The sequence below is a fragment of the Alteromonas sp. CNT1-28 genome, assembly GCF_022348345.1.
GTDB classification, from domain to species: Bacteria; Pseudomonadota; Gammaproteobacteria; order Enterobacterales; family Alteromonadaceae; genus Alteromonas; species Alteromonas macleodii.
In genome coordinates, this window is the sequence record NZ_JAKREZ010000001.1 from 288,358 (window position 1) to 393,319 (window position 104,962).

Below are 104,962 nucleotides of genomic sequence, written 5' to 3' on the forward strand. Positions count from 1 at the left end.
AATTTCGTAAGCGTCAGATTCTTCCGCGCCAATAGGGCGTCCGTCATTCTCTGGGTTGAAGTTATAGTAAACATTGAAACCAGGGCCTTTGTAGCCTTGAGAATAGGTTGCATAAACCATTTGATTTTGGTCGAGATCGTATTGAACACCAAGGCGGCCAGACAAATTGGTTTCATCTACCACACCTTCTGCATCGGTGTTCTCGGTCGCAGGGCGAACGCCCACACCGCGGCGTCCATATTCGTCGTTACTTATACGACGGTGAGTGTAAGACACTTCATCATCGGTATAGCGAAGTCCGAAGATAAGGCGTAAGTCATCGCTTAAGTCGTAGGTGCCATCTCCGTAAACGGCCCAGTTATTAAACTCAGTGCTCATGAATGCCGTGGCAGACACAATGTCGTTGGCATTACATGTCACACCTAGCGAATTAGCGTAAGCGTCTAGGTCAGAAAGTGCGTCTGTCAGCGCATCTCCAGACAGGTTATTCTGCGCATAGAACGTCAGTGCTTGGTCAAGTTGAAGGTTATTGTTTTGGCAACTTGCATCACGAGTGAAGTTACGCTCTGAATCCATGTTCCAGTAGAACATACCAGCAAGGAAGTTAAAGGGACCTGCTAGGTTCGAGGCAACACGGAATTCTTGAGAAAACTGACTCCATTCTTGCTCACCTACGTCATGCAGCTGAAACGGCACTCCAAATACTGGCTGGTCGCTGTCGCCAGCAATAGACGTAAAATCACCTTCGCGGAATTCTGTATTTTCCCATGAGCGCTGGGCAGTGATCGACGTGAAGGTGTAGTCACCAATGGTTTTGTCAACTTGTACAGAGAAGGCCGAGTGGTCGTCAATAGTGCGAGATTCGAAGTCATGATCAATTTGACGCTGCTCTAAATCGATACCGTCGGCAATGGTCTCACTGTTTGGCGCTGCCTTTGAGTCGGGATTTCGACCGCTAGATATGCCTTCTAAATCAGCACAACAGTCGTCATCCGCGCTGTAAATTTCGCTAATGAACTTTACTTTTAAATCATTGGTTGGCTCGTAAACCACAACTGCACGGGCACCTTCACGGTCATAACCGTTTACTTTTTCATTGTTGTAAACGTTGTCGATATAGCCGTCGAATTTACCTTGGAAGACGGTTAAGCTGGCTGAAAGGTCGTCGGTTAAGCCACCACTTACTGTGCCTTTTAAACGGTATTCGTTATCTTGATAAAACTCGGTAGAAAGACTGCCTGTGAGCTCCTGAGAAGGATCTTTTGTGGTGATGTTTACCACACCAGCAGAGGCGTTCTTGCCAAATAAAGTACCCTGTGGACCACGTAATACCTCAATTCGATCTACATCGTACAAATCGGCAAACGCCTGACCAGAACGCCCTAATACAACGCCATCTACCACCGTGGCTACGCTTGGCTCTGCGGCGATACTAAATGAAATTGTTCCAATACCACGAACGGTTAAGGCTGAATTTCGAGTTGTTGTCCCTTTGCGGAAGCTCACAGAAGGCACAAGCGCTTGTAGATTTTCAACATTGTTAGCAAAGGCAGATTCTATCTGGTCACCGCGTAACACTGATACAGCAACGGGCACATCGCTGATGCTTTGAACACGCTTTTGCGATGTAACGACAATTTGTTCAAATGATTTATCATCTTTTGAGGCGTCGACTTGCTCTGTATCTGCCTCTTGCGCAAATGCATTGGTGTGAAGTAGCAATCCAGATGTCATAGCAAGGGTTACCGCCTTGCTGATGAGTGATCTCTTTGTATTCATGTTGTTCTCCAGGGTGTTTCGCTTATCACGCCCTCACTTACACCTTGCTACCTTTATTTGGATACAAAAGCATTTGAGCAAGTAATCGGCGTTTCGTTTTTTATTCTGGCTGCGTAGGGTACAGCGCTACGCGTATTATTCTTTCAGTAGCAAAATTCAATAGCGTTATAAATACGGTCTTCTATATAAAAGATATCTTGCATCTGATGTCTTATATAAGAGCAATTAAGTTAAACAATTGTTAAGCTGTTTGCAAACGTTATGTTAATTTTCTTGTGTTTTTTCTATACAAAAATGACGAAGAAGAGTTAGGCGTGCTGAGAAGCAAGGCGCTTCAAGCCTTGCTCATACTTTACTCGCCACCATTTCAGACTTATACCAATTGCCACGAAACATGTTGCCCACAAGCCGACTAAAGCAGGGACAAACGCGTTGCTTAGTCCATTCACAAAGCCTACAGGAGAGAACATCAGGTAAAGCGTTGCGATAAGGCCAACAAGCACGATGGCGCAGGGAATGGCATAGCGCCATGGCGTCATATTGACTTCAGCCTTTGCAGTGAAATGCCATGGAGTAGTCATTGGGTAGAGCCTGCCTATAGTCAACATAATAGCCAATTCAATAGCGAACAAAATGGCGTAGATATGGATAAAGTTAATATCGACTTCCCATACGAACTTAAGCAGTCCATAGGCAATTGCGTGGAAGATAATCGCGACTTTTGCCGCCAGCGCAGGAACGCGTTTTGTAAATAGGCCAACAAGCACAATAGTGATAACGGGAATATTGTAAAAGCCGGTAAATATGCGAATGATTTGCCACAATCCTTCAGGGGCAAACATAAGCAGCGGCGCCGTGATAAAAGAGAGCACAGCAATAACAATACTGGTGATCTTGGCAACGCGAATAAGCTTTTCGTCGCTCACTTTGTCTTTTTTGAAGGGTTTGTATACGTCTAAGCAAAATAGGGTGGCAGCACTGTTAAGCAGTGAATTAAAAGAGCTAAACACCGCACCAAGCAATACTGCTAAAAAGAAACCTGACAAATACTGTGGGAGTACATCTTTAACTAAATGAGGGTAGGCAAGGTCGATAGTTTGAAGATTTTCGTCTTGATATAAGTGATAAGCAATCACGCCTGGTAACATCATCATAAAGGGCACAAGCACTTTAAAATAGCCAGAGAACAACACCCCTTTTTGGCCTTCAACCAGATTTTTAGCGCCTAAGGTTCGCTGAATTACGTATTGGTTAGTACCCCAGTAAAACAAATTGGCTAAAATCATACCCGTGAAAATAGTACCAAAAGGAACAGGGTCGTCGGGACCACCTATAGCATTGAGCTTTTCAGTTTCCGTTGTAGCAATAGTAGATAGACCTTGGCTAAAGCTGCCGTCGCCTAAGGCCACCAAGCCAAGAACGGGAACCAATAAACCCACAATTAAAAGGCCAACTCCATTAATCGTGTCTGATACGGCTACCGCTTTTAAACCACCGAAAATGGCATAGAGAGCGCCAATCGTACCGACTATGACGATGGTAAGTACCAGTCCCACCTCATAGCTTACGTTGAAAAGCCCGGGTACATCAAAAAGCCTAAGCACGGCAATAGAGCCAGAGTAAAGCACCGATGGAATGGTAACTAACGAATACCCCACCATAAACAAAACTACCGTCATTCTGCGAACGCTATCGTCGAAACGGTCGCGTAAAAACTCAGGTAGGGTGGAGAAAGCGCCAGCTAAGTAACGAGGCAAGAAAATAAGCGCCATAATAATGGTAGAGATACCAGCGGTAACTTCCCACGCCATAGCGCTTAAGTTATACCCAAAGGCAGAGCCATTTAATCCAATAAGCTGCTCTGCGGAAAGGTTGGTAAGGATCATGGACCCAGCAATAAAAGTGCCGGTCAACCCTCTTCCTGCAAGGAAGTAACCGTCTTGCGTGTTTACTTCCCCTTTTGTTTTCATGTAAGAAATAACGGCAACTAGTGCCATAAATGCCATGCATGACAATAGGGTAAGGGTGATATCCATGAACTGCTCCTATGCGCTACGCTGGCCAATGTGTGGTGTTCGACATATCCATATCGGTATGTTGAACATCTGGGCCCATTACAATGCGACTGCCTTTTTGGATGAACACCGCCACATCGTTAAGCGCAAGTATTTCTTCTCTGTATTGCTCACCCTGCACGACTTCTTCGGTACCAAAACGTATCCATTCACCTTTTGGTAAGTAGTATTTAATTTTTCCGCCGGGCACCACGCAAGGCACAACAAGTAGGTCATCACCGCACATAAATTGTTGTTCAAAACCATGCGAAAGCGGCTGTTCAGGGAAGGCTAACGCCATGGCGCGCTGAACCGGAAGTCCTGTTTGTGATGCTTTTTCTGCGGTTTGCTTTAGGTATGGAATAAGCTTATATCTTAGCTTAAGGGCCTCAAATACTGCATTGGAAGCGGCATCGCCGTAGGACCAGGGTTCACGAGGGCCAATACCGTGCAATCGCATGTGGGCACTAAACACTGACGCTTGTGCCCATCTTACGTAAAGTTCTGCATCTCGGGTGTCTTTGTAAAACCCGCCTATATCGGTAGCGAAAAACGGCCCGCCTGACATACCCCAGGACAAACTGCCACGAATACTTGCGGCTAGGCCATGCCAGTCGGCTTGCGGGTCACCGCCCCATTGTGATGGGTAGCGCTGACTTCCTGTCCAAGCTGAACGGCTAAATAGGAAAGGACCTGTTTTGCAGTAAGCGTCGGCAGCCTCGTACACACAGCGGTTGTAAAGCATACTGTAAACGTTATGTAGACGATTACCTGAATCACCGCTATACGACAGCATATTGTCGTCTTCCAACTGTTCGCCAAAGTCGGCCTTTATCATATCTATACCAAGATCAAATAAAGGTTTGTGCGACGTTTTCCAAAACTCGTAAGCTTCAGGGTGGGTAAAGTCTAAAATACCTGAGTCTGGCAAAGGCGTAAGTACTTCGCCAAATGGGCTTAAGTCCCACGCATAGCGGTACGCTTCGCCAGTGCGTTTGTCCTTTATCAGCCAACCCTTTTCGGCCGCCTTTTTGTAAAGGGGGTTTTTCACTGAAATCATGGGGTATTCCCATACGCAAATCTTAAAGCCTAACGCTTTAAGTTCATCAATAACCGGCTGAGGATCGGCGTAGCGTTTAGGGTCCCACTCAAAAGCAAAGCGGGTATCAGTGTCTTGCCATGCGCGACCATCAAGGGTGATAACATCGCAAGGCATATTCTTTTCGCGCACTTCGCGGGCAACGGCGAGTAGCTCGTCGGCGTCTTTATAATACGCTTTAGACAGGATTACACCTAAGCTCCATGTTGGAGGCGTTGGTGCGAAGCCTGTTAACTCACTGTAGGTTTGAAGGCATTTAGCTGGCGAGTCTTGATGGAACAAGAACATGTCGAGTATGTTATCTTCAACTAAGCACACGTAAGCTCGCTGTGACCAAAGTGCGTAGCCGACTCCATGGGTGACGGGGGCTGGAGTGTGCACAAACAAATTCCAGCCTTCAGGACTCCATGCGTAAGGTGTGTTTTTATAAGACTTTTCGGCGTTTACGCCTAAAGCGTCGTGGTTGTATGAGCGAATTAGCTGGCCGCGTTTATCAAGCTTGCCCCATTTCTCTCCAAGACCATAAACGGCTTCGTCGTAGCTAAGCTCTAAACTTACTAACCAACCTTTGTCGGTTTTAGCGAATGGCGGCAAGCGATGCTGACGTACAAAGTGGCCGTCGGTGGCGCTTTGCTGAACTAAAACGTCATTTTTATACAGCTTGAAATGAAGAGGTGCGGCAAAAACTTCTAATCGATAGTCGCCTGCTACCAGGGTGCTGTGAGACTGGTCACCGGAAAGTACTAGCGATAGCCTCTCCGGCGCTTGAGTAAGCATACCAAAATCATCTGCTGCATTTACGTCACTTTGAATGCGTAAACCAAACTGACTAATACTTAGACTCAACTCACCATATTGGGTGGGGACAATAAGTGTCTTATCATCCGACAAAAAGGGCTGCTCAGTAATGTCAGCGGCTTTAATATCGTTCCATTCTGGCTCATTTACACAAAACGCGTTACTCATTTCTACATTACCCTTCATGTCTTATATAAGACATAAGTTAATGAAATGTAACTTGAGTGTCAATCTGCAATTAGAAAATTATGAAGATTTAGATCCGCGTTCACTATCAAGCCGTCTTAGATACTGATATTTTGGACAATAAGGGTTACGCCACTTAATGCAAGCATGGTCAAGGCTAACAGTCGGACAGCGGCAGCGGACACGCGAGCAGCGAGAATTCGTCCTAATCGCGTGAAAATTAAAATGACGGGAATGGCGAAAACAGCAGACAGAAACACTTCTGTTGAAGGCAAAGTACCAAACGGTATTATGGCAAGGCGTATAAGTGAGGTAACACTAAATACGGCCAGCAGCGTTATCCTGATTTCATTTATTGGCCAGGTTTGTCGATAACACTGAAATACCACAGGTGGGCCAAAGGTAGAAAAAAGACCGCCTAGCAATCCACCTAGAGCGCCAGCGATAGAAAAACCGTATGCGCGACCTGATGGCTGTGTCCGCTTTCTTTTTATTAACAAAAGGCCACAGCAGCTGAGAATAGCCAAGCCGAGCAGTAGATTGAGCCAAGTTGCCATCCCAACGGACAGGTATTCCAACAATGCGTAGCCTACCGCCATAAATGGTATACCGCTAACCAGTATAATAGTGAAAGCACGTCTATTTATTTGCTCCGTGTTTTTCACTACTAAGCTGATGGAATTGAAAAGACTTAGAAAACTCACCATAAAGGTGGTCGCCGTAAGCGGCAAGATGCCGAATAACGTAAAGCTTGATACCACCATAAGGCCAAAACCAAACCCGCTTAAGGTCTGTAGCAGTGTCGCAAGCCCTAATAGCGCAAACATGGGAAGCAGTGTTTCCAAAAGCATCACGTGTAATTCCTGCAATGTATGTGATTTATATCAAAAGTGCGCTATAACTCTTGTGTATGATATAACAACAAAAATTAAGCGTTTAGGTTAGGGTTCATGTCTTCATCTCAATTCGATCACAAACTCAGCGGTCCAAGTCTTGCCTTTCAGCCGCTGTATCAACAAGTCGCTGAATACATTAAGCAGCTTATTGTCGAGCGCCGTTGGCAACCAGGCGAGATGCTACCTAGTGAGTTTAAGCTTGCTGACGAATTCAATGTTAGCCAAGGAACCGTTCGCAAAGCGCTAACATTGCTGACAGATACCAAAATTGTAACCCGTCGTCAGGGGGTCGGTACATTTGTTTCTGAGCATACGGCACAAGATGCGCTGTTTCGTTTCTTTCCGTTACAAGCTGACGGAAAAGGTGCTGACCTACCCAAAGCTGAACTGTTAAGTAAAGAGCTGGTCGAGCCAATTGAAAGTGTCCAAACTGCATTATCAATTACCGCTAAAGACAAAGTAGTGAAGCTTAAGCGTAGGCGAATTCTCGATAACGAATTTTGTATGCTTGAAACTATTTATTTACCGTCTAAGCGATTTCCTGACATCGAGAAGCGAGAAGATATTCCGCATACTCTGTATCATTTTTATCAAACAGACTATAACCAAACTGTATTTAAGACCCGTGACAGCATTAAAGCGGTTTTGGCCTCAAAAAGTGATGCAAAAAGCTTAGGTATCGAAAAAGGAATGCCGTTACTTATGGTTACGCGCGTCACTGAGTCTATTGACGGTAAACTCATTGAATATCGTGAAAGCAAATGTAGAACTGACCACTACCATTACCAAGTTGAACTTGATTAATCCTTTGCTATCAACGCCAAACTGTTCAACCACAACGTTTTAAACGTCCGTTCCTGTCAAATTGTTTCTTACCGACTCTCGAACACCTAGCATAACAAGGTAACGCTTTACCTTGTTATGCCACCGCTAGACATTTCTTTTTATTGCACTCCAAACTTTTCATTAAGTTTGTTAACACTTTGTTGACATCGGTATATCTGTGTAATAACTTATGTCTTATACAAGACTAAAGTTTGAAGCTAAAGTTATACAAGAGCATACTGCAAAAGTAAACCGCGGCTTTTTATCTTTGCAGTACGTTTAAGAGAAAGTCCGTACTAGCTTAAAGCAACGAATTCTAAGGTGAATGAAACAATGAATAAGATACCAGAGGTAGGTTTTGGTTTTTGGAAGGTCGATACTGCCATATGTGCGGAAACCACGTACCAAGCGATTAAGGCTGGCTATCGACACTTAGATTGTGCCGCTGATTACGGCAATGAAAAGGAAGTGGGTGAAGGCATTAAGCGAGCGATTGATGAAGGCTTGTGCACCAGAGAAGAGCTTTGGGTTACTTCTAAACTATGGAATACCTTTCACGCCCCTGAACACGTGGGTCTTGCTTTAGAGAAAACCTTGTCAGACTTACAGTTAGATTATGTAGACTTATACCTGATCCATTTCCCGATAGCGCAGAAATTTGTGCCTATCGAGACCCGTTATCCACCAGAATGGTTTTACGAACCTGATGTTGCCGAGCCTAAAATGGAACTCGCGCCTGTACCTTTGCATAAGACATGGGAGGCAATGGAGTCGCTTGCCGATAGCGGAAAAGCAAAACAAATTGGTGTGTGTAATTACAACACCGGTTTGCTTAACGACCTGATGAGCTATGCGCGTATTAAGCCAGCCATGCTGCAAATTGAATCTCACCCGTACCTTACGCAAGAGCGACTAATTCGTTTGGCAAAAGACTATGGACTGGAGGTGACGGCCTTCTCTCCGCTAGGTGCCTTATCTTATCTAGAGCTTGAAATGGCTGATCAGACGGAATCAGTGCTTGAGCAAAGCGTAGTAAAAGCCGCGGCAGAAGCCCATGGTAAAACGCCCGCGCAGGTTGTCTTGCGTTGGGGAATTCAGCGCGGTAACGCCATCATTCCAAAAACGTCAAAAGTTGAGCGTATGAAAGAAAACCTCGCACTTTTTGACTTCTCACTCAGCGACAGTGAAATGCAGGCAATATCTGCATTGAACGTAAATCGCAGATTTAACGATCCAGGGCACTTCTGCGAAGCTGCCTTTAACCGTTTCCACCCTATTTACGACTAGGAGTTAGCTATGAAAAACGTCAATGACAGCTCTGCGGTAGCCTACGCAAGTGTACCTACTCAGCACAATTATAACGGCGGTGTGTTCCCTGAAATAGTCGTGAACAACGAGGGTTGTACAACGGTAGAAGAGACCGTTGCATTTGTAAAAGCAAATCAATCAGAGCTTGAAGCAAAACTTGCAAAGTCGGGAGCACTACTTTTCCGAGGGTTTCCAATTGATTCCGCAGAGACCTTTGACGTTTTCTCAGCAGGCTTCGGCTATCCTAACTTTACCTATCAGGAGTCGTTGTCTAATGCCGTGCGTATTAACTTTACTGAGCGCGTATTCACAGCAAATGAAGCGCCGAAAGACGTAGAAATTTTTCTACATCATGAAATGGCGCAGACGCCTATTTCACCTAGCAAGCTGTTTTTCTTTTGTAAGACTGCAGCGGATGAGGGAGGAGCAACGCCTTTGTGTCGCTCCGACAAATTGTTTGAAGCATTGAAGGAAGAAAATCCTGCGCTTGCTAAAGACTTTAAAGAGAAAGGCCTTAAATATACGACTACTATGCCAGCAGCCAATGATGCCAACTCTGGCCAAGGAAGAAGCTGGAAAAGCACGCTAAGCGTTGAGTCATTAGAAGAGGCAGAAGCTAAATTAAAAGAGTTAGGATACACCTGGCAATGGTTGGAGGATGGTAGTCTAAGAGCCATTACGCCTGTCTTACCTGCGGTTATCGAACTTAGTGATGGCTCAGAAGTGTTCTATAACCAGCTAATAGCTGCGTATATGGGATGGAAAGGCGTAAGGGAAAACCCGTCGTCGGCAATTACTTTTGGCGATGGAAGTGCAATTCCTAAAGCCGGTTTAGAGCGCGTTGCAGAACTGTCTGAAACTTACACCTTTGACTTAGAGTGGCAAGATGGTGACGTGGCTATTGTTGACAATTACCGTGCAATGCATGGCCGCCGCCCTTATTCTGGCGAGCGAAAGCGCGTAGTGCTTGTTGCGCTTGTGGCCTCAGAGCGATAAAAGAAAATGAACGATATAGCAGTAAAATGTAAAAATATTTGGCCCGGGCTAGGAATTGCAACCATTACCGGTATGGCGGCGCTCTTTTTGAGTGAGCATTACAATGCCCCTGCTATGTTGTTCGCATTACTTTTGGGTATGGCCGTATCGTTTTTGTATCAGAACGATACGCCCTGTGCGTGTGGTATCGATTTCACGGCAAGTACTCTTCTTCGCGCTGGAGTTGTTCTGCTTGGTCTACGCATTGCGCTAGGTGACTTAGCGGTACTTGGGTGGCAGACCGCTCTTATGCTGGCCGCTGCCATACTCACAACAATTATTGTCGGAGTGGGTCTCGCCAAATTACTCGGGTTACAAAAGCGTTTTGGTGCATTAACGGGAGGCTCAGTAGCCATTTGTGGTGCGTCTGCGGCTCTCGCCATTTCCACCATTCTTCCCAAGGGAGAAAACCACGAAAGAGACACGTTGCTGACGGTTATTGGCGTAACCGCTATGTCGACCATCGCCATGGTGCTCTACCCAATTGTGGCGGCGCAGTTGGGCATGAATGATACGGAAGCTGGCATTTTCTTAGGCGGCACTATTCACGATGTGGCGCAAGTTGTGGGGGCAGGTTACTCGGTGTCTGACAGTGCAGGCGACATGGCGACACTGACCAAGCTGGTACGAGTAGCCATGCTAATGCCAGTGGTACTCATTATGATGATTGCCATTAAACACTTTTACAAAGCCAAAAGTCAGGCTGACGGGGCGCAAGTGCCTAAAATGCCGATGTTTCTAGTTGGCTTTATTGTACTTATGTTACTCAACAGCTTTGTAACCCTACCCGAAGTAGTTATTGAAACGGGGACCCAGATATCACGCTTCTTCTTAGTCGTTTCAATTACGGCAATCGGTATGAAGTCTAACCTTGGTAAGTTAGCCGAAGTCGGTATGCTGCCAATTGTGATGATCGTGGCAGAAACGCTGTGGATTGCACTGCTTATATTGGGCTATTTGTTCGCAATATAGTGGGATTTTTTGCGCGATTTATCACAATTATTCTTAATGCACTCTTAATACACAAAGCACTCAATGACGAGGTGGTAGCAGTGAAAAAACATGGCCTTCACGAACTGTACGCTAAGGACCCTGTAAAGGCCGACGAACAGGTTTTTCAGCGAACTAGCAACGCGCTGACTCGGCGTGGTTTTATCAAAGGTCTGAAGTCTCTGTCTTTGCTACTTGGTGCTGAAGTCGTTTACGGTCAGTTCATGCCAGCAGGACTTATTCCCGCTGCATTTGCTCAGTCGAACACGCCTTTTTCTATCGAGGGAAAAGACGGGCTAACAATACTTAACGACCGGCCAATTAACGCTGAAACGCCAGCGCACTTACTTGATGATGCGGTTACGCCTGCCTCTCGATTTTTCGTAAGGAATAATGGTATTCCCCCGCAAAAGCCAGACGCGAGTACGTGGACGCTTACTATTGAAGGGGAGTCGGCCGAGCAGTCAAAAACCTTCACGTTGGAAGAGCTCAAAACCCAATTCAAACATTACTCATACCAACTAACGCTGGAATGCGGCGGTAATGGACGTGCCGAGTTCTCGCCAGCAGCGACGGGGAACCAATGGACTACCGGAGCTGTGGGATGCCCTAAATGGACAGGTGTAAGGCTTAAAGATGTACTCACGTCAGTGGGCGTAAAAGATAGCGCTGTTTACATTGGCTATTATGGTGATGACCAGCATTTAAGCCGTACACCGGGCAAAGCGGCTATTTCTCGCGGGGTGCCGATAAACAAAGCGATGGAAGATGAGTCGTTGATTGCATGGGCAATGAATGATGAACCTCTGCCTTTAATGAATGGCTATCCGCTCCGACTGGTTTTTGGTGGTTGGCCAGCGTCTACGTCTGGTAAGTGGCTTAAGAAGATAGTGGTCAGAGACCGCGTGCATGACGGTGCAAAAATGCTGGGCAAAGCGTACCGACTCCCTTGTAAACCCGTTGCTCCGGGGGCGAAAGTAGCCGATGAAGATATGTGTATCATTGAAGCTATGCCTATTAAGTCACTCATTACTTTTCCACAATCGGGCACTGATCATCCTTTGGCCAAGAAACTAAGCGTGCGCGGTCATGCATGGAGTGGCGAGGGTAAAGTGGCTGAAGTGTACACATCTATTGATTTCGGGCAAACGTGGCAAATAGCAGAGCTCACGCTTCCCGTAAATAGACATGCATGGCAGCAATTCACTACAAAAATAGCCTTTCCTCAACAAGGTTATTTCGAAATATGGGCCAAAGCCGTAGATGAAAATGGAAAAGCACAACCTATGGTATTGCCGGGCTGGAATCCAAAAGGCTACTTAAACAATGCCTGCCATCGCATTGCTGTGCGGGTTGTGTAAAACACATGGTACCGAGTAACGTGTTTGAGATATGGAGCGCCCGCATGCGCCGTCTATTGGTTTTTGTTTCTATTATGGCAGGGTTAGTTAGCACACCACTGGTTGCGGCCATCAATGAAAGTAGCGATAAAAATAGCGGCTCAAGTATGCATTCCGCTGACGCCACGACTGTGTCTGTTGACCCCCAGTCAGGTCTTACTGTAGCGTCCGGCTACAATCTAGTGGTTGCACACTGTAGCGCATGCCATTCGCCTTCACTAATTACACAGAACGCAATGAGCAGAGAGAGATGGCTTGAAACTATTCGATGGATGCAAGACACGCAAAAGCTATGGCCATTAGGTGATGCGGAGCCCGCTATCCTAGACTATCTGACGTTGTGGTATGGTCCTAAAAAAGGCGCCCGTCGCCCGCCCCTAGAGCCGCATCTACTGCCACAAAAATAAAGCTCGTCTCAACCGAGCGTTTTATTTCATCAGTTTTTCAAGATTCCGCCGATACTCATAGCATAACGCTACTTCAGACTAATAGTTAAATGGTCTGGATATCTGTTAATCTGAACAAAATAACTCTATAAAAAACATATCGGTAACCACACATGTTTGTATCTCGCAGTAAATACGAAGAAAAAGAAGCGCAAGTACGTAAACTAGAAGCAAGAGTGCAAGAAGCCTTAGACAAAATTGACGTTTTAGAGGCAGAAAATAGTGAACTCATTAATGCCATTGAGGCTGCAAACGGTCAGCATGCATCGTCGAACGATTCCGTTGTAATGAAGTGCATTGTTGATGCAATGCGTCAATTAGAAGGTATTCGTGAAACGGTGTTGGCTACTTATCAACGTATCGATGCTGAGAACCAGTCTGTTGCTAATATTAATGAGTTGTTTAGTGATTCTGCGACTACATTAAGCAAAATTGTTACCGACATGAGCGGGCTTAATGTCCAAATGGGCAGCATGAGCGAACGTATATCGGGGCTATCAACAACAGCAGATAACATTAATAAATTTGTTACTACTATTACGAGTATTTCTGACCAAACTAACTTACTTGCGCTAAACGCTGCTATCGAAGCTGCGCGAGCAGGCGATGCAGGCCGCGGGTTTAGTGTTGTTGCTGATGAAGTACGTGCATTGGCGACAGAAACCAACAAATCAGCAACAGAAGTATCTGAGCTGGTGAACGGTATAATTCAGTCTACTTCCAAAGCGGTTTCAGGTGTCAATGAGCTGCGCGGAAACAACGAGCAGCTAGAGACCGGCATTAATCAGCTAAATGGCAGCTACGAAGTTATGGTGCAACACTGTGACAGTATGAAGTCCACCATTAGCGAAGGCGCAATTGCTACGTTCATTCAAACAGTAAAATTGGATCATGTAGTGTGGAAGGCCGAGGTTTATGCAGTGCTGTGCGGCTACAGCAATAAATCTGTGGCGGACTTTGGCGATCATAAGAACTGCCGCCTTGGGCAGTGGTATAGTGACAATGCTAACAAAGCGATTGGCCAGACAACGGCATTCAGAGAGATTGAAGCGCCGCATGCAAAAGTGCATAGTAGCGGTATCGCTGCCGTTCTAGCTAAACAAAATGGCAACAATGCTGAGGCAGATGCTAAGCTTATGGAAATGGAACAAGCCAGTGAGAGAGTACTAACACTACTTGATAGGCTAGTTAATTAGCGCCCGTAGAGCCTTGCGGTTCAACTGGCCCTATTGAAAAGCGTGGCGCCCGAATTCATAGCGGCGCCCTAAACGGAGGGCTTTTTGGTGAGTGAAACATCGTATTCCACCGAACAAGAGCGCATTCTAGCGCTGGAAGCCCGCGTTAACTCTTTAGAACGACAGCTTAAACGTCAAAAAATAGCGCGTAAAAACGCAGAGTCTTTTCTTGAAACCTACTCACAAGATGCTTACTTAGCGAATCAAGCGCTAAGAAAAGCCTTAAAAGATTCAAAACAGCGGGAAAGGGAGTTGTTGTACCTTAACCGAGCCGCATCACAGCTTTCAAATGCTCAGCCGGGTAAGAGTTTTATATTTTCTGCGCTGGAATCGGCGGTTGAATTTAGCGGTGCCCATTGTGGAAAAGCATTTATTGTAGAAGGTGAAGCGCTAACTGTGGGGGATGATAGCCAGGTGCTATCTCACGAAAATGGATGGTATAGCTCTCCCGAGCTCGCCAAACTTCTCAAAGACGAAACCCCTCTGACACTGCGCGAGAGCTATTCCCACTGGTGCGTTAATGCAGTGCAGCGACCAGATACAAAAGAAGAAGCAAGGCTACTTCACTTTATGCATGAAATGGCAGACGGCGAATTCGCTTGGCTCGTGTTGCTTACCAAAGACGATCACTTAGAAGAAGAAACGCTACACGTTCTTGATACCACCAAACATTATCTAAACATTAGGTCTCGTTACCAGAACAAAAAAACTGAGCTCACCAGTCGGCAAATAGAATTGAGTTCGGTTAAAAAAGACAGAGACTTTCTAGAAGAAAGGCTGGTTAGTGCAGACAAGATGGCGATGTTGGGGCAACTTGCTGCGGGTATAGCACACGAAATCAATAACCCTATCGGTTATGTTCGAAGCAATACGGTGGTTGCAAAAGAAATTTTTAGCGATTATCAACACGCGTTAGAAGAAATAGGCAAGCTTTGTCGCACTGCTGGTGGAGAGGTAGAGTCGCAGTTCGAGGCGCTGGAAAAACGCTTTTCACTACAAGAAAGTGCGAGCGAAATTACAGAGATGTTCAATGAATCTCACGAGGGTATTGAACGTATTATTGAAATTGTAAAAGCGCTGCGAAGTTTTTCGTATCCTGGTTCAGGAAAGCATACACAAATTAGTGCCATTGACGCCATGAACACGGTGATCAAGCTAACGAACAACCTGCACAGGTACAAAAACAAACTTAATGTAGAAGTACCCGATAAGGATGTCTATTTCCTTGGTAATGCAGGACAGATTCAGCAGGTGTTGGTTAACTTTGTGACCAATGCTATTTATGCAACCCCAGAAGGGAAGTCCATAACACTCAAAGTGCAGCAAGATGACAAAAGCGCCATGCTTATCGTAGAAGACGAGGGTATTGGTATGTCGAAAGAAACACTGGATAGAATATTCACGCCCTTTTTTACAACTAAACCACCCGGCGAGGGAACAGGGTTGGGAATGTCTATTTCCATGACTATTGTTGAAGAGCACAACGGAAAGATAAATATCACTAGCGAAGAAGGAAAGGGTACGCGCGTTGCCGTTTTGTTACCTCTAGCCTAAAGTATAAAGTGCTTTCCTAAATAGCTGATAGAATATAGAATTTCTCTAATTTTTTCTTCCTGCTAGACAGAATTTGTTTATGTTCTAGTCTTAGGAGGTAAGCAACATTTCCTACGATTAACGGATGATTGCTTTGCTACATGGAGAAAGCACCCAATGAGAAATAATCAGCCAGTTACCCAAAAAGAGTACAAGTTTCCCGCACATCATCGTCTTATTTCATCTACCGATAAGCGCGGTGTAATCCAGCATTGTAACAGCGCATTTGTAGAAGCAAGTGGCTTCAGTCGCGAAGAGCTCATTGGCAAAAATCACAACATTATCCGTCATCCAGATATGCCTGCTCCTGTCTTCAAAGAAATGTGGCGTACTTTGGAATCAGGGCAAAGCTGGATTGGGTTAGTCAAAAACAGAAGAAAAAATGGCGATCACTATTGGGTTTCGGCGTTTGTGACTCCCGTTTATGAAGGTAAGTCAGTAGTAGGCTACGAATCTGTTCGAGTGCCGGCGTTAAATGACGAAATAGCACGCGCATCTAGCGTTTACGCCAGAATGCAGGAAGGAAAATCTGCGGTATCGCCGATGTCGCGACTGGGGCAAGGCCTCATGCACATGGCGCCAACAATACTGTTAAGCGCCCTACTTGTTTTAGTACTCGCGTTTACCCATGGTTGGGCAGCGGCAGGTATTGCGCTGCTTGGAGCTATAGTTTTAATGATTGCTCAAGAAGCCAAGACAAGAAAAGACTGGGGCGCGCTGCTTTCTCTTAGCCCAGAAAGCTACGCTAATGAAACGGTGGCACAAACCTACTTCCCAGACCCCCCTCACATAAGCCAAGCCAAACTTGCACTGGGGTGTGAACTTGCCAGAAATCGCACGGCATTAACCCGAATTAAAGATGCATCAGCGGGGCTCGAATCAATTGCTAACACCACGCATCAACAAGCAGAAAGCACCAGTGCCGCGGTTGTTCAGCAAAATCAAGCTACACAGCAAATTGCGTCTGCGGTAACGCAAATGAGTCAAGCGATTCAAGAAGTTGCCGAACGAGTAGAAAGTAACGCAAAGAGCGCAAGGACAGCGGCATCTAATGTAGAGACAGGCAACCAAAAAGCAGAACAAGCCATGCAGGCGATTGTCGCCTTACGCGAGGCGGTTGAGTCTATCTCTACCACAGTGACAGAGTTGGCTCAGTCAACCAGCGATATTGGCGAAGCGGCCAATATCATCTCGACCATCGCTGAGCAAACTAACCTGTTAGCGCTTAATGCTGCGATCGAAGCTGCAAGGGCTGGCGAACAAGGAAGAGGTTTTGCGGTTGTTGCCGATGAGGTTCGTACTTTAGCTTCGAAAACTCGCGAATCGACCGATAAAATCCACAACATCATTAATGAATTGGCTGAGCGTTCTGATCGAGCTGTAAGGGTATCGACGGAAGGGCTAGCTTCAGCTGAGCACGGCAGCGCTATAGTAGAAGAAACCCGAGGTGCATTGTTTGAAATTAACAATGCAGTGAAAGGTATCGCTGATGCCACGGTAGAGATGTCTTCAGCGGTGGAAGAACAAAGCACGGTGGCAGAGCATATTAACCAGCAGTTAGTAGAAGTCGCTGACGGCGCGTCTGAAACCCAGCGTTCATCTGAAGCATCGCTTGCAGCAAGCCACGATTTGCGCGCAACGGTTAATCAGGTTCACGAGCTAATATTACGTTTCAGTACAGATAAGCGAGTGGGAGAGTAATACTCTCTCCAGCTCGCTTAAGCTCACTCCATTAAAAGACCTATTGCCTATTGGCGCATAGATGTGGGGCTAAATAAAAGCCTATAAAACCGGAAACAACGCTGTAGGCATGGGTATTTATGAGTTCGCGTTTAGTCCCGCGTGTAGGCCGCGTCTGTAGGCCGCCACAGCGGGGAATAGCGAAACCAAGTATGTGCACCCCAGTATCAGTAAAATGATAATAACACTGCTTTGTCCAAACAGTGGGCTGCTTAAAAACAACCCATAGGTACTGCTTAACCAAGGTTTTAGTGCGCTCATAAGCCCAGCTACCAAGCCTAAACTCAGTGCGGCACTCACAATCGTAAGCAGCATCGCTTCAATCTGTATGAGTAGCAGTAAGGTAAACGGTCCTGCGCCTATAGTTCGTAAAACGGCGATTTCTTGATAACGCTCTCTCATCGTTGCCAGCAGCATAGTCGCAAGCCCAATTAACGCGCAGATGACGATAAGACCGGAAAGGCCAAGCAATAGCGATTCAACATTTCCCATAATTTGCCAAAGTTCTGCGAGTGCCATGCCCGGTAGAATAGCCATTAGCGGCTCTTTTTTACTTTGATTAATTTGATACTGAAGCTGCAGTGCAGTTACCCGATGTTTAAGCCCCAGCATCACCACGGATACTGACTCAGGCGTAAACGCTTCGCTATTGTAAACTGCATGTTCTTTTGTATGCTCGTCATGCTCATGCTCATGCTCATGCTCATGCTCATGCTCATGCTCATGCTCGTTCGCCTTGTCAGCAGATTTACGGCCTAACATTGAGGTGGGGGAATGTTTAGGTCCTGTGTGGGCTTCTTCAAGTCCCTGTAGGGTAACGTATACGGCTTTATCTACGGGCGTACCGGTTTTCTTAACTATGCCTGAGATAGTGAAAGGGTGATCATCATGGTTGTTGAACGATACGCTACCCAGACCATGGGAAATAATAATCTTATCCCCTACCTTGTACCCCAATGATTTGGCGATATCTGCGCCAACAACGGTAGACAGTGGCTGCGTAAATGCCGAGCCTGCTGCCATTTCAAGTGATTGCATATCACCGTATTTAAAGTGATCGAAAAAGCTGTTGGTCGTACCTACTACTCTAAAACCTCTGTGGGTATCACCCAAAGATAGTGGGATAAGCCACGATACCTGCTTATTAGATTGAAGCGCCGCAATACTTTTATATTCAATACCTTTGGTGGGAGTGCCTATATTAAACACTGATGACAGGAGTAAATTAAGCTGTCCACTTGGTGCGCCAACAATAAGATCTACACCAGAAACGGTGCGCGTAAAACTGGTTTTAACTTGGGTGCGAATAATGTCCACGCACAAAAGTAAACTAATGCTGATGGTAATGCTTAAAAGTGTGAGGATTGCCGTTGTTTTCCTGCGCTTTAAGCTTTCAATAGCAATGGTACTTAGCATTACGCCCGCTCCTGTGCTTTTGGGGCCTCATCGCCTCGCGTTTTTATGTGGTTTGTACTTGGGCTTAATTCACTCATGCTGCAGTGGCGGTCGAAATAACTCTCCATGGCTTTATCGTGACTAACAAAAATCATGGTGCTTTCACCTGCAACGTCTTTTAGCAGCGACATAAAACTATCTCTGGCATCGGTATCTAGGGCAGAGGTAGGTTCATCGACAATTAATAATTGTGGGTCGTTAATCAGTGCTCTGGCAATGGCAACGCGCTGCTGCTGACCAATACTCAATGCGTCAGCTTTCGCATGCAGCACGTGAGAAGGCAGCTGTAGCTTGTCCAGTAAATGACGAAGCTTTGCGTCTGATGCTGTCTTGCTGACGTTTGTACTTGCAAAATACACCGCCGCATTAATGTTCTGTGCCACAGAAAGGTAGGGAATAAGATTAAATTGTTGAAAAACAACGCCGATATTGCGTGCTCTAAACTTGTCCCGCTGTCGGTTCGATAATGCGGAGAAAGGCTGCGCTAATAAGGCAATGTCGCCCTGAGTTGGAGTTAATGTTCCGCACAGCAAATTGAGCAATGTGCTCTTTCCGCTACCCGAAGGCCCTGAGAGAAAAACGTGCTCACCTTGCGAAACTTGCCACGCTTTAATGTCAATGATGGGGGGACTTTCTTTGGTGTACGAAAACTGTAAATTGCTAACTTCAATCGCTGTGTTGCGCCCTTTATTCACTGCGTTGTGCTCTTCAGACACTGCGTTGCGCTGGGAGTGAGTGCTATTTTTTTTATTGATGGTATTCACGCTAAGCCCGACCTGTATTTACGTCTTATGTTCACATTAGCAAAAGCGACACGTCTGTTCACCCAGTTAAAAACCAGAGAAAACACATTGCCGCGTTGAGGTAATGTTATCAAATAACATTTTTGCGTATAGCTATGCTATCAGATCTCATCAGCCTAAAGCGGCAATTGCTCTTATTAATTGCTCATCATAACGACGCAAAAGAGAGGCGCGCCTAAATTATCAGCCGTTAGCTTGTAGCTTTACCACTTCTGCGCTTTCATCTTCTAATACGCTTTCTGCGGTAGCGCCTTTGAAAATCTTACTGATTTTATCTTTGTTTTTAGACAGCATGATGGTGAGTTCTTCCACTACGCTATCGTCTAGCTTAATGCCCTTCGCATGAATGTAGTCAGCAAGGTTATCTGCTGCATCGAGCATTTTGTCATACTGATCGGCTTCTTTTTTGTCGGTAGTTACCAATTTTTCTACCCCTTTGTGCGTAACAACATACTGTGTGGTAATGGCCATGGTAGGTCCCCTGTTTATTAAAGACACAAAAACTGTACAGCATTTAACTGTATAAATAAACAGTATTTTGATTAAATGTCTGAGCGTAGTGTTTGGGGAAAGGGCAAATGATTGTTCTAAAGGTGATTAATGCTTGTGCAATTAGTAACTGCTGCGTATAATGCGCGCCCTTACAGCCATCCCAATTCGTTCCTTGTCTCCATACAGTCGGCTGTACTGTCGAGGCTACAACCGTAAGGAGCTATAATGCGTCATTACGAAATCGTATTTATGGTTCACCCTGATCAGAGTGAACAAGTACCTGGTATGATCGAGCGTTATACCACAATCCTAAAGCAAGACGGTGGTCAGATTCATCGTTTAGAAGATTGGGGCCGTCGTCAACTGGCTTACCCAATTGAAAAACTGCACAAAGCCCACTACGTACTAATCAATGCTGAAGCGTCTGCAGAAGCTGTTGATGAATTGGAAAATGCTTTCCGTTTCAACGACGTGATCCTACGTAACATGGTTATGCGCACTAAGACTGCTGTGACTGAGCCTTCTCCAATGATGAAAGAAGAGCCTCGTCGTGAGCGTCGTGACGATTCTGCTCCTCGCCAAGATCGCGCGGAAAAGAAAACTGAAACCACTGAAGACAACGCTTAAGGAGATCACCCATGGCTCGTTTTTTCAGACGTCGTAAGTTCTGCCGTTTCACTGCAGAAGGTGTGACTGAGATTGATTACAAAGATATCGCTACTCTTAAGAACTACATCACTGAGAGCGGTAAAATTGTCCCTAGCCGTATTACTGGTACAAGCGCAAAATATCAGCGTCAGCTGTCTTCTGCGATCAAGCGCGCACGTTTCCTTGCGTTGCTTCCGTACACTGATTCACACAAGTAATTTGGCGAATATAAGGGTTAGCTAAGATGAATATCATCCTACTAGATAAAATCGCCAACCTTGGCGGCCTGGGCGACCAAGTGACTGTTAAGTCTGGTTACGCTCGTAACTTCCTTTTCCCACAGGGTAAAGCGGTTCCTGCAACTAAAGACAACGTTGAAAAGTTCGAAGCACGTCGTGCTGAACTTGAAGCGAAAATTGCTGAGCAACTAGCTGCTGCTAACGCACGCGCTGAAAAAGTTGCTGAGCTTGCTGAAGTTACAATCGCAGCTCCTGCTGGTGACGAAGGTAAACTATTTGGCTCTGTTGGTACTCGTGACATCGCTGATGCAATCACTGCAGCTGGCGTTGAAGTACAAAAAGCAGAAGTTAAACTACCTACTGGTACTCTTCGTGAAACTGGTGAGTATGACATCGACTTACAACTTCACTCTGACGTTATCACTTCAATCAAAGTGATCATCATTGCTGAAGCGTAATCGCTGACGTATTTGAAAAAAGCCGCTCCTAGAGCGGCTTTTTTTTGCTCTAAATTTTTGTTCGATACTTAAAGAACAATACCAATCCGCATAGATGATTGCCCACCCAGAAGGTGCTGGTAAGTTTCCTAGCAAAGCGTGGGAATGTAGGAATGGCCGTTGCTTTTTAAATTCCCATAGTGATGCTTGCCAAACCTTCCCGAAGGGCGAGTTAAAAATATCCCTACCCTCACTCCACGTCGCGACGCCTAATTAACGGTGGGTGTAAGCAAATATGTCCAGCGCCGACAAATGGCGTATTTTTGAGGTCCACTCATCTGCGATAAATAACGTTTTTTAAACGGTATTTAAACAAAATGTTAATAATCGCTGAAATTCTTAGTGTCATGGCTTTAAACTTTTTCTGTCATTCCTGCGACCTATAGTAAACCAAACAATAAAAAGCATAAGTGCCATATTATGGACATCACTAAGCAAGCAATAAAAAACGCGACTGGGGTAGGTATAGGAATAACACTGCTGGTGTTTTTAGGTCTATATAGCCTGTTTAATTTACCGGTACAGCTGTTTCCTGACATTGAACGACCGAATATTAATATCCAGACCTCGTGGCGCGCTGCGTCGCCCCAAGAAATTGAGTCGGAGATCATTGAACCTCAAGAGGAAGTGCTGCAAGGGATCCCTGGCCTTGAGTCGATGAATGCATGGGCAAACCAAGGTAATGCGTGGATTAATCTAGAGTTTGGTTTAGATACGGACATGCAGAAAACGCTCATTGAAGTGATTAGCCGCATGAATCGCGTACCGCCACTACCTCGCGATACCTTGTCCCCTAATATTATGCTTGCTGGAAGTGGGGGAGACGCCCCCGCTTTGACCTACTTTTTTCTTCAGCGCCTTCCGGGCAATCCAAACGAAATTAATACCTATGTAACCTTTTTTACCGATGTCATTAAACCTCAGCTTGAATCCATCCCGGGCGTTGCAAGGGCGCGAATGGAAAGCGGTGTTGGCGGCGTTGAGGAGTTTCAAATTGTTTTCGATCCGTTTAAAGCGGCGCAGTTAGGCATTGACCTAACGGCAGTTGCCAACGAGTTGGGGCGTGCGAATGATATTTCAGGCGGCTTTGTCGATGTGGGCAGAAGACGCTATACCCTGCGTTTTGAAGGTCGCTACGAGCCTACGCAAATGGGTGAAATGATCCTTGAATGGCGAGACGGCAGCCCTATCACTCTAAATGACATTGCCGAAATTAAAATCACCCGCGCTGACGGTGCAAACTACAGTGTGCAAAACGGCAATCCGGCTATATCTATTCGCGTAGACAGACAAAACAACGCCAATGTTTTAGCTACCTTAGAAGCCGTAAAAGCAAAAGTTGCACAAATAAACGAACAGGACTTGGTCCCTGAACAGTTAGTAATGGCGCAAAGCTTCGATGCCTCAGTGTTTATCTATAGAGCGGTGCAGCTAGTTACCAGCAATTTATTTATAGGCGTGCTGCTTGCCATTGCCGTGCTTTGGCTCTTTATGCGTCAGCTGCGGGCAACGCTCATTGTGGCATTGGCCATTCCTATCTCACTACTTAGCACTTTTGTGGTGCTTCAACTTACCGGTCGCTCGCTCAATATCATTTCACTGGCAGGACTCGCCTTTGCGGTAGGTATGGTGCTAGATGCAGCTATTGTCGTGCTGGAAAACATTGTAAGAACGCGCAAGAGCGCCGAAGCCGAAATCGAAAATAGAGACCCAAATTCACAAACGCACATGGAGGATTGTGCCCATCGGGGAACGAAAGAAGTGTTTGGTGCCCTCATGGCGTCAACAGCCACCACCGTTGCTATTTTTATTCCCGTCATGTTTTTGGAAGATGTTGAAGGGCAATTGTTTGCTGACCTCGCTCTTACCATTGCCATTGCAGTGTGTATGTCGCTAGTGGTTGCGGTAACGGTATTGCCTGTTGTTGCCGCTAGATACCTTAATGGCAATATGCCAGCTGATAGCTTACAGCGGGTATGGGCTAAGATAACCCGCGCTATTATGTCGCTATCAAGTACGCCGCTTCGCCGCCTTTTATTAGTCATAACACTCATGGGCGTGCCTATTACAGGTAGTGTTTTGCTTATGCCTTCCATGGATTATTTGCCGCCCGTAAAACGCGATGCTGTTGACGCCTTCTTAAGTTTGCCTGCGGGTGCCAGTGAAAACTTTATTAGTGAAGAAGTGATGCCAATTATCGTTGAGCGACTGCAGCCCTATATGGACGGAGAAAAGCAGCCAGCGCTGAAAAACTACTACATTATCACATGGCCAAATGGCGGCAATTTGGGTGTGCGCGCTAAAGATCAGTCTAAGGTCAAAGAGTTAGAAGCCATTGTTCGCGATGAAATTTTAAAGGATTTGCCGGATACACAGACCTTTTCACAACAAGGCAATTTGTTCGGCGGCTTTGGAAACGGTCGCTCAATCGACATTCATCTTCAAGGTACCGACCAAGCCATGCTCGGCATCGCTGCGCAAGCAGGTTTAGATAAATTGAGAGAAGTTTTCCCTAACGCTAATGCGCGTTCGAATCCTCCTCTAGAGCAAGCCGAACCAGAGCTACGCTTTTACCCTAATGACAGCCGAATGATGGAAGTCGGGTTAAATCGGGGCAGTATGGGGAACCTGGTACGTGCCATGGGTGATGGTATGTATGTGGGGGAGTACTTCGATGGCACCAAACGCATGAATATTATCTTTCGCTCAGCACCCTGGTTTACACCCGAAGACTTAAATAGCACGCCAGTCATGACGCCATCAGGCGAGGTGGTGCAATTAGGCGAACTGGTAGGTATTGAAAGAGCCGTAGGGCCAAGTCGTATTCAGCGCATTGATGGTCGAAGAACCCTTACGCTAAACGTAAATCCGCCAGAGGGTATGAGTTTAGAAGAAGCCATGAAAGTGATTACCTCTGAGGTTGAACCTGCCATTATGGCCATGATGCCTACCGATGGCGCTATTAATTATGGTGGTAGCGCGGATAGCTTAAAAGGCGCTATTGCCTCGATGGCTGATAACTTTCTTTTTGCCATGGTGTTGCTACTGCTGTTAATGGCGGGGTTGTTTAAATCGTTAAAAGACAGCGTGCTGGTAGTACTTTCTATTCCGCTAGCCACGGTGGGCGGGGTGATTGCTATTCGTATCATGAACATCTTTACCTTCCAGCCCATGGACCTGTTAACCATGATTGGCTTCATTATTTTGCTAGGGCTTGTGGTGAACAATGCCATTTTACTCGTGCATCAGACTCGTATAGGAGAGCAAGAAGGGCTGACCCGTGATGACGCGGTAGAACAAGCCATCAAACTACGTTTACGGCCTATCTTTATGAGCACGCTGACTTCAATCTTTGGCATGCTGCCCCTGCTGTTGCTACCAGGTGCAGGCAGCGTTATTTACCGAGGTCTTGCGGCTGTTATTGTGGGAGGAATGACGGTGAGTACCATATTCACCTTGCTATTACTGCCTACCTTGCTGCGTATGACGGCTTCAAAGTCACCTGTAAATATACTCAAACCCCTGGCCGAGCGCATAGAGAGCACTGGCGCTTCGCCGACTACCTCATCCACCGCAATACAAAATAAATACAACGATCATGTGTAAGGAAAAGACAACCATGAAAGCAATGACTTCTACTCTCGCCCTTAGTGTGTTTGCCTTATTTGCAAGCAGTGTATCGTTGAGCGCACAAGCACAGGATAGCAATCAACCACCGCCGGTGCTGGTACAAATAGATGAAGCCAGAGAGCAAGCGATTTCACAACTAACCTGGGTTCCTGGAACGGTACTAAGCGTTATCGATGCGAACCTTGCTTCTGAGGTAGACGGTCGCATCACTTGGATGGCAGATGTAGGTGATGTGGTGAAAGCGGGGGAGCCTTTAGTTAAAGTCGACGATACTCGCTTAAGCATTACCCGCAATCAAAATGCCTCAAATATTGCCAGATGGCAGTCGCAGGTTGAACTGTTTACCAAACGACTCGCGAGGTACAAAAACCTTCAGGCCAGTCAAAACACGTCCAGAGGCGAGTTAGAGGAAGTGGAAGCAGACTTAGAGAATGCTAAGCAGGAGTTAGCGCAAGCCAAATTGGATTTAGAATTCACCGAGTATCAGATAGCACAAAGCAGTATTCGTGCTCCCTTTACGGCTTTGGTGGTTGAAAGGCAGCAGTCGCCGGGCGAATACACTGGGGTAGGGCAAACCCTGCTTCGCGTGGTAAACCCTGATAGCGTTGAAGTTCAAGTGCGCGCACCGCTCAACGTATTACCCTATATTGCTAACGGCATGAGCGTTAGCGTTCACAATAACGTGAACCAAGTAGAAGAATCTATTCGTGCCATTGTACCGGTAGGCAACAGTACATCGCGCATGATGGAGCTACGAATTGCCATCAACCCCGGTGACTTTCCTATAGGCAGTGCAGTGCGCGTGGCGCTGCCTAGCAGCGATACTCATGATGGTGTCACCATACCCCGCGATGCACTGGTACTAAGAAAGTCGGGCACCTTTATCTATCAGCTCAATGAAAATAATGAAGCGGAGCAAGTTAAGGTGACAACCGGGGTGGGGATGGGCGATAGAATTGAAGTGTTTGGCGATGTGAACCCGAAGCGCTCGGTTGTGGTGAGAGGAGCTGAACGTCTGCGTGCAGGCCAGAAAGTACGTTACAACAATGAGCGTGAGTCTTTGACAGCGAAGAACTGAGAGAATTGTAACAAATGTAAAAGTGCTATCCATTTAGACTAAAGTTAATGAGAATGTTTCTTATTTGTAATTGTTGATTATCAAATGGAGACATCCTTGAAAAAGTTAGTTTTAGCCAGTGCAGTATGCACGCTATCCAGTCCGGTAGTATTTGCGCAATCCCTAGAAAGCCAGAATGAAGAAACCAAGTCTATAGAGCGAGTTGCTGTGGTAGGCGCAGCAACTAACTTGAGCATTACTGCCGAGGATATTGAGCAGTTTCAGGCAAACGATTTAGCTGACGTTTTTAGAGAGTCTCCGTCGGTCAGCGTTGGCGGTTCAGTAGGTGTAGCACAGAAAATCTTTATCCGTGGACTAGAAGATGCCTACCTGAATGTAACCGTAGATGGCGCGCAACAAACCTCAACCCTATTTCACCATATTGGCCGCGTAACGCTAGATCCCGATCTTTTGAAGCAAATCGATGTGCAGGCTGGTGCAGGTGAAGCAACCAGTGGCCCAGGTGCCATTGGTGGTTCAATCCGCTTTAAAACCAAAGATGCGCAAGATTTATTGAGAGGCGACGAACAATTTGGTGGTCGAGTAAAAGCGAGTTATTTCTCAAACGAAGGTACGCGATATAGCGGCAGCCTTTATGGAAAGCTAAGTGATTCATGGGGCTTGCTAGGTTATTACAGCACGGTTGACAGAGATAACTTTGAAGACGGCGACGGCAACGAAGTGCTGGGTACTGCCGCAGATCAAGATCTTATGTTCCTTAAAGCCAGTGGTTACATTGCGGATAATCAATACCTTTCAATAAGTGCAGAGCAGCGCGATGAAGAGGGTGAGTTTTCGGCAAGACCTAACTGGGTAGTACTAGAAGGTGCCCCACTTTATCCTAGTGAAGCAGAGCGTGATACCTACGTAGCGAACTTCCGCTTTGACCACAGTGCATTGGTTTTCTTAGAAGCCACGGCATACCAAACTTCATCATCGTTCCGCGGCGGCCGTTTCGATTTCTTGTCTGATATCGATACCTATGGTTTTGATATTAGAAACACCACCGACATTTCAAACCACGTATTCACCTACGGTATCGACTATCGTAAAGATGAGGTAGAAAGTGGTCCTGGCGTAGGTCCTGTGCAGAACGCAGAAGAAGGCAGCGTAATGGGTATTTACGCGCAAGCTCATAGCAATATCACTCCAGAGTTGTTGTTGAGCTACGGTGTTCGTTATGACGACTTTGATTTTCAGCAACAAATCTTGATCGATGACTATTACGGCACACCCGTTACTGATGAGCCATCTGGACTAGACGACAATGAACTTAGCTTTAACGTCGGTCTTGAATATCAGCTTACCGAAGCTTGGACCCTTGGTCTTGGTTACGCAGAAGCGGCGCGCGGTAAGCAAATTGGTGATGGTTTCACGCTTGACGAATACTTATATGATGGTGAGGACGTTCCCGTTGTAGCCAGTGACGTGGTGCCTGAAACTGTCACCAATATTGAAGCGTCAATCGAATACAGCGCGAATAACCTTAATGCGCGCCTTAGCGCCTATGAATCTACTATTGATGATGTGCTATTTAGCGGTTATCAAGGCAACTCGGTATTTAATAATATCGGCGACCTAGAATCATCTGGCGTAGAGTTTAACCTTGCGTATCGCTGGGACTCTGTTGACGTGTACTTTGGGTTTTCAAGCGTAGACGTTGAATTGATGCCTCGTGAAGATCTGTACAGCGTACCCTATAACAGCATCGATATTAACGGATACGAGTTTGTTGGCTTAGGTAATAGTCGCGGTGATACGTGGGTACTTGGTGCAGATTACACCGTTACTGCAGACATTAGCGTTGGCTTTAACATCACTATGGTTGACGACATCAACATAGATACACTACATCAGGCCTTGGAAAACGGTTGGACCGACTCGCTTTATTCACTTAACAAAGCAGACTATACCCTAGTGGATATTTATGGCGAGTGGGAAGTCACAAACGACCTTCGCTTAAATCTGGCGGTAACGAACTTGTTTGATGAAGCGTATATCGACCATTCAAGTGTGGGTGACTACAGCGAAGTATTCCCAAGCGTTATTGGTCCGCAAGAAGCTGGACGAGATATTCGTTTGTCTGTGACTTACGATTTCTAAGCAACGCCTTTAGATGAACTTTTCCACGTTTAAAAGGTGGGTCTTTTGGGCCCACCTCTTTGCTGGCTTATTGGCCAGCATTGTCGTTTTCATTATGGCTTTTACCGGTGTATTACTCACTTACGAGCGCCAGTTCAAAGAGCTAAGTGAAATGGCTTATGCACAAACGATTGATATCGAAAAATCGGTAATCTCGACTGAGCGGGTTGTATCAATACTTCGTGAAAAGCATCCTAACGAAGCGCATATTTTTGTTCGATGGGTCAATAGCGAGGGAGCGGCAATTCCCGCATGGGCCGGCGAACACAGCTATCTTATTCACCCCTATACCGGAGATATATTAAGAGAAGGAGAAGGGGTCGTTGAAGAAGCATTTCATGTCATAACTGACCTGCATCGATATCTTTTAATGGAAGGGGATTACCAATTAATTGGCAAAACCATAACGGCTTATAGCAATCTTATTTTTATTTTTTTGCTGTTATCGGGAGTCATTATATGGTTGCCCAAACACATATCGAAAAAATCCTTAAAGCAGCAAATGTGGTTACGGCAAAAGTACACTAATAAACAGCACCGTCGCCGACATTGGCATTTTGTTTTTGGTATGTGGTCACTGCCTTTTTTAGTTGTGATTGGACTAACGGCTACCCTGTTTTATTTTGAGTGGGCAAACAAAGCATTGTATGGAATGTACGGTGAACAAGTCCCTACTCGCGAAAAGAAAGCTATGCCTGAGACGCTAGACGCCGACGTTGTCAGTTACGACACGCTATTTACCAAAGCTCAGCAACACGCCAATGAAAATGGCTATCAGGATTGGTATTCCATGTGGATGGAAATTGGCAAAAGTGAGGGTGTTGCACGGTTTTATATCGATAAAAGTATAGGGCACCGGCAAGAGTTAGCGTATTCACTGTATTTCGACACGGAAACCGGTGACATCACTAGGACACTTTACAAAACCGATTGGCCCAAAGGGAGTCAGGCTTGGGGTACCTCCCGCTTTTTGCACACGGGAGAATACTTTGGCTTTATAGGGCAGACCATCGCAGGGCTGGTAAGCTTGCTTTGCTGTATCTTAGTTTATACTGGCACACTACTTGGTGTGCAGAGACTTCTCAATTTGCGAAAGCAGCATTAAAAGACTTAGGCAGGGTAATGGTTACGACTAGCCCTGTTTGCTTTGTAGCACTAGCGTCTCTATGTAATGCGTTGTCTTTGATTAGTGCAGCGCGATTTATCGCCGAAATGTCGCCGCCCACAGCGGCAATTTGACGTTTCGCCAGTGCAAGCCCAAGACCAAAGCCAGAGCGCTTTGCGGCATGTACGTAGTTTTTGGCTGCCCGTGCCTTGTCTACCCTGAAAAAAGGTTCGAATATGGCGTCTAGCATTGATTCAGGGACGCCGGTGCCTTCGTCTGTAACCGTGATAACATAGTTATTGTTATCGCCGGTCAGCGTTAAACTCACCTTGCTTTGCTCAGGGGTATGACGCAAGGCATTACGAATAATATTTTCTAACGCCTGACCCAAAGCAAGCTGGCTGCTCTTTTCAATATTCGCGCATTCAGGTGTGTCGACATGCAAGGTTCTATCAGGGTATTCAAACCGCGCATCTTCACAAATAACATTGATAAGTTCTACCAAGTCAAAGTCATCGCTGTTCAATTGTGGCGATTCTGTATTTAGCCATGCAAAGGTTAGGGTATCTTCAACAAGCTCTCTCATCGTGCTCGCTTCATAACGCAGGCGTGAAAGTGCTTGTTCACGATTAATGTCTTGCTCTACAAAGTCTATTGCCATATCAATGCGGGCAAGAGGCGTGCGAAGCTCGTGAGAGAGATCAGCAAGCAAACTTCTTTGATTATAAATGAGACTGCTGGTTCTTTGGGCCATCTTGTCGAACGTTTGGGCAAGCCCAGTAAGTTCGTCATTTCGCTTGGGCATTGCAGCCATTGCACGGGCTTCAAAATTGCCATTTGCGAAATCTTTTGTGGCATTTTCTAATTGCTTTAGTGGCGTCATTAAGTGTCGATACAGCATAAAACTCAACAGACTTAATATCACTAGAGGTAATGCAATTTGAAGCGTTAAGCGTGTGGCGAGCAATAACGAACCTGGGCGCATACGCTGTGGAAGTTGAATTAAAAAGTGCGTATTGTCATCGACGAAGGGGACTTCCATCACAGGGTTTTCAGAAAAGTACAAATGTATTTTCCATTCGGGGCTGCGGCCTATTTGAAATCGGTCAACAAACTCATCTAACATTTGGGTGTCAGCGAATGTGGTCATTTGGGAGTTAACTACGGCAAGCCACGTGTCTTCCTTTGTCTTCACTTCTTGCAAAAAAGCAGCTAACGCTTGTTCTCCATCCTCCAGGTAGATTTTCTCCGCTTCTTGACCATAGGAATAAAGGGTTTCTTGATGAGCTTTATCGATAAAACTCATGCTGGTCTCGGTATGATTGGTAAGCCACGCGATGGCCCAAAATAACAGAACAGTACCAACGGCAATAAATGCGCACAGTCGCCATAGCAGTTTATTTTTCACGAAAAGCGATATCCTTGGCCGTGGACAGTGGCAAGGCGTTCAGGGGGCATGCCAGTCTCAACGAGCTTTTTGCGTACTCTAGACAAATGCATATCTAAGCTTCGGTCGTACCTCGAAAAGGGTTTGTTAAGCACGCTGTGATAAAGAAATGCTTTGCTCAACGTTTCCCCTTTGTTATCTACTAACATCCAAAGAAGCTTAAATTGTATTGGCGTGAATTCGAGTAGTCTTGAGTGGTATTTGGTAACTTGCTGAATGCGATTTAAATAAAGCACATCAACAATGATTTCCGACTTTTGCGTGCCTGAGTCGTTTAGTGTTTTGCTGCGTCGCAGCAGTGCGTCGATGCGAAGCATCATTTCAGTAAAATTGAAGGGCTTGGGTAAGTAGTCATCTGCGCCCTTACGGTAGCCTTCAATCCTTTCTTGCTCGGCACCTGACGCGGTGATCATCATAACCGGTGTTTGCTTTATTTGCCTTAATTGGTTTAACAGCGACAAGCCGTTTAAAGAGGGAAGGCGAATGTCGAGTAACACAAGGTCAAAGTTCTCCTCAAGCACAGCTTGTAATCCAGCATTACCGTCACTTTCGTGGCGAGTGTCAAATCCTCGAGACTGCAACAGCTGTGTGATTTGTTCACTTAACGTCGCGTCATCTTCAACAATGAGTATTCGGGTTTTACGCATAATGGCTTCAGGAAAGAATTTTAAACATACTATTAATAATAGTTATCATTTGCAACTAATCGGTTTGTGACGATAAATGGGGCCGCTAACGCGCGCTTTTATATTGTTACAAATTTACTGTGGTGCTGATGGTTTCTCGCTTTACAATAACGGTTAACAGCTATCTTAGTGCTTGCGCTAAACTGCGGTGCTCTTGATGTCTGCACAATTGAGTAAATAAAGCATAGACGCAGCAGTCAACTAAGCGCTTTGCCTCCTAGGTTAGAGCTACAAGGACACGATCTTAAAAATGGTAATGAGTTTAAAGAAGTTAACGACGTTGTCGGCGTCGCTAGTAGTAGCAGGAAGTGTCGTTACTGGTTGCGCCAGCTCTAATCATGTTACTCAGATAGAAGGTGAAAATGCTGTAATCAAGCACGCCAATGAGCCTGGGTATGAGGACAGATTCAGCAATATTTACGACAGTTTTAAAGCATACCCCGTCACGTGCACTAATGATTGCTACCCAGCGTCTGCCAATATTGAATGTGAAAGTGACATGCAAAATTGTCAGTTCGTTGGCAACAACCCGACAGTGAACTCGCACACCGGCTTTAATGTCACTTGGTTAGGGCACGCAAGTTTTTTACTTAACACCGCAAGTGGTGAGCAAATACTTATTGACCCTGTGTTTGGGCAGTTTGATTGGCCCGTTAATTGGGCTTTTCGATTGGCGGAGGGGTTCAGCCGCAATGAACCCGCTGAGGTAGGTGAAGACAAACTCGCACAAACCGATGCTGTGGTTTATTCCCATATTCACTATGATCATTTCAATAAAGCCGATATTGCCGAATTAGGCACAAAGCCCGAATATCTTGTTCCGTTAGGTTTCGCAGAGCACTTCCCTAATAGAGGCTACACCATTAAAGAAATGGCGTGGTATACCAGCAAAAACGTAGGCAAAACCTCTATTCACTTCGTGCCTGCCCATCATTTCAGTAACCGAATTTGGGTGCCTTATTTGTACGAGGACGACAATGCGACACTGTGGGGTGGTTGGGTATTTGAGAGTGAAGGCAAAACATTGTTCTTTGCGGGGGATACGGGATATTCACCGCACTTCAAGGATATTAAAGCGCGCTTTGGTGAAATAGATGTTTGCCTGTTACCTATAGCGTCTTATTTCAGCGAAACCTCACCTAAATGGTATCGCAAGGTACATACTACGCCAGAAGATGCCATTGTTGCGGCCCAAGACCTAGGCTGTAAAGCCGTAGTGCCTTGGGGCTATGGAAATGCCAGCTGGATGATGGGTGACAAGACGTCACATTCTGCGCTATTTCGTCTTATGAAAATGAAGAAGCAGCTAAACCCTGCAATGCCTTGGGTTATTTTGAATGAAGGTGAACAGGCGTCTTTTTAATTTAAGCTACGGATAAATGGCTTATTTATCCGCAATCTTATCCGCAATTTTTTGGCATTTTCCGCGCCATTCGTCATCAAGCGCCTCAAGATTCGCTAGCTTTTGGGCCAGGGCTTTGTCTGCTTTGGTATGGGCGCATTGCATTAGGGTGTGAACATTAACGGTATCGTCCTCACGGTGCAGTAGTGTTACTTCGTCGCCAACACTGATGGTTCCGGTTTTAATAACCCGGTAATACCAGCCAGTGATACCTCGTTCTCCGACAAATCTATCTAAATTGGGCACTTCGAAGCGTTGCGAGATTTTATTGCAAGGGGCACGGGGTGCGCTTACTTGCAGTTCTACCTCGCCGAACTTCCATATATCGCCGATATAAACGGTAGCATCGTCCATGCCCTCTACACTGATGTTTTCGCCAATGCTGCCCAGCGAAAAGTCGCCTTCAGGAAAATGCTTTCTTAATGTCAGATAGTTGGTCGGGTTGAACTGATGCAGCACTTTCTCCGGTCCACCGTGAAGCCGTTTGTTGGCCTGTTCGTCTTCATCGGTTCTGTCCATATGCACCGTTAACGCGTCGACGGGGGCTTTAACAATACTGCTTGGTGCCCCACGAGGGCCTAGCGGCTGAGGTTTTCCAGCAAACAGAGCGTTAACAGAAAATGAGGTAGACATGGCATCTCCAAAAATTATTTTTGTGCATTTAAACCTTTCTACTATAGGGTACGACTAACCTTATAACACTAACAAGTGCTTATACCAGTCCGCATAGATAATAACACACTCAGCGAGACTTAAAATGTTCGTAATCGCGGCGTGTTACCGCAGGTATAGTGGTTCTACACCAAGGTGACACAACAAAGAGTACGGACATTTTAAACTCGCCCTTCGGGAAGGTCTGGCAAGCTTCCTAGCTGCATTCTGGGAATTTGAAAGGGAACAGCAGTGGGCAATTATCTATGCGGATTGGTATTTTGCTAATCAACACGACAAATAACAAAGAGAAAAGAATGGAACACACACAACAACGTGTTGTACACGCCAATGTGGTGTTTGGTAATAAAAGCGAAAATGAGCTGATATCTAAAGCGAAAAAGGGCGATAAGCAGGCGTTTCGGTCCCTTTACGATGAACATATTGGGCGAGTCTACGCGCTTTGTTACCGGCTTACAGGTGAAAAGGGAATGGCAGAAGATGCTTCGCAAGAAGTCTTTATTCAGCTATGGAAAAAATTGGATAATTTTGATGGGCAAAGCCAATTTTCCATATGGTTACACAGTGTTACGGCAAACATTACCATCTCTTATATGCGCAAGCAGAAAGGGTGGGTGCAGCGCATGTTTAACTTGGAAAACAGCGGCATTAACGAGATGCCGGCTGAAGAAAACAGCACCGATGTGGATTTAGAAGCATTAGTTATTCGCTTACCCGAGCGAGCCAGAATGGTTTTTGTCCTCCATGCAATTGAAGGTTACAGACATGAAGACATTGCCAGCATGTTGAACATGGCAGTGGGCTCAAGCAAAGCACAATTTTTCCGTGCTAAGCAATTATTGAAAGATTTTATGGGAGTCGATGATGAGTAATTTTGACGACAAGCTTGCTCAGCATATTTCTGGGATATCAAAAGAGAAGCAGCCAGAACGAGATTTGTGGCGAGGTATTGAACTCGGCATAACATCGCAGCAAGGCGACGCTTCACAAGACGACGCTTCATCATCTACGGTTACATCAAAACAGTGGATGGCGATAGCCGCAAGCGTTTGTTTAGTTACTGTATTGTGGTTTGCGGCTCCTTTTGCGTTTAAAGCTGATGAAAGTCGAAGCGATGGCTATGCCTTGATTGACGCAATGAGTATGCAGCAGCAACAACAAGTGAATAGTCTTCTTGCTAGTTATGAAAGTACAACAGCGCTAACGGAAGATTGGCAAGAGCAATTGAAAGAATTGGACGATGCTGCAGATGTTATTAAAGCGGCATTAAAGGACGATCCAGACAACTCAGCATTAATCAAAATGCTGCATCACGTATATCAACAGCAGATTGCCTTAATTGAGCGAGTGCACGCGCCAAAGTGGCAGCAAATTTAATAAGGGTTTAAAGATGAATATAAATACGAAAAGCACATTTTTGCACACGTTCATGGCACCTTTGGGGGCCAAGGTATTACTTACTACTGCGCTGCTAAGTATCGCTACTGCGGCGTTTGCAGGAGAAAAAGTAGATAAGACCATCGACACATCGTCTTCGCCGAAAGTGGACATTGAACACATCAACGGAAAAGCAGACATCCGAGTTTGGGATAAGTCTCAGGTTCGTGTCACCGGTGAACTGGGCGATCAAACTGAAGAGTTTATCTTTGAAAGACGTGGAGATGTCGTGGTTATACACGTTGAAGTCGAGCGCCACTCAAAGAGCTGGTTTAATAAAGGTAAAGATGGCGACGACCTTGTTATCTATATACCTTCAGCAAGCGACCTTCACTATACCGCGGTCAATGCTGATCTTATTGCAGAAGGTATAACAAAAGCAGTAGATGTTGAGGTGGTAAACGGCGACGTAACCCTTAAAAACATAGGTGAGCGGGTTGAAGTTGAGTCGGTTAATGGCGATATCGTGCTTGAGAATGTGAGAGGCCGTTTAGAGGCGGAAACAGTGAATGGCGAAATTGAAGCGTCACACTCAGGAAACACGCCAGTGAGCTTTGCGTCAGTTAATGGCAAGCTCGACATCACTTCCGATAGCCCAGACGTATCAGTAGAAACCGTCAACGGTCGAATCGATGTGTCTCTTCAAGCGGTAGACGTACTGCAAATCAATACGGTTAATGGAAGGACTTACGCAAGTTTAGGTCTTAATAAGAACGGTAGCGTAAAAGCGAATTCTGTAGGCGGTGCGATGGAATTTGTCTTTCAAGATGGCGTATCGGCACAATTTGATATTGAGACGCACGCTGGCGGCAACATTGTAAACAATATCAGTGATGAAAAGTCGCAAAAGCCTAAGTATGGCCCAGGTAGCTGGCTACGCTTTATCCACAACGGTGGGGCTGCAAATGTAGACATCTCTACGGTACACGGGCGAATTGAAATAGACCAAAAGTGAATAAGCTATAGGCAACACAATTGAAACTTTAGGTTGAAAAAATGAATTTAGTCCACATTTATTAATCAGACATGTGGTGATTAATGAAAAGCTGCGAGTGATCGCAGCTTTTTTTGTTTGGTCGCTAAAAATGTGTAGCTGAGCGTTTGTAAGTAACAAAAGTGCGTTTTAATGGCTCTTAGTTACAAGTTAGCGGACCTGCACGCTTCACCCACATCATCACATGGTTTGTTATTTTTTGATTGGAGGTTAAATTGAGTATTGTTGGACACGTCAAAAGGTTTTGGCGATTTCATAGTCTAATTATTGGTGCGTTTGGAATATGCGCATTTACGCTAGGCTGTGCTGTTCAGGAACCCGCTTATTACGAAGGTACTTGGGTGGTGACTAAGGCCTATAATGTAGGTGTTTCAGCTCACTCATCAATAGAGTCAGAAAAGTTCTTGGGTCGCTCGGTAACCTATGCTTCAGACTCGGCTAAACTCGATCAGGCATTCTGTGAGTCACCGGTGTATTCAACGAAAAATATCAGTAATCAAGATTTTTATGCTGCTTTTAAAGCCTCTCCATCATCGCTCGGCTTTAGCGACGACAAGATTACTGAAGTAAGTTTGTCGTGCCTTGATAATTCAGCAATCATGGGTTCTACACTCATTTTTCAGGAAGGTGGCAGCGCCTACACCTTGGTTGACGGTACGTTTTTAAAGCTGGAGAAAACGCTTTAAACGATGTTGTCTTTTTGCGCTTTCGCAACAAAATGACGACTTCCTTTGTTGAGTGATGGACGTTAAAAGCGCATAATATCCAACTGACTTTTGTGCATTGGAATAGGTTTCACTCGTGGCGTCTGCGTCTAAAAACGATAAGAATGTTGAAAAATTGAAGGTTCCACCTCATAGCATTGAGGCTGAGCAATCTGTTTTGGGCAGCATGCTTATTGACCCTGAAAGCTGGGACAAAGTCGCGGAGCTTGTTACCGATAACGATTTTTACAATCGCTCACACCAAATTATCTTTCGTGCTATCACTCGACTACTAAACAGTAGCCAGCCAATAGATCTTATAACAGTATCAGAAGAGCTGGAAAAGCATGATGAACTGGAAGATGCTGGTGGTTTTGCCTACTTAGGTGAACTTGCCAAAAACACGCCAAGTTCTGCGAACGTTGTGTCTTATGCGCAAATTATTAGTGAGCGCGCGATAACCCGAGAGCTTATTGGCGTGGCGCATGAAATAGCGGAAGTTGGGTACAACCCCGAAGGCCGTGACAGTGCAGACATTCTTGACCTGGCCGAAAGTAAAGTATTTGAAATTGCCGAACGAAGAACTGGTGAAAACGAAGGTCCTCGCGATGTCGAGTCTATCTTAGGGAAGACCATTGACCGTCTAGAAGAATTGGTGAAAACCAATAAAGATGTTACCGGTGTTACTACCGGCTTTACCGACCTAGACAAAATGACCAGTGGTATGCAGCCCTCTGACCTTATTATCGTGGCGGCTCGTCCATCGATGGGTAAGACCACCTTCGCCATGAACTTGATTGAAAACGCCATGATGGCAGAAGACAAACCTGTACTTGTTTTCAGTCTTGAGATGCCCTCAGAACAAATCATGATGCGTATGTTGGCGTCATTAAGCCGCGTTGACCAAACCAAAATTCGTACTGCACAGCTGGATGATGAAGATTGGGCACGTATCTCCAACACCATGGCTATGCTCAAAGACAAAGATTGTTTGTTTGTTGATGATTCATCAGGCCTTACACCAATGGACGTGCGAAGTCGCGCAAGAAAACTCGCTCGCGAACGCGGTGGAATCAGTCTCATCATGGTGGATTATCTTCAGTTGATGCGCGTACCTTCTCTTAGCGATAACCGAACATTGGAAATTGCAGAGATCTCTCGCTCATTGAAAGCATTGGCTAAAGAGCTTGAAGTACCGGTAGTCGCCCTTTCACAGCTTAACCGTACGCTAGAACAACGCGCCGATAAACGTCCAGTTAACTCTGACCTTCGTGAGTCTGGCTCAATCGAGCAGGATGCCGACCTTATTATGTTTATTTATCGTGATGAGGTTTATCACGAAAACAGTGAGTATAAGGGCATTGCAGAGATTATTATTGGTAAACAGCGTAACGGCCCAATTGGTACCTGTCGACTTACGTTCCAAGGTCAGTTCTCACGATTTGACAACTATGCAGGCCCTGCCATAGCCGACGAATACTAGCCCCTCTTATAGCGACTAAAGGCTTCGACCGCGGCCACGGTCTACATTTTAAGGGTTAACAAGTCAAAGTATTTCAGACACAAAAAAGGCGCCGTAAGGCGCCTTTTTCAATTCATATACAATGAATTACTTTTCTTCAGCTACTTTCACTGTGTCTTTAACTGTCACTGAAATGCGACGGTTAACACGGTGTGCTTCAGCATTCTTACCATTGTCTAGAAGCTGAGTTTCGCCGTAACCGATAGTCTCTAAACGAGAACCTTCGATACCGTACATGTCTACCATTACTTCTTTGAAGTTTGCAGCACGACGCTTAGAAAGGTCCATGTTGTAAGCTTCACTACCTGGTGCAGAAGTGTGACCTTCAATTACCGCAGTTGTTGAAGGATACTGCTTCATGAACTCAGCAAATTCAGAGATTTCTGGATCTTTTGGCATTTTAACTACAGCACTTTCGTTGTCGAATAGAACGCGTAGTGTGATTTCTACTGTCTCTTCGTCAAATACTGTACAACCTTTTGCATCAACTTTTACGCCAGCTGGTGTATCAGGGCACATATCTTTGCTGTCTACAACGCCGTCGTTGTCCGAATCTTTAATTGCACAGCCAGTTGCATCTACTTTAGTGCCAGCTGGAGTGTTAGGACACTGGTCAACGTTGTTTAGAACGCCATCGTTATCATCATCGATGCTACAACCATTTGCGTCAACACGAACACCCGCTGGTGTCATTGGGCACTGGTCTTTGCTGTCTACAACGCCATCGTTGTCGCTGTCTTTAGGTGCGGCAGGAGTGCCTTTACCAAATGGGATCGCGATACCAACTTTAACACTGTAGTCATTGTAATCTTCACCGAAGTCGTGATAAGCAGCGATTTCAGTAACAAGTTTAACATCTTCGTGGATGTCCCAGTGTTTTCCGATACCGATGTTACCAAGCGTAGTTGATTCGCCTACTGCTTGACGCTTAACACCACCAAAAACGAACCATGCATCATTTGGCATGAAGTATAGTGCGTCAACACCAACCATTTCACCGCTTTCATCACCGCCGCCTGCATAATCAAGGTCTAGGGCTGTAAATTCAACACGTGCTGCCCAGCTTTGAGTAAAACGGAAACCGTATTCAAAAGCTACGCCACGACCATCGTCGTAAAGGCCGCCGTCAGTTAGATCTAACGGACGTGAGTCGTCAGTGTTGTAATACATGCCAGACAAACCAAACCAGTTTTTGTACTCTGGCTCAGAAGAGTCTTGTGCAAATGCATTAGTCGAAGAAATTACAGCAAGAGATAGCGCTGCCATTTTAAAGTGTTGTTTCATAGTCACATCCTGTTTAACGTTGAGTGATTATCGATTTTTGATAATTTTGTGTTGTGCTTAACGTTTAACGCTAGCACAAATTGTGCCATTTATAATATGGGTTAGGCTGCGATCCCTTGTAATGTGGCAATAATTGTTCGTCTTCCACCATGATCTCGGTGTTCGCCGAGCATGATACCCTGCCACGTGCCAAGTGCAAGCTTGCCTTGTTGGACAGGTATAGTAAGTTGACACCCTAGTATACTCGATTTTAAGTGAGCAGGCATATCATCTTTACCTTCATAAGTATGCCTGAAAAAAGAAAGCTCTTCTTTTACACTATGGTTGAAGAACGCTTCCATATCATGCCTCACTGTAGGGTCGGCATTTTCATTGATTGTCAAACTAGCGCTTGTATGCTGAAGCCATAGGTGCAAAAGGCCGACTTCAACATGACGAATACTGGGTATTGCAGATTCCACCTGCTGTGTTATCAGGTGAAATCCTCTCGGGTAGCTGTCGAGTGTAATTTTTTCAGACTGCCAGAAATTATTTGTCAAAACAGATTTCCAAATGCGCTAATCCTTCGTCGCACATGAAAGGAAGAATAATTTTAGCACCATCAACCTGGTGACTAATCGTATGTTGCTTTCCTGATACAACGATGGGTGTTGCCATTCCAAACTCGTAACCCCGCTCAGCAAGGTCTCGTTTTGCGTTACCGCAAATCATGTTGGTAACTTCGCCAACCATGTCGCCTACTTCTGCATCAAGCTTCTCAGGGCGCTCGCCAACCATTCTCTCCATTATGGTCAGGGCCAAAGACTCGTCAAAAGTAATAGACATAGAGCCGCGAACGTCAGGGCCCACCATGCCAATTAGCCCCGATACATCGCCTTTGGCGATATCACTTTGTTTGCGCTTGGGCTTGCCCGGGGTCAATTTAGTTTGAGCCATGGTTTCAAGCACGTTCAAAAGACCAGCAATAAACGGGTTCACAAAATCAGCATTCATGTACACTCTCCTGGGCAGTGTGATCTTCCGTTTGTTGACAATCGGCACATAATCCATGGGCCTCTATAGTTTGTTTCGATACTTTGAATCCGTGTTGCTTTGCTTGGCTATCAAGGGTCTCTTGAAGACCTTCAGATTGAATTTCAGCAACATCACCACAGCTGTCACAAATTAGAAACTGAACAGGGTGGTTACAACCAAAATGATAGCAGGCCACAAACGCATTGGTAGACTCTAAACGGTGAATAAACCCAAAATCGAGAAGAAAATCAAGGGCGCGATAGACTGTCGCAGGTTTGGCACTAGACTCTGTTTCTTTCAGTGAGTCGAGTAGTTCATAAGCACCCATAGGGCCGTGCTTTGAAACAAGAATTTCGTACACCTTTTCTCTAAGCGGTGTGAATCTGGCGCCGCGTTGCTCGCAATAAGCCCGTGCCTTATGAATAAGTGTGGTTTTGTTCATTGATGATAACCGTAAACTCGACTTTCATTGTTATATTAAAGCGTCACTTCTGGATCACGTTTTTTAGTGTGTACATGAGCTATTAACTCATCTTCCAAGGCAAAACGCTCTTCTAATGTCTCACCAAGCTTGGCTAGCGCTGAGTCAAATTCAGCTGCCTGCTCGGGCGTTACTGCTTGTGCAAACGTATCATTAAATGCGAGTGCTGCGTCAGTGGTTTTTGTCAATCTGGGGTAAAGTTTATCTCGTAGTGCAAGGCCTTCATTGTCGTTTTCAACCAACATATCGAAAACCTCAAAGTGTCCTACCGACAAATAATCGAGTAATGCGCTGCAAAAGTTGTCTATTTCATCTGGGTCAGGTAAACACTCGCTTCGCTTGTTAATACCTGCTAGTTCACAGAAAGAAACTAACAGTGCCTGTCTGTCCATTAACCAGCGGTCAATAACCTGGCTTTTCCCGCCCCATTTTGATTTAACGCTTTCTAACTGTTGCAACATTTTGATGTGTTACCCGTTTAGCGACAATAAGTTTCAGTATAACACTGTGCACTAGCGACACAAATTTTGCGCGAAAAAGTTCGTTTCAAAATGTATGGTGGCGATCTATACGCTCAGTATTTAGTGTAGTATGAAGCATTAAAGAACAGGAGTGATGTGCAATGATGATAAAGTTGGATGAGACGAAACTAGCTGCTCAGCAAGCCCTGTGGGTAGTTTTTAGTCGCGGCAAAATTGTAGTACAAGAATCGTCTGAGTCTATCCCCGTTGCTTTCCTGAGTGATATTCCATTTTTAGCATCTTATGTCGATGAAATTCATCAACTTCCGCCGCTCAATGAGACGGCGCATAGAGACCTGCCCGTATATGTTGTTGATTTAGGCGCTGAGCATGTTGACGAACCCGGTTGGGAACGGGTATCGCTTAGACAGCTTCTTTTTGCCGAATACGATATTGCCTTTTCCGTTATTGGGCGAGCCTGGCAATACATCCACTTCTTGCGTACTCATCAATTTTGCGGGCAATGTGGAGCCAAGACTGAACGCGTAGATTGGGAAATGGCAATGCATTGTCACCGCTGCCAACATCGCAGTTATCCAAGAGTGTCTCCCTGTATCATTGTTTCTATACACGACAGCGAAAAAATATTGTTGGCCAAAGGCGTTCGCCATCGAGAATCTAATATGTATTCAACTCTTGCTGGCTTTGTAGAAAGTGGTGAAAGTCTGGAGCAAGCGGTCCACAGAGAAGTTTTCGAAGAAGTTGGCGTTAAGGTTAAAAACTTGCGCTATTACAATAGTCAGCCATGGCCATTTCCACATTCCTTAATGGTCGGGTTTATTGCCGAGTATGACGAAGGGGAAATTCGTTGTCAGGAGAACGAGATAGATGATGCGCAATGGTTTGATATAGATGCGCTGCCGACTATTCCACCGAAAGTGTCTATTGCGGGACAATTAATTGCTGAAACGGTGTCTCTGATCGGCGACAAATAAAAAACCCTGCCGAAGCAGGGTTTCAATAAGTTTAGCACGGTCCCATGTAGGGCTTCTTTTCTTTAACGGTTATAGTAATAGCAAACACTCACTTTAAGTGCAAGCGTCTTTTTAAAGTAATGTTCAAGTATTGTTTGTCTTTAATAATCGACACTACACCGATTTGTCGTTAAAACATTGATTTTTTAATACAGGTTTTAGCACACCTTAGTTAAGAATACTGGTATACTTTCGCGCTCAAATATCTTCAGTAATTTAGGTGAGTTATATGTCGCAAAATTTCCCCAGTGTTGATAAGCCCGCGTTAAAGAACGATCGTTACTTACGTGCGTTACTTAAGCAGCCGGTTGATGTCACACCTGTATGGATGATGCGACAAGCCGGGCGCTACCTCCCAGAGTACAAAGCGACTCGTGCAGTAGCAGGCGATTTTATGTCGTTGTGCAAGAATGCAGAACTTGCATGTGAGGTGACGCTACAACCTTTACGTCGTTTTCCTCTCGACGCTGCAATTCTCTTTTCGGATATTTTGACCATTCCAGATGCGATGGGCCTCGGTCTTTACTTTGAAACAGGTGAAGGCCCTCGCTTTAAAAATCCAATCACGTGTAAAGCGGATGTGGATAAAATAGGCCTTCCTGATCCAGAAGGTGAATTACAGTACGTAATGAATGCCGTTCGTACTATTCGCCGTGAGCTTAAAGGTGAAGTGCCATTAATTGGTTTTTCTGGAAGCCCTTGGACACTCGCGACTTACATGATTGAAGGTGGTTCAAGTAAAGCCTTTACCAAAATCAAGAAAATGGCATTTGCTGAGCCAGCAACGCTTCATGCGTTACTAGCAAAACTGGCTGATTCTGTTACTGAGTATTTAAATGCTCAAATCGCTGCGGGCGCGCAGTCAGTCATGGTATTTGATACTTGGGGTGGCGTGTTATCTCCTCGTGACTACAAAGAATTCTCGCTTCAGTACATGGAGCGCATTGTAAGTGGGCTGACCCGTGAAAATGAAGGCCGTAAAGTACCTGTTACCTTGTTCACCAAAAACGGTGGCATGTGGCTAGAATCGATTGCGGCGACAGGCTGCGACGCAGTAGGTTTAGACTGGACTATCGACATTAAAGAAGCGCGTGCGCGCATTGGCGATAAAGTTGCACTTCAAGGTAATATGGATCCATCAATGCTGTATGCTCAACCGCAAAGAATTGAGCAAGAAGTGGCGTCCATTCTAGAAGGTTACGGTGAAGGTAGCGGTCACGTATTTAATTTAGGTCACGGTATCCATCTAGACGTACCACCTGAAAATGCAGGCGTGTTCGTTAATGCGGTACATGAACTTAGTAAGCAATATCACAAGTAAGCGACTTCGATAAAGGAAGTAAAATGAAAACGTGGCTTGTGTTGTTGCTGATAGCGTTTGCATTGATAGCGGGGTATAAATTTTCTGGCTATCAACACCAACTCAGTGAATCCAATGCAGAAAAAGAGCGACTAACCAATGTGTTAGCGCGCTCTCGTGCCACCGAAACGAGTGAGCTGAAAGTTATTAAGCCCGCCGCCAAGTTGGTTTCAAATGAAACAGGTGCGGTGCTCTTGGATACAAGCGTTACGAAAAACGGCGAGATGAATGTTGCCCCCGTTGCTGAGAATGTCCAAATCATGGCGCCAGAGGTTTTCTACACGAAAACCGAAGGCTCACTCAATACGTTTTTTGCGCTGCCGCCTAACAACGAGCGCTTTGTTTTAGACTCGATAAAATGTGAGAACGGACATTGCGAAATAACGGGTGAGTATGACGGTTCTGAAACTGAGCTGTCGCGAGTTATTGAAGCATTGGAACAGGAACCGTGGTGGGAATTCGGCTCGCCTATCATAACCACGCAAGTGGCACAGCGAGGCCTCAAACTTAACGTTTCTTTCGCCGCATCCCATTCGCCAAATGCTCGTGTGCGTTATCGGAATAGCACTCAGGCCGATTTAAACAGTCAGCTTGCCTCAGCGGGTTAACCCCAAAACGTGTATATCGCCAATTGAATTCGCGGTATGCCTTATTCAAGCGTGTACTGGCGTTAGGCGTCTCTTGGTAAGCCTTTTTCAATTACGCGAATAAGCCGCGCTTGCTGCCTGTTTTTTGCATCAGACGCTTGTTGCTTCTCTTGCTGCCGCCTAAGGGCCCAATCAATATGTCTGTCCACCAAGTCACTCACGCTCCCTCGTCTTTCTTTCAAAAGCAGAATGCTTTGTTCATCATACGGAGCGTTTCCTAACGCAACGGCAATATTACGCTGCCACTTCTCAAAGCCAATCCGCCTGATGGGAGAGCCTTCCGTATTGCGCAAGAAGGTTTCTTCAGACCAGCCGAAAAGCGCATTGAGACTTTGGCCGTGTAGCACTTGTCGCGGGTGGAAATCTTCTTCACTGGTAACATCGGCAAAGCGATTCCAAGGGCAAACAAGTTGGCAATCGTCACAGCCATAAATGCGATTGCCCATCATGGGGCGCAAATCTTCGGGAATATCTTTGTCTGATTCAATGGTGAGATAGGAAATACAGCGACGGGCATCTACTTTATAAGGCGCAACAATTGCATTGGTCGGGCAGATGGTTAGACACGCCGTGCAGGTGCCGCAACCCTCTTCAATTGGTGAGTCAGTAGGTAATGGCAAATTGATGAACAGCTCACCTAAGAAGAACCAAGAGCCGGCTTCTTTGTTGAGTGTCAGGCTGTGTTTCCCCGTCCAGCCAATACCCGCTTTTTCAGCAATAGCGTGTTCCAATACGGGGGCTGAGTCTACAAACGGGCGATATTGGGTATGCGCCAGGGATGCGGTGATTTTCTCACCCAATTGCTTCAGACGTTTGCGCAGCACTTTGTGGTAGTCACGGCCCAATGCATAGCGGCTGATGTATCCTATTTCTGGCTTTTTTAAATGCTTAGCAAACGAGGCGTCAGGAGGTAAGTAGTTCATGCGAACGCTGATAACCCGTAATGTCCCTGGGACCAACTCATCAGGCCGGGCACGCTTCATCCCATGACTCTCCATAAAGGCCATGTCACCGTGATACCCATTGTCTAACCATTCCCGAAGGTGTGCCTCGTGCTGATGTAGATCAATATCGCTGATGCCAACCTGCTGAAAGCCTAGCGCTGTACCCCAAGCCTTGATATTGTTGGTTATTTCAACAAGGTCGATAGAACTAAATTCGGACATGTGCTCATGCTAGATACTCAATTAACGTCAAGTTTATCATACAAATTATTTCGGGCCGATCAGGTTAGGGAAAATGAGGGACAAGCCGCCGCGAATTCGGGCTGCGATATGTTCACGTTGATGCAACGAGCTGGTGATGTGGTGTTTAAGCAGTGTCTTGAGCTTATGCCAAACTCAGACGTTTACTTAGTGCTGGTGGGCCAAGGTAACAATGCGGGTGACGGCTACATTGCAGCAATAAACGCAAAACTTGCGGGTAAACAAGTGCATTTATGTGCGGTTGAGCCTGAACGTACGCTGGATGGTGATGCTGGCAAAGCACAGCAGCGCTGGCTCGATTCAGGAGGCAGTATCAATGGGTTTGACGCTGCGCTCCTCGAGAAGTCTGACGTAGTGATAGATGCGCTTCTTGGTACAGGTATTAATAGCTATATTCGCAATGAGTTTGCAGACATCATTGATGCGGTGAATGCGTCATCAACACCGGTTGTAAGCGTTGATGTGCCGTCAGGGCTTGATGCAAATACAGGACAGAGCCTGGGGCGATGTGTTCAGGCTGATATCACCGTTACTTTTGTGGGCATTAAGCCGGGGCTTGTTACTGGTGCGGGTAAACAATCGTGCGGTAAGTTAGTGTATGCGGACTTGGGTATCGGCAAAGCGTTCCAAGCATTAGCTAAAGCGAGCGCGACCATGCTAAATATCGACCACTTTAAAGGTATGGGGCCACGGGAGATTAACAGTCATAAAGGGACTTATGGTCGACTGTTGTGCATTGGCGGTAACCGCGGAACAGCAGGTGCCATTCGACTCGCCAGTGAAGCCGCGCTGAGAAGTGGTGCGGGCATGGTACGCGTGTATACCCATGAGTCGTCAGTCGTTCAGGTCAGTGCAGGCAGACCTGAACTCATGGTCACCGACTTTAATTTGGAAGATGCATTAGCTTGGGCAACCTGTGTGGTTATTGGACCGGGTCTTGGGCAAGATGAATGGGCAGAAAGCGCATTTGAAACCACCATGAAGCACTGTCAAAGCCAAAATAAGCCTGTGGTCATTGATGCTGACGCGCTAAATCTGTTGTGTCAGCAGTCAACCGCGTACACCTTGTCTGACAGTATTTTAACCCCTCACGCGGGCGAAGCTGCGCGTTTACTCGGTGTTTCTATTGATGATGTAGAAAGCGACCGTTTTAACTACGCAAGGCAGTGCTCACAGCGATACCATGCGGTCTGTGTACTAAAAGGGGCGGGCACGCTTATCGACAATGAAAAGAAAACCTGGGTTTGCCGTCACGGTAATCCAGGTATGGCTACCGCAGGAAGCGGTGATGTATTAAGCGGAATATTGGGCGCGTTGCTCGCGCAAGGCGTAGAAACAGATATTGCAGCGAAATATGGTGTAGTGCTTCATGCTAAGGCTGGCGATGATATTGCCCAACTGTATGGTCAACGTGGTATGATAGCGAGCGATTTGTTTGACGCAGTACGTGCGCTTATAAACCACTAGTTAGCGTGGTTTTGTCTTGAACGGGCAGGCATCTACTGTGTTATTCGGCTTTCTATTACTGTGGAATATTGTTGATGTCTTACCCGCATACCTCTTTTTTTGCTAATGAAGTAGATGATACTGCGCAGCTTGCCAGAGATTTAGCGCAGGCTGTTTCGAGTCAACTCCCTACCGGTGCTGTTATTTATTTAAACGGCGACTTAGGTGCAGGGAAAACGACATTTAGCCGATATTTCATTCAATCTTTAGGTCATTCAGGTAGCGTTAAAAGTCCAACCTATACATTGGTTGAACCTTATGAGTTGGATGGCGTCAATATCTATCACTTCGACCTGTATCGCTTAGCCGACCCAGAAGAGTTAGAGTTCATGGGAATTCGCGATTACTTTGGTTCGGGCGCTATCGCGCTTATTGAATGGTCGGAAAAAGGGGGCGAATACTTGGCATCCCCAGACTTAGTGATTAGTATAAATATTACGCCATCGGGTAGGCAGTTTAATTTGGAAGCAAAAAGTGCCCACGGTGCGAAATTGCTTCAGCAATGCAAGCGCGTTTAGCGCAAATGCGAAATGAAAGAAAAACTGAATAAATAGCCGCTCCGGAGTTGACGAGAGCAGCATAACAATAACAGAAAGGCTAATTATGGTGCGCAGTATAGTTTCGGTATTATTATTGTGTTTCGTCGTGCAATTCGCACACGGTGCGCAAAATAACATCGACGGGGTTAGGATATGGCCGTCGCCGGACAATACGCGCGTTGTTTTCGATATGAAATCAGCGCCAGAGTTCACCTATTTTACACTTAAAAATCCGCTTCGGCTTGTCATCGATCTTAACAACACCAGCGACACCGCTAAGCTTTCTGGCATTGAAAACAGCGGTGATTTGATTAAAAAGCTGCGCTACTCCACACCGAAAAACAAATCATCTGCCAGAGTGGTTGTTGAGCTCAATAGAAATACCAAGCCTTCGTTATTTGCAGTAACCCCCGATGGTGCTTACGGACACAGGCTGGTTGTCGATTTACCAGATAGCGCGCCGAAGCCGTCGCCAACGTTATCAGCGTCGGCATCAACTGGCTCTGTCGTTATTGATGATTCTACCAGTGCCCGAGACCGAGACATTATCGTCGCCATCGACGCCGGGCATGGTGGACATGACCCAGGTTCAATCGGTCCGGCTGGTACCTATGAAAAGCACATCACCCTGAGTATCGCCAAAAAACTGGAAGACATGATAAACCGGGAGCGAGGTATGCGCGCCATCATGACTCGTGGCGATGATTATTATGTTTCTCCTAATCGACGTCCTGAAATTGCGCGCGAGAAAAAAGCCGATTTGCTTATTTCCATCCACGCCGATGCGTTTAGTCAGCCTCAACCGCGAGGTGGTTCGGTGTGGGTACTATCCATGCGAAGAGCAGACACTGAATTAGGCCGCTGGCTAGAGAAATCTGAACGTCACTCTGAATTACTCGGTGGTGCAGCTGAAGTGATCAATGATAAATCAAGCGAGCGATATCTTACTGAAACCATACTGGGTTTATCGATGGATCACAGCATGGCGACCAGCCACGATTTAGGTAATAAAGTGGTTGAAGAGCTAAAGCAGGTGACCAGTCTGCATAAAAGAAAACCACAAGCCGCCAGTTTTGCAGTTTTGACCGCGCCTGACATCCCCTCTATTTTGGTTGAAGTTGGTTTCATTTCTAATCCGCAAGAAGAGAAGAATCTGAACTGGTCTAAACATCGCGAACGCTTAGCGAATGCCATGTTTAATGCGACTAAGCGTTACTTCAAGCAAGTTCCCCCTGATGGTACACTGTGGGCACAAGAAAGGGCGAACAACCGAACGCACAAAGTAAGAAGCGGCGAGTCGCTCTCGTTATTAGCACAGCGTTACAATGTAAAAGTAAGCAGCATCAAAGCAGCGAATGATCTTTCAAGTGATGTTGTACGCGTAGGGCAGGTACTAAATATTCCGAGAACCTAAACCTAGGTTTTGTTTCATCGGCTTTTTCAGCACTCATTGCACTTACATGTCGTATCGCCACGAATCCATATAGTTAATATCATAGGGTAGTCCTTTGCCTATACAGCTTTTATCTCCCCAACTTGCAAACCAGATTGCCGCTGGTGAAGTGGTTGAGCGCCCCGCGTCTGTGGTTAAAGAATTACTAGAAAACAGCCTTGATGCTGGTGCCACCAAAATAGAAGTCGATATTGAAAAAGGTGGCCACAAACGCATTCGAATAAAAGACAATGGGTCAGGCATTGTCAAAAGTGAACTGCAGCTGGCATTGAGTCGCCATGCAACCAGCAAAATCACCACTCTGGATGACTTAGAACAAATTCTCTCTCTTGGCTTTCGTGGCGAAGCGCTGGCCAGTATTAGCTCGGTAAGCCGGTTAACACTGACATCGCGCACTGAGTCTCAAGGTGAGGCGTGGCAGGCCTATTGTGAGGGTAGGGAAATGGCGGTAAATATCCAGCCAGCGGCCCACCCTGTTGGCACCACAATTGACGTGGCAGATCTGTTTTACAACACGCCAGCAAGACGTAAGTTTTTACGCACCGAAAAAACCGAATTTCAGCATATTGAAGAAGTCATAAAACGCATAGCACTGAGCTATCCCAAGGTTTCATTTGTTTTAAAACACAACGATAAAGTAGCAAAGCGCTTTATCGCCGACAAAGCAGGCAGTTTAGCCACCCGAATTGGCGCTGTGGTTGGACAAAAGTTTGTTCAAAACGCCGTACATATTAGTACTGAGTATGAAGGTCTTCACATTGATGCTTGGCTAGGTAATGAGGCCATGCTTCGCAGCAGTAATGATTGCCAGTTCAGTTTTGTTAACGGCAGAGGCATGCGAGATAAGCTTATTATGCACGCTATTCGCCAAGCGTACGAAAGCGTTTGGGGGGTGGTGGAGCAACCAAGCTTTGTGGTGTACTTAACGGTTAACCCTAAAGATGTGGATGTAAATGTTCATCCCGCCAAGCATGAGGTGAGGTTTCAACAAGGCAGATTGGTGCACGACTTTATCTGTAAAACCGTGAGTGATGCGCTGCACGCCATGACCGACGAACAGCCTTTATCAGGAATGGACGCAAGCCGTCCTTCGGGCTCAGATTTCATGTCTTCTCAGGTAGAACACGATTACATTAGGCCTTTACAGAATCAAACGTCGGATAATGTACAGGCGTTCAACGAGTCTTCTCGTTACTCGACGGGGGGAGTCTCTCAAGGCGCGCCACAGCCTTATGGGCAATTTACAGGCAGTCCAAGAAATACATCCTCGGGGAGTGCCAGTGGTGGACGAAGTGGTGGCACTCCACATAAGCAAAGTCGAGGGCCAAGTGCGGCATATCAGTCAAATTACAATGCGTTAATGACGCCAAATAGCGACATTATTAACAACAATGCAGACCCGATGCCCGTTGCAGAGCACGTTAATCTAACTTCCCAGTGTAGAATTTACCCAAAATCAGAAAAAATTTACCTTCTTTGTGCAACTAAAGTTGCAAGTATCTGGTTAAGCGAACTATTTTTAAAAGCGCAGCATGGACAACCGTTGTTAATGCCCGTTGCTGTTTCGCTCAATAATGTCAATGAGCAATTGGTTACACTGCTAAACGACGCGCATTTTGAAGTGAATAAAGTGGCTGGCAAATATCGGCTGCAACAGGTGCCGGCCGGCACCAGGCACTTGCCGTGGCTCAAGTGGTTTGAATACTTCTTATTAGTTGAACTAAATGATGAAGTAAATTCACTTGATGATGCCGTAAAATCATTGGTTTTGCCTGAACATGTTTTAGATGAAGAGACATCAAATGCGCTGTGGTACTGGTTGGATCAGCAGAGCGAAGTGAAACAATGGGAAATTATTGAGCAATTTGCTAAAGTGCGCCCCTTAAATTCAGTGCTAGATGTATGGGGAGAATAAGGTGTCCAATGGCATAAATTCTGCATTGCCAGTAATAGCAATTATGGGCCCCACGGCATCAGGCAAGACAGGCTTGGCGCTTGATATAGCGGCCAAGGTTGAAAGCGAAGTAATTAGTGTTGATTCAGCCCTTGTTTATAAAGGTATGGACATCGGCACTGCGAAGCCAACGCAGGAAGAGCAAGCAGGTGTAGTACATCATCTAATTGATATTATCGACCCTGCACAAAGCTATTCGGTGTCGCAATTTGTAAACGACACTAATGCGCTAATTGGCGATATTTTAGCGCGTGGCAAGGTGCCAATTTTGGCTGGAGGTACAATGATGTACTTTAATGCCTTGATAAATGGAATTTCGCCACTACCTAAGTCAGATGAAAAGATACGGGACGAAATAACACAGCAGGCACAACGCTTGGGTTGGTCTAAATTACACGATGAATTACGTGGTGTAGACCCAATTAGTGGTGAGAGAATTCACCCCAACGACCCACAACGAATTACCCGTGCGCTGGAAGTGTATAGAAGTACCGGCAAGACGTTGACACATTGGCAACAAGAAGAGGGTGAAAAGTGCCCTTATAACATTGCACAATTTGCCATAGCGCCCGCAGACAGGGCAGTGTTGCACGAACGTATAGCGACCCGCTTTGATTTGATGTTGGAGCAAGGGTTTGAGAATGAAGTAGTAAAGCTCTACGAACGCAGTGATCTTCATGAAGATTTGCCTTCTATTCGTTCGGTAGGGTACAGACAGATGTGGCAGTACCTAGACGGCCAATTGAGTTACGCAGAAATGCGTGAAAGAGGCATTATCGCTACAAGGCAGCTCGCCAAGCGTCAGCTCACGTGGTTACGGGGCTGGGAGCAGGTTACATGGCTAGACACATTTGCTAACGATAATTTGACTAAAATTACAGCGAAAGTCACACTTTAAATGTTTGAGTGTGGTATATATTAGACGTGCAGTGATAGTGAAATTCCTATCACGAATAATAAAAACTAAGGATATCAAATGGCTAAAGGGCAATCTTTACAAGACCCATTCTTGAACGCTTTGCGTAAGGAACGTATTCCAGTATCAATTTATCTGGTAAACGGTATTAAACTTCAGGGACAGGTTGAATCTTTCGACCAGTTCGTAATTTTACTGAAGAACACAGTAAGCCAAATGGTGTATAAGCACGCGATTTCTACTGTTGTTCCAGCACGCGCTATCACAATGCCTAGCGCAGGAGATTCTGAAAATACTAAAGGTGAATAATTTAAAAGGTAACGCGCTTGTTTGACCGTTATGAAGCCGGTGAACAGGCTGTACTTGTTCATGTTAATTTTTCCGACGAGAACAGTAAAGAAGACTTAAGTGAGCTTGAATTGCTTGTGTCTTCAGCAGGGGTTAATGCGGTAGAAGTTATTACGACTTCGCGCAGTGCGCCTCATGCTAAGTTTTTTGTTGGTTCAGGTAAGGCAGAGGAAATAGCAGCGGCAGTGAAAGCACACGATGCCAACGTTGTTATTTTCAACCACGCGCTTTCTCCTTCTCAGGAGCGTAATTTAGAAGCGGTGTGTAAATGCCGGGTGTTAGATAGAACGGGGCTAATTCTTGATATTTTTGCGCAGCGCGCAAGAACACATGAGGGTAAGCTTCAGGTCGAACTAGCCCAGTTGAGGCATATCTCAACTCGTCTCATCAGAGGATGGACCCACCTTGAGCGTCAAAAAGGTGGTATTGGTCTTCGCGGTCCAGGTGAGACACAGCTAGAAACTGACCGTCGACTACTTCGTGGTCGTATTAAAGCCATTCTTCGTCGTTTGGAAAAAGTGCAAAAGCAACGCGAGCAGGGTCGCCGCTCGCGCAAACGCGCTGAAATTCCAACGGTATCCTTAGTTGGCTATACGAATGCGGGAAAATCGACGCTGTTTAACACCATTACCGACTCACACGTTTACGCTGCCGATCAGCTGTTTGCAACGCTAGATCCCACGTTACGCAAAATCGATTTAAAAGACGTAGGGCCGGCTATTTTAGCCGACACGGTAGGTTTTATTCGTCATCTTCCCCACGACCTCGTTGCTGCGTTTAAAGCGACACTTCAAGAGACTCAAGAAGCAGATTTACTGCTCCATGTGGTTGATATTGCTGATGCAAAATATCGCGAAACCATGGATGAAGTTAATGATGTACTTGAAGAAATTGAAGCTGGAGAGATTCAACAATTACTAATCTGTAATAAGATTGATAAACTAGACGACGTTCAACCGCGTATAGAAAGAAACGACGAAGGCGTGCCTGTCAGAGTGTGGCTATCTGCACAAACAGGCGAAGGAACGGAATTATTGAGCCAAGCTTTAACCGAATGTTTAGGTAAAAGTATGGTGAATTACACATTAAAGATTCCGCCTGCACAAAGTCGATTGCGCGGCGTGTTGTACGAACTAAACTGTATTGCTAGTGAAGAATACGACAGTCAGGGAGACTGGGTAGTTGATGTAAGAATGCCCGCCGCTGACTGGAACAGACTTGAAAAACGTCTGGAAAACGGAATATCAGAGTATGTTGTGCGACATTAGTCAGTGCTAGTCACTGCATTGAGCATGCGAAATTCAAAAATATAACAGTAATCTATGGAGTATCAGCATGGCTTGGAATGAGCCGGGTGGCAATAATAACGACCCGTGGAAGAATCGCGGTGGGAAAGAGCAAGGTCCCCCAGATTTGGACGATGTTTTTAAGAACTTATTTGGTAAGTTTGGAAAGTCAGGTGGCAACGGTGGCGGCTCAGGCAAAAGCCTAGGTGGTATCGGCGCTGGTATTCTTGTAGGTTTACTTGTCGTAATTTGGTTCATTAGTGGTTTTTACACTATTCGTGAAGCAGAGCGTGGCGTAGTGCTTCGCTTCGGTGAGTATCACGAGCAGGTTGAGCCGGGTCTTCGTTGGGCGCCAACGTTCATTGACTCAGTAATCCCAGTTGATGTTCAGTCAATTCGCGACCAGTCATCTTCAGGCTCTATGCTTACAGAAGACGAAAACGTGGTAAGCGTTCAAATGGAAATGCAATTTCGCGTTGTAGACCCATATCGTTGGACGTTTGCCGTTGAAAGCCCTGAGCAGAGTTTAAGTCAGTCTCTTGATAGCGCTATTCGCTACGTAGTTGGCCACTCTAAAATGGACGACGTACTTACCGACGGCCGTGAAGTAACGCGTCAGCGTGTATGGGAAGAGCTTCAAGCGATCATTGAACCCTACAACATGGGTGTTTCCATTATCGATATGAACTTCCGTGATGCCCGCCCACCAGAGCAAGTTAAAGATGCTTTTGATGATGCGATTGCTGCACAGGAAGATGAACAACGTTTTATTCGTGAAGCTGAAGCTTATGCGAGAGAGATTGAGCCACGTGCACGTGGTCAAGTAAATCGTATGAATGAAGAAGCGCAAGCCTATAAAGAGCGTGTAACGTTGGAAGCGCAGGGTGAAGTGGCACGTTTTGAAGAGCTGCTTCCACAATATGAGCGCGCACCTCAGGTTACTCGCGAACGTATCTATCTTGAAACCATGGAAGAAGTGTTGGGTAACACCAGCAAAATTATGGTTGATAGCAAAGGCGGAAACAACATGATGTATCTGCCTCTGGATAAAATTATGGAGCGTCAGCAGTCGTCGTCTAACGATCGCTCACGCAACACGCTAGAAAGCTTACAAACACCTGTAACTGATACCTCAGGCAGAAGCCGTAATTCGTCGCCAACCTCTGGTTTGCGCGGTGACAGCTACAGAGAAGGGAGATAAGCATAATGAAGAATTTATTAATCGCAGCATTCGTTCTTCTTGTTTTGCTTGCATCAGGTTCTCTGTTCGCAGTTAAAGAGGGTGAGCGTGCCATTGTTATTCAATTTGGTAAGGTTCAGCGCGATGACGCGACCGGTGAAACTCGGGTTTTTGAGCCAGGGTTACACTTTAAACTTCCGTTTATTGACTCGGTACGCCATCTAGATGCGCGTATTCAAACGTTGGATGGAACGCCTGATCGCTTTGTAACAAGCGAGAAGAAAGACCTGATTGTTGACTCTTATGTTAAGTGGCGGATAGAAGACTTTGCACGTTACTACCTATCAACGGGTGGCAACAAGCTGCAAGCAGAAGCGCTACTGAAGCAAAAAGTAAACAACGGCCTACGTTCTGAGTTTGGTACTCGTACTATTGCACAAATCGTTTCTGGTGAGCGTTCAGCGCTTATGAACCAAGCAATGGAACAAGCTTCTACATCGTCTGACGAGCTAGGTATTGAAATTGTAGACGTACGCGTTAAGCAGATTAACTTACCCACTGAAGTGAGCAACTCTATCTTCCAGCGTATGCGCGCAGAGCGTGCCGCCGTAGCCCGTGAGCACCGTTCAGAAGGTCAAGAGCAAGCCGAAGTCATTAAGGCAAACATCGATGCGAAGGTAACGGTAATGCTTGCTGATGCTGAGCGTAATGCACGTCAACTTCGCGGTGAAGGTGATGCGATTGCGGCACAAATTTACGCTGATGCTTACTCAAAGAACGCTGATTTTTACAGCTTCCTGCGCAGTATGGACGCGTATAAGCAAAGCTTTAACAGCAAACAAGATGTCATGGTTATTGCACCAGACAGCGACTTCTTCAAGTATATGAACAAGTCAAACGGTAACTAAATAGCCGTAATTTGAAGCTTTAAAAACCAGTCTTTTTAGACTGGTTTTTTTACGCCTTTTGAATGGCTAACGGTATGATATAGCGAGTTATATTTAATCTGTGTAGCCGGGCAATTTAGGAAAATGTACACTGACTTAACCCTTCATTTACCCTATCGACTGCCAAAATTTTACTAAATCGGGTAAAATACCGTCTGAATACTATTAAAACACGTCACTATTTATGTACAAGGTTGATGCCTTCCCAGCATTAACCTTGGTGTGGTAGACGTCAATAAACGACAGAGGGAAGATTTTGACAACGGAAAATACAAATACAGTGTCTGCCGATGATAGGGGCGGACAAGGTGGGTTATTCTCGCGATTTCTCACCACGGTGGAATGGTTAGGAAACCTGCTCCCACATCCAGTAACGCTGTTCGCTCTGCTTTCACTTTTCATTGTGTTACTTAGTGGGATACTTGGTTACTTTGACATTGCTGTAGCTGACCCTCGCCCAATAGGTGCAAAGGGGCGTGAAGAAGACGGTATGATTGAAGTCATATCGCTGATGAGCGCAGAAGGTTTGCAGCGAATAGTGACAGGCTTGGTTACCAATTTCACAGGCTTTGCGCCACTGGGTACCGTACTTGTTGCGCTTCTTGGTGTATCGGTAGCAGAACATTCTGGCCTGTTATCAGCAGCAATGCGCGCGTTGGTAATGAATGCCTCTAAACGTGCCGTGACCTTTGCTATCGTCTTCGCAGGTATCATTTCAAACACAGCATCAGAGCTTGGCTACGTGGTACTTATTCCACTGGCAGCGATGATTTTCCACTCGTTAGGTCGTCACCCGTTAGCGGGTCTGGCCGCCGCGTTTGCAGGTGTATCGGCTGGCTATAGCGCCAACCTACTGCTTGGAACTGTCGACCCACTGTTGTCGGGTATCACGGAAGCCGCTGCTCACATGATTGACCCCGACTATATGGTAGGTCCAGAAGTAAACTGGTACTTCATGTTCATCAGTACCTTCGTTGTAGCCACAATGGGCGCGTTGGTCACCGAAAAGGTTGTTGAGCCGAGACTCGGTAAATTTGACCCTGCTGATGCTTCCATAGATTTAGGCAAGCAATCAATGGACGCGCCTACGGATTTAGAAAAGAAAGGCCTGCGTTGGGCAGGTATATCGTTTGTTATTGTTTGCGCGATACTAGCGCTGACGGTAGTGCCAGAAAACGGTATATTGCGTCATCCAGAAACAGGTGAAGTAGCGGGCTCTCCGTTCCTTAAAGGCATTGTTGCATTCATATTTATCACCTTTGCTATTCCTGGCTTTGTTTACGGTAAAGTTACCAAGTCGATGAAGAACGACAAAGATGTTATTGATGCCATGTCTAAAAGCATGGGGGCAATGGGTCTTTACATTACGCTAGTATTCTTTGCTGCGCAGTTTGTTGCGTTTTTCAAGTGGACAAACCTAGGCACAGTATTAGCCGTTAAAGGTGCTGCGTTGTTACAAGCGGCAGGGTTAGATGGCCCAGCGGTGTTTATTCTGTTTATTTTGATGTGTGGTGTAGTGAACCTGTCGCTAGGGAGTGCATCAGCGCAATGGGCGGTAACAGCACCTATTTTTGTGCCAATGCTCATGCTCATAGGCTACGCGCCTGAAGTGATTCAAGCTGCATACCGTATTGGTGATTCAGTCACAAACGTTATCGCACCTATGATGAGCTATTTCGGACTCATCTTGGCCATGGCTGCAAGGTACAAGAAAGACTTGGGAATGGGCACGCTCATTGCCATGATGCTGCCTTACTCAATGGTGTTTATCGTAGGTTGGACAATTTTGTTCTACATTTGGGTGTTCCTACTCGGTATGCCGGTAGGCCCGGGCGCAGCGACTTACTATCAGCCTTAAATAGATAGCTTTACGGGCTGCCACACGCATAATGCGGCAGCAAACTAAGAAAGCGGCATGTGTTTTTGAAAAGTATTTTCGAACACCTGTCGCTTTTTTAATGCCCAAAAACTATTAACGCAATCGCACTTTTTTGGCGTTATAGCAGATCATAATCTAAGGTAATTCAGTATAATACGGATATAGCGCAGTACTTCTCGGACTATGAATACATGAAATACAAATCGAACAAAGGTTTTACTCACGGGCAACCAGATAAAATTGGCGTACTGGTAACGAATTTGGGGACACCGGAAGCGCCAACTAAGCAGGCGTTACGCCCTTATTTGAAAGAGTTTCTTTCTGACCCGCGGGTTGTGGAAGTGCCTAAAGCGATTTGGTGGTTTGTATTAAATGGTATCATTTTAAACTTTCGCCCTAAGCGTTCTGCTGAGGCTTATTCCACCGTATGGACGGAAGAAGGCTCTCCACTTATGGCTATTACTAAAGCGCAAGCATCAGCTATTGCTGAACGCTGTAAAACCCAATATGGCGATGACGTAATTGTTGATTTTGCCATGCGCTACGGCAAGCCCGCCATTGGTGATACCATCGAGTCCATGTTGGAAAAAGGCGTACGCAAACTCGTCGTTTTACCGCTTTACCCTCAATACAGCGCGTCGACAACTGGCTCCACATTTGATGCTATCGCTAAGGATTTCACCTCTCGCCGTTGGCTCCCAGAACTTCGCTTCGTGAATCACTATCACGACCGCGATAATTTCATTACCGCGCTGGCGAACAAAGTAAAAGCGCATTGGGAAACCCATGGAAGAGCGGACAAGCTTATTTTGTCTTACCACGGTATTCCTAAGCGCTATTTAATGAATGGTGACCCCTATCACTGCGAGTGCCACAAAACGTCGCGCTTGCTTGCCGAGAAACTTGGCCTTTCACACGACGAATATATGACAACCTTCCAATCTCGTTTTGGTCGAGAAGAGTGGTTGAAACCGTATACAGATGAAACGTTAAAGTCTTTACCTGAAAAAGGGGTGAAATCCATTCAGGTTATGTGCCCTGGCTTCTCAGCCGATTGCTTGGAAACTATTGAAGAAATTGGTGAAGAGAATCGCGAGTACTTTATGGAAGCTGGTGGTGAGCGCTATGAATACATCGCGGCACTTAACAGTGACAAAGAACATATAGACGTGCTTTTTGACATAGTGCAAGAAAACCTGCATGGGTGGACAGTACAGTCGGACAACGGTTTGCGCGCAGGCTTAGCAAGAGCGTTAGGCGCTGAAAAGTAGCGTTTGAAAAGCTGACAGTAAACGTTTCGAGGAAAACCAATAGGGAAATCACCCTTGGTGGCGCATTTATTATATTGAAAGGGAGATAAGGTCGTGGAAGGCAAAGCACCAAAGGCACTACTTAAAGCGCAAAAACTGGCGAACTTGCTGGATACTGCTGTAAAGCTCCCTTTTATCCCAATAAGAATAGGCTTGGATTCAATCGTGGGCCTTATCCCAGGAGCCGGTGACGCGCTGATGCTCTTCGTTTCACTTCGAATAGTTTGGCTGGGAAAATCATTGGGTATGCCCAAAGCGCTAATAGCTCAAATGGTAAAAAACTCAGCAATCGACTTTGGCTTAGGTTTTATTCCATTTGTTGGCGACATTGTGGATATATTCTATAAAGCCAATCAGAAAAATGTCCGTATTATGGAGCGCTGGTGGATAAGCGAAAATAAACATGAGGTAGATAAAGTAACACAGAAGGCACTATCCGAATGGAGTGCTGAATAACCTAGGTTTAGTTACCCAAATACCTGCGCTTTTTTCACTTTGCTTATTTACTGTGTAAAGCTACGTAAAGCTTGAGTAAATAAGAGAACCCTGTCCTTTAGCTAAATGTCTTTTTTGCAAAGACAACCAAGGGCAACGTACGATGACATCAAACAAATTAACGGAAAAGCCGCTAAAGCGACGCCGCTTTATGAAAACAGCGGTGGGACTTACATTGGCTCCTATTGCTATCGGATTGTGGGGGTGTGGAGGTTCCAATTCCGCCTCTGACAGTTCCACAACATCTAACTCCTCATCTTCCAATAACAACACCGATTCAAATGCCGAACCTGAAGAAGATTTTGACGGTTGGGCAAGCGATGGCACGTCAGCTATGACGTCAGACTTTCCAGACGATAGTTTATTTGACACTGCTTCTGTATGCAGTGTGGCTCTCACAGGTTCTCAAACGGAAGGCCCGTGCTATTTTCAAAGTGACTATCTTGACGACATCTCATATGAGCAAACAGGTTTGCCGATGATGTTGTGTCTTCAGTTAATTGATGAAGCGTGTAATCCCCTATCGGGTTATGAAATTGAAGTATGGCATTGCGATGTAGATGGCGTTTATTCAGGAGATACCAGTGATAGTGTCGATGCCAGCGGATTTAATTCGGCATTTTGCACGGGAAATGAAGCGGATGCATTAAGTGCGAAGTGGTTCAGAGGTATTGCGGTGACAGATGCTAGCGGAAGAATAAACCTAAAAAGCTGTTTTCCCGGCTGGTACAGTAGCCGAGCTATCCACATCCATTTTCGTATACGTCGCAACAATACTGATCAATTGGTTTCTCAATTTGGCTTTTCCGATAGCTTTTGCCAAGACATTTGTACCAATCATCCCGACTACAGTCACCGGGGTGAGCCAGACACGTTGCTGGGTCAAGATACAGTGTTTGGCAGTGACTACAATGAATATACATTTAGTGTGTCACAAAACGAAGATGGTTCTTTGCTCGCATACAAGCGCATAATAATCAGTGATTAGACTTCCTTTTTCTCTCCTATACACTATTTTTTAACATGCCCGTTAGCAACGGGCATTTTATTACGCACAGTAAACCCATTCGCAGCATTGTTTCGTAGCACAACTAATAAGCACTTTATTTTCTGCTCAAATTACAAGGAGCGTGCAGCACATGAAAGCGTCCGATTTATTTGTTAAAGCGTTAGAAGCAGAAGGCGTGGAATACGTCTTTGGTATCCCAGGTGAAGAAAACCTCGACTTACTTGAGTCGTTGCGCGAGTCCTCTATTAAACTGGTGCTGACGCGTCACGAGCAAGGTGCTGGTTTTATGGCTGCTACTTACGGCAGGCTTACCGGAAAAGTGGGAGTGTGCCTTTCGACCTTAGGACCTGGGGCCACTAATCTAGTTACTCCCGCGGCTTATGCTCAACTTGGCGCTATGCCAATGTTGATGATTACTGGGCAAAAGCCGATCAAAACCAGCAAACAAGGTCGCTTTCAAGTTATCGACATCGTTGACATGATGCGGCCGATCACTAAATTCACCAACCAGATTGTGAGTGGCGATAGAATTCCTTCTACTGTGCGAGAGGCATTTCGTCTAGCCCATGAAGAGCGCCCGGGCGCTGTACACATTGAACTGCCAGAAGACATTGCCGCAGAACAAACCAGTGCCCAAATACTAACACCTAGCATGGCCCGTCGACCTATCGCCGAATACAAAGCAATTGCTGCTGCGGTTACTATGATTGAAGAAGCCCAGTCACCTTTGTTATTGATTGGCGCCGGAGCAAACAGAAAGCTAACAGCGAAAATGCTCAGGGAGTTTGTTGATAAAACCTGCATTCCATTTGTTACCACCCAAATGGGTAAAGGGGTACTAAACGAAAGCGACCCGCGCTTTGCAGGGAACACTGCTCTGTCTGACGGTGATTTTGTACACAGGGCAATAGAGCGTGCCGATCTTATTATCAACGTAGGCCACGATGTGGTAGAAAAGCCACCGTTCTTCATGCACCACAACGATAAAAAAGTGATTCATGTCAACTTTGATTCGGCTGCCGTAGACCCTGTTTACTTCCCGCAACTCGAAGTCGTTGGAGATATTGCTAACAGCATCTGGCAAATAAAAGAAGGCATTACTCCCCAAGACAGTTGGAAACTCGACTTCTACAAAGATGTGCATCAAGCCTATGTAGACCACCGTGCTGAAGCAGAAGACGATAATCGATTCCCTATCTTACCAGAACGTCTTGTACGCGATATTCGTAAAGTTATGCCTGATAACGGCATTGTTACGTTAGACAACGGCGTATATAAAATATGGTTTGCCCGAAATTACCCCGCATATCATCCGAATACTCTGCTTTTAGATAACGCACTGGCTTCAATGGGAGCCGGTTTGCCATCAGCTATAGCAGCCAAACTAGTAAAGCCCGATGTCCCTGTGGTAAGCGTATGCGGCGATGGCGGCTTTATGATGAATAGCCAAGAAATTGAGACTGCCGTTAGGCTTAAGCTTGACCTTGTGGTGATCATCTTGCGCGACGATGCGTACGGAATGATCAAGTGGAAACAAGCAAACATGCAGTTCGATGAGTTTGGTTTAGATTATGGCAACCCCAACTTTGTTAAATACGCACAAAGTTACGGCGCACAGGGCTGGAGAGTTGACGACGCGGATGTACTTATTCACTTAGTTGATAAGTGTTTGAACACAAAAGGCGTACATATTATCGATTGTCCAGTTGATTACAGTATGAATGACAAAACACTAAATCATACGATTAAAGAGCTTAGCGCCAAGCTTTAAGCCAAACGTAACAGAAAGGTAAGGAGTAAAAAATGTTGAAGGAAAGCTATCCCTATTATTTAGCGAGTGAGCCACATTATGCCAATACCGACTTGGACGTAACTAATAAATACACCGGAGAGGTAGCAACCAAGGTGGCGATGGCCGATGCGGATACCATCGATAAGGCCATTGCTGCAGCAGAAGAAGCGCAGCCTGCGATGGCCGCCATGGCTCCTTTCGAAAGACAAGCGGTGCTAGAGCACTGTGTGAAGTGCTTTACCGAAAGAGCCGATGAGTTGGCACAAGCGCTTTGTATAGAGGCTGGTAAGCCAATTAAAGACGCTAAGGGCGAAGTCAGCCGTCTTATCGATACCTTCAAAATAGCGGCAGAAGAATCAGTGCGTATTAACGGCGAGGTGGTGAATTTAGAAATCTCGGCGCGCGCCAAAGGTTATCAGGGCATGACCAAGAAGGTCCCTATAGGTCCATGTTCATTTATATCGCCGTTTAATTTTCCTCTGAATTTGGCTGCGCATAAGGTGGCTCCTGCGATCGCAGCAGGCTGTACTTTTGTACTTAAGCCTGCCTCGCGAACCCCTATTGGTGCGCTCATTATTGGTGAGGTATTAGCTGAAACCGACTTACCCAAAGGCGCATTTTCTATTCTACCTTGTAGCCGCGACGGCGCTGACTTATTCACTACTGATGAAAGACTAAAGCTGCTTAGCTTCACAGGTTCACCTGATGTGGGCTGGGCGCTTAAAGCAAAAGCAGGAAAGAAGCCGGTGGTATTGGAGCTTGGCGGTAACGCCGCATGCGTAGTTGATGAAGATGCCGATATTGAAGACGCCATCGACCGGGTAATTGTCGGAGCTTATTATCAATCAGGGCAAAGTTGTATAAGTGTTCAGCGCCTTTTAGTGCATAGCAAAATTTACGATGAGTTTAAGTCGCGCTATGTGGAAAAAGTGAAAGCGTTAGTGTCTGGCGACCCGTCTAATGAAGACACCTTTATTGGCCCTATGATCTCAGAAGGCGAAGCAGAGCGCCTTCACGGCTGGATTGAAGAAGCAAAAGAGAAAGGTGCCACCATTCTATGCGGCGGAACGCGAGACGGCGCCATGCTTGAGGCTACGGTAATGGAAAATGTACCAAAGGATTGTGATGCCAGTGCCGAAGAAGCGTTTGGCCCTCTATCTATTCTGGTGCCATTCGATGACTATGATGAAGCGCTTGAAGAAGTAAATAACAGCCGCTACGGACTTCAAGCAGGTGTGTTTACCCGCGATATATACAAAGCGAACAAAGCATGGGACGTGCTTGACGTTGGTGGTGTGGTCATTGGAGATGTACCTAGCTGGCGGGTGGACAACATGCCCTATGGTGGCGTGAAGGACTCAGGTCTAGGGCGCGAAGGTATTCGCTATGCGATTGAAGATATGTCTGAGACTCGCCTTATGGTAATTCGTACTCCTCAGTAGTAGATTGAGCTTCACTGCTCAATCAAGCGATGTTCGCGCAATAGTGCGAATATAAGCATTCGAGGGCGAGGCGGCAGGTTTAGATTAATCTGCCGCGTACTCTTCTAGCAGTGAAAGTGGAATAATGTCTAACGCTTTTTCATGTGTGGCTTCCAAGCGTACTTTCGGCGCTACACCTGCCTCATAGGCTTGTAGCCAGCGAGCGGCACACAAACACCATCTGTCACCTGCTAACAGGCCAGGAAATGTCATACTAGGCCACGGCGTGATGAGGTCGTTGCCTTGTCGTAGCGAAAACTGAAGAAATTCGTCAGTGACAACCGCGCATACGCTGTGATTACCCACATCAGCGTCTGGTACATAGCAAAACCCTTCTCGCGTAAATCCAGTATTTCCACAGCATAGCTGGAGTGGGCGTCCATAAACATTTTTTGCGTTCGCCAAAATCAGAACCCTCTTTTACAACGTATGGTTTAATAGGTATGTCTTATTCAAATCGCCAAGTAGCGAATTTAGGATGAATAGAACCTTATCTATCCACCTTATGACCCTGCTCGACAAGGGTCAACAATAAGCGCTACGGTAACTACGTTTTAAGGTAAAAAATCGTGCTCGATAAAAGCAAAAAAACAGGCGACAGTAACTTTTCTGAACAAGAGATTGCGCGCTTCGATGCGCTGGCTGACTCTTGGTGGGACCCAGAAGGCAAATACAAAACCGCGCTGGATTTTAATCGGGCAAGACTAAACGTTATAAAAGCACAAATAGAAAATCATTTCGGTCAGGGCAACTTGCCTCCCGATTATTCCGCCTTATCAGTGATAGATATTGGCAGTGGCGGTGGGCTAATAAGCGAACCGCTAGCAAAATTAGGCGCTCAAGTTACGGGAATAGATGCCAGTGCGGTGAGCGTAGAAGTGGCAAGGCGCCATGCTCAAAATACAGGAGTAAAGGTAGACTATCAGCATAAACTCTCAAGCGAGGTAGTAGAAGAAGGTCGGCAATATGATGTGGTAATTAACGCCGAAGTTGTTGAGCACGTGCCTGACCAGCAGCAGCTTATGCGCGAGTGCGCAAGTTTGGTTAAGCCGGGTGGCCTCCTGATTTTGGCGACGCTGAACCGCACGCTGAAAAGTTATGTTGTTGCCATAGTGGGAGCGGAATACGTAATGCGCTACTTACCAATAGGAACCCATGACTGGAAGAAATTTGTTAAGCCCTGCGAATTAAAACGCTGGATTGGAAATGAGTTTACCCTTAAGTATCAGGTCGGTATGAGGCTAAACCCACTTAAAGGAGAGTGGCTAACCACTTCGAGCCTAGCGGTAAACTACATTCAAGCATATTCCAAACATAAATAAGCGACTATAAGTGTTATTTATGTCCTGTATGTTTAGTGCAAATGGTATGGGTTAACATACTTCATACCTGACGCTATCTTTCTGAATTAACTGACTAATAGTAACTAACTCCGTCGAAAATTTGCCTATACACAGTAAAAGCCTTTATTAAAGATTTCACACAAAGGTTGATCTTTACATGGTGTTTACATAATTATAACAAAGGTCTGACCACAGACCACATATAACCATAATTATGGGACACACTCGATGACACTATATAACCACTTACGCTCTATAAGAATACGCTCTACAAAACCATGGCTCGGTAAATTCGCCGTGTTATTAGCTTTGTTCAGTATGACATTAGGCTTGTCTGGCCAAGCCTACGCTGGCACCTACGCAAAAACCAAGCACCCTATTGTGTTAGTTCACGGTCTGTTTGGGTTCGAAGATATCTTATTTGTTGATTATTTCTATAAGGTACCGCACAAACTTAGCCGAAACGGCGCTGTTGTCTATATCGCAGAGGTCTCACCAGCAAACTCGACCGAAGTCCGCGGTGAACAGTTACTCGATTACATTGATGAAGTTCTGGCGCTATCAGGAGCTGACAAAGTGAATTTAATTGGACACAGTCACGGTGGTCCAACGGCACGTTACGCCGCAAGCGTTGCCCCAGATAAGGTTGCTTCGGTAAGTTCAGTTGCCGGCGTAAACTGGGGAAGCAAAGTGGCAGATGAACTACGAGACGCTTTTTCTGAAGGTTCAGTGGGCGAGGGTGCTGCGGGCGTTGTAGTTAATGCGTTCGCCAATATCATCGAGATTGCCTCTGGGTCAGATCCGCGAGACAAACCTACAGATTCAATCGCTGCGCTTAATTCATTGTCTACGTCTGGCTCTGTTGCTTTCAATCAAAAATATCCAGAAGGGATGCCTACTGCCTACTGCCGCAACGATGGAAAAATGTTGGCTGAAAATGGCGTGTACTATTTCTCGTGGAGCGGAGGCAGAACTTACACCAATGCACTTGATGTAGTTGACCCATTCTTAGCTATTACTGGCACCGCATTCAAAGAGCCAAACGATGGGCTAGTATCGACCTGTAGTTCTCATTTAGGCAAAGTACTTAAAGACAACTATAAAATGAACCACCTTGATGAAGTCAACCAGAGCTTTGGCATAACGCACTGGTTTGAAACCGACCCAGTTGACGTTTTTGTTCGTCAGGCTAACCGACTGAAAGGCTTAGGACTGTAGTGGAGAAGCGTCAATTACGCCGTGTTTTTCCAATACTAGGAGGGCTGCTCGCCCTCTTAGTATTCGGTGCTATTCTTTACAACCAGTTAGCGTCTGAATCCCAAACCTCTAATTCAGAAATTTTCAGTCAACGCTCATCCTTAGGTGAACAAGCGAAAGCCGGAGAATATGAGTTAGAAGGAGGCGGTGCAGTACATCAAGTAACTGATGTAGGTAGTCATCGGGATAGTGACACTGATATTGCAGCTGATCTCATTCCCTTTGAACTCAATTACTCGACCAAAGACGCTTTCGATCGCTTCGTATTTGCACGCACCTCAGAAGTGCCGCAAGCAGTGAAACTTGCCTACACAACCCATGCTCATGAAGTATTCACACTCAGCACGCAAGGTGACGCAATCGACTTATTTGCCCGGTATGTCGATTACAAAGTAGCGCTGTCTTTGGTTGAATTGGACGTCGACCTTGCCAGTCACAGCTTGCAGGATGTGTCGTTTAAGCTAGATGAGCGAGAGGAAATTAGACGAACTTACTTTAATAATACTGAATATCACTATCTGTTTAGTCAAGAAGCGCAGGTAGATGAGGCGGCGCTAGCACGTTTAAGTGTTGCCCAAGAAAACACCTTATCCAGAGACGAAAGAAAGGCCCTTATCGTCGAGTCAATTAAAGCGGGAAACTCCGCCGAACGTGAAGCCTTCCAGCCCACGCTTAATATGCATCGAATAAACGAAATAAAAAACAACCACAGCACTATTAACGATCGCTATAACGCAGTGGCGGCTGAATTTGGTAGCGAAGTTGCAGAACGCTTTTCCAAAACATGGGCACAACAAGCTCAGTGGCAAAACAGAATTGCCGAATACAAAACATTCCGCGATAACTTGGTCCAGCAATCTCTTGATTCAAACGCAATAGAAAAAGCACTGCAAGAGTATCAATCTGCCCATTTTACTGACAATGAAATAAAGCGTCTTAAAGTACTCACAGCGCTGTAGCTGCATCTAGATAGAGCTGGTTCAAGACCTGCAACTGGTTAATTATCTGCGAAAAACACAGAGGTATAACCATAAAGGCGCTGAATAGTATGAGTCATATACAGAGTGATTTGAAAGCGTACTGCACAGTTACTAATCTTGGGTTATTACAATTCCTGACTAATCACCATAAGGCCCGTAATCATCATTATGAAAATCTACGAAACGAAGACTGCGCCCAACCCACGTCGAGTACGAATGTTTTTGGCTGAGAAGGGCATTGACGTTGACTACGTTCAGGTCGACATTCAAAAGGGTGAAAATCTAACTGCGGAAATGCGCGCGAAGAACCCGCTGGGAAAGATACCTATTTTAGAGCTTGATGACGGCACCTGTATTGCCGAAACCGATGCCATTTGTACGTATTTTGAAGCACTGCAGCCAGAGCCACCGCTAATGGGAACAACGCCCGTTGAAAAAGCGACTATTTCTATGTGGCAACGACAAGTAGAGTTCGCGTTTATGATGCAAATTGGTATGTGTTTTCAACATACTACAGGCTACTTTAAAGATCGTATGACGCCAGTTCCTGAATTCGGTAAGGAAGCGGGTATCAATGCGTCGAAATATTTGAACATTTTAGAGCGTCGACTTGGTGTTAAAGAGTTTATTGCTGGTGACACCTTTTCTATTGCTGATATAACCGCATTATGCGCTATGGATTTCGCCCGAGTGGTAAGAATTCGTATGACTGACGAGCATGTCAATCTGGCGCGCTGGTATGAGGCGGTAAGTAACAGAGAGAGTGCAAAAGCCTAATGATAGATTTATACACCGCAGCCACACCGAACGGTTGGAAAGCGTCGGTAGCGCTTGAAGAAATGGGGCTTGAATACACCGCCCATGCCGTAAACCTGATGAAGGGAGAGCAGAAAACTCCTGAATTTTTGGCGATGAACCCCAATGGCCGCATTCCTGTGATTGTGGATAGAGAAGCCGATGGTCACATCGTGTTTGAGTCTGGCGCTATCATGATATATCTCGCAGAAAAAAGCGGTATGTTTTTACCCTCCGACGCAAAGCGAAAAAGCCAGGTTTTACAGTGGGTCATGTTTCAGATGGGAGGCATAGGCCCAATGATGGGCCAAGCTAATGTGTTCCACCGTTACTTAGAAGAAAAAATTCCGGTGGCGATAGCACGTTATCAAAACGAAGTACGTCGCCTATTCACCGTGCTAGATGGGAGGCTAGAAAATCGAGAGTATTTGGTCGACGACTACAGTATTGCTGACATGGCGAACTGGTGTTGGGTGCGTACCTATGAATGGTCTGGTGTAAGCATAGAAGGGTTAGACAACTTAACCCGTTGGAATAACAGTATTGAAGCGAGGCCAGCCGCACGGCGTGGAGTGGAAGTCCCGAATAAAATTGACAGAGAAGCACTGATCAAAGGGGCTAAAAATGTTGTTACGAAATAGCGCTTTTAACTGAGTCGACAAACCGGTTGAGCCATCCCGATGCCATGCTAGGTTTGTAAACAAGTTCGAAGTGCTCCGTATGATAAAAGTCATAACCTAATACATCGACGCTAGTAAGGTTATGGCTTTTTGCTATGAAGTCAGGCACGTAGGCCAAGGCCAGTCCTTGTCGAACAATAGATATCAGCGTGCCAAAATCATTACATCGATAGCGAATTGAGCGGGGCACTTTGAACGAGGCGGTAATCAGTGGCTAAGTGAATCGAAACTGACATTCGTTGAGTTGCTGTTTAAACGTCGCTGATGGCTTTAATATGTTCAGGGCCGATACCACAGCAGCCCCCGATGATAGTTGCGCCAGCAGCTACCCAAGTCTTAACGTATTCAACATAGCGGGCGGGGGTTATATCGTCACGTATTTCGGAAAGTAGCGCGTTGGCCGCGTGTGTACGTTTTCTCTCAGAAAAGCTATTTGCATAAGCGCCAATATTAATCGAAGTATTTAAACTTCGCGTTATTGAAATAGCGTCTTCCATCTCTTCCGGCTGCGAGCAATTGAAAAGTACGCTTTGTACTTCGCTCAATATTGGCGCTATCTCACTTAGCGGCTCACCAGAGCGCAATGTCACAGGCTCGTTAGATGTTTCTCGATTACTAACGGAGAATGACAGCCATAAAGGCAGTGAAGAGTGCTGTTTTATAAGTGATACCACGGCTTCAGCTTCTTCTACCGAACTTGCAGTTTCAATCAACCAAACATCAACATAGGGCTCCTGGGCTTTAATAAGCGGGGTGAGAATGTCGGCTACACGGGTTGCATCAAATAAATCTGGGCGGTAAGAACCAAAAGCCGGAGGAACGCTACCCGCGACAAATCGCTTATTGTCACCATCGCTCTTTAGTGCGTTTACTGCGCCTCGAGCGAGTTCGGCCGCATTCTGAGCGAGAGTAAAAGCCTGCTCCCTAAATGTATTTTCCCCAATATGAAAAGGTACAAGCGCATAGGCGTTAGTGGTAATAACGCAGGCACCAGCTTCAAGAAAACGTTTGTGCACATCACTTACTAATTCAGGTGTTTGCATTAGTGCCAGTGCTGACCACTCTGGCTGCTTAAAGGGCGCACCTGTCTTTTTCAGCTCTCGCCCCATGCCGCCATCTAAAATTAAAATGTCATGCATTCCTTCTTTCATGCTGCCCAAAGCCAAACCTTTTGAGATGTTAGATGATTAGTAATAATTTGCCTGAAGGGCTAGGTTTGCACTTCCAATGGATTGCGCTTTTCTGCCTACAAGACCTTCGCTTATGTGTACCTGAGCAAGGCCACGCATATCAAGCGTCTCCATCGCGCTTTGCGTATGCGCGACCAATGCGTTTTTGACATCATCAGGAATTGCGCCATCTATGATTACGCCGTCTAGGTCTAACAAGCTCATTGCACATTGAGTCGCAAAGGCCAATCCTCTGGCGGTGTCGCTTAACCAGTCTTCTATTGAGCGCGTGTCACAAGACCAGTGGGATGGCGATTCATAAATATGCTGACCGTTGTGCCCAGCGTCGTTTAGCTTTCTTTCCAGCAAATAAAGTGAAGACTGGGTTATTAGCTGGCTTTGTGTACTGCCATTGTAAAAGGGTAAAGAGCCAATGGCCCCAGCGTTGCCTGTTTTTCCATTAACTAACTGGTTATTGAGTACCAGGCCACCGCCTAAGAATGTGCCAACAAAGATGTAAAGAAAACTATTGTAGTTTTGGGAATTACCGAAAGACATCTCTGCGCTGCACGCTGCTCCAGCATCATTTTTTATAAAAACAGGCAGTGATAATAAATCTTCCAACGCCGCCTGTGGATTAAACTCTCTCCACTCTTCCAATTCATTTTTTGGGGCGCCGGCTTCTTCTGCCCAACTCCAAATTTCGAAGGGCATAGCAACGCCTAAACCTCGGATTAGGCGCTGTTGGTCGGTATCCAAATTTTTAATGAGTACATTGAAAGCACGTTTTGCAAAGGTAAGCAGATTGCTTACGGTCGGGTAGGCAAACTTCTCGTGAAGTGTTGCTCTTACATTGCCTTTCAAGTCGAGTAACGTCATATCGAAACTTCGTCGACCTACTTTCAGTCCTATACCAAACGCGCCGTTTTCATTGAGACCAAACGGCACCTTGGGCTGGCCTACTCCGCCTTTGATTGGCTTTAGTCGCCTTACCAGGCCGTCAGCCTCTAGTTTTTTAATGATCACTGTCGCTGATTGTGCAGACAGCCCCGTTAACTGTGCTATTTCAGCTTTAGGCAATGAAGAACGTTGGCGAATTAGGGTAAGGATATCCCGTTCATTCGCTGAGCGGCTATCAAGCAATGTAGGTGCTTTTTGTGATGGCAGGTGAAAGGCCGATTCAGTATTCAATGTATTTACAATCTATCGTTTTAAGAAGCTAGAGTGTAATAACAACCTAGCCGTGTATCAAATTTAAGAGATGGTGTAGGTACTTGTTCAGACATAACTTTATTCGACAGTACTAGGTCAACCCTATCACACCCATTGATTTTTGCGCAAAAGGTTAAATCAATTAGGTTGATTTAATTGGCTATTTCGACAATACTATGCCCCAATTAATTAACGATTCGTTAACCTTGCGCGAACTGTGCATAGGTAAGCTGCAATTTTTAAATTCTGTTAAGTGAGGCTGGTATGAAGATTTTATGTTTAGGTGAAGTGCTAATTGATATGTTAAGCCAAGGTGCTGCGCCCAAAGATGGCAACATACCAGCAATGAAACCTTTCCAGCCCTACGCGGGTGGTGCACCTGCTAATGTGGCAGTCGCTGTAGCTCAGCTAGGTGGTGAGAGTGCGATGGTCTCGAAAGTAGGTGACGATACTTTTGGCGCGTTTCTTAAAGAAATGCTAGAGCACTACAAAGTAAACACTGACTTCGTGTGGACTACACAAGAAGGTAATACGGCTTTGGCATTTGTAAACTTGGATGCAGACGGCGAACGCTCTTTTGATTTTTATGTTGATAATGCCGCGCATAAACATATTTCAGAGCAAGATTTGTCGACGATAGATTGTGATAAAAATACAGTGCTTCATTTTTGCTCAGGTTCTATTTCAGGCCCTGAACTTATTCCTGGTACCGAGTTTATTCTGAACAAGGCGAAGGAAAACGGCATGATGGTGTGTTTGGATATTAACTATCGCCCAGCGTTTTGGGATGACACAGCGAATGCTCCGTCACGTATAGATGAAGCTGCAAAGAAAGTGTCTGTTTTAAAGGCTAGCCGAGAAGAACTCGCAGAGCTATATGGCGAAGAAAATGCTGATACAAAAGTTCAGCAATGGCTTGATAGCGGCGTTAAAGTTGTATTGCTAACTGATGGTGGTGAGCCTATTCACTATATTACCAAGTCGTTTAGCGGCACGTTAGCGTCACCTAAAATGGATGTAAAAGACACGACGGCAGCGGGTGACTCTTTTATTGGTGGCTTCTTATATTTCCTATCTACAAAAGTGAAAAGCGCTGATGACTTCGACGCATGGGCGGAGAACTTCGAGAATGTAAGCGAAGCTACGGAATTTGCTATCCGCTGTGGTGCTTACACGGTAACGCAGTATGGTGCATTTAGCGCATTGCCAACGCAGGCTAACATCGCTAAATAAGTATCGATTATCTTAAGATAAACAAAAGGGTTCAAAATGAACCCTTTTTTCTTCAATAGCTGCGCACCGGCAAAGGTGGCGTCAGCTGATGTATTGGAGGCTTAATGCTTATCCGCTCTACTTTGGAACTTGCGTTCCTCGGTGTTTACCTTAATCCATTCGCCAGTGCTGATGTATTCAGGCACCTGTACAACCAGTCCGGTTGAAAGCGTGGCAGGCTTGGTTCGAGACGTAGCAGAGGCGCCTTTAATAGATGGGTCTGTCTCAACAACTTCAAGCTCTACGCTCATTGGCAAATCTAACGCTACTGGCACTTCACTTACGATAACCACCTGAATACCGTCGGTGTCTTCATTAATAAATAGCGCCTCATTTTCAATACTTTCTTTGTTCAAGTGATAAGGCGTGTAGTCTTCCTTATCCATGAAAATGTATTCGTCACCATCAACATAAGAAAACATTGCCGGACGACGAATTAAATCAGCCATATCTAATGTGTCTGAGTCTTTAAATGTTTCGTCGTACTTAGCACCTGTGACGACGTCATACATGCGCATGCGATAAATGCTGCCACCTGCACGACCTTGGGGTACAGAACGTTCTATGTCTCTAACTATGCAGGTCTTACCGTCAAATACCACGGTGTTATTCTTTTTGATTTCACTAGCCTTCGGCATGGCGATTTCCTATTTTTGTTCTCTTCAGGCAATCCGCCCGAGGTCATCTGTAAAACTTCATTTTCAGCGATTTTTTCTTACTTAGGAAGTATTTTTACGTGCTTAGTTTTCGATTAACGCTTTAACGTTGGTTAGCGTGTCAGCTTCGGCGGCGGGTTTATCCCAACGAATACGGTGAATGCGAGGGAAGCGCAGCGCTACACCCGATTTATGTCTTGAAGAAGGATGGACCGCGTCGAAAGCCACTTCTAACACCAGATCTTTCTTTACCTCCCGCACAGGGCCAAAGCGTCCCACTGCATTGCGCCGTACCCAGTTGTCTAGCTTCTTAAGTTCTTCGTCGGTAAATCCAGAATATGCTTTTCCTATTGGCAGAAGCTGGTTGTCTTCCCATGCACCGAACGTGTAATCGGAATAGAAGCTCGATCGTTTCCCGTGCCCTCGCTGCGCGTACATCATTACCGCATCAACCACCAGCGGGTCGCGCTTCCACTTGAACCATTGCCCTTTGGGACGGCCGGGGATGTACTTGCTATCTAAGCGCTTTATCATCAACCCTTCCACCGCGCGATTTTGACAAACGCGGGCATGAAGTTCACGAAGGCTTTTGGGAGAGCTCGCAGAAAGGGTTTCCGATAAAAACAAGCGCTCGCTTTTGTTATGGTTAAACCATTCGTGGAGCGCCTGGCGACGTTCCTTCAACGTTTTCTCAGTTAAATCTTTGCCATCTAGCACCAAGGCATCGTAGACAATAAGTCCAACAGGTGAAGACGCCTGCAGTGCTTTACTTGGCTTTTTCTTGTTGAGGCGTTGCTGAAGTGCATTGAATGTGTCGACATTCGGCTGTGAAGCCATAGCGTCATAAGCGTCGCCTTTTACGTTATGAATAACCAGTAGTTCACCGTCTAGCACCATATTTCCTTTTACCGTTTCAAGTAGGTCGGGAAAAGAATGGCTAATGTCATCTCCTGTGCGTGAGAAAAGCGCCTTATCCGGCGTGTCTTCATTTGTTGTTTGCCCTTTTTTGTTATCGTTCTGGTCTTTTCTTGTGGCGCATTTACTGGCAATAGGCTCCGATTTAACAGCAAGCTGAACACGAATACCGTCGTACTTGTTTTCAATTTGCCACGTGTTTTCCTTAAAAGCATCAATATCGCTGTCCTCAATAGGGTGGGAAAGCATCACGGGGTGGAAAGTAACTGCATTTTCAATGTCAGGTTTGTCAGCTTTGCCTTCTAACCAAGCAAGCATGTCGGCGTAAGGTGGTGTAACCGCGTGCCACAGGGTTTCAATTTCTTTGATATCTTTATTGCCATAATCGGCCAGTATTTGTTTAATGGAGCGAGCCGACACGCCTATGCGCAATCCGCGGGTGCCAAGTTTCAATAAAGCCCAGCGCTGTGCAGGGGTCATTATCGTCAGGTAGTTGGCTAGCGTTTCCGACACCTTCTGTTTACTCACAGACGCAAAGGTTTCTACGACTTCAGTAAGACTTGGAAGATTATCCGTAGGTTCACTGTAAGGCCATAAATGCGCCACGGTTTCGCTAACCTCTCCCACATAATCGTAGCTCATTGCAAAAAGCGCAGAGTCAGTGTGTTCGGTAATGAGCTTTTTCACAGTGTTACGCTTAAAAAAATCGAATCGCAACGTACCGGCCATAGCGGCTATAGCCCAGCCACGATCAGGGTCAGGTGTGTTGGCAATGTAATCAGCAATGAGTTGCGCTTTGGCTTTGTTTCCCGACGTGTAATAAAGTTGCTCAAGCAAGTTACTAAATGCTTTCATTAGTCGCCTCCTTGCTCTTCTTCATCGTAGCCGACAAGCGATAATGCCCTAGCTTTGAACCCCATTTTTTCAGCTTGATACATTAACGCGTCTTCTCTACCGTGGGTCACCCATACTTCTTTGGGATTCACTTCTTCAATGGTTTGTAATAATTCTGGCCAATCGCAGTGATCGGAAATAATAAGCGGTAGTTCGGCATTTCTTTGCTTCGCACGGGCGCGAATTTGCATCCAGCCAGACGCCATAACAGGGCGCACATTGGGTAAGCTTCTCGACCACCTGTCGGCCAATGCCGAGGGGGGCGCTAATACAATCTCACCTGCCAGTGCTTTTTTATCTGCGACGTCGGATACAGGAATTAAAGCGCCTAGACTTATTCCAAGCTGTTCATATAAATCGCATAGCTTTAGCTGCGCACCATGTAAGTAGATGGGCTTTTCGTACCCCGCTTCACGTAGCGCTAAAATAACCCTCTGGCATTTCCCTAGGGCATACGCACCAACAAGGTGGCATCGTTCGGGAAAAACACGTAACGAGTGAAGGAGCTTATCTATTTCGTGCTCTATAGGTGGATGTTTAAATACAGGAAGGCCAAAAGTGGCCTCGGTAATCAATACATCGCAAGGGACAACTTCAAACGGCGGGCAGGTAGGATCGTGGCGACGTTTGTAGTCGCCGGAAACTACAACGCGATAACCTGCATATTCGATAAGAATTTGGGTAGAGCCTAAAATATGCCCGGCGGGGAAAAAAGTGACCGCAACGTCATTAAATGTCACTGACTTACCTAGCGTTATGGCGTGTTGGTGTGTTGCCATTTCATCGCCGTAGCGGGTTTTCATAATGGCCAGTGTTTCTGCGCTGGCATAGACACTGTGGTGGCCTGCGCGCGCATGATCAGCGTGTCCGTGAGTGACCAGTGCTGTGGCCACTTCATTCATCGGGTCAATATAGAATTCACCCGGCTCGCAATACAGGCCAGTGTCGTCAGCTTTAAGCCATGTTGATGGATGCACTACACATAATTTCCACGAAATAAACAATGCTCTTACTACGTAGTGAGTACCTAAAATCGACCATTTGATATTCGTTCGTTGAGGATTTTTTCGAACTGTAAAGCGCTTAAGCACTTTGTTTGTCGCAGTAGATATGGACTTGGATACAGCTTCGGAAGAGGCACTTTAAAAGTCTCTCACATTACATGTGCGGTTGAATCAATGGAATACTTTCCTTGATGAGAAGTAACACTGATAAGGATGCTGTAGTCTTATAACGTGCTATTCGAGATACCTATTGTACAACCTCAAGTTGTTGGGCTTCTGATGCTGTTGCCTCGAGCGTCGCTTCGGAGAGGTTTGGATTATTAAGTTTAAGTACGGTTCTCTCTGAAAGCTTCAGCGCTTTTTCAATATCTTTAAAACTAATGTACTTTTCAAATAACGCGGCGAAGCTTCCGTCTTGTCGAGCAATATTTAATCCCCGTTCTATGCGCTGCGCTAATTCAGGTTTCGATTGTGAAACGAAGAAGAACATGTAAGACGGGTAATACAATAAAACTGAAGGCTCTATGATAATGTCTGGGTCGTTTAGTGATTTCGCCTCTACCACCGCCTCATGAGCCGCACGTGGAAAGTAATCAATTCTACCAGCCTTTAAAAGCTCAATGATAATGTCGTAATTACTGGTTCCTAACGTAGTAAATCCGTTGTGCTCTAGAATCTGAAAATCGGGCCAGTCGTGACCTTGACCTGCAATAAACCGCTTTAGGTCAGGCGCGCTACGAACATTGTTAAACTCACGTAGAGTACTTTGGCGGATCAAAGAGACGCGATAGCCCATGATTCCGTTCAATAGAGGAACCCGCACCGGAATGGCTTGCTGTTCACGTAGTTTTGACGTCACTGTCCAAAACACGTCAATTCCCCCTTCTTGGTTTAGTTGGCGCAGAACGCGTTCTTGAACCAAATTGCCGCTACTCTCTACGAGATATGTTGGTTTAATAGGGTCTTCTGTTTTGCTAAGCGCTAATTTAAGTAATGCAGAGTAATAGGCATGAGAGGCATAGTCGAGCTCACTACTTTCGACTATCTTAACTTCGTAACCGCTAGGGGCGAGCTGTGATGTTTTCGCACTGTCCAATACACTTCCAAAAGCTTGTTGACAGAAAAGGTGCCAAATTATCATCACCGCTACTATTGAAAATAGCCCTACTCGACGTCGATTTTGTATCATGCCTTTTTACCTCAATGGCTAAGGAAAAGCCATTGGACCTGCTAACCTTTAACATTGAGTAAAGCTTAGCAGGCCCACTTATTTAGGTTACGTTTACCGTTCAGTATAGACACAATTTTCAAGATGCAAGCGATATGGCGTTAGGTGAGCTGCTCTATTTCGTCCTGTTTCAATTTTTGCTTTTTGTGAAAACTGCGCAAATACATTTTTCGCCATAGGGCTTCAAAGGGACCTTGGTTGAAGTGCTTAGTAATGGCGTTCGCCAAAATAACTTGTACTGCGGTGAAGGCGATGGTGACTGGAAGCAAATCAAGCAACGTTACGCTGTAAATAAAGTTTGGAAAATAAGCGGGCATGACGATGCGAAATAGCACAGCGAGTGCTATTGATTGGGTTAAGTAGAGGGTGAACGCAACTTTGCCACAGTTTATAAGCGACTGATACCACCACGCCGCAGTATGTCTTATGTTTATCAATAGGTGAGCGTATACCAAAGCGCAGAAAATGGCTGGAATGCTAGTGAACATGGGAATCACATCTAATGTTACCTGTTCGAATAAAAATTGCGGAAGTGCAGTAATGATGGATGTGACGATAGCAACCAATACTAACTTCTTAAATATCAGTGACGAGAAGCCGTGATTGAAAAAGCCTGCCCTATACAAATAAGCGCCAAACATCATAAGCCCCATAGACTGCCACAGCATAGTGAATGGCGCGACAATAACCGTAGACAGCATAAATGACGCTTGAATACCAAGTTGCGTTAAATAGCCGCTTTGCCACAAGGCCACTTCTTCGTTAAATGTTTCACTGGGTCGTGTTGGCAGTTCAGCCCCCATGTCGAACACAAACGCCATGACGAGCCCACCAACTAACATAATTGCGCTTCCCACAATAAGGTAATGAATACTTTTCTTTTTGAGTTCATCTTGAGGGAGCGTGAAGTGTTTTAAAATAAAAAATGCGCACAGGCTGTAATAAAGCAAAATGTCGCCGCTGAAAATAAATACGCCATGCAGTAGCCCAAATACAAACAGCCACTTAAGTCTGGCTTGTGAGAAATCTAAAAAATGGTGTCCGCGCTTTTCGCAGGACTCAAATTGAATTGCCAGACCTGCACCGAACAGCAAGCAGAACAGAGAACGAAATCGTCCATCCAAAAACAGCGTGTTAAAAAGTGAAATAACCGTGTCTGATAATAACGGCTCTTCAAAAAATGCATAGTTAGCGTAACCGTTTTGGTGAAACGTAATGTTCATGAATAAGATGCCAAGAATGGCTAAACCTCTAACGGCGTCTATTGAATGAATTCGCATGTACGGTCCTTGTAAGAAAATCGCTAATTCGTGAAGCATAAGAAGGTCAAAAACTCTGCGCTGAAGTTTACGCTAAGAAAATGCATAAGGTCGAAGTGAAAAATGTATCTAAACATTAAACGCGCTGAGGATGATTACATTGTGCATCTATCGTAAGGCGTGACAAGTAAACCTAACCAAGGTTTTGCCGTATAAGTGCTAAAAGTATTAACAAGAACCATCGATGACTCCACTTCCTTCAGTCTTTGCCCATTGGTTTGAACAAAAAGGCTGGCAACTACGCGATTATCAACACACCATGCTGGTGGAGAAAGACCAGCATGACTGTACATTATTGATTGCGCCAACCGGCGCTGGCAAAACCCTGTCTGGCTTTTTACCTAGCCTAATCGAACTTGCTGAGATGTCGAAAAACAGCGAACTTGCAGAGACATTTGGTATGAGCGAGCTTGCTGAGACATTTGGTATGAGTGAACTTGCAGAGATGTCGGAAAACGGGGAGCTTGTTAAGAAGACCGGAACCAGTGAACAAGCCGAAACAAAAGCAATAAACAAGCAGGCAACAAAAGGAAAAGAAAAGGATGGGTTCAACGGCCTACATACCCTTTACATATCGCCGCTGAAAGCACTCACGCAAGATATTCATCGTAATTTGTTACAGCCCATTGAAGAGATGGCGCTGCCGATAACGGCAGAAACACGTACTGGCGACACGCCTTCTCATAAGCGCCAGCGTCAACGTAAAAAGCCGCCAAACATACTGCTTACCACACCAGAATCGCTCATGCTGATGTTGAGCTACGCCGATGCCGATAAGCTTTTTGGCAAGCTTAAACGCGTGATCATCGACGAAACGCACAGTTTAATGGCCAACAAGCGCGGAGACTTTCTTTCACTCGCCCTCGCGCGGTTAAGCGTTCTATCACCGCATTGTAAGCGTATTGGCTTATCAGCCACCGTGGCATTTCCCGAAACGCTAGGTGCGTGGCTGGCTGGCAGTGACGGTGTAGCTAATATTGTAAAAGTGAAAGCGGGTGAAAAACCTAAGGTGGAAATGCTGCACTCTAAAGCGCGCATGCCTTTTGGCGGCTTTATGGCTCGCTACGCCATCGATGATATTTACCAGGCCATTGAAAACGCCAAAACCACACTGGTTTTTGTGAATACGCGAGCTCAGTCAGAGCTGTTGTTTCAAATGCTGTGGGAGGCAAACAAGGCTGCGCTACCCATTGCCCTTTATCACGGCAGCTTGAGCAAAGAGCAGCGTCGTAAGACCGAAGCCATGATGGCAAGCGGCATGCTGAGGGCAATTGTATGTACGTCGGCCTTGGAGTTAGGTATCGACTGGGGTGATGTAGACAAGGTCATACAAGTTGGCGCACCTAAAGGTGTAAGCAGGCTGCTGCAAAGGATAGGGCGAGCAAACCACAGGCTCGACGAGCCAAGTGAAGCGTTGCTCGTACCGGCAAACCGTTTTGAAGCGCTGGAATGTCAGGCGGCGATCACCGCTATTGAAAAAGGGGAGCTAGACGGGGAAAGCCCACAGCCAGGGGCACTGGACATTGTCCCGCAATTTATATTGAACTGCTTGTGTAGTAGGGCTGATAGCCCAGATACCTTGTATCAAGAGATACTTACCGCCACGCCATATCAAGGGTTGGATAGAGATGATTTCGATAAGCTGTGGCAGTTTACTCAAGACGGCGGCAGTGCGCTTAATGCGTATGAGAGATATCAACGCCTCACAAAAAACGACGATGGCACTTACTCGCCAGCGAATCGGCGGGTTATTCAACGGCACAGACAAAATATCGGCACAATCGTTGAAGCGGGTCGGCTTAAAGTAAAGCGTATACGAAGAGGAAATCAGGGCAAGATAATTGGTGAAGTAGAAGAGTATTTCGCTCAGCAGTTAACGCCCGGAGACACCTTCTATTTTGCAGGAGAAGTATTGCGTTTTGAGGCTATTCGCGACATGCAGCTACACGCTAAGCCTGCAAAAGCAAAAGAGCCGAAAATACCAAGCTACGCGGGTGGTCAAATGCCGCTATCTACTTACTTGGCGGAAGGGGTACGGGCAATTTTGGCTACTCAGAAATCATGGAGAGCACTGCCTGCACAGGTACAAGAGTGGCTTAAACTTCAACAGGCGTTTTCTCAATTGCCTAGTCCTGACAACGTGCTTGTAGAACAATTTCCGTTTAGACAGGCGCACTATACCTTGTACTACACCTTCGACGGACGCAAAGCGAACCAAACCTTAGGTATGTTGCTAACGCGACGAATGGAAAAAATGGGCATTAAGCCTTTAAGCTTCAGCGTGACCGATTACGGATTATCGGTGGCTTCAGTAAACGCCATCACACAAGGGCAGCTCCAGCAGCTATTCCAGCCAGATATTTTAGGGGACGAGTTAGAAGACTGGATGTTGCAGGCACCTATGCTTAAGCGCTCGTTCAGGCAAGTGGCGGTGGTGAGTGGGCTCACTGAACAGCGCTATCACGCCAGCCAAAAAACCATGAAGCAGGTCACGTTCTCCACGGACCTTATTTACGATACGTTGCGTGAACATGACCGCGACCATATCTTACTTAAAGTAGCGCGGGCCGATGCAGAACGTGAGCTACTTGATTTACGGCGACTCGCTAATTTACTTATTCGCTACGTGGATTCAACGACACTGGTAAACCTTGAAAAACCGTCGCCCATGGCCATTCCAATAGTGCTGGATGTGCGTAGTGAACAAGTGAAAGGCGCTGGAGCACAGGCGATCATCGAGCAAGCTAATTTATATGCAGAAGCTGAAATCATGTTAGATGAAGTTCGTGCATTGTTATCAGGGGCTAGCGTTGAATAACGTGAAGATAAACACGACCTGTAGGCTTCGCTTTAATACCTTGGCGATGTACTTCACGCCTGACACCTTGCTCAACTAACAAGAGCGGTCAGAATGCGGAAGCTTGAAGCGTAGTCCCGCAAAATTAACGAGCGGTTTCAAACCGATAATAAAAACTCACAAACGAAGAGCAAAAGAGGAAATTTTGGCAATAAGCGATGCTTGGCTAACCGAAAAAGTAAGCCAGCGCCACATCACTATTACAAAATATGCAGACTACTTGTGGCTGTTAGACGCGCGCGGTGTGGCGTATTTACCCGCATGCGATTGGCTTATAGTGTCTGATCTCCACTTAGAAAAAGGCAGTTATTTACGCAGTTATGCGAACCCGCTGCCGAGTTTAGATTCCACTGCCACGTTAACGCGGTTAGAAAGTATCATCGAAGATTACAAGCCACTGCGAGTTATCAGCTTAGGTGACAGCTTTCACGATAAACACAGCATGTCGCGCATGACCACTGAGGACCGTCAGCACTTATGCAGATTAGTTGATAGTGTGAACGAGTGGATGTGGGTAGAAGGTAATCATGACCCAGATTTACCCGACGGCATACCGGGTACGCCGTGTTTTGAAATAGTGTTAGATAATATAGTATTTAGACACGAAGTAGAAACGAGTGAAACTCGTGCTCAGGTTATTGGCCATTATCACCCCAAAAAGCGCACAACCATTACTCGCCGCCGTTACTCAGGCAAATGCTTTACTAACAACGAAAATGTATTTGTGATGCCAGCCTTTGGTCAGTTCACTGGTGGGCTAGATATAGATGAAGAGGTAATGCTAACGCTTCTGCCTAAACGCTCACGACAGGTATTCATGCTCTACGACAACATTATTTTTAAAGTGTAACCACAAAATTGGGGTCAGAGTACATTTCCACCGCGGCAGAATTAAAAAAGGGGTCAGAGTACATTTTGTGACATAGATTTGTCTCGGAAAATGTACACTGACCCCATTGTTTCAAATAATGTACTCTGGCCCCATTATTCGGGTTAGTCGCGCCAGCGCTTGGTTAGTTCGTCGTAGGCGTCTATGCGGCGGTCGCGGAAGTAAGGCCAAATGCGCTTCACCTGTTCGGTACGTTCCATATCAAGCTCTACGGTTAGCGTGGTTTCACCTTCAGCTTCGGCTTTGGCCAAAATCTCACCTTGCGGGCCTGCTACAAAGCTTTGTCCCCAGAACTGAATACCTGGATCACCTTCAACAGGTGACGCTTCAAATCCAGTGCGGTTTGCCACGATAACCGGTACTGAGTTTGCCACAGCGTGAGAGCGCTGAATGGTTTCCCATGCACCATGCTGACGGGTACGTTCTTCTTCTGTGTCAGTTAAATCCCAGCCGATTGCGGTAGGGTAGAACAACAAGTCCGCACCTGCCATCGCCATTAGGCGCGCCGCTTCTGGATACCACTGGTCCCAACACACCAATACGCCAAGTTTACCTACGCTGGTTTCAATAGGCGTGAAGCCCATATCGCCCGGTGTGAAGTAAAACTTCTCGTAAAAGCCTGGGTCATCAGGAATATGCATTTTACGATATTTGCCCGCAATTTCTTTACTGCGGTCGAACACGACTGCGGTGTTGTGATACAAACCTGAACCGCGCTTTTCAAATAAAGATGTCACCAACACGATATTGTGTTTTTCGGCTAGTTCACCAAAAAATTCTGTCGCAGGTCCAGGAATTGGTTCAGCCAAATCAAAGGCGTCAGTATCTTCTTGCTGGCAAAAATACAGGGTGCTGTGTAGTTCTTGAAGCAAAATACACTCGCATCCTTCAGCGGCTAATTTGGCAATTTGCTCGGCACTTTTATTCCAGTTCGTTGCTTTATCGTTATCGGCAACGGCCTGTTGTACCAGACCCACTTTTAGCTTAGCTGGGCGCATGTAATGACACTCCTTTCTTTAAGGTGGTGATAATCGAATCTTTTAATGTATTTGTGGGAACCTGCATGGAAATGCAATGCAAGCTGCCGTATTGTCTTACGAGTACACTGCAATCGATTGGTTCAACAATATGATTGGGATGTGCTCTTTGTACAGTCTCAATGGCTTCTGCGTCTTCCTCTTCACCGTAAACAGGCAATAATATTGCGTTGTTACAAATTAAGTAATTTGCGTACGATGCCGGCAGGCGATCCCCTTCGTCATTTACAATATTAGGCAGCGGCAGATGAAACTGTTCATGCTCAGGCAGCTCAAGGGCGCACTCGTCGCACAACGCTTTCAACCCTTCAAAGTGACTGTCATTAGGACGGTTGTTACACGCCTGGATCACTAGGCCTTTGTTCGGCGTGAAACGCACTAATGTGTCGATGTGACCGTCAGTATCATCGCCTTCTAAATGACCATGTTGCAAAATAGTAACTTTGCTGCAGCCTAGCATATCTTTAAATGCATCTTCGTAAGCGCTTAGCGACATATCACCATTACGCTCAGGGTTAAGTAAACACTGGGCAGTACTTAATAGGTGTCCGTCTTCATCAATTTCCAGTGCGCCACCTTCTGCCACAATTGGGCTGCTGCGAAGTACAGATTTACACATGCTGGCAAGATAACGCTGATTCGCCAGATTATCTTCAGCGGCGTTAAACTTATTGCCCCAACCGTTAAAGCGAAATTCTACCGGCGAGCCATTGCCTTCACTGTCTTTACACGTGATGAAGCCGTAGTCGCGCATCCATGTGTCGTTAAATGAGGCAGGAACAATAAGCACTCGAGCGTTCTCTGGTAAACGAGAATTAAGATCGTCTACGTCACTCGGCGCACATAATAAAATCACACCCGCATCGTTGCGGTTTACTGCAGCAATCACGTTCAGATACGTCGCTCTCGCGTCTTCTAACCATGGAGCCCAGTCGGTTTGCGCATGAGGCCACGCTAACATAACAGCATCAATGTTATGCCATTCAGGCGCCATAGTACGGTTGCCGTGCATAGTAAAATTCCAAATAGCTACGAAATAGGGTTCGGATTATAGCCATGCCTCAGCATGAGACCAAGGCAAATGGCGATGAAATTAATTGGCGGTGACGATTACTTTAAGCCATAAGGAAAACTGAAATGACAGAAAAAAGGGGCAGTCTTTATTTTAAATGCCGCCCACCGTTGAGGTGAAGGGTTTGCCCTGTCACATAGTCACTATCAAATAAATAGTTCACGGCTTTCACGGCCTCTTGCGCCCCCGGTACTATCTCTAACAGTGATTTTTCTAACGCTTTTTGCTTATAAGCTTCGTCATCACCCTCATTGAACATAAGCAAAGCTGGGGCAATGCTATTTACTTTTACCTTTGGTGCTAGCTTCTTAGCAAATGATAGGGTCAGGTTGTGCAGGGCTGCCTTACTTGCCGCATAAGCCATGTGTTTCTCGCTGCCTGTTTCTTGAACGTAGTCAGTCATATGAATAATGTCAGATTGAACGTCGCAATCACAAAGAGCCTTTTCAAGTGCCAAGTTTATGCGGTAAGGGGCAACAGCATGGACCAACATCATTCGTTCAATCAAGCTATGCTTGTCATGGTTATCTTTTTCTTGCGCCCAATCTGACGCGTTGTGGATCACCGCTCGATAGGTTTTACTGATTGCCTTAATCTCATCAATTGCTCGATCAATAGCCGCCTCAGTGCTAAAATCCGCCTGTAAGACTGTAGCACCTTTATCCTCAAGCATTGAAATACTTGGACGAAGTGTTCGATAAGTCACGACAACGTGGTGGCCCTGGTCAAGTAAACTATTGGCCATAGCTAAGCCTAAACGTTGACTTGCGCCTGTAATTAACACAGGTGAATTCAAGATGATGTCCTTCTTTCGTAAAAGGTAACGGTTTTATTATTCTGTGCCAAATGCACAGTCGGTAGCAATGACATTAAATAAAAGTCATGTTGCCAAGTAATCGATCTGTAACGAACTCATGCTCGTACAAGATCAAAAAAGAAGTAACTACGGATAAAGTAATGTTAGCAAAAGAAGCGGTAATTGTGCGCGACGCACTAGACCCCTCTATTTCAGAGCCAGCACAACGTGTACGAGAAGCACTAGAAGCCAAAGGTTTAGAAACACCTATGGTGGCTAATGGTCTTACTGACGAGCAAAAGCGCAAACGAATTGAAAGTGCTATGCGTGACGTAATGGACACGCTTGGCCTTGATCTAACTGACGACAGTTTGTGTGATACGCCCACGCGAATCGCTAAAATGTATGTTAATGAAATCTTCGGTGGATTGGACTACCGCAAATTTCCTAAGATTACTGCCATTGAAAACAAGATGCAGATTGACCAGCCTGTACAGGTATCTGATATAAGCCTGACCAGCACCTGCGAACACCACTTTGTTACTATTGATGGCACGGCAACCGTTTCTTATATTCCAAAAGATACAGTAATCGGCCTTTCAAAGATTAACCGTCTTGTGGGTTTCTTTGCTCAACGTCCACAGGTACAAGAGCGTTTAACTCAACAAGTGTTAGTTGCGTTGCAGACGTTGACCAATACTGAAGACGTAGCGGTGAGCATTAACGCCACGCACTATTGCGTTAAGGCGAGAGGGATCCGTGATACTAATTCATATACGAAAACGTCTGCGCTCGGCGGCCGTTTCCTTACTGATAATGAATTGAAACGAGAGTTCTTTCGGTAGTTGATGGTTGTTTGTTTCGGAACTTTATTCAAGAACTTTAAAAGCCGCTCATGAAGCGGCTTTTTGTTTGCTAACATTTTGCTACGCTTTCCAACGCGCTTTATTTGATAACAAGCTCTGCATCCAGTGAATCGACAATCAAATTGATACGGCCACCAATACCACTGGCCGCCGTTAAACTGAGTACTTTGTTACAGCACCCACAAGATTCATGCTGTTCGTGATACATGTCGCGAACTGTTTCTAGCTGGAAGTCATTTATTGCGCCGCAATACGGGCACATGTATTCCAAAGCACTATCACTTTGCATCGTTTTATCCGTTACCATGTTAAACATATCCATATGACATAAGTCGAATCCCGCTGTGTAATACCTCTGCGTGAAGCAAGAAACAAACCACACACAACAAGAAGAGTGCTACTTCCGCGTCAATCAGTTTGAAAGCCAGTCAAACACAGGCCAAGCTACCAAAGTTATGCGGAAGCTACGTGAACTATCTATTCACTATAAAAAGTATAGTGGGTATTTATTGGTGTGCCTGTGAAAAAATGACTTATTCGATAAGTCACTGGCAGTAAAGATAATTAATTTGGCGACTAAGCTGCGGATAACTTGCTAACCACTTTTCAAACAGCAATTAGCAAGATATGACGAAAGCTCGAGCTCTAATCAGTAAGAAGCCACATTTGTTGAAAAGGCTCAAGCAATAGTGGTGACCCATTCATTTCGACCGTTTCATCAGTTAGCAAATCTCGGCTTGATGCGCCCTTTAGTGTTGCCAAAAGGCTACGCTGAATGGTCTGAGGGTGCTCACTGAAGTTACATATCACAAGAAGCTTGTGACCCTGTGTATTTTCCCGAAGAAAAGCAAAGCAATGATGGTTATCGGCATCTAAAATTTGGGTGCTAGATTGCCCGAAAATCGCATTCTGCTTTCTAATTGCTATCATTTTGCGCAATCCGCTAAACACGCGAAGGCTCGCAGTCTCTGTAGGGTTGGCAGGCGACGTGTTTCCTAGCGCCAATTCCGTATCTGCGCGGGTAACAGCAATTCGGTTTACCCATCTGTCGTCGTGCTTTTTGGTGTCATCAAATCGATAGCTGTAGTCATTAAGCTTGCCTACTTCATCACTTGAGTAAAGTAGCGGAATACCTCCAATGCTAAAGGTGATACCGTAAAGCAGCATCATTCGTTTCACAGCGTCATCAATGCCTTTTGAATCGTTGGAATTAAGCGCGCCTTCTAGCCCACATAAAGAGGCCAGTGAACCACACACACGACAATCGCCGTTAGAAGGGTTTTCAGCAAACGGCACGCCGTTGGCAAAACTTCCTTCAAAACGACCGGTATAAAATTGATTAAGAAAATGGCGGTGATCGAATGCGTTAATACCCAGTTCGTTGGCTACCACGTCGTCGAAGGTCCATCCTATATCGTCGTGGCATCGCACGTAGTTCACCCATGTGCAGTTCTCAGAAATAGAGAAGCTCTTTTTCATTGAGCGCGTAAGCAAACGGGTTTTACGCGTGGCTAACGAATTCCATAGCAGTGCCATTAGCAAAGGGTTGTAGGATAGCTGACACTCATCTTTGTCGATGTACTTAAGTACTTCGTCAGGGTGCACGATGGCTTCTGACTTAAAGACCACGGCAGGCGCTACAATTTGTAAGCAACAGTTGAACGCTTGTATAAGAACATGGGCCTTTTCCTGATTTTCGCAGTTAGTACCAAGCTCTTTCCAAATAAAGGCCAACGCATCTAAACGCAGTGCAGCGCTACCTATATTGGCCAGAAACAACATTTCAGACGTGATAGCGTTAAACACCTCAGGATTACTGTAGTTTAAATCCCATTGAAAGCTGTTAAATGTCGTCCATACCCATTTTTCTATCTGTTCATTAAAGGTAAAGCTACCTCTTCTTACCTGGGGAAATATTTCTCTTAAAGTATGTTCGTACTGATCGGGAATGGTTCTGTCATCGAAAAGGTAGTAGTAGTCTTGAAACTGCTTCTCACCTGCCAGTGCAGCTTTCGCCCAAGCGTGCTCGTCAGAGGTATGATTGAACACAAAGTCGAGAACAAGATTTATTCCCTCTTTCTGAAGTGCTGAAGCAAGCTTTTCCAGGTCTTTAACTGTGCCTAGCGTTGGATTAACCTTGCGATAATCCGACACAGCATATCCTCCATCGCTATCCCCTTTGGGCGCATCGTATAAAGGCATTAAGTGCACATAGGTAACGCCTAAAGACTTAAAGTAGGGAATTTTGTCATGCAAGTCATTCAAAGTGGGGCCCATCAGGTCAACATAGCAGGCCATGCCGACTTGCTGTTCATCGCGATACCAAAGCGGTTTTTTTAACCTTTCATTATCAAGCTTTTTGAGGGCTGGATTACGGTTTTTTAAACCGTCTCTTAATATTTCAACCAGTTTTTGTAAATGAAAGTAGCAGTCATACTGGTGCCCATAAACGTAGGTATATTTGTCAAAAAGACGAGGAAAATGTTCCTTCAAGCGACGCGTAAAAGTTGTTGCATCTTTCTTACGTAGGCCAGATAAATCGGTTGATGCCAAGATTCGGTCTAAACATACACCACTGTCAGCAGCATAGCTCATAGAAAACTCCAAAGTGCGACGCTTAAGTGCGTCATACAACCTATCCTAATTAACAGGTTTACAGGCTTTTTAAATTCTGTTAACTTTTATCTTAAACGATTAAGTTCATTTATCAAGTTTATTACATCGTTATTTTTGACCTACTGAATGCGTGCAATGATCAACGTGTTTTTGTGAAGTTTAGAAGGGCTGAACAAGGCCTTTCATACCGTGCTTGTGAGACAGACTATGCCCAATCATGATCCTAGTAGCAGAATTATCAGATGGCTAACCTACCTAATGTTTATGATGTTTGCGATGACGTCAGACTCGGTAGGCGAGATAATCAAAGAAGTGAAAGTGGCGTTCTCTGTCACCAATGCTCAAGCAAGCTTAATGCATTCACTCCCCATGTTAGGTATTGCCTTATCGGGTCTTTTCCTAGGTTTTTTGGCTGATAAGTTAGGCCGCAAGCCTACCATTATCATTGGTTTAGCGTTGTTTGGCCTTGCATGCTACAGCTTTTTAATTGCTAACGACTTTGTGTTGATTGTTAGTTTAATGAGCTTATCTGGCGTTGCCGTGGGCATCTTTAAAACAGGTGCGCTGGCGCTCATCGGTGATATTTCAACATCGACCAAACAGCACACAGCTACTATGAATGGGGCAGAAGCCTTCTTTGGCGTTGGTGCAATTATCGGGCCTCTTATTGTCGCTTATCTCATTCATCAAGGCGTTGCATGGCAGTGGCTTTATGTAATCGCCGGTGGTGTTTGTACGCTACTTATAATCGGTGCTTTGCTGGTGAAATACCCCGCTTACACTCGCGATACAGCCTCAGGTGAAAAGAAAGTATCGATAGCGCAGAGCTTAAGTTTAGTGAAAAACCCCTATGCTTTAGGATTTTCAGTAGGCGCGTTTTTATATGTCGCCGCAGAAAGCGCCATTTATGTGTGGATGCCGAGTTATTTAGTGTGCGACGCGACTACGCTTAAAGCGACCTATGATTGTTATACTGAAGGCTTCTCTCAGACCCTTGCAATATACTCGGTAACGGCATTCTTTATCCTTCGTGCTGCAGGGCGTTTCGTGGGCATCTGGATGATGTCTCACTTCAACTGGGCATTGGTTCTTATGGTGTTCACTGGTGCTATTGTACTGTGTTTCGGTCTTGGTCTGTGGGGCGGAAAACAGCTTGCGTTGTTTCTATTCCCGCTAACGGGCATTTTTATGTCAGTAATTTATCCTACCTTTAACTCAAAAGGCATAAGCTGTTTCCCAAAACATCAACACGGAAGCGTAGCCGGAGTAATCTTGTTCTTCACCGCAGCAGGTGCGGCTGCAGGGCCTTTCATCATGGGCCTGGTGAGCGACGCCAACGGTGGCGACGCCAAGTATGGCTTTATGGTAGCCACGGGTTTTGCTGCCGTGCTCTTTGTTGGCTTGGTGTATAACTACATTAAGAACCCTACCAAAGAACGTTTAGCGGAAATTGAGGCAAGCGAATACGCCAACTAAACGCAATGCTCGCTCTTTATTCCTTAAAACCGTAACGTGCCGGGCTTGCTCTCGGCACTGGTTTTTCCTCACGTTGTTGTTTAAGCTTCGGTTATTCCTATCAGTTTCTAGTCTAATCACGTTCCATGGATGAGTTAAAACAAGCGCAAGCCCTTTACGACACTCTTGTAGAATTTGCAGTGACCTACAGTTTCCAAATTGTAGGCGCCATCATTATTTTTCTGCTTGGCTGGTGGGTGGCCAATAAAATAGGCCACATGGTTGAAAACCTGATGGTCAGCAGAAATATCGATATTACGCTGAGCCGCTTTACCGGCGGTGCCAGCAAGCTAGTGGTATTGGGTATCGTAATAATTATAGCATTAGGTAATGTGGGCATTAGCGTAACCCCACTTATAGCCGCCGTAGGTGCTGTAGGTTTAGGTGCAGGTTTAGCTATTCAAGGTATGTTGGCCAACTATGCCGCTGGCTTTACCATAATTATTACCCGTCCTTTCGTTGTTGGCGACACTATCCGCGTGCGTGGTGTTGCAGGGGTGGTCGATCAAGTCATGTTGCCCTATACCATTCTTATTGACGAAGACAATGTTCACATCCAAATACCCAACAAACTGATAGTCGGTGAAATCTTGCATAATTCTGCAGAGAACATGTTGATTGAACTTGAAATTGGCGTTGCCTATTCCAGTAAGGTCGATGAGGTAATCGATGTGATTCGCAAGGCTGTTGAAACGGTAGATGGAGTCAGCGAAGAAAAGTCACCCGCCATTGGTGTAGATAATTTTGGCGACAGCAGTATTAACTTTGGTATTCGGGTTTGGGCGCCAGCTGTAAGGCATTTCGAAGTGCGCTATGCACTAAACCAAGCCATTTTTAATGCCCTTCAGCAGCATGATATTGAAATACCATTCCCGCAGCGGGAAGTCAGGATGCTCGACCAATAAAAGTTTGTATCGCTATTGATAAAAATGCCGAATAAGAGAACCCTTATTCGGCATTTTTCTATTACGGCTACGCGATTTTTAGATTTCGTATAGCTCTAGAGGTAAACCGTCAGGATCTTGGAAAAATGTAAAGCGTTTGCCGGTGTATTCATCGGTTCTCACTGGCTCGCATTCAACCCGCTTATTCGTTAGGTGGTTGATCATTTCATCAAGGTTGTCCACTTTGAACGCTAGGTGCCTAAGTCCTTGCGCTTCTGGGCGCGACGGTCTTTGCGGTGCCCCCGGAAACGAAAAAAGCTCAATCTGACTGCCATCAGGTAACGCGAGGTCACATTTGTAAGAGTCTCTGGCTTCACGGTAGTTTTCATCAATAATCGAGAAGCCCAACACGTCCGTGTAAAACGTCTTTGAGCGAGGGTAGTCACTACAAATGATAGCAACGTGGTGAAAGCCTTTCAGCATCTTAATTTCCTTAATATTTATGCTTACGGCATCTCTTGACCGCGAGCAGCCTCAAATAACTTGTACCAGTGCTCTCGACTTAAATGAACATCTTCAGCCTTTTGGCTTGCTTTAATTCTGTCAATATTGGTACTGCCCAAAACGGGCGCAATGTTGGCAGGATGTCGCATCAACCAGGCCAAAACAATCGCTTCAGGCGTAGTTTGATATTCACCTGCAAGTTGAGCCACTAAGTCTGCTGTTGCACGGTCATTACTATTTTCAACTTTTGCACCTGTGTATCTACCTTGTGCCAAGCTTCCCCATGCCTGAAGTTGCACGTTGTTCATCATGCAGTATTCAAGTGTGCCGGGCGCATAACCTGTATCGCGATTAGCAGCACTGTTGGTAGTAATACCGTCTTCTAACCAGTCTCTAAAGCCAAGGCTCATTTCAAGTTGGTTGGCAACAATAGGTGTGGAAAGTGCAGACTGCAGGTAATTAATTTGGTGACCATGCATGTTTGAAACGCCAACATGCTTTATTTTACCTTGCTGCTGAAGCAGCTTCAGTGTACCGGCGACTTCGTCTAGCTCCATAAGTGGATCTGGACGATGCAGCAGCAGTATATCAAGCTGTTCTATTCCTAATCTAGAGAGAATGCCTTCAACCGACGTGTGAATGTGATTTGCTGAAAAGTCGTAACGCTTTGGTCCTAAATCATCCTCAAATCGTATTGCACATTTAGATTGGATAATCATTTTGTCTTTTAATTCGGGCGCTTGCTTGAGCGCTTCACCAAAAACCGTTTCGGCTTTGCCGAACGTATAAATATCAGCATGATCAAACACATTAATATCTAAACTCAGCACAGTATCAATGATGCTTCTTGCTTGGCTTATATCGGCTTTGGTTGCCGGTTTGTCGTTCCAACCGCCACCTAAGCCCATGCATCCATATATTAAGCGGCTTGCGTGTGGAAAGTGTGCATTCATGTCATTTTCTCCCTGTTTGAGAATATCGAGTGGGCAGGGCCTGTATTAGCTCAAGGCTTGTTTTAAAAGCACTGTAATATGGTCCAAGCGATAAGAAAAGTCTGATTAGGCGAGCGTATTTTTACTGTCGACCGTTAGCCTAGCTTGAAGGTTTATGGTGTTGCAGCACCGATAAAGATCATTTTTGCGATGTAGGCGTGTATTTAAATTAATCAGTGGGCTTTTTAAAAGCTGAGTTCAAGGAAAAGAGGGCATATGTTTAAGCAGTTAGTTTCAATGATTATGGCGGGTATGGTGTGTGTGGGCTTGTCTGGCTGTACTGGCGTACCTGACAAGGTAGTGCCGGTTGAAGGCTTTGAGCTTCCTCGTTATTTAGGGAAGTGGTATGAAATAGCGCGCTTTGACCATAGCTTCGAAGAAGGATTAAGCGAAGTTACGGCAACTTATAGCATGCGCGATGACGGAGGGGTTAAGGTAATTAATCGCGGTTTTTCAGTAGAAGAAAATGCATGGGATGAAGCCGAGGGCAAAGCGTATTTTGTAGAGTCTGAAACGACAGGGCATCTGAAAGTATCGTTCTTTGGCCCATTTTACGCTAGCTATGTAATTATGGAGCTAGATAAAGAAGGTTATCAATATGCTTTGATAACAGGCCCAGATAAAGACTACCTTTGGATTTTAGCGCGAACACCTTCTATTTCAGATGAAGTCCGCACCCGTTTACTAGAAAAAGCGACATCGGCTGGGTACGACGTTAGCAAGCTTATTTGGGTAGAGCACGGCGAAGAGAATTCATAGCCACTTTCGAGCGAGTTGTTCTGCGCGCAAAATGGGAATTGTGCTATTATTGCGCGCATCTTCCCCTCTGTTTGAATAAGTACTAAGAGAGACAAGGCATGCAAACGCTCACCATTACTACGCCAGACGATTGGCACCTTCACTTTCGCGATAACGAAATGCTAGCTGAAACAGTGCCTGCAACCGCACGTTGTTTCCAGCGTGCTATTGTTATGCCAAACCTTGTACCACCGGTGGTTAATGCTGAAATGGCCATGGCGTACAAAGGGCGAATTGAAGCTGCGCGACCTAAAGGCAGTAGCTTTGAGCCATTAATGACCTTATTCCTTACTAACCAAACCACGCCTCAAGATATTGTTGATGCGAAGCAAGCGGGCGTTACAGCGTGTAAGTTATATCCTGCAGGGGCCACTACTAACTCTGATGCGGCTGTGAAAGGCATTCAGGCTTTATACCCTGTATTTCAAGCCATGCAAGAGCAAGGCTTATTGTTGCTAATTCATGGTGAAGTGACCGAACATCACATTGATATTTTTGACCGTGAAAAAGTGTTCATTGATACCCATTTAGGGCCTATCGTTGACGCATTCCCTAAGCTGAAAGTGGTGTTTGAGCATATTACAACAGCAGATGCCGCAAGCTTCGTAGCGGGCGCCAGCGAATTTGTTGGAGCCACCATTACCCCTCAGCACTTATTGTTAAACCGCAACGATTTACTGGTTGGCGGCGTACGCCCTCATAACTATTGCTTGCCAGTACTAAAACGCAACACGCATCAAAAAGCCTTGCGCGATATGGTGGCAAGCGGGAACAAAAAGTTCTTCCTAGGCACCGACTCGGCACCTCATGCCAAGCATAAAAAAGAAAATGCTTGCGGCTGCGCGGGTTGTTATAGCGCATGGTCTGCTATTGAGCTTTATGCCGAAGTGTTCGAGCAGCTAGGCGCAATAGATAAGCTTGAAGGATTTGCTAGCCATTATGGCGCGGATTTCTATGGTTTACCGCGAAATACGACTACAATGACATTAGTTAAAGAGTCGTGGACGGTGCCAGAACAAGTAACCCTAGCTGATGGCACCGATATGGTTCCATTTTATGCGGGGCAGACGTTGCAGTGGAAATTAGAAAAGGCATTTCAAGCGTAGTTTTTGTTGTTGTCTGTTTATGTGCCCTAGTGAGCTTTGCTGGTAGGGCACAAGCATTGTCTTATACCTACGTTCACAACTTCCCCAGTACATTCTCGCAAGCGGATACCGATGCTATCGATTTATACTCGTTGGCATTGCTAAAAGCCGCCTCATCGAACATTCGTCTTGAAGCAAAGCCACTTTTTAAATACGAGCCAAGAGAGCCCCAAGTTTTATTCAATCTCATTAGAGATGATGAAAACGAGCAAGACTATTACTGGGTCTCGCCACTTTTGGCTTTCGAATGTGGAGGCGGCATTCCCTGTACTCCTAATGCCGGAGGGAAGTCAGCCTCTATTGCAGTGAGCTACATTGCAGTTGATAAAACGAAGATGTCCTTTGAATACGCCGAGCGATTAACCGAACTGGTCGGACAGTATAAGAATACCAGCTACTTCTCTACGCAAGCACAAGAGATGAAACACGCCCTCAAGACAAGTTTTTCCCTTGCTGAACTTACTTTAGGAATAATAAGTTTAACGGGGCGCTTAAACGCTGATGCTGATGATCTATGGATTATTGCAGACATCGTTCCTTTGTTCTCAGAGCGAGGAGAGAGGGGCGAGTTGAAAGGTATAGCCGCTGATATGGTGAAAGACGTGCTTGATAAGATGGCACTGCCACAAGAAATTCTCTCTGCGCCTTGGGAACGCATAGCTAAAGAATCCATGTCTAAATCGAATGTTTTGGTGTTTTCAATTATCCGAACTGATGAGCGTGATGAAGTTTTTCATTGGATAACGCCTGTTTCTCGAAATATGCACGGGCTCTATGGAATCAATAAACCTTATTTTGATTCTTTTGATAATGTGCCACGAACATTCAGGGTAGGCACGTTGCTTGAAGATTATCGATACGATGTTGCCATTAGCAAGGGCTTCAAAGTAAAAGCCTATGATTCGTGGCAGGCATTAGTGGATGCACTGATCAACAACGAAATTGATACTATTTTCGGTTCTCAGGGGGCAATTGACTTTGGATGTAACCCAAAACAATTTAAATGTGAGACAATAACCCTATCGAGTAAGTACGACATTTCAACGGCCTACCTAGCACTGTCAAAGAAAGACACCTGTGTTTTGGTTTTAGAGAAGCTCAAGTTAGCGGCGGCCGGTGTGAAAATGAGTGACAAGTTTAATGAGCAGCTTTCTTCCTGGAGTGACATGGTGTCCCAAGAATACGGCATAGCTCATCATACCGAACATGGTGTAGTGCACCTTTGGAACCCAAATTAATGACAGTTGAAACAGTTAAGCATTTAGATATAAACCCTGCCATCACCAAGGCGCTAGACTCACAAGGCATTTACCAACTTTCCCCTATACAGGCACAATCGCTCCCTGAGGCGTTGCAGGGGAAAGATGTGATAGGCCAAGCGCAGACGGGCAGCGGCAAGACACTGTGCTTTGTAATTCCTGCCTTGCAGCACGTAGAAGTGAATGATTTTACCACGCAGGCTATCATACTTTGTCCTACCCGAGAGCTTGCTGATCAAGTGGCTCAACAGTGCCGTACGGCGGCTAAGAACATCGGTAATATTAAAGTAACCACGTTATGTGGTGGCCAGCCTATGGGGCCGCAGATTCAGTCACTGAAACATAGCCCGCACATCATTGTGGGCACGCCGGGCCGCGTAATGGACCATGTGGAAAAGCGTCGAGTTGACCTAAGTAACGTAAAGTTGCGTGTCCTCGATGAAGCCGACCGCATGTTAGATATGGGCTTTGAAGATGATTTACGCATTATTTTCGGTCAAACGCCGAAACAAGTGCAAACCCTGTTGTTTTCTGCAACCTTTACAGAACAAATTGAGCGTGTAGCCAAGCAGTACCTGCACAACCCGGAAACCTGTAAAGTTGAGTCTCAAGACAATAAACCCGCTATCACCCAATTGGGCTACAACGTGCTCCCGCACACACGCACTCAGGCCCTTAAAGCGGTACTTACCCACTACCAACCTAAAAACGCCATTGTATTTTGTAACCGCAAGGTTCAGGTAAATGAAGTGGTTGAGGAGCTTATCGAAGATGGCTTTAGCGCAGCTGGACTTCAGGGGGACTTGGAACAGCATCAACGCACATCGGTGCTAATGCAGTTCGCCAGCGATGCGCTACAAGTACTTGTTGCCACCGATGTAGCTGCGCGAGGGCTGGATATTGATGATGTTGCCTGCGTAATTAATTACACGGTAAGTGAAGAGCCGGAAACCCATATTCACCGCATTGGTCGCACGGCGCGAGCAGGCGCACAGGGCATGGCGGTCACGCTAGTCAGCGATGACGAAGAGCACTTTTTGCGAAAAATAGAAGTATTGCAAGAAAGCGATATTCCACTTAAAGGCGCACAAAGCCTGCGTTTTCATAAAAACAAAATTACTCAGCCTGAATTTACCTGTATTTCACTAAGCGCGGGTAAAAAAGAAAAGCTTCGCCCAGGCGATCTGGTGGGTGCACTTACCAAAGATGCGGGCATTCCTGGCGATGACTTGGGCAAAATTAAAGTGCAAAACAGCATGAGTTTTGTCGCAGTGAAAACGCGAAGCGTGAAAAAAGCCATGGCGCACTTTAGAGAAGGTAAGATCAAAGGAAAGCGTATTAGAGCCCGAAAACTTTAATAAGAGCTTCAATAAATAAGTATTGACGTTATACAAAGGAAGGTTGAGTGTGGTCGCTGAAACTGACTTGGGCGTGTTACTGAAAAATCTGAATCCTGTGGCGAGTAGTGAAGATTACGTTTTCACTACCTTGCCTGCTGATAGCTTAACTAGTACGTTGATTTCAGTAGCTAAGGGTATGTTTCAGGAACGCGAGGGCACCACGCTTATTCTTCCGGTTATTGCAGCCGAGAAAGCTAACTTGCCATTTGAAGGTTATTACCGCTGTATAACCTGTGAAGTACATTCTAGTTTGGAAGCGGTAGGCATGACTGCAGCTATGTCCACCGCGCTGGGTAAGGCAGGAATTAGCGCCAACGTGGTGGCCGCTTATTATCACGACCATATTTTTGTGCCAGCTGAAAAAGCCGACTTGGCGATAGACGTTTTAACGTCGTTGTCTAACTAGGCCTGACCCTTTTCTTCCTGCCTGTTCTCTTTTCTCAAAAACGCATCAACAAGCCCCATGGTTAAGCAATATTGGGCACCATAGTAAGTTGTCATTACCCAAAAGGTAGACAGTGGAAGCGGGATTTTGAAAACCGACTGGGCGAGAATGGCATCTGATATCACAAAAAGTAGCGCACCAGTTACGATTAGCTTGGTTTGAGCTAACCACACCGCGGTTAAACCCATCAGTGTGATTACGCTAATATAGGCGACTACAGGGTAAAATAAGGCTTTCGACGCTGGCAGAATGTGCACTGCCATCATTACGGCAAAGCTAACCATAATAATACTAATTAACCACTTTGGTATGCGCGAAATGATATGGTCGCCGGGCGTTTCTTGTAGGCGGCGATGCAGCAACGCAAAACACATAGCATACGTTAAATGGGCAACAAAAAAGCACGCCAAGCCGGTAATAAAACTATCAGCAAAGGGCAAGGCCAGACTAACATCTCCGGCAAGACTAAAAAGTAACGCCGCCAACACCATGTATCGCGGCATGGCGCTAAGTTTTGTATAGGCGAAAACTGCCAGTACCACAATAGGCAGGGCTTTGGGTAAGAATTGCGCCACGTAGGGGGTAAGCGGCAGCGTCGCCAGGTAAATCAACGCTAAGCTGCTAAAGACAATAGTTGTTCTTACATTCATATTTAGCCTTTTTGAAACTGCTCAGTCATACACTTCAACACGACAAAAAAAGCCCCAGTTTGGTGAAGCAAACATGGGGCTTTAGCTATTGTATTTTATGTACGCTACTTTCTATGTACTGTGTTTAGAGTACGCGAATTACCAAATTTTCACGCGTTCTTCTGGTGGTAAATACAACGCATCTTCTTCGGTCACGTTAAACGCTTCGTAGAATTCAGGTACGTTGCGAACAGCACCGTTAGTGCGGAACTTCGTAGGTGAATGGGTATCGGTTTGTACTTGGCTGCGCAACGCTTCTTCGCGATATTTGCTTGCCCAAACCTGACCGTAACCAATGAATACACGCTGATCGCCAGTGAAACCATCTAGTTCAGGTGCTTTTTCACCATCAAGAGACAGATGGTAAGCTTTAAGTGCGATGCTGATGCCGCCAAGGTCGCCGATGTTTTCACCTAGGGTATATTCACCGTTCACGTGCAAGTCAGGCAGAACCTCAAACTGGTTATACTGTTCAATCAAGTTTGCAGTGCGTGCTTCAAACTCGCCGCGATCTTCGTCAGTCCACCAGTTTCGCAGAACGCCATCCCCGTCGAAGGTAGATCCTGAATCATCAAAGCCATGGCCAATTTCGTGACCAATTACCGCACCAATACCACCGTAGTTAACCGCATCTTCGGCGTTCATGTCAAAGAACGGAGGTTGAAGGATAGCCGCAGGGAATACAATTTCGTTTAGCGGAGGGTTGTAGTAAGCATTAACAGTTTGTGGTGTCATGCCCCATTCATGGGTCCACACTGGGCCGCCTTGTTTCTTAAGCATTTCTTCGTACAGCACGTCCGAAGAACGCTTTAGGTTTCCAAACAGGTCACTGGCATTAACTGTCAGCGCTGAATAGTCTCTCCACTGGTCCGGGTAACCAATTTTCACGGTAAACTTAGACAGCTTGTCCAGTGCTTGTGCACGAGTTTCATCTGTCATCCAATCAAGATTTTCGATACTTTCTTTGTAAGCTAACAACAGGTTATTAACCATTTCCATCATGCGATCTTTCGCTTCAGGCGGGAAGTGCTGTTTTACATAAACCTTACCGATTAGCTCGCCTACATGGGCATTTGAAAGGCTTACTGCACGACGCCATTGTGGCTGTTGCTCTTCAACACCGCGAAGCACTTTGCTGTAGAAATTGAAGTTTGCTTCATCAAGCTCGGCATTTAAGCGACTGGCTGAAGCATTTAACAAGCCCCACTTAAGGAACGTTTTCCAATCTTCCAGTGAAGTATCTGCAATAACGCCATCAATGTTTTGCATGTAGTCTTTTTGCAGGATGCCTAGCGAAGGAATGTCGCTAATGTCTGCTTCAGTAAGATAAGCGTCCCAGTCGAACTTAGGCATTAACGCTTTAAGTTCTTCAATTGTCAGTTTGTTATAGTTGGCAGCAAAGTTACGGGCCTGCTCTTTTTTCATATGTAGCTGAGCAATCTTAGTCTCAAGTGCGAACAGCATATCCGCACTTTCTTTAGGCGCGTCGAAACCCGCCAGCTCAAACATGGTTTGAATATGTTTAACGTAGGCATCGCGAATGGTTTGTGATGTTTCGTCGTCCTTGAAGTAGTACTCGCGCTCAGGAAGGCCTAAGCCCGACTGCCACGTGTACATCAAATATTCTTTTGGCGACTTAAGGTCAGGGTATTGAGTTAGGCTGAACGGTGTACCGTAGCCATAGCGAGCTGCATAAGCGAAATACTCAGCAAGGTCGGTGTAGTCTTCAATGGCTTCAATCTTAGTTAACTCAGGCTTTAGCGGTGTCATACCAAGTTCGTTGCGGGTTTCCATGTCCATATAGGCACGGTAAAAATCACCGACTTTTTGCTCGTCGCTGCCCGCTTTAAAGTCGCCTTCGGCAGACGATTTTATAATATCCATAACGTGATCTTGTGCTTCATCGCGAAGGATCACGAAAGAACCGTAGCTCGATTTATCTGCCGGTATTTCAAAATTATCAAACCATTTGCCGTTTACGTAGCGAAAAAAGTCATCACCCGGGTCAACAGACAGATCCATATTTTCTTTAATGACACCTGAAGAAAGCTGTTGCTGAGCTTCTTCGGTAGCCGCGCTCTGTGTCTGTTGTTCTGTGGATGAATTTTGTGGGCTACAAGCCGTGAGGGCCAGTGCCACGCTTAAGCTTAAAACGCTACGTAACATGTCGAGTTTTCCTTTTCATTTTATTGGGCGACATTTGGGCTTGCCGCTTATTGTTTTAGTGCGTTGCTAAACCTGTACATCCCTTCGAAAGAATGGTGTGGCGTATTGCGTGCACGCTTTTTACTAATTTTTAGCATGGCGGGGGGGATAGAAAAAGTGTTTATAGTGAAAATACACAGCTTGTAACAACTTGTAGGGCTAATTTCGCTATAGTGTTTTTTTTCACACACTACAACATTCAAGGAACGGCGATGGACTTACACAATACCCCTTTCGATAGCGTATCACCCTGTGAGTACGCCGATGCGCTGCCAAGAGAGCAGTTCATGCACTATGCGATAAAACCATTGTGGGAAGGCATGCCACGCATTGCGGGTCCAGCATTTACCGTTAAGTGTGAGCCGGGAGACCATCTTATGCTGCATGCGGCGATATATCGCGCAAGCCCCGGTGACATTATTGTTGTGGAAGCCGATGATGAATTCGCTGTTGCGGGCGGTAACGTCTGCGCGATAGCCCAGTCTCGCGGCATAAAAGGTTTCGTGATTGATGGTGTTATACGAGATCTTGCAGAAACCCGTGACAACAAATTTCCGGTATTTGCCAGGGGCGTTATACCCAAGCCAGGAGCCAAAAAGTGCATATCGCCGTTAAATGAGCCTATTTCCTGTGCAGGTGTAACGGTTCACGCCGGAGATATCATTGTTGCAGACGAAGAGGGCATTGCTGTAATTCCAAAAGATGAGGCGCTAGCAGCCTATGACATTGCCCAAAAGCGAGCCCAGAAAGATGGCTCCATGTCACTTGAACAGTGGCAGGCTGAGCACGCTGAAAAAGTAGAAAGCATACTCGCTCAATTGGGCTTTGCAGAGTGAAGACTGACAGGAAATTAGCTTAGTGTTGAGTTGTTTTATGTAAGCGCTTCTCCAAATAATAATTTTCGCCAAGTATCAGCCTGTGCCAAATATTAATTAATGTTAAACGAGCTTTGCGGTAAAAAAGCACCGCAAAGTTCAACACACTTTCAGTTATCGTGTAGAATTGTGACCCAGTATTTTGGGGCATACGTAAACGTGCTCTGTCACTGAATAACTAACGAGTTCTACATGTTTTCATTTTTTGAAAAGCTGACCCAGCCTTTCCCTGACACGCCGCCTACCCAACCGCCAACAGGTATCGTTGCCTTTTGTAAGTACTACACAAAAGGCATGTGGGGCGTAATCCTTACTGTTTCCGTGCTAAGTGCCATTGTTGCCATGTTAGAAGTGGCGTTGTTTGGCTTTTTAGGGCAGTTAGTTGACTGGTTCTCTGATCAAAACCGAGACACATTTTTAGCCGACCAAAAATTTACCCTCATTGGCATGGGTTTAACCGTGCTCGTTTTTATTCCATTGTTTATTTTGTTGCGCTCGTTGTTTTCTCGTCAGTCCTTGATGGGGAACTACCCCATGCGCATTAGATGGCAAGCGCACCGCTATTTGCTTGGACAAAGTTTAACCTTCTTTCACGATGAGTTTGCCGGCCGTGTGGCCACCAAGGTGATGCAGACTGCGCTATCGGTACGAGAAACCGTGACCAAGGTTCTCGATTTGCTGGTGTACATCAGCGTTTATTTTATCTCTATGGTAGTGCTTATTTTCAGCACTGACTGGCGCTTAGCCATGCCGCTTATCGTGTGGTTTTTTGTGTATATCGGAATCTTGAAGGTGCTGGTACCTAAACTAAAAGAAGTCTCGCAAAAGCAAGCCGACGCGCGCTCATTAATGACTGGGCGTATTGTCGATAGCTATACCAATATCACAACGGTGAAGCTGTTTTCACATAGTCGCCGCGAAGCGGATTACGCAAAAGAAAGTATGGATGGTTTTCTTAAGACGGTTTACCCGCAAATGCGTTTGGTTACCGTGTTGGAATTCTGCGTGGAAATGGCTAACGCCATTCTTATTTTCACCATTGGTGCGCTATCTGTGTATTTGTGGATGGAAAACATCGCGAGCCCGGGCGATATCGCCATTGCTATTAGTCTGTGTTTGCGACTAAACGGTATGTCGCACTGGGTTATGTGGGAAGTATCAGGCTTGTTCGAGAACTTAGGCACGGTACAGGATGGCATGAATACGCTAGCACAGCCGATAGCAGTGAAAGACAAGCCAAAAGCCGACGCGTTAAAGGTAAATGGCGGCGGGATTAATTTCGATAATGTGCATTTTTCCTATTCAGGTGCAGATAACAAACCTATTGATGTGTTCACTAACTTGGATTTAGCCATTAGGCCCGGAGAAAAAGTGGGCTTAGTGGGGCGTTCTGGCGCGGGTAAATCGACATTGGTTAATTTGCTCATGCGTTTTTACGATACCCAGAGTGGTCGCATTGTCATTGACGGCCAAGATATTACTGAAGTAGGCCAAGAAACCCTTCGCGCCAAAATCAGCATGGTGACACAAGATACTTCACTGATGCACCGCTCGGTACGCGACAATATCCTTTACGGTCGAACGGATGCGACAGAAGAAGGTATGATACGTGCGGCCAAACAGGCCGAAGCGCACGACTTTATTCTTACGCTTACCGATAGTCACGGTAGAACAGGGTACGACGCGCATGTAGGTGAGCGAGGCGTTAAGCTTTCAGGCGGTCAGCGCCAGCGCATTGCCATAGCTCGCGTATTGCTAAAAGACGCGCCTGTACTAGTGCTGGACGAAGCCACATCAGCGCTAGATTCAGAAGTTGAAGCGGCAATTCAAGCCTGTCTGGATAAAGTGATGGAAGGCAAAACCGTGCTGGCTATTGCGCATCGACTGTCGACCATTGCGCAAATGGACAGGTTACTTGTTCTGGATAAGGGCAACATTGTAGAGCAGGGAACCCATACCGAGCTTATTGCGCACAATGGCATATATGCCAAGCTTTGGGCGCACCAAACGGGCGGATTTATAGGCGTTGAATAGACAATGTGCGAATTAGCGTTCAATCGCAGATGGGATGGATAAACCGCTTGTATCTTGAAAGTGGTTAAGTATAATACGCGTCCCTCCCTTGCGATACCGCACTTTCCTTAGAAAAGACGCACAACTCACAAGGGCAGTGTAAGTAAATTTTGTCTTATCGACACCACAGGGGTGTAGTTCGAATTGGTAGAACAGCGGTCTCCAAAACCGATGGTTGGGGGTTCGAGTCCCTCCACCCCTGCCAAATTTACTTAAACTAAGAATTTTTAAGTTGCGCATTTTTTAGATGCGTAAAACAACGACGCTGTAGTGCTAGGATCGTAACATGAGCGAAAAGACGGAAAATCAGTCCAATGCATTGGACATGTTTAAATGGGTAGTGGTTTTTGCACTACTTGCCGGTTTAGTAACCGCTAATACAATGTACGGTGAGATCTCGGTACTATACCGTGCCATCGCAATTGTTGTAGTTGTTGGTATAGCTGGTTTCATCGCGGCAACTACCGAAAAAGGTAGCACCTTCTTGAGCTTTGCTAAAGAGTCTCGCACAGAAGTTCGCAAGGTTGTGTGGCCAACTCGCCAAGAGGCGAACCAAACTACACTTATCGTGCTTGCAGCGACGTTAATTATGGCACTAATTTTATGGGGACTAGACGGCATCATCGTTCGTGTAGTTGGCTTTATTACAGGAATAGGAGCATAACCGTATGTCTGAAGAAGAAGCAGTAAAGAAAAGATGGTACGTAGTTCAAGCCTATTCACAATATGAGTCTCGCGTTAAGAAGACCCTGCTTGAATACATCAAAATGCACAACATGGAAGACTACTTCGGTCAGGTACTAGTACCAACAGAAGAAGTAGTAGAAATGCGTGCGGGTCAAAAGCGTAAATCTGAGCGTAAGTTCTACCCTGGTTACGTATTGGTAGAAATGGCGATGACAGAAGAGTCATGGCACTTAGTGAAAAGCGTACCTCGCGTACTTGGATTCATCGGCGGCACATCTGACCGTCCTATGCCAATCACGCAGAAAGAAGCTGACGCTATCTTAAATCGTCTTGAAGAAAACGTTGATAAGCCAAGACCAAAGACGCTGTTCGAGCCAGGCGAAGTTATTCGCGTTATCGATGGCCCATTTGCAGACTTCAACGGTGTGGTAGAAGAAGTAGACTACGAAAAGAGCCGCGTAAAAGTATCGGTGCTTATCTTCGGGCGTTCTACTCCAGTAGATCTAGAATTTGGTCAGGTAGAAAAAGGCTAAGCCTATTCAAGCCACCGTATAGTATTTTTAAAAAGCCCCGTTTGACGGGGCTTTTTTGTTTGCCCAGCGAAGCTGGCAAACCCGTCAGGTTGAAAGAAACCTGAATCACCCTGACTGAGGGGAAGATAATCCGAATGGCAAGGG

Annotated in this window: 93 protein-coding genes and 1 tRNA gene (1 of these 94 cut by a window edge); 61 read left to right on the plus strand and 33 right to left on the minus strand. The window is 45.7% G+C overall.

Annotation, left to right across the window (positions count from 1 at the left end; all coding sequences use genetic code 11):
• The 4 genes from MHN02_RS01220 to MHN02_RS01235 form a co-directional block, all read right to left on the minus strand.
• Positions 1-1,779: the 5' portion of a TonB-dependent receptor gene (locus MHN02_RS01220; protein WP_239244222.1), read on the minus strand. Its footprint begins 630 nt before the window's first position; 1,779 of the gene's 2,409 nt are visible here — the first part of the coding sequence; the start codon lies at positions 1,777-1,779; its stop codon lies beyond the left edge, outside the window.
• 308 nt (positions 1,780-2,087) lie between these two features.
• On the minus strand, positions 2,088-3,815 hold the full coding sequence (locus MHN02_RS01225; protein ID WP_239244224.1) for a solute:sodium symporter family transporter: 1,728 nt from the start codon (positions 3,813-3,815) through the stop codon (positions 2,088-2,090).
• Between the two features lie 16 nt (positions 3,816-3,831).
• On the minus strand, positions 3,832-5,898 hold the full coding sequence (locus tag MHN02_RS01230) for an alpha-xylosidase (RefSeq protein WP_239244226.1): 2,067 nt from the start codon (positions 5,896-5,898) through the stop codon (positions 3,832-3,834).
• A 116-nt stretch (positions 5,899-6,014) separates the two neighbouring features.
• Positions 6,015-6,767 (minus strand): TSUP family transporter, encoded by a 753-nt coding sequence (locus MHN02_RS01235; protein WP_014951133.1) that lies wholly within the window; start codon positions 6,765-6,767, stop codon positions 6,015-6,017.
• 99 nt (positions 6,768-6,866) lie between these two features.
• Between MHN02_RS01235 and MHN02_RS01240 the strand changes: the two genes are divergently transcribed.
• From MHN02_RS01240 to MHN02_RS01280, 9 genes are all read left to right on the plus strand, one after another.
• Positions 6,867-7,616: a GntR family transcriptional regulator gene (locus tag MHN02_RS01240; RefSeq protein ID WP_014951132.1), complete on the plus strand. Its 750-nt coding sequence runs from the start codon at positions 6,867-6,869 to the stop codon at positions 7,614-7,616.
• Positions 7,617-7,970: 354 nt separating this feature from the next.
• On the plus strand, positions 7,971-8,924 hold the full coding sequence (locus MHN02_RS01245; RefSeq protein WP_014951131.1) for an aldo/keto reductase: 954 nt from the start codon (positions 7,971-7,973) through the stop codon (positions 8,922-8,924).
• 9 nt (positions 8,925-8,933) lie between these two features.
• Positions 8,934-9,941, plus strand: coding sequence for a TauD/TfdA family dioxygenase (locus MHN02_RS01250; protein WP_014951130.1), 1,008 nt, complete (start codon positions 8,934-8,936; stop codon positions 9,939-9,941).
• 6 nt (positions 9,942-9,947) lie between these two features.
• A complete protein-coding gene (locus tag MHN02_RS01255) occupies positions 9,948-10,952 on the plus strand; it encodes a putative sulfate exporter family transporter (protein ID WP_014951129.1) in 1,005 nt (334 codons plus the stop codon).
• Positions 10,952-12,331, plus strand: a complete 1,380-nt coding sequence (locus tag MHN02_RS01260; protein ID WP_069945129.1) for a sulfite oxidase — start codon at positions 10,952-10,954, stop codon at positions 12,329-12,331. The genes MHN02_RS01255 and MHN02_RS01260 overlap by 1 nt, the downstream gene beginning before the upstream one ends.
• A 44-nt stretch (positions 12,332-12,375) precedes the next feature.
• Positions 12,376-12,777, plus strand: coding sequence for a hypothetical protein (locus MHN02_RS01265; protein ID WP_156078958.1), 402 nt, complete (start codon positions 12,376-12,378; stop codon positions 12,775-12,777).
• 152 nt (positions 12,778-12,929) lie between these two features.
• Positions 12,930-14,012, plus strand: coding sequence for a methyl-accepting chemotaxis protein (locus tag MHN02_RS01270; RefSeq protein ID WP_014951126.1), 1,083 nt, complete (start codon positions 12,930-12,932; stop codon positions 14,010-14,012).
• 87 nt (positions 14,013-14,099) lie between these two features.
• Complete coding sequence (locus MHN02_RS01275; protein WP_239244228.1) at positions 14,100-15,605, plus strand: ATP-binding protein; 1,506 nt, start codon at positions 14,100-14,102, stop codon at positions 15,603-15,605.
• Between the two features lie 156 nt (positions 15,606-15,761).
• The gene (locus MHN02_RS01280; protein ID WP_061486742.1) at positions 15,762-17,345 is read left to right on the plus strand and encodes a PAS domain-containing methyl-accepting chemotaxis protein; all 1,584 of its coding nucleotides are present in this window, start codon (positions 15,762-15,764) and stop codon (positions 17,343-17,345) included.
• 117 nt (positions 17,346-17,462) lie between these two features.
• Here MHN02_RS01280 and MHN02_RS01285 read toward each other — a convergent pair whose 3' ends face one another.
• The 3 genes from MHN02_RS01285 to MHN02_RS01295 form a co-directional block, all read right to left on the minus strand.
• Complete coding sequence (locus MHN02_RS01285; RefSeq protein WP_239244230.1) at positions 17,463-18,800, minus strand: ABC transporter permease; 1,338 nt, start codon at positions 18,798-18,800, stop codon at positions 17,463-17,465.
• Positions 18,800-19,603: an ABC transporter ATP-binding protein gene (locus MHN02_RS01290; protein ID WP_239244232.1), complete on the minus strand. Its 804-nt coding sequence runs from the start codon at positions 19,601-19,603 to the stop codon at positions 18,800-18,802. The genes MHN02_RS01285 and MHN02_RS01290 overlap by 1 nt, the downstream gene beginning before the upstream one ends.
• 222 nt (positions 19,604-19,825) lie before the next feature.
• Positions 19,826-20,113, minus strand: coding sequence for a YebG family protein (locus MHN02_RS01295; protein ID WP_014951121.1), 288 nt, complete (start codon positions 20,111-20,113; stop codon positions 19,826-19,828).
• A gap of 246 nt (positions 20,114-20,359) precedes the next feature.
• Here MHN02_RS01295 and rpsF point away from each other — a divergent pair, with 246 nt between their 5' ends.
• The 7 genes from rpsF (at position 20,360) to MHN02_RS01330 (ending at position 29,512) form a co-directional block, all read left to right on the plus strand.
• Complete coding sequence (gene rpsF, locus MHN02_RS01300; RefSeq protein WP_014951120.1) at positions 20,360-20,761, plus strand: 30S ribosomal protein S6; 402 nt, start codon at positions 20,360-20,362, stop codon at positions 20,759-20,761.
• Between the two features lie 11 nt (positions 20,762-20,772).
• Complete coding sequence (gene rpsR / locus MHN02_RS01305; protein WP_012519954.1) at positions 20,773-21,000, plus strand: 30S ribosomal protein S18; 228 nt, start codon at positions 20,773-20,775, stop codon at positions 20,998-21,000.
• A gap of 26 nt (positions 21,001-21,026) precedes the next feature.
• Positions 21,027-21,479, plus strand: a complete 453-nt coding sequence (gene rplI, locus MHN02_RS01310) for a 50S ribosomal protein L9 (RefSeq protein WP_012519953.1) — start codon at positions 21,027-21,029, stop codon at positions 21,477-21,479.
• Between the two features lie 459 nt (positions 21,480-21,938).
• Positions 21,939-25,124 carry an efflux RND transporter permease subunit gene (locus tag MHN02_RS01315; protein WP_239244234.1) on the plus strand — a complete coding sequence of 1,062 codons (3,186 nt, stop codon included), beginning with the start codon at positions 21,939-21,941 and terminating at the stop codon, positions 25,122-25,124.
• Positions 25,125-25,137: 13 nt separating this feature from the next.
• The gene (locus MHN02_RS01320) at positions 25,138-26,226 is read left to right on the plus strand and encodes an efflux RND transporter periplasmic adaptor subunit (protein WP_239244236.1); all 1,089 of its coding nucleotides are present in this window, start codon (positions 25,138-25,140) and stop codon (positions 26,224-26,226) included.
• Between the two features lie 96 nt (positions 26,227-26,322).
• The gene (locus MHN02_RS01325) at positions 26,323-28,368 is read left to right on the plus strand and encodes a TonB-dependent receptor (protein ID WP_239244238.1); all 2,046 of its coding nucleotides are present in this window, start codon (positions 26,323-26,325) and stop codon (positions 28,366-28,368) included.
• A 13-nt stretch (positions 28,369-28,381) separates the two neighbouring features.
• Entirely contained in the window at positions 28,382-29,512 is a 1,131-nt protein-coding gene (locus MHN02_RS01330) for a PepSY-associated TM helix domain-containing protein (RefSeq protein WP_239244240.1), read from the plus strand.
• Here the strand turns inward: MHN02_RS01330 and MHN02_RS01335 are convergent.
• Positions 29,490-30,920, minus strand: coding sequence for a sensor histidine kinase (locus MHN02_RS01335; protein ID WP_239244242.1), 1,431 nt, complete (start codon positions 30,918-30,920; stop codon positions 29,490-29,492). The genes MHN02_RS01330 and MHN02_RS01335 overlap by 23 nt on opposite strands.
• Entirely contained in the window at positions 30,917-31,606 is a 690-nt protein-coding gene (locus MHN02_RS01340) for a response regulator transcription factor (RefSeq protein ID WP_014977663.1), read from the minus strand. Before MHN02_RS01340 ends, MHN02_RS01335 begins: the two co-directional genes overlap by 4 nt.
• 289 nt (positions 31,607-31,895) lie before the next feature.
• Between MHN02_RS01340 and MHN02_RS01345 the strand changes: the two genes are divergently transcribed.
• Positions 31,896-33,008 (plus strand): MBL fold metallo-hydrolase, encoded by a 1,113-nt coding sequence (locus MHN02_RS01345; RefSeq protein WP_239244244.1) that lies wholly within the window; start codon positions 31,896-31,898, stop codon positions 33,006-33,008.
• Positions 33,009-33,029: 21 nt separating this feature from the next.
• On the opposite strand, the gene MHN02_RS01350 is transcribed toward MHN02_RS01345, so the two are convergent.
• Positions 33,030-33,680, minus strand: a complete 651-nt coding sequence (locus MHN02_RS01350; protein ID WP_049585691.1) for an MOSC domain-containing protein — start codon at positions 33,678-33,680, stop codon at positions 33,030-33,032.
• 335 nt (positions 33,681-34,015) lie between these two features.
• Here MHN02_RS01350 and MHN02_RS01355 point away from each other — a divergent pair, with 335 nt between their 5' ends.
• The 5 genes from MHN02_RS01355 (at position 34,016) to dnaB (ending at position 38,337) form a co-directional block, all read left to right on the plus strand.
• Positions 34,016-34,591 (plus strand): RNA polymerase sigma factor, encoded by a 576-nt coding sequence (locus tag MHN02_RS01355; RefSeq protein ID WP_239244246.1) that lies wholly within the window; start codon positions 34,016-34,018, stop codon positions 34,589-34,591.
• The gene (locus tag MHN02_RS01360) at positions 34,584-35,096 is read left to right on the plus strand and encodes a hypothetical protein (protein WP_014951110.1); all 513 of its coding nucleotides are present in this window, start codon (positions 34,584-34,586) and stop codon (positions 35,094-35,096) included. Before MHN02_RS01355 ends, MHN02_RS01360 begins: the two co-directional genes overlap by 8 nt.
• A gap of 13 nt (positions 35,097-35,109) precedes the next feature.
• On the plus strand, positions 35,110-36,111 hold the full coding sequence (locus MHN02_RS01365) for a DUF4097 family beta strand repeat-containing protein (protein ID WP_014977658.1): 1,002 nt from the start codon (positions 35,110-35,112) through the stop codon (positions 36,109-36,111).
• Between the two features lie 254 nt (positions 36,112-36,365).
• Positions 36,366-36,836, plus strand: coding sequence for a hypothetical protein (locus tag MHN02_RS01370; RefSeq protein ID WP_014951108.1), 471 nt, complete (start codon positions 36,366-36,368; stop codon positions 36,834-36,836).
• 115 nt (positions 36,837-36,951) lie between these two features.
• Positions 36,952-38,337: a replicative DNA helicase gene (dnaB, locus tag MHN02_RS01375; protein ID WP_014951107.1), complete on the plus strand. Its 1,386-nt coding sequence runs from the start codon at positions 36,952-36,954 to the stop codon at positions 38,335-38,337.
• A gap of 126 nt (positions 38,338-38,463) precedes the next feature.
• Here dnaB and MHN02_RS01380 read toward each other — a convergent pair whose 3' ends face one another.
• From MHN02_RS01380 to MHN02_RS01400, 5 genes are all read right to left on the minus strand, one after another.
• Complete coding sequence (locus tag MHN02_RS01380; protein WP_014951106.1) at positions 38,464-39,660, minus strand: OmpA family protein; 1,197 nt, start codon at positions 39,658-39,660, stop codon at positions 38,464-38,466.
• A gap of 101 nt (positions 39,661-39,761) precedes the next feature.
• Complete coding sequence (locus MHN02_RS01385) at positions 39,762-40,199, minus strand: secondary thiamine-phosphate synthase enzyme YjbQ (protein WP_014951105.1); 438 nt, start codon at positions 40,197-40,199, stop codon at positions 39,762-39,764.
• Positions 40,189-40,653, minus strand: coding sequence for a chemotaxis protein CheX (locus tag MHN02_RS01390; protein ID WP_014951104.1), 465 nt, complete (start codon positions 40,651-40,653; stop codon positions 40,189-40,191). The genes MHN02_RS01385 and MHN02_RS01390 overlap by 11 nt, the downstream gene beginning before the upstream one ends.
• On the minus strand, positions 40,643-41,116 hold the full coding sequence (locus tag MHN02_RS01395; RefSeq protein WP_239244248.1) for a transcriptional repressor: 474 nt from the start codon (positions 41,114-41,116) through the stop codon (positions 40,643-40,645). The genes MHN02_RS01390 and MHN02_RS01395 overlap by 11 nt, the downstream gene beginning before the upstream one ends.
• A 35-nt stretch (positions 41,117-41,151) precedes the next feature.
• Positions 41,152-41,616, minus strand: a complete 465-nt coding sequence (locus MHN02_RS01400) for an Rsd/AlgQ family anti-sigma factor (RefSeq protein ID WP_014977657.1) — start codon at positions 41,614-41,616, stop codon at positions 41,152-41,154.
• 161 nt (positions 41,617-41,777) lie between these two features.
• On the opposite strand from MHN02_RS01400, the gene nudC reads away from it, so the two are divergent.
• The 3 genes from nudC (at position 41,778) to MHN02_RS01415 (ending at position 44,618) form a co-directional block, all read left to right on the plus strand.
• Positions 41,778-42,611, plus strand: a complete 834-nt coding sequence (gene nudC / locus MHN02_RS01405) for an NAD(+) diphosphatase (RefSeq protein ID WP_014977656.1) — start codon at positions 41,778-41,780, stop codon at positions 42,609-42,611.
• Positions 42,612-42,879: 268 nt separating this feature from the next.
• Complete coding sequence (gene hemE / locus MHN02_RS01410) at positions 42,880-43,971, plus strand: uroporphyrinogen decarboxylase (protein ID WP_014951100.1); 1,092 nt, start codon at positions 42,880-42,882, stop codon at positions 43,969-43,971.
• Positions 43,972-43,994: 23 nt separating this feature from the next.
• On the plus strand, positions 43,995-44,618 hold the full coding sequence (locus MHN02_RS01415) for a hypothetical protein (RefSeq protein ID WP_014977655.1): 624 nt from the start codon (positions 43,995-43,997) through the stop codon (positions 44,616-44,618).
• Between the two features lie 62 nt (positions 44,619-44,680).
• Here MHN02_RS01415 and queG read toward each other — a convergent pair whose 3' ends face one another.
• Complete coding sequence (queG, locus tag MHN02_RS01420) at positions 44,681-45,823, minus strand: tRNA epoxyqueuosine(34) reductase QueG (protein ID WP_014977654.1); 1,143 nt, start codon at positions 45,821-45,823, stop codon at positions 44,681-44,683.
• Positions 45,824-45,829: 6 nt separating this feature from the next.
• On the opposite strand from queG, the gene MHN02_RS01425 reads away from it, so the two are divergent.
• The 15 genes from MHN02_RS01425 (at position 45,830) to MHN02_RS01495 (ending at position 63,918) form a co-directional block, all read left to right on the plus strand.
• Positions 45,830-47,329: a bifunctional ADP-dependent NAD(P)H-hydrate dehydratase/NAD(P)H-hydrate epimerase gene (locus tag MHN02_RS01425; protein WP_014977653.1), complete on the plus strand. Its 1,500-nt coding sequence runs from the start codon at positions 45,830-45,832 to the stop codon at positions 47,327-47,329.
• 74 nt (positions 47,330-47,403) lie between these two features.
• Positions 47,404-47,886, plus strand: coding sequence for a tRNA (adenosine(37)-N6)-threonylcarbamoyltransferase complex ATPase subunit type 1 TsaE (gene tsaE, locus MHN02_RS01430; protein ID WP_014977652.1), 483 nt, complete (start codon positions 47,404-47,406; stop codon positions 47,884-47,886).
• Positions 47,887-47,971: 85 nt separating this feature from the next.
• On the plus strand, positions 47,972-49,321 hold the full coding sequence (locus MHN02_RS01435) for an N-acetylmuramoyl-L-alanine amidase (protein WP_014951095.1): 1,350 nt from the start codon (positions 47,972-47,974) through the stop codon (positions 49,319-49,321).
• Between the two features lie 94 nt (positions 49,322-49,415).
• Positions 49,416-51,275, plus strand: coding sequence for a DNA mismatch repair endonuclease MutL (gene mutL / locus MHN02_RS01440; protein WP_014977651.1), 1,860 nt, complete (start codon positions 49,416-49,418; stop codon positions 51,273-51,275).
• Positions 51,259-52,212, plus strand: a complete 954-nt coding sequence (gene miaA, locus MHN02_RS01445) for a tRNA (adenosine(37)-N6)-dimethylallyltransferase MiaA (RefSeq protein ID WP_044583787.1) — start codon at positions 51,259-51,261, stop codon at positions 52,210-52,212. The genes mutL and miaA overlap by 17 nt, the downstream gene beginning before the upstream one ends.
• A 78-nt stretch (positions 52,213-52,290) precedes the next feature.
• Positions 52,291-52,539, plus strand: coding sequence for an RNA chaperone Hfq (gene hfq / locus MHN02_RS01450; RefSeq protein ID WP_014951092.1), 249 nt, complete (start codon positions 52,291-52,293; stop codon positions 52,537-52,539).
• 17 nt (positions 52,540-52,556) lie between these two features.
• Positions 52,557-53,846: a ribosome rescue GTPase HflX gene (gene hflX / locus MHN02_RS01455; RefSeq protein ID WP_014951091.1), complete on the plus strand. Its 1,290-nt coding sequence runs from the start codon at positions 52,557-52,559 to the stop codon at positions 53,844-53,846.
• A 67-nt stretch (positions 53,847-53,913) separates the two neighbouring features.
• Positions 53,914-55,065, plus strand: coding sequence for an FtsH protease activity modulator HflK (gene hflK, locus MHN02_RS01460; RefSeq protein ID WP_014951090.1), 1,152 nt, complete (start codon positions 53,914-53,916; stop codon positions 55,063-55,065).
• A 5-nt stretch (positions 55,066-55,070) separates the two neighbouring features.
• Complete coding sequence (gene hflC / locus MHN02_RS01465; protein ID WP_014951089.1) at positions 55,071-55,952, plus strand: protease modulator HflC; 882 nt, start codon at positions 55,071-55,073, stop codon at positions 55,950-55,952.
• Positions 55,953-56,271: 319 nt separating this feature from the next.
• Positions 56,272-57,849, plus strand: coding sequence for an AbgT family transporter (locus MHN02_RS01470; protein WP_014951088.1), 1,578 nt, complete (start codon positions 56,272-56,274; stop codon positions 57,847-57,849).
• 212 nt (positions 57,850-58,061) lie between these two features.
• Entirely contained in the window at positions 58,062-59,141 is a 1,080-nt protein-coding gene (gene hemH / locus MHN02_RS01475) for a ferrochelatase (RefSeq protein ID WP_014977649.1), read from the plus strand.
• 93 nt (positions 59,142-59,234) lie between these two features.
• Positions 59,235-59,636, plus strand: coding sequence for a DUF4112 domain-containing protein (locus MHN02_RS01480; RefSeq protein ID WP_014977648.1), 402 nt, complete (start codon positions 59,235-59,237; stop codon positions 59,634-59,636).
• 142 nt (positions 59,637-59,778) lie between these two features.
• Complete coding sequence (locus MHN02_RS01485) at positions 59,779-60,663, plus strand: intradiol ring-cleavage dioxygenase (protein WP_239244250.1); 885 nt, start codon at positions 59,779-59,781, stop codon at positions 60,661-60,663.
• A gap of 151 nt (positions 60,664-60,814) precedes the next feature.
• On the plus strand, positions 60,815-62,455 hold the full coding sequence (locus MHN02_RS01490) for an acetolactate synthase large subunit (RefSeq protein WP_014951084.1): 1,641 nt from the start codon (positions 60,815-60,817) through the stop codon (positions 62,453-62,455).
• Between the two features lie 32 nt (positions 62,456-62,487).
• The gene (locus MHN02_RS01495; RefSeq protein WP_156078947.1) at positions 62,488-63,918 is read left to right on the plus strand and encodes an aldehyde dehydrogenase family protein; all 1,431 of its coding nucleotides are present in this window, start codon (positions 62,488-62,490) and stop codon (positions 63,916-63,918) included.
• Between the two features lie 84 nt (positions 63,919-64,002).
• Here the strand turns inward: MHN02_RS01495 and MHN02_RS01500 are convergent, their stop codons facing one another.
• The gene (locus MHN02_RS01500; RefSeq protein ID WP_014951082.1) at positions 64,003-64,362 is read right to left on the minus strand and encodes a DUF2237 domain-containing protein; all 360 of its coding nucleotides are present in this window, start codon (positions 64,360-64,362) and stop codon (positions 64,003-64,005) included.
• 164 nt (positions 64,363-64,526) lie between these two features.
• Here MHN02_RS01500 and ubiG point away from each other — a divergent pair, with 164 nt between their 5' ends.
• From ubiG to MHN02_RS01525, 5 genes are all read left to right on the plus strand, one after another.
• Positions 64,527-65,279, plus strand: a complete 753-nt coding sequence (ubiG, locus tag MHN02_RS01505; protein WP_101566195.1) for a bifunctional 2-polyprenyl-6-hydroxyphenol methylase/3-demethylubiquinol 3-O-methyltransferase UbiG — start codon at positions 64,527-64,529, stop codon at positions 65,277-65,279.
• Between the two features lie 249 nt (positions 65,280-65,528).
• On the plus strand, positions 65,529-66,518 hold the full coding sequence (locus MHN02_RS01510; RefSeq protein WP_101566193.1) for a triacylglycerol lipase: 990 nt from the start codon (positions 65,529-65,531) through the stop codon (positions 66,516-66,518).
• Positions 66,518-67,516: a lipase chaperone family protein gene (locus MHN02_RS01515; protein WP_101566191.1), complete on the plus strand. Its 999-nt coding sequence runs from the start codon at positions 66,518-66,520 to the stop codon at positions 67,514-67,516. Before MHN02_RS01510 ends, MHN02_RS01515 begins: the two co-directional genes overlap by 1 nt.
• A gap of 189 nt (positions 67,517-67,705) precedes the next feature.
• Complete coding sequence (locus MHN02_RS01520) at positions 67,706-68,314, plus strand: glutathione S-transferase family protein (RefSeq protein ID WP_239244252.1); 609 nt, start codon at positions 67,706-67,708, stop codon at positions 68,312-68,314.
• Positions 68,314-68,973: a glutathione S-transferase N-terminal domain-containing protein gene (locus tag MHN02_RS01525; protein WP_239244254.1), complete on the plus strand. Its 660-nt coding sequence runs from the start codon at positions 68,314-68,316 to the stop codon at positions 68,971-68,973. Before MHN02_RS01520 ends, MHN02_RS01525 begins: the two co-directional genes overlap by 1 nt.
• 290 nt (positions 68,974-69,263) lie before the next feature.
• On the opposite strand, the gene MHN02_RS01530 is transcribed toward MHN02_RS01525, so the two are convergent.
• Complete coding sequence (locus MHN02_RS01530; protein WP_232300892.1) at positions 69,264-70,151, minus strand: homocysteine S-methyltransferase family protein; 888 nt, start codon at positions 70,149-70,151, stop codon at positions 69,264-69,266.
• Between the two features lie 48 nt (positions 70,152-70,199).
• Positions 70,200-71,372 (minus strand): ROK family transcriptional regulator, encoded by a 1,173-nt coding sequence (locus MHN02_RS01535; RefSeq protein WP_239244256.1) that lies wholly within the window; start codon positions 71,370-71,372, stop codon positions 70,200-70,202.
• A gap of 285 nt (positions 71,373-71,657) precedes the next feature.
• On the opposite strand from MHN02_RS01535, the gene MHN02_RS01540 reads away from it, so the two are divergent.
• Positions 71,658-72,626: a carbohydrate kinase gene (locus MHN02_RS01540; protein ID WP_239244258.1), complete on the plus strand. Its 969-nt coding sequence runs from the start codon at positions 71,658-71,660 to the stop codon at positions 72,624-72,626.
• Positions 72,627-72,727: 101 nt separating this feature from the next.
• Here the strand turns inward: MHN02_RS01540 and yeiP are convergent, their stop codons facing one another.
• The 5 genes from yeiP to MHN02_RS01565 all read right to left on the minus strand — a co-directional run bounded on the left by yeiP (position 72,728) and on the right by MHN02_RS01565 (position 78,642).
• Positions 72,728-73,303: an elongation factor P-like protein YeiP gene (yeiP, locus tag MHN02_RS01545; RefSeq protein WP_014951071.1), complete on the minus strand. Its 576-nt coding sequence runs from the start codon at positions 73,301-73,303 to the stop codon at positions 72,728-72,730.
• 102 nt (positions 73,304-73,405) lie between these two features.
• On the minus strand, positions 73,406-75,091 hold the full coding sequence (locus MHN02_RS01550; protein WP_239244260.1) for a cisplatin damage response ATP-dependent DNA ligase: 1,686 nt from the start codon (positions 75,089-75,091) through the stop codon (positions 73,406-73,408).
• Positions 75,091-76,107 carry a ligase-associated DNA damage response exonuclease gene (locus tag MHN02_RS01555; RefSeq protein WP_069945257.1) on the minus strand — a complete coding sequence of 339 codons (1,017 nt, stop codon included), beginning with the start codon at positions 76,105-76,107 and terminating at the stop codon, positions 75,091-75,093. The genes MHN02_RS01550 and MHN02_RS01555 overlap by 1 nt, the downstream gene beginning before the upstream one ends.
• Before the next feature lie 274 nt (positions 76,108-76,381).
• Positions 76,382-77,323, minus strand: coding sequence for a transporter substrate-binding domain-containing protein (locus tag MHN02_RS01560; protein ID WP_239244262.1), 942 nt, complete (start codon positions 77,321-77,323; stop codon positions 76,382-76,384).
• A gap of 140 nt (positions 77,324-77,463) precedes the next feature.
• Positions 77,464-78,642, minus strand: coding sequence for a DUF418 domain-containing protein (locus tag MHN02_RS01565; RefSeq protein WP_239244264.1), 1,179 nt, complete (start codon positions 78,640-78,642; stop codon positions 77,464-77,466).
• A 223-nt stretch (positions 78,643-78,865) separates the two neighbouring features.
• Here MHN02_RS01565 and MHN02_RS01570 point away from each other — a divergent pair, with 223 nt between their 5' ends.
• A complete protein-coding gene (locus tag MHN02_RS01570; protein WP_239244266.1) occupies positions 78,866-81,499 on the plus strand; it encodes a ligase-associated DNA damage response DEXH box helicase in 2,634 nt (877 codons plus the stop codon).
• A 184-nt stretch (positions 81,500-81,683) separates the two neighbouring features.
• Positions 81,684-82,388: a ligase-associated DNA damage response endonuclease PdeM gene (gene pdeM, locus MHN02_RS01575; RefSeq protein WP_014977637.1), complete on the plus strand. Its 705-nt coding sequence runs from the start codon at positions 81,684-81,686 to the stop codon at positions 82,386-82,388.
• A 143-nt stretch (positions 82,389-82,531) separates the two neighbouring features.
• Here pdeM and MHN02_RS01580 read toward each other — a convergent pair whose 3' ends face one another.
• The 3 genes from MHN02_RS01580 to folM all read right to left on the minus strand — a co-directional run bounded on the left by MHN02_RS01580 (position 82,532) and on the right by folM (position 85,332).
• The gene (locus MHN02_RS01580) at positions 82,532-83,425 is read right to left on the minus strand and encodes a carbon-nitrogen hydrolase (protein ID WP_039229281.1); all 894 of its coding nucleotides are present in this window, start codon (positions 83,423-83,425) and stop codon (positions 82,532-82,534) included.
• Positions 83,412-84,476 carry an agmatine deiminase family protein gene (locus tag MHN02_RS01585; protein WP_014977636.1) on the minus strand — a complete coding sequence of 355 codons (1,065 nt, stop codon included), beginning with the start codon at positions 84,474-84,476 and terminating at the stop codon, positions 83,412-83,414. The genes MHN02_RS01580 and MHN02_RS01585 overlap by 14 nt, the downstream gene beginning before the upstream one ends.
• Before the next feature lie 148 nt (positions 84,477-84,624).
• Positions 84,625-85,332 (minus strand): dihydromonapterin reductase, encoded by a 708-nt coding sequence (folM, locus tag MHN02_RS01590; protein ID WP_014977635.1) that lies wholly within the window; start codon positions 85,330-85,332, stop codon positions 84,625-84,627.
• 161 nt (positions 85,333-85,493) lie between these two features.
• Here folM and folE point away from each other — a divergent pair, with 161 nt between their 5' ends.
• Entirely contained in the window at positions 85,494-86,177 is a 684-nt protein-coding gene (gene folE, locus MHN02_RS01595; protein WP_014951061.1) for a GTP cyclohydrolase I FolE, read from the plus strand.
• A 100-nt stretch (positions 86,178-86,277) separates the two neighbouring features.
• Here folE and MHN02_RS01600 read toward each other — a convergent pair whose 3' ends face one another.
• On the minus strand, positions 86,278-86,505 hold the full coding sequence (locus tag MHN02_RS01600; protein WP_239244268.1) for a hypothetical protein: 228 nt from the start codon (positions 86,503-86,505) through the stop codon (positions 86,278-86,280).
• A 338-nt stretch (positions 86,506-86,843) separates the two neighbouring features.
• The gene (locus tag MHN02_RS01605) at positions 86,844-88,793 is read right to left on the minus strand and encodes an alpha-amylase family glycosyl hydrolase (protein ID WP_239244270.1); all 1,950 of its coding nucleotides are present in this window, start codon (positions 88,791-88,793) and stop codon (positions 86,844-86,846) included.
• Between the two features lie 279 nt (positions 88,794-89,072).
• On the opposite strand from MHN02_RS01605, the gene MHN02_RS01610 reads away from it, so the two are divergent.
• Both MHN02_RS01610 and MHN02_RS01615 read left to right on the plus strand, forming a co-directional pair.
• Entirely contained in the window at positions 89,073-90,290 is a 1,218-nt protein-coding gene (locus tag MHN02_RS01610; RefSeq protein WP_014980533.1) for an MFS transporter, read from the plus strand.
• A gap of 125 nt (positions 90,291-90,415) precedes the next feature.
• Positions 90,416-91,234 (plus strand): mechanosensitive ion channel domain-containing protein, encoded by an 819-nt coding sequence (locus tag MHN02_RS01615; protein WP_014977631.1) that lies wholly within the window; start codon positions 90,416-90,418, stop codon positions 91,232-91,234.
• Between the two features lie 78 nt (positions 91,235-91,312).
• On the opposite strand, the gene MHN02_RS01620 is transcribed toward MHN02_RS01615, so the two are convergent.
• On the minus strand, positions 91,313-91,696 hold the full coding sequence (locus tag MHN02_RS01620) for a VOC family protein (protein ID WP_014951056.1): 384 nt from the start codon (positions 91,694-91,696) through the stop codon (positions 91,313-91,315).
• 23 nt (positions 91,697-91,719) lie between these two features.
• Positions 91,720-92,670, minus strand: coding sequence for an aldo/keto reductase (locus MHN02_RS01625; RefSeq protein WP_061486714.1), 951 nt, complete (start codon positions 92,668-92,670; stop codon positions 91,720-91,722).
• A gap of 255 nt (positions 92,671-92,925) precedes the next feature.
• Here MHN02_RS01625 and MHN02_RS01630 point away from each other — a divergent pair, with 255 nt between their 5' ends.
• The 5 genes from MHN02_RS01630 to MHN02_RS01650 all read left to right on the plus strand — a co-directional run bounded on the left by MHN02_RS01630 (position 92,926) and on the right by MHN02_RS01650 (position 97,717).
• Positions 92,926-93,468: a lipocalin family protein gene (locus tag MHN02_RS01630; RefSeq protein WP_014951054.1), complete on the plus strand. Its 543-nt coding sequence runs from the start codon at positions 92,926-92,928 to the stop codon at positions 93,466-93,468.
• A gap of 98 nt (positions 93,469-93,566) precedes the next feature.
• Positions 93,567-94,613: a dihydroorotase gene (gene pyrC / locus MHN02_RS01635; protein WP_069945097.1), complete on the plus strand. Its 1,047-nt coding sequence runs from the start codon at positions 93,567-93,569 to the stop codon at positions 94,611-94,613.
• Entirely contained in the window at positions 94,583-95,890 is a 1,308-nt protein-coding gene (locus MHN02_RS21760; RefSeq protein WP_239244272.1) for a transporter substrate-binding domain-containing protein, read from the plus strand. The genes pyrC and MHN02_RS21760 overlap by 31 nt, the downstream gene beginning before the upstream one ends.
• A complete protein-coding gene (gene dbpA, locus MHN02_RS01645) occupies positions 95,890-97,269 on the plus strand; it encodes an ATP-dependent RNA helicase DbpA (protein WP_239244274.1) in 1,380 nt (459 codons plus the stop codon). Before MHN02_RS21760 ends, dbpA begins: the two co-directional genes overlap by 1 nt.
• A gap of 49 nt (positions 97,270-97,318) precedes the next feature.
• Positions 97,319-97,717: an ACT domain-containing protein gene (locus tag MHN02_RS01650; RefSeq protein ID WP_239244276.1), complete on the plus strand. Its 399-nt coding sequence runs from the start codon at positions 97,319-97,321 to the stop codon at positions 97,715-97,717.
• Here MHN02_RS01650 and MHN02_RS01655 read toward each other — a convergent pair.
• Positions 97,714-98,406 (minus strand): lysoplasmalogenase, encoded by a 693-nt coding sequence (locus MHN02_RS01655; RefSeq protein WP_239244278.1) that lies wholly within the window; start codon positions 98,404-98,406, stop codon positions 97,714-97,716. The two genes, MHN02_RS01650 and MHN02_RS01655, sit on opposite strands and share 4 nt — an antisense overlap.
• Positions 98,407-98,544: 138 nt before the next feature.
• Positions 98,545-100,611 carry a M13 family metallopeptidase gene (locus MHN02_RS01660; RefSeq protein WP_239244280.1) on the minus strand — a complete coding sequence of 689 codons (2,067 nt, stop codon included), beginning with the start codon at positions 100,609-100,611 and terminating at the stop codon, positions 98,545-98,547.
• Positions 100,612-100,862: 251 nt separating this feature from the next.
• Here MHN02_RS01660 and MHN02_RS01665 point away from each other — a divergent pair, with 251 nt between their 5' ends.
• The 5 genes from MHN02_RS01665 (at position 100,863) to nusG (ending at position 104,818) form a co-directional block, all read left to right on the plus strand.
• A complete protein-coding gene (locus tag MHN02_RS01665) occupies positions 100,863-101,486 on the plus strand; it encodes an RraA family protein (protein ID WP_239244282.1) in 624 nt (207 codons plus the stop codon).
• 231 nt (positions 101,487-101,717) lie between these two features.
• On the plus strand, positions 101,718-103,559 hold the full coding sequence (locus tag MHN02_RS01670; protein ID WP_014977622.1) for an ABC transporter ATP-binding protein: 1,842 nt from the start codon (positions 101,718-101,720) through the stop codon (positions 103,557-103,559).
• Between the two features lie 167 nt (positions 103,560-103,726).
• Positions 103,727-103,803, plus strand: a tRNA-Trp gene (locus MHN02_RS01675).
• Between the two features lie 81 nt (positions 103,804-103,884).
• Positions 103,885-104,262 carry a preprotein translocase subunit SecE gene (secE, locus tag MHN02_RS01680; protein WP_014951045.1) on the plus strand — a complete coding sequence of 126 codons (378 nt, stop codon included), beginning with the start codon at positions 103,885-103,887 and terminating at the stop codon, positions 104,260-104,262.
• A gap of 4 nt (positions 104,263-104,266) precedes the next feature.
• On the plus strand, positions 104,267-104,818 hold the full coding sequence (nusG, locus tag MHN02_RS01685) for a transcription termination/antitermination protein NusG (protein ID WP_014951044.1): 552 nt from the start codon (positions 104,267-104,269) through the stop codon (positions 104,816-104,818).
• The last annotated feature ends 144 nt before the right edge of the window (positions 104,819-104,962 follow it).

Bases quoted from the DNA above. Each gene is read 5' to 3' on its own strand.
- MHN02_RS01225 (WP_239244224.1), bottom strand. From the start codon at position 3,815: ATGGATATCACCCTTACCCTATTGTCATGCATGGCATTTATGGCACTA.
- MHN02_RS01230 (WP_239244226.1), bottom strand. From the start codon at position 5,898: ATGAGTAACGCGTTTTGTGTAAATGAGCCAGAATGGAACGATATTAAA.
- MHN02_RS01235 (WP_014951133.1), bottom strand. From the start codon at position 6,767: ATGCTTTTGGAAACACTGCTTCCCATGTTTGCGCTATTAGGGCTTGCG.
- MHN02_RS01240 (WP_014951132.1), top strand. From the start codon at position 6,867: ATGTCTTCATCTCAATTCGATCACAAACTCAGCGGTCCAAGTCTTGCC.
- MHN02_RS01245 (WP_014951131.1), top strand. From the start codon at position 7,971: ATGAATAAGATACCAGAGGTAGGTTTTGGTTTTTGGAAGGTCGATACT.
- MHN02_RS01250 (WP_014951130.1), top strand. From the start codon at position 8,934: ATGAAAAACGTCAATGACAGCTCTGCGGTAGCCTACGCAAGTGTACCT.
- MHN02_RS01255 (WP_014951129.1), top strand. From the start codon at position 9,948: ATGAACGATATAGCAGTAAAATGTAAAAATATTTGGCCCGGGCTAGGA.
- MHN02_RS01265 (WP_156078958.1), top strand. From the start codon at position 12,376: ATGCGCCGTCTATTGGTTTTTGTTTCTATTATGGCAGGGTTAGTTAGC.
- MHN02_RS01270 (WP_014951126.1), top strand. From the start codon at position 12,930: ATGTTTGTATCTCGCAGTAAATACGAAGAAAAAGAAGCGCAAGTACGT.
- MHN02_RS01280 (WP_061486742.1), top strand. From the start codon at position 15,762: ATGAGAAATAATCAGCCAGTTACCCAAAAAGAGTACAAGTTTCCCGCA.
- MHN02_RS01285 (WP_239244230.1), bottom strand. From the start codon at position 18,800: ATGCTAAGTACCATTGCTATTGAAAGCTTAAAGCGCAGGAAAACAACG.
- MHN02_RS01295 (WP_014951121.1), bottom strand. From the start codon at position 20,113: ATGGCCATTACCACACAGTATGTTGTTACGCACAAAGGGGTAGAAAAA.
- rpsF (WP_014951120.1), top strand. From the start codon at position 20,360: ATGCGTCATTACGAAATCGTATTTATGGTTCACCCTGATCAGAGTGAA.
- rpsR (WP_012519954.1), top strand. From the start codon at position 20,773: ATGGCTCGTTTTTTCAGACGTCGTAAGTTCTGCCGTTTCACTGCAGAA.
- rplI (WP_012519953.1), top strand. From the start codon at position 21,027: ATGAATATCATCCTACTAGATAAAATCGCCAACCTTGGCGGCCTGGGC.
- MHN02_RS01315 (WP_239244234.1), top strand. From the start codon at position 21,939: ATGGACATCACTAAGCAAGCAATAAAAAACGCGACTGGGGTAGGTATA.
- MHN02_RS01320 (WP_239244236.1), top strand. From the start codon at position 25,138: ATGAAAGCAATGACTTCTACTCTCGCCCTTAGTGTGTTTGCCTTATTT.
- MHN02_RS01330 (WP_239244240.1), top strand. From the start codon at position 28,382: ATGAACTTTTCCACGTTTAAAAGGTGGGTCTTTTGGGCCCACCTCTTT.
- MHN02_RS01340 (WP_014977663.1), bottom strand. From the start codon at position 31,606: ATGCGTAAAACCCGAATACTCATTGTTGAAGATGACGCGACGTTAAGT.
- MHN02_RS01345 (WP_239244244.1), top strand. From the start codon at position 31,896: ATGGTAATGAGTTTAAAGAAGTTAACGACGTTGTCGGCGTCGCTAGTA.
- MHN02_RS01350 (WP_049585691.1), bottom strand. From the start codon at position 33,680: ATGTCTACCTCATTTTCTGTTAACGCTCTGTTTGCTGGAAAACCTCAG.
- MHN02_RS01355 (WP_239244246.1), top strand. From the start codon at position 34,016: ATGGAACACACACAACAACGTGTTGTACACGCCAATGTGGTGTTTGGT.
- MHN02_RS01360 (WP_014951110.1), top strand. From the start codon at position 34,584: ATGAGTAATTTTGACGACAAGCTTGCTCAGCATATTTCTGGGATATCA.
- MHN02_RS01365 (WP_014977658.1), top strand. From the start codon at position 35,110: ATGAATATAAATACGAAAAGCACATTTTTGCACACGTTCATGGCACCT.
- MHN02_RS01380 (WP_014951106.1), bottom strand. From the start codon at position 39,660: ATGAAACAACACTTTAAAATGGCAGCGCTATCTCTTGCTGTAATTTCT.
- MHN02_RS01390 (WP_014951104.1), bottom strand. From the start codon at position 40,653: ATGAATGCTGATTTTGTGAACCCGTTTATTGCTGGTCTTTTGAACGTG.
- MHN02_RS01395 (WP_239244248.1), bottom strand. From the start codon at position 41,116: ATGAACAAAACCACACTTATTCATAAGGCACGGGCTTATTGCGAGCAA.
- MHN02_RS01400 (WP_014977657.1), bottom strand. From the start codon at position 41,616: ATGTTGCAACAGTTAGAAAGCGTTAAATCAAAATGGGGCGGGAAAAGC.
- nudC (WP_014977656.1), top strand. From the start codon at position 41,778: ATGATGATAAAGTTGGATGAGACGAAACTAGCTGCTCAGCAAGCCCTG.
- hemE (WP_014951100.1), top strand. From the start codon at position 42,880: ATGTCGCAAAATTTCCCCAGTGTTGATAAGCCCGCGTTAAAGAACGAT.
- MHN02_RS01415 (WP_014977655.1), top strand. From the start codon at position 43,995: ATGAAAACGTGGCTTGTGTTGTTGCTGATAGCGTTTGCATTGATAGCG.
- queG (WP_014977654.1), bottom strand. From the start codon at position 45,823: ATGTCCGAATTTAGTTCTATCGACCTTGTTGAAATAACCAACAATATC.
- MHN02_RS01425 (WP_014977653.1), top strand. From the start codon at position 45,830: ATGCTAGATACTCAATTAACGTCAAGTTTATCATACAAATTATTTCGG.
- tsaE (WP_014977652.1), top strand. From the start codon at position 47,404: ATGTCTTACCCGCATACCTCTTTTTTTGCTAATGAAGTAGATGATACT.
- MHN02_RS01435 (WP_014951095.1), top strand. From the start codon at position 47,972: ATGGTGCGCAGTATAGTTTCGGTATTATTATTGTGTTTCGTCGTGCAA.
- miaA (WP_044583787.1), top strand. From the start codon at position 51,259: ATGTATGGGGAGAATAAGGTGTCCAATGGCATAAATTCTGCATTGCCA.
- hfq (WP_014951092.1), top strand. From the start codon at position 52,291: ATGGCTAAAGGGCAATCTTTACAAGACCCATTCTTGAACGCTTTGCGT.
- hflK (WP_014951090.1), top strand. From the start codon at position 53,914: ATGGCTTGGAATGAGCCGGGTGGCAATAATAACGACCCGTGGAAGAAT.
- hflC (WP_014951089.1), top strand. From the start codon at position 55,071: ATGAAGAATTTATTAATCGCAGCATTCGTTCTTCTTGTTTTGCTTGCA.
- hemH (WP_014977649.1), top strand. From the start codon at position 58,062: ATGAAATACAAATCGAACAAAGGTTTTACTCACGGGCAACCAGATAAA.
- MHN02_RS01485 (WP_239244250.1), top strand. From the start codon at position 59,779: ATGACATCAAACAAATTAACGGAAAAGCCGCTAAAGCGACGCCGCTTT.
- MHN02_RS01490 (WP_014951084.1), top strand. From the start codon at position 60,815: ATGAAAGCGTCCGATTTATTTGTTAAAGCGTTAGAAGCAGAAGGCGTG.
- MHN02_RS01495 (WP_156078947.1), top strand. From the start codon at position 62,488: ATGTTGAAGGAAAGCTATCCCTATTATTTAGCGAGTGAGCCACATTAT.
- MHN02_RS01510 (WP_101566193.1), top strand. From the start codon at position 65,529: ATGACACTATATAACCACTTACGCTCTATAAGAATACGCTCTACAAAA.
- MHN02_RS01520 (WP_239244252.1), top strand. From the start codon at position 67,706: ATGAAAATCTACGAAACGAAGACTGCGCCCAACCCACGTCGAGTACGA.
- MHN02_RS01525 (WP_239244254.1), top strand. From the start codon at position 68,314: ATGATAGATTTATACACCGCAGCCACACCGAACGGTTGGAAAGCGTCG.
- MHN02_RS01530 (WP_232300892.1), bottom strand. From the start codon at position 70,151: ATGCATGACATTTTAATTTTAGATGGCGGCATGGGGCGAGAGCTGAAA.
- MHN02_RS01540 (WP_239244258.1), top strand. From the start codon at position 71,658: ATGAAGATTTTATGTTTAGGTGAAGTGCTAATTGATATGTTAAGCCAA.
- yeiP (WP_014951071.1), bottom strand. From the start codon at position 73,303: ATGCCGAAGGCTAGTGAAATCAAAAAGAATAACACCGTGGTATTTGAC.
- MHN02_RS01550 (WP_239244260.1), bottom strand. From the start codon at position 75,091: ATGAAAGCATTTAGTAACTTGCTTGAGCAACTTTATTACACGTCGGGA.
- MHN02_RS01560 (WP_239244262.1), bottom strand. From the start codon at position 77,323: ATGATACAAAATCGACGTCGAGTAGGGCTATTTTCAATAGTAGCGGTG.
- MHN02_RS01565 (WP_239244264.1), bottom strand. From the start codon at position 78,642: ATGCGAATTCATTCAATAGACGCCGTTAGAGGTTTAGCCATTCTTGGC.
- MHN02_RS01570 (WP_239244266.1), top strand. From the start codon at position 78,866: ATGACTCCACTTCCTTCAGTCTTTGCCCATTGGTTTGAACAAAAAGGC.
- MHN02_RS01580 (WP_039229281.1), bottom strand. From the start codon at position 83,425: ATGCGCCCAGCTAAGCTAAAAGTGGGTCTGGTACAACAGGCCGTTGCC.
- MHN02_RS01585 (WP_014977636.1), bottom strand. From the start codon at position 84,476: ATGCACGGCAACCGTACTATGGCGCCTGAATGGCATAACATTGATGCT.
- folE (WP_014951061.1), top strand. From the start codon at position 85,494: ATGTTAGCAAAAGAAGCGGTAATTGTGCGCGACGCACTAGACCCCTCT.
- MHN02_RS01600 (WP_239244268.1), bottom strand. From the start codon at position 86,505: ATGGTAACGGATAAAACGATGCAAAGTGATAGTGCTTTGGAATACATG.
- MHN02_RS01605 (WP_239244270.1), bottom strand. From the start codon at position 88,793: ATGAGCTATGCTGCTGACAGTGGTGTATGTTTAGACCGAATCTTGGCA.
- MHN02_RS01610 (WP_014980533.1), top strand. From the start codon at position 89,073: ATGTTTATGATGTTTGCGATGACGTCAGACTCGGTAGGCGAGATAATC.
- MHN02_RS01615 (WP_014977631.1), top strand. From the start codon at position 90,416: ATGGATGAGTTAAAACAAGCGCAAGCCCTTTACGACACTCTTGTAGAA.
- MHN02_RS01620 (WP_014951056.1), bottom strand. From the start codon at position 91,696: ATGCTGAAAGGCTTTCACCACGTTGCTATCATTTGTAGTGACTACCCT.
- MHN02_RS01625 (WP_061486714.1), bottom strand. From the start codon at position 92,670: ATGAATGCACACTTTCCACACGCAAGCCGCTTAATATATGGATGCATG.
- MHN02_RS01630 (WP_014951054.1), top strand. From the start codon at position 92,926: ATGTTTAAGCAGTTAGTTTCAATGATTATGGCGGGTATGGTGTGTGTG.
- pyrC (WP_069945097.1), top strand. From the start codon at position 93,567: ATGCAAACGCTCACCATTACTACGCCAGACGATTGGCACCTTCACTTT.
- dbpA (WP_239244274.1), top strand. From the start codon at position 95,890: ATGACAGTTGAAACAGTTAAGCATTTAGATATAAACCCTGCCATCACC.
- MHN02_RS01655 (WP_239244278.1), bottom strand. From the start codon at position 98,406: ATGAATGTAAGAACAACTATTGTCTTTAGCAGCTTAGCGTTGATTTAC.
- MHN02_RS01660 (WP_239244280.1), bottom strand. From the start codon at position 100,611: ATGTTACGTAGCGTTTTAAGCTTAAGCGTGGCACTGGCCCTCACGGCT.
- MHN02_RS01665 (WP_239244282.1), top strand. From the start codon at position 100,863: ATGGACTTACACAATACCCCTTTCGATAGCGTATCACCCTGTGAGTAC.
- MHN02_RS01670 (WP_014977622.1), top strand. From the start codon at position 101,718: ATGTTTTCATTTTTTGAAAAGCTGACCCAGCCTTTCCCTGACACGCCG.
- secE (WP_014951045.1), top strand. From the start codon at position 103,885: ATGAGCGAAAAGACGGAAAATCAGTCCAATGCATTGGACATGTTTAAA.
- nusG (WP_014951044.1), top strand. From the start codon at position 104,267: ATGTCTGAAGAAGAAGCAGTAAAGAAAAGATGGTACGTAGTTCAAGCC.